Source organism: Streptomyces sp. Ag109_O5-1, from assembly GCF_003814875.1.
GTDB lineage: Bacteria > Actinomycetota > Actinomycetes > Streptomycetales > Streptomycetaceae > Streptomyces > Streptomyces sasae.
The window spans coordinates 5,136,169-5,251,511 of sequence record NZ_RKQF01000001.1; the positions used below are offsets into that span (position 1 = coordinate 5,136,169).

Genomic DNA, 115,343 nt, shown 5'->3' on the forward strand with positions numbered 1-115,343 from the left:
ACGTCGACCGACTCGAGCCGGAGGATCTCGGCGAACGCCTGGCACAGCAGTTCCTCGCGCACGTTCGCCGGACCACGCCCGGAGCCGGTGAGCGATGCGAAATCGGCGGCGGGCAGGGCCCGCCGGTCCAGCTTTCCGTTGGCCGTGAGCGGCAGCGCGTCCAGCACCACCACCGCGGAAGGCACCATGTACTCGGGCAGACGCGACGCGACAAGCTCTCGCAGCACGGCAGGCAATCCGCTGACCGCATCGAAGCCCTGTCCGTCGTCGTCGGCCGCCGCCGGGACCGCGTAGGCGACCAGGCGCTTGTCGCCCGGCACGTCCTCCCGTGCGATGACGGCTGCCTGGGCTATCTGCGGGTGCGCGGTCAGCACCGCCTCGATCTCACCCGGCTCGATCCGGAAACCACGGACCTTGATCTGCTCATCGGCCCGGCCCACGAACACCAGATCACCGGACTCCGTCCACCGCACCACGTCCCCGGTCCGGTACATCCGTTCCCCGGACCCTTCGAACGGACACGCCACAAAGCGCCCAGCGGTCAACCCCGCCCGTCCCAGATACCCCCGGGCCAGACCAGCACCCGCCACATACAACTCCCCGGCCACCCCGACGGGCACCGGCGAGAGCCGGTCATCCAGCACGAACACCCGCGTGTTCACCACCGGACGCCCGATCGCCACCTGCCCCGCACCGGCATCACACCGCCACAACGTGGCATCCACCGTGGTCTCGGTCGGACCATACGAATTGAACATCCGATGCCCCGCAGCCCAACGCGCCATCACCTCCGGCGCACACGCCTCCCCCGCAACCACCACCGTCACATCCGCCGAGATCGACGACGGCTCCAACAACGCCAGCACCGCCGGCGGCAGCGTCACAAACGACACCGCCTGCTCCGCCAACAACCCCGTCAACGCCTCCCCGAACCGCTGATCAGAAGGCACCACCACCAACGCCGCCCCCTGCAGCAGCGCCATACACCACTCCCAGCCGAACGTGTCGAAACTCGCCGACGCGAACTGCCCCACGCGATCCCCGGCACCCACCCCCAACAACCGCGCATGACCAGCCGCGAAACTCGCAAACCCCGCATGCGAGACCACCACACCCTTCGGCACCCCCGTCGACCCCGACGTATAGATCACATACGCCGGATGCCCCGGAACCAACGACACCACCGGAGCCGACACCGGCAACGCCGACAGCGCCGACACCACACCCGCATCATCCAAAACCACCACCGGAGCACCCGCGGACGGCAACGCCCCCACCGTGCCCGACGACGCCAACACCACCACCGGAGCGGCATCGGACAACATGAAACCGATCCGCTCCGCCGGATACTCCGGATCCAGCGGCAGATACGCGCCCCCCGCCTTCAACACACCCAACAACGCCACCATCAGATCCACACCACGGTCCAGACACACCCCCACCAACCGCTCCGGGCCAACCCCCAACCCCGACAAATACCGCGCCAGACGATTCGCCCGCGCATCCAGCTCCGCATACGACACCGACACGCCCTCACACACCACCGCCGGCGCATCCGGAGTCCGCGTCACCTGAGCCGCGAACAACCCCGGCAACGTCGACCCCGCAACACCCACCGCCGTGTCGTTCCACTCCACCAACACCCGACGCCGCTCAACCGCACCCAGCACATCCACCCCGGACACCCGCAGCCCCGGATCGACGACCACCGCCTCCAACACCCGCACCCACCGCTCGGCGAACACCGACACCGTCACCGCATCGAACAGATCCGCAGACCCCGTCACCACACCCCGCAACCCCGCCGGGGCACCATCCACATCGAAGACCTCTGACACCATCACGTCCAGGTCGAACCTCGCCATCCGCGAGGCCGTCGACGGCACCTCCTCGCCGACCTGCACGCCCGGCAGGTCGAGCACCGCGGCGGCGTTGTTCTGCACGGTGAGCATCACCTGGAACAACGGATGCCGCGACAGCGACCGGACCGGAGCCAGCTCCTCCACCAGACGCTCGAACGGCACATCCTGATGCTCGAACCCGGCCAGGCTCGCCTGCCGCACCCGAGCCAGCACCTGCTCGAACGTCGGATCACCCGACAGGTCGGAACGAATCACCAGGGTGTTGACGAAGAACCCGACCAGGTCGTCGAGCGCCTCGTCGGTACGACCGGCGACCGGCGAACCGATCGGAATGTCCTCACCGGCACCCAGCTTGGAGAGCAGCGCCGCCAGCGCGGCCTGCAGCAGCATGAACACCGTCACACCCTGCTCGCGCGCCACCTCCCGCAACCGGGCGTGCACCTCGGCCGGGACCTCCAGCGGCACGGTGTGCCCGCGGTGACTGGCGACCGCCGGACGCGGCCGGTCCACCGGCAGCGCCAACTCCTCCGGCGCGCCCGCCAGAGCCTCACGCCAGAACCCGACCTGCTGGGAGATCACACTGTCCAGGTCGTCCTCGCTGCCCAGCAGTTCGCGCTGCCAGAGCGCGTAGTCCGCGTACTGCACTGACAACGGCTCCCACACCGGACCACGGCCCTCAAGACGCGCCGCATACGCGGTCGAGACATCCCGCGCCAGCGGACCGGTCGACCAGCCGTCGCCCGCGATGTGGTGCAGAACCACCACCAGCCCATGCTCATCCGGTCCGGCCGAGAACAGCCACGCCCGGATCGGCACCTCGCACGTCAGATCGAAGGCGTACGCCGTCGCCCGTGCCACCGCATGGGGCAGCTCCCCGGCTGCCACCTCGCCCGCATCCAGCTCCCAGCCAAGGTCACCGATCTCGACGATCCGCTGGCAAGGGCGCCCGTTTGCGGTGGGGAAGACTGTGCGCAGCACCTCGTGGCGGCCGATCACATCCCGCAGGGCCGCGTCCAGGGCGGCCTTGTCCACGTCACCGGACAACTGCAGCACCATCGGGATGTTGTAGAGCGGGCTCGGCCCCTCCAACTGTCCGATGAACCACAGCCGCTGCTGCGCGAACGACAACGGCAGCCGCTCAGGACGTGCCTGGGGCACCAGCGCGGAGCGTGCCACACCGGCATCCGACAACCGCGCCGCGAGGGCGGCCACCGTCGGAGCCTCGAACAGGCTGCCCAGCGGCACCTCGACCCCGAGCACCGTGCGCACCCGGCTGACCAGGCGCACGGCCAGCAGCGAGTGACCGCCCAGCGCGAAGAAGTCGTCGTCGACGCCGACCGACTCCAGGCCGAGAACCTCGGCGAACGCCTGACACAGCAGCTCCTCGCGCACGTTTGCCGGAGCACGCCCGGACCCGGTGAGCGCGGTGAAGTCCGGCGCCGGCAGGGCCTTGCGGTCCAGCTTGCCGTTCACCGTGAGCGGCAGCGCCTCCAGCACCACCACCGCCGACGGCACCATGTACTCCGGCAGGCGGGAGGAGACGTGCTCCCGCAGCACCACCGGATCCGCTTCCACCCCCGCGACCGGAACGGCGTAGGCGACCAGGCGCTTGTCCCCGGTCTCGTCCTCCCGCGCGATCACAGCGGTCTGCGCCACGTGCGGATGCGCGGTCAGCACCGCTTCGATCTCACCCGGCTCGATCCGGAAACCACGGACCTTCACCTGCTCATCGGCACGGCCGAGATACACCAGCTCACCCTCGGCGGACCAGCGCACCACATCCCCGGTCCGGTACAACCGCCCACCACCGGCCGCGTCGAACGGGTCGGCCACGAACCGCTCCGCGGTCAGGCCCGCACGGCCCAGATATCCCCGAGCCAGCTGCGTCCCGGCCACATACAACTCGCCGGCCACCCCCACCGGCACCGGCGCAAGCCGCTCGTCAAGGACGAACACCCGCAGGCCGGCGAGACCCCGCCCGATCGCGCTCGCCCCCGCCTGCGCATCCCCCGGCTCAAGCGCACGGTAGGTGACGTGCACCGTGGTCTCAGTGATCCCATACATGTTGACCAGACGCGGTCCCCCCTCCGGCCGCCGCAGCCACCACCCGGCCAGCCGCGCCGGCTCCAGGGCTTCCCCCCCGAACACCACGGTGCGAAGCCCCGTCAGCGGCTCCGGGCGGTCCTCTTCAGCCGCGATCAACTGGTAGAAGGCCGACGGTGTCTGACTCAGTACCGTGACCCGCTCACGCGCAAGCAGGTCGCAGAACTCCTGCGGGGACCGAGACACCTCGTAGGAGACCACCACCACTCGCCCACCGTGCAGCAGGGCGCCCCACAGCTCCCACACCGAGAAGTCGAAGGCGAACGAATGGAACCAGCTCCACGCGTCATCCGAGCGGAACTCGAAGAGTCTCGTCGTCGCGGCAAACAGACTCACCACATTGCGATGAGTCACCGCCACACCCTTGGGAAGCCCCGTCGACCCGGACGTGTAGATCGAATAAGCGGGGTGATCCAACAACAGGGGTGCCACCCGCTCCGCCGGCACCAGCGCACCGTCATCCAGGCCGGCCACCACCGCAGCCACCCCCGGGTCGTCCAACACGAGCACCGGCGCATCCACCTCGGGCACGGCCGTAACACTCGCAGCCGAGGTGAAGACGACAGACGGACGCGCATCGGCGAGCATGAAAGCGATCCGCTCGCCCGGGTAACCCGGATCGATCGGCAGATACGCCGCCCCCGCCTTGAGCACCCCCAACAACGCCACAACCAGATCGGGCGTACGCTCCATCACCACCGCGACCAACGACTCCGGGCCCACTCCCTTGCCCGACAAGTAGCGCGCCAGCCGGTTCGCCCGCGCATCCAACTGCGCATAGGTCAACCGCTCCTGCCCGCACACCACCGCCACCGCGTCCGGGGCCCGCGACACCTGCGCCGCGAACAACTCCGGCAACGTCGCCTCCGCGACAACCGCGTCCGCGTCGTTCCACTCCACCAACAACCTGCGACGCTCATCCGCGCCCATCACATCCACGCTGGACGTCGGCGTCTTCCCACCGTTGTCCAGGGCGTCTTCCAACGCTGTCACCAGGCTGGCGGTCGCCGTGTGCAGCATTCCTGCTACCGCCTGCGGGTCGATCGGCGCCAGCGCGTCCACGACCAGACCGAACCCGTCACCGTTGTCATCAACGGTGACCGTCAGCGGATAGTTGGTGTGGTCCCGGGAGAACACCTGCCGGATGCCCTCGAACCCGCCGGTACCGTCAGCACCCTCGTGCCCATCGACAGTGTTGTGCCGGTAGTTGAACAGCGTGGTGAACAGCGGCGCATCTGCCGGTACTGCGCTCGCACGCTGGGCCAGCGCCAACGGCGCGTGCTCGTGCTCCAGCAGCCCGGCCAGCTGGCCCCTCATCGCCGTAACCGCCGACAGAACGTCGACTTCACCGGTTCGCACCCGCACCGGCAGGGTGTTGATGAACGCACCAGGAACTCGATCCGAGCCCGCCCCGCCGTTCATCCGCCCGATCAGCAGCGTCCCGAAGACCACATCCTCACGGCCGGAGACCGCCGCCAGCACCCGCGACCACGCCACATGCATCACCGTGGCCGGGCTGGCTGCCAGCCGCCGGGCCGCATCGCGCAAGCGCACCGCCAGATCGGCGTCCAAAGCCAGGTCGGCGCGCACCACACCGGAACCGTCCCCGCGCACGTCGCTCACTCCGAACGCCGCGGTCGGCTCCTCCACCCCCGTCAGCAGCTCCCGGAAGAACTCCTCATGTTCTCCGCTCTCCAGTCCCGCCCGGGACTGGGCCACGAAGTCCCTGTAGGGCAACGGCTCCGGCAGTTCCGCAGCGCGTCCGGCCAGAATCGCGCGCACTTCGTTCAGTACGACGTCCAACGCGGTGTGGTCCTGCACAAGGTGATGGATCCGCGCCAAGGCCATCCACCGGCCGTCAGCGACCTCGGCGACATGCAGATCCAGCAGCGGTGCCCGCCCCAGATCCATCGACAGCCCCACCACGGACATGAGCCCGGCCGCCGGATCCGCAGCATCGGCGTCAAGGCTCACCTCGGTGACGGGAAGCGCCGCGGAGCGCCACACCACCTGCACCGGCTCCCGCAACCCCTGCCACACCACCGAGGTCCGCAAGACGTCGTGCCGGTCGATCACCTGCTGCAACGCCGCGACGAACCCATCGAGCCGGGAACGGTCGTCGAACTCGAAGATCCCCGGCACCACATAGACGTCGTCGCCACCATCGGCCAGCAGGTGGTGGAAGAAGATCCCTTCCTGCAGTGGGGCCAGCGGATAGACGTCCGCCACGTTGCTCGCACCGCCCTCGACCCCGGCCACCACGGCCTGAACCTCGGTCTCGGTCAGCTCCACCAGCGGCAGCATCTCCGGCGTGATCGCCTGCGCCCCGTCCGGAATCAGGTTCTCCGGCACCACCGCCGACACCGCACCCGATGCAGCCGCCAGGCCCGCAGGCGTCGGCGAGACGAACAAAGCCCGCACCGGCACCGACACGCCCCGCGCCCGCAGCCACTCCACCAACCGCACGGCCAGCAGTGAATGACCGCCCAGGGTGAAGAAGTCGTCCTCGACGCCGACGGACTCCAGGCCCAGGACCTCGGCGAACCCCTGACACAGCAATTCCTCACGCACGTTCGCCGGAGCACGCCCCGACCCGGTGAGCGATGCGAAGTCCGGCGCCGGCAGCGCCCTGCGGTCCAGCTTCCCGTTCACCGTGAGCGGCAGCGCCTCCAGCACCACCACCGCCGACGGCACCATGTACTCCGGCAACCGGGCCCCGACGTGCACCCGCACCATGGACGGATCCACTTCCGCCCCGGCCGCCGGGACGACGTAGGCGACCAGCCGCTTGTCCCCCGTCTCGTCTTCCCGGGCGATCACGGCGGCCTGGGCGACCTGCGGGTGCGCGGCGATGACCGCCTGGATCTCACCCGGCTCGATCCGGAACCCACGCACCTTCACCTGCTCATCGGCCCGCCCCAGATACACCAGCTCACCCTCGGCGGACCAGCGCACCACATCCCCGGTCCGGTACAGGCGGCCACCACCGACCGGGTCGGTGTCGAACGGGTCGGCCACGAACCGCTCCGCCGTCAGACCCGCACGCCCCACATACCCACGCGCCAACTGCACACCGGCCAGATACAACTCCCCCGCCACACCCACCGGCACCGGGCACAGCCGCTCATCCAGCACGAACACCCGCGTGTTCGCAACCGGACGCCCGATCGGCACCACCGACGACCCGTCGGGCCGCACCTGATACCCGGTCACGTCCACCGACGCCTCGGTCGGACCGTACAGGTTGAACAACCCCGCATCCGCACCGAACACGGCGAAGAACCGGTCCCGGACACCGGCGCCCAACGCCTCACCCGAACACACCACCCGCCGCAACGACCCGCACCGCCCGGCCTGCGGCACCGCCAAGAACGCCTCCAGCATCGAGGGCACGAAATGCACCGTGTCCACCCGCTGCTCACGCACCAGCTCGGCCACATACCCCGGATCCCGATGACCACCCGGCCGGGCCACCACCATCACCGCACCCTGGACCAGCGGCCAGAACAACTCCCACACCGACACATCGAACCCGAACGGCGTCTTGTGCAACACCCGCTCCCCCGGCGCCAGCCCGAACCGGTCCTGCATCCACACCAACCGGTTCACAATCCCGGCATGCGACACCACCACACCCTTCGGCACACCCGTCGACCCCGACGTATAGATCACATACGCCGGATTCCCCGACACCACCGACACCGGCACCGCATCACCGGACAACGCCGACACCCGCGGATCATCCACCACCACAACCGGCACCGAACCCGCAGCCACCCCAGCCCCGGACACCGCATCAGCGATCACACACACCGCACCCGCATCCGCCAGCACGAACGAGACCCGCTCCGCCGGCAGCTCCGGATCCACCGGCAGATACGCCGCCCCCGCCTTGAGCACCGCCAGCAACGCCACCACCATCTCCACACCCCGCGGCAGACACACCCCCACCACCGACTCCGGACCCACACCCAGCCCGCACAGATACCGCGCCAACCGGTTCGCCCGCGCATCCAACTCCGCATACGACACCGACTCGCCCTCGAACACCACCGCCACAGCATCCGGAGTCCGCGCCACCTGCCCCGCGAACAACCCCGGCAACGTCCCCACCGGCACCTCGGCCGCCGTGTCGTTCCACTGACGCAGCACCCGGTCCAACGCGACCGCATCCTGTACGTCGAGCGCCGACAGCGGCATCTGCGCGCCGCCGTCCAGAGCGTCCTCCAACGCGGCCACTACGCCGCCGGCCGCGGTAAGCAGCATCTCGGCCACTGCCTGCGGATCGATCGGCGCCACGGCGTCGACGACCAGGCCGAGACCATCACCGTTGTCGTCGACCACGACCGCCAGCGGATAGTTGGTCCGCTCCCGGAAAGAAACCTGCCTGATACCGGCCAGGCTCGAGCCCTGGCTCTCCTCGTCACCGTTGTTGTGCCGGTAGTTGAGCATCGATGTGAACAGCGGCACATCCGCCGGCACCGCGCTCGCGCGCTGAGCCAACGGCAATGGCACGTGCTCGTGCTCCAGCAGCCCAGCCAGCTGCCCGCGCATCGCCGTGATCGCATCCAGCACACCGAGATCCCCGGTACGCACCCGCACCGGCAGCATGTTCATAAGCAGTCCCGGCATCCGGCCCGAGCCCGCCCCGGTGTTCATCCGCCCGAGCAACATCGTCCCGAACACCACGTCATCACGGCCGGAGACCACCGCCAGCACCCGTGACCACGCCACATGCATGACGGTCGCCGGACTGGCGCCCAAACGGCGCGACACCTCCCGCAACCGCACCACCAAGTCAGCACCCAGACCCAGCTTTGCCGTAGCCACGCCGGACCCGTCCCTGCGCACGTCGGTGACCCCGAACGCCGCGGTCGGCTCCTCCACCCCGGCCAAAAGCTCCCGGAAGAACTCCTCGTGCTCCCCAGTCGCCAGCCCGGCCCGGGTCTGGGCCACGAAGTCCCGGAACGGCAACGGCTGCGGCAGCTCCTCGGCACGCCCGGCCAGGATCGTCCCCACCTCGTCCTGCAGCATCTCCAGGGTGGTGTGGTCCTGAACCACATGATGCATCCGCAGCAGTCCCAGCCACCGGCCGCCGGAGATCTCCGCGACGTGCAGATCCATCAGCGGGGCCCGGCCGAGATCCAGCGCCAGCCCAACCTCGGACATCAACGCCGCTTCGGGATCGGTACTGTCGGCATCGAGGCGCACCTCGGTGACGGGAAGCACCGCGGAGCGCCACACCACCTGCACCGGCTCCCGCAACCCCTGCCACACCACCGAGGTCCGGAACACGTCGTACCGGTCGATCACCTGCTGCAACGCGGCGACGAACCCGTCCAGCCGGGACCGGCCATGGAACTCGAACACGAATGGTGTGACGTAGACGTCCTCACCGCCGTCGGCCAGCAGGTGGTGGAACAGAATCCCTTCCTGCAGCGGAGCCAGCGGGTAGATGTCCGCGACATTGCCCGCACCACCCTCGACCCCGGAAACCACCGCCTGGACCTCGGCCTCGGTCAGCTCCACCAGCGGCAGCATCTCCGGCGTGATCACCTGAGCGCCGCCCGGGATCAGGTTCTCCGGCACCGAAACCGCCACCGATCCGGCGACCGCCGCCAGGCCCGCCGGCGTCGGGGCTTCGAAGAGCACCTGCACCGAGACGGACACGCCCCTTGCCCGCAGCCACTCCAGCAGCCGCACTGCCAGCAGTGAATGACCGCCCAGGGTGAAGAAGTCGTCCTCGACGCCGACGGACTCCAGGCCCAGGACCTCGGCGAACCCCTGACACAGCAATTCCTCACGCACGTTCGCCGGGCCACGCCCGGACCCGGTGAGCGCGGTGAAGTCCGGCGCCGGCAGCGCCTTGCGGTCCAGCTTCCCGTTCACCGTGAGCGGCAGCGCCTCCAGCACCACCACCGCCGACGGCACCATGTACTCCGGCAACCGGGCCCCGACGTGCACCCGCACCATGGACGGATCCACTTCCGCCCCGGCCGCCGGGACGACGTAGGCAACCAGCCGCTTGTCCCCCGTCTCGTCTTCCCGGGCGATCACGGCGGCCTGGGCGACCTGCGGGTGCGCGGCGATGACCGCCTGGATCTCACCCGGCTCGATCCGGAACCCACGCACCTTCACCTGCTCATCGGCCCGCCCCAGATACACCAGCTCACCCTCGGCGGACCAGCGCACCACATCCCCGGTCCGGTACAACCGGCCACCACCGACCGGGTCGGTGTCGAACGGGTCGGCCACGAACCGCTCCGCCGTCAGACCCGCACGCCCCACATACCCCCGCGCCAACTGCACACCGGCCAGATACAACTCACCCGCCACACCCACCGGCACCGGGCACAGCCGCTCATCCAGCACGAACACCCGCGTGTTCGCAACCGGACGCCCGATCGGCACCACCGACGACCCGTCGGGCCGCACCTGATACCCGGTCACGTCCACCGACGCCTCGGTCGGACCGTACAGGTTGAACAACCCCGCATCCGCACCGAACACGGCGAAGAACCGGTCCCGGACACCGGCGCCCAACGCCTCACCCGAACACACCACCCGCCGCAACGACCCGCACCGCCCGGCCTGCGGCACCGCCAAGAACGCCTCCAGCATCGAGGGCACGAAATGCACCGTGTCCACCCGCTGCTCACGCACCAGCTCGGCCACATACCCCGGATCCCGATGACCACCCGGCCGGGCCACCACCATCACCGCACCCTGGACCAGCGGCCAGAACAACTCCCACACCGACACATCGAACCCGAACGGCGTCTTGTGCAACACCCGCTCCCCCGGCGCCAGCCCGAACCGGTCCTGCATCCACACCAACCGGTTCACAATCCCGGCATGCGACACCACCACACCCTTCGGCACACCCGTCGACCCCGACGTATAGATCACATACGCCGGATTCCCCGACACCACCGACACCCCGGGATCAGCGGCCGACAACGCCGCCACCGCCGCCACCACCCCCGGATCATCCACAACCACCACCGGCACCGAACCAACGTCCACACCGGAAAGCACCCCGGCCACCACGGACTCGGTCAGCACACACACCGCACCCGCATCCGCCAACACGAACGAGACCCGCTCCGCCGGCAGCTCCGGATCCACCGGCAGATACGCCGCCCCCGCCTTGAGCACCGCCAGCAACGCCACCACCATCTCCACACCCCGCGGCAGACACACCCCCACCACCGACTCCGGACCCACACCCAGCCCGCACAGATACCGCGCCAACCGGTTCGCCCGCGCATCCAACTCCGCATACGACACCGACTCGCCCTCGAACACCACCGCCACAGCATCCGGAGTCCGCGCCACCTGCCCCGCGAACAACCCCGGCAACGTCCCCACCGGCACCTCGGCCGCCGTGTCGTTCCACTGACGCAGCACCCGGTCCAGCTCAACCACGTCAAGGAGCTCGACGTTGCCGACCGAATCCCCGGGTGAAGCAGCCGCGAACCAGTTCAGGACCTTGAGAAAGTGCCGGGAGACGTCCGCGCCCTCGTCCTCGCCGTGAAGGTCGCGGTTCAACTCGACCGCGGTCTGCATCCCGCCGACGGCCGAACCGTGGTAGACGTCGATTCTGAGATCGTCGACCGGTCCGGTGTAGAGGCCGGTCCAGGAGGCGGAGCAGTCGCCGAACCGTGCCGGGCGGTCGGCCGGGACGACGTTGACCACCACGTCGTAGAGAGGGCCGCCGCCGACAAGACCCAGGTCGGCCATGATGTCCGTGTACTGATAACGCTGGTGTCGCAGGCCCTGCCGGACTGCTTGCGCAGCCTGCCGCACGAGGTCCGCGACGGTCGACTCCGGGGTCATCCGGAGCCTGACCGGCATGATGTTGGCCGTCATACCGGGAATTCCGAACTCGCGCATCTGCGTCCGGCCGTTGACCGCGACTCCCAGGACGATGTCCTGCGCGCCGGTGACCCGGTGCCGGTAGGCAGCCGCGGCGGCGATCACCAGGCCCGCGAAGCTCGTCTTCAGCCGTCGCGCGGCCGCCCTCAGGCCGGCGACGCCATCGGCGCCGATGTCCTCAATGTGCTGGACGGGCCGGCTCGCCAGTCGCCGAGCGTGGTGCCCCCGCCATCCGGCCGACTCGGGCGCGCCGGACAGGAGGTCGAGCCAGAAGTCGCGATCCCGGACTCGTTCCTCTGACTCCCGGTAGTCCCGGTCGGTCTCCATCAGGACAGCCACCGGAGCCAGTACCCGGCCGGCTGACACACGGCCTTCCACCAGCCCGGTGTAGATCTCGGCCAGGCGGTCGGCGAAGGCCGACAGACCCATTCCGTCGACGGCGATGTGATGCGCCCGCTGGTACCAGATGGCGTGATCGTCGCTCAACCTCAGCACGGCCTGCGCGGTCAACCAGCCGCCGACCAAGTCAAGCGGACCGTCCAGATCGGCGTGAATCCACTGTTCGGCGGCCGCGCGCGGGTCGGTCTCCGCGCGCAGGTCGACAACTTCGATCGGGTATTCGCCCGAATCGTCGACGTACTGCCGCGGGATGCCGTCCTCCAGGGTGATCCTGAGGCGGTATCCGTCGGCTTCGTCCAGGGCGAGCCGCAGGGCGTCGGTGAACAGGTCGATGTCCAGGACTCCGCGGAGCTCCGTGTAGTCGCCAATGGTGTAGGCGGGGTTTGTCGGTGCGAACTGCTGGGCATACCAGACACCGAGCTGACCGGACATCAGTTCCTGGAGTTCGTGCTCAGACGCAACCATGACTGCCAACCTCAATCGCTTGACACGACGACGAAGAAAACGGGATGTGGATGATCCAGGCCGTCGCGGCCTGGATCTACGGATGGCTCCGACCGGCGTCCCGAGTGACGCCCGGCCGCCGGGGACCGGTCACCTCTGGGGCTGCTCCGCCACCAGATCGAGAATGCGGTCCGTGAGGTCCACAAGGTTCTCCACGTCCCAGATCAAAGTGGGCTCGATGGTCACACCCAGGGTGTCCTCGATATCGCCGCAGAGGGCGAAGGCGTACACCGAGTCCAGTCCGTAGTCGGCGAGGGGCGCCTTCGCGTCGACCGCGTCTTTCGGCTCGTCGATGTAGTGCGCGACGCGCCCTTGGAGCCAGTCGCGGATGTTCTCCGACGTCGGTTCGATGGCAGTGGTTCCGTGCTCAGTCATGGCTGTCTTCCCTCGCCCGGTACGCGCCGGGCAGTCAAATCGAAGAGTCGGCGGTCCAGGCAGTGCTGTGCGGCGGCGGCGAAGAGCTTGTCCTCCGTGCTCTCACGTTCAGCCGTGGTGAGAACCGAGCGGCCACCGAGGCGCCCCGCAAGCCGGTCGAGGACACCGATCAATTCGGCGTCGCCGTAACGGGCGCCCGCCTGGTCCCACACAGCGAGTACCGATGCCGCCGCGAGCAGGACGGTGTAGCGATCGGCCAAGGCGAAGGCTTCCGGTGCGGCACTGATCGTGATGTCCCTCGGTGGCAGGCCCGCGCACTCGTCGCGCAGCGAGCGGAGTTCGTCCAGGAACCGTGTCGCGAACCGGCTCACGGCTCCGCCGTCCGAATCTCGTCCGCCGATCTCGGCGAGGGTGCCCATGAGTCCGTCGGCGGGCGGGACACCCACCGTCAGCCGCGCGGGGTTCAGCGGAGGGAGTTCGCCCTCGAGGTCGAACAGCTCTTCCGCGGCCGGAGAACCTTGGAGCCATGCGCGCCGGGCCAGTCGGGGCAGGTGCGGCAGGATCATCACCAGGCAGCCGGCTCGCGATATGTGCGCGAAGGTGGCCGGCGCTATGTCCCTGGCCATCTTCTGGAAGATCGCGTAAGGGCCCTGCCGCAGGTACCCTTGCGCGCCCAGCACCGACCGCAGTTCCTCGAACGCGTCGAGCGCGATCCGGGAGGTCAGGTACTTGGCGGCGGGGGCGTAGAGCGCGATCGTGGGTGACAGATGCAGCGCTCTGAGTACGACTGCCGAGAAGGCGTCGATGGCCAGGAGGTCGGCGTAGGCACGGGCGATGACGGAGCGGACATAGGGAATGTCGGCGGCGACCCCGCCGTAGAGCCGGCGATCGAGGGCGAAGCCGAGCGCGGCGCGCAGCGCGGTGTCGAGGGGACCTACGGTCACGGCCGGGGTGATGGACCGGGTGATCTGGTAGGCCCGCAGGGCGGATTCCATGCCCTGGCCCTCCGCACCGAGCAGCGAGTCGGCGGGTATGGGGCAGTCGGTGAAGGCCATGGCGCCGAGTTGGACGCCTCGCATCCCGGAGCTGAGGAAGCGCGGCAAGTCACGCACCCCGGCGGCCGGCAGATCGTCCCGGGCGACCAGGAACTGGCTGTGGCTACGGCTGCCGACGGCTTCGCCGGTCCTGGCGTACAGCACGACCGCGTCGGCGCGCCGAAGGTTCGTGACGATCTCCTTGCGGCCGGAGAGCAGCCATCGCCCGTCGCGGCGTTGAGCGCTGAACTCCGCGTTCGCGAAGTCGTTGCCGTGGTCGAGTTCGTGGAAGGCGGCGGCGATCCTGCCGTTGTTCAGGAGCAGTTCGGCCGCCCGGCGCCGCTGGTCCTCGTCGCCGGAGGTCCAGATGTTGACCGACGCGATGAACGAACTGAGCCCGTAGCCCAGTCCCAGGCAGGGATCGCGTCGCCAGAGCGTGCGCTGAATCTGGGCGAGACGGTCGGCGCGGGTGAAGCGGCCGCCGTATTCGACGGGCACGAATTCGGCGTTCATGCAGAATCGGTCGAGCAGCTGCTCGCCCTCGGCCAGCATCTCGTGTCGTTCGTCGGCGTCGAGCACGGCGGCGTAGCCCAAAGGGTTCTCGGCGTCCCAGGGGTCACCGAGCAGTGCGTCCAGCTCTTCAGCGCCCACGGGGGCCTCCCGGTTCCCCGGACGGCCACGACATCGGTTCGCCGAATGGCGTCACTGCGGCACCGGTCTGTGCGGCCTCGGCGATCAGGAGGGACAGCGGGCCGTCGATCCGGTCATCTCCGGGAGCGGCCGCGGGTTTCGGTATCCGCAGGACATCGGCGATCCTGGCCAGCAGCATGCGCAGTGCGGCCCGCACCCAGAGCCCGTCTTCCCAAAGTCGTTCGCCCCGGTGCCGGCCCTCGCCGGTGGCCCACAGATGCAGGCAGGCCGCGCCCGCATAGCAGAGCTCGTACGCGGCGGCCAGTTCGTACGCGGCCATGGACGGCCTGGCTGCGGGACGCGTGTCCGCCATGAGCGAGTGCAGCCGCTCGGTGACGGCGCACAGTGCGTGCGCGTGATCCGCCAGGCCGATGGGGGCGGCCTGAGCGCCGATGGACGCGACGAGCTCGGGGAGCGACTGGACGAGGGAAGATCCCCGGCGCGACAGGAGCGTCAAGGCGGTGACATCCATGTTCCGCAACGGAGCGCCGACCGCCACGGCCTCGCGCAGGCCCTCCGCGTCGACGCCGCGCTGGGCGAAGCCGCGCACCAGCGGGGGGAACTGCTGGATCAGGGCGGCTCTGTTCACCGGGGTGCTGCCGTCGAAGATCGACACGACCTGGTGGTCGCGCCGCACTTTCTGGAATGCGCCGTGCTCGTACACACCGGTGAGGAAGGAGCGCGCGCCGAGCAGCTCGGCCAGTTCCGCGAGCATCGCGTCGACCAGTGTGGGAGCGAGCGCCTTCACCGCTGCGGACGTCACGCTCATCTCTCCGGTGAGGCTGTGGATGGAGCGGCTGCCTACGAGCGCCGCCGCCTCCACCGCGGCGAGCTGTGCAGCGGACTGGGCCAGGATCGAGGCGGGGTAGGGGCGCTCGATGAGGGGGCGCCGCTGGATGAGCCGGGTCGCGACGAAACGCGCTGTGAGGCGCAACGCGTGTTCTCCTGCTCCGAGTGACAGGGCCGCGCACATGGTGCGGGTCAGCTGGAGTGCGCGCAGTACCGTTTCGACGCCGGTTCCCTCCGCGCCGATCCGGGCGGCGGGTGGAAGTTGGGCGCCGGAGAATTCAATGCCCGAAATATCGATGCCGCGGATGCCGTGCGTCGGCACTTTGGGCATGGGCCGCCAAGTGCCGTCGGCCGCCAATGTCTTGTCGAAGACAAAGAGGCTGTGACCGCGTGCGCCGCCGTGCTCGCCTGTGCGGGCGAGGACGGTGAGCAGGACGGCGCGGGTGGCGTTGTTGATCGGCCACTTCACCCCGTCCAGGCGATAGCCCCCGTCCCGCGGCGTGGCCGTGCAGGAGCCGTTCAGCAGGTCCGCACCGTGTTCCGGCTCGGACAGCGCCCAGCCCACCGGGCGTGCGGAGAGTACGACGGCTGCGACGTCGGCGGCCTGTTCCGGGCTGCCGGCGACCCATACGGGCGCGGCACCCAGATAGGTCTTGGCGTGCGCCACCGTGGCGCTCACATCGCGGCGCGCGACCGTACGCAGGAGCCGCAAGAGGATTTCGTGATCATCCAGCTTCCCGCCGAATTCGGCCGGGACGTAGTACGCGGCGAGACCGAAGGAGTCCAGCCGTGCACAACTCGCCGCCGGGAACTCCTCCGCGGCGTCGAGTTCGGCGTCCTCACGCAGCGCCTCGACCGGGTCGCCAAGCGTTCCTTCCAGGACGGATACTTCCGTCCTGCCCCCCCTTAGTGGTGCTGTCACTGCGCATCGACCGCCGTGAGCCGTCGTATGTCAGGCTCGAGCACGCTGTGCAGCGCCGGGATTCCTCCGGCGAGGAACCGCTCGCGCATCGCCCGACGCTGGATCTTCCCGCTGGTGGTGCGGCGGACGGTGCCCCGGCGGACCAGCATGACGTTGCGGACCGGGACACCGAAGAATGCCGTGAGCTCCCGCATGACGTCTGCCGCGACGGCCGGCAGGTCTTCCGCCAGCACCCGCGGATCGACCTCGTGGACCAGAACGACCCGCTCGTCGGGCGCTGCGACCCCGAAGGCGGCCCCTACGAATCCTTCGAGAGCTGCGTTCGCGAGACGAGCCTGCTGCTCCAGATCGTGCGGGTACAGGTTGCGGCCCCGGACGATCACCAGCTCCTTGAGCCGGCCGGTGACGAACAGGTCGCCGCCGAGGACCGCTCCCAGGTCTCCGGTGCGCAGCCAGCCGGGCACGTCGTCGGGGTCGTCCGCGAGGTGCGCCTGGAAGGTCTGTTCGCTGAGCTCGGGCTTGTCCCAGTAGCCGCGCCCGATGCTGCTGCCCCGCAGCCATATCTCGCCGATCGCGCCGTCGGGCAGCGTCCGGAGGGTCTGCGGGTCGACGATCCGCGTCTCGTGCGCGCCGGGCGTGCCGACGCTCACGATCTCCTTCCCCGCGCCACCCATCGTTTCGACAAGCCTGGGGTTCTCGGCGGACTCCGCCTGGCGGGGGTCGACAACCAGGACGCGCGGCTCCTTGTCCCGTGGGGTACCCGACACGTACACCGTCGTCTCCGCCATGCCGTAGCCGAGCATGTACGCCTCGGGGCGCAGACCGATGGACGCGAACCGCTTGGCGAACGCGGCCATCATCGGGGCGTGGATGGGCTCGGATCCGTTGATGATGCAGCTGAGTGCCGACAAGTCGAGCCCCTCGAGCTGTTGATCTCGGATCAGGCGCAGGCACAGGCCGAACGCGAAGTTGGGCGCGGAGGTCACCGTGGTCCCGAACCGGTCCATCATGCGGAACCACTCCACCGGCCGCTTGACGAACTCGGTGGGGGACATCAGCACCGTGTGAACGCCGTGGATCAGGGCGGTCGTGAGTTGCGCGAACAGGCCGAAGTCATGGTGGAGCGGCATCCAGCTGCCGAACGAGTCGTCGGGAGTTCCGAGGCAGGCGAAGGCCCGCAGCGCGGCCAGGTTGGCGAGGATGTGCCCGTGGTCGAGCATCACGCCCTTGGGTGAACCGGTGGAGCCTGAGCTGTACTGGAGGACGGCGAGTGTGTCCGATGACACGTTCCGCCCGGGCAGGAGTGCGGTCGGCACCTCGTCCGGACCGATGTCACCCGGCTCTTCGACCGGGACGTTTCCAAGCCCGTGGGAGCGGAGTCGCTCTGCGAGGGCCTCTTTGTCCCCAGGGGTGGTGAACGCGAGGCCGGGACGGCAGTCCCCGGCGACCAGGGCGACGCGCTCGGCGGCGGTCGTGGTCGAGCTGCCGACGAGCGGCGGCATGGGCACCGCGACCAGCCCGGCCAGCATGCACGCCAGGTAGATTTCGACGAATTCGCAGCAGGTCGGCAGCGAGATGAGCACCCGCTCGCCCGGAGCCAGCCGTGACATCAGCTCTTCCGCGCGCCGGCCCGCCCTCCGGGCGAGCTCCGCGTAGGTGCGGCTGGGATGCTCCGTCGCGGTGGAACCGCGGTAGATGGTGAGCGCGGTCTTCTCGGGGTGTTCGGCTGCCCGCTCGAGAAACGCGGCGCCCACGGTCTGAGCACGTGCAAGGTCGATGGTCATGGGTCCTCCTCCAAAAGCAGGCCCCTGCCCACCAGTCGGGCGGCCTGGGATGCGGCAACAGGTGTTCCCGCGTTACGCACCGCTCTCGGCGCGGACTGCCCGACGTACGTGCCGACCGGGCGGCCGCAACTGCACTCGGGGGAATCGCCGCAGGTCGGGCGGGCGCCCCTGCCGGGGCGCAGGTGACAGGCCGACAGTGCGAGCGCCTCACACCTGCTGGTCCGCCCGCTCGGACGTCGGGGCAGGCTCTCGACCTGCCTGACCGTCAGGACAAGGAACCTCGTGACCCCCGCTTGACCTGCGGTGACGTGATGAGTGCGGTTGCGGCGCTAGCTGTTCTGCTTCTCCTGCTCCAGCTTCTCCATGGCCTCGACCAGGCTCTTGGGACGCATGTCGGTCCAGTTGGTCTCGATGTACTCGAGGCACTGCTCGCGCCCGGCCTCGCCGAACACGGTCTTCCAGCCGGCGGGGACCTCGGCGAAGACCGGCCACAGCGAGTGCTGGCCCTCGTCGTTGACCAGAACGAAGAAGTTGGCATCGGGGTCGTCGAACGGGTTCATCAGCCGCCCTTTCTCGGAAACTGAATGGGTTTTGAGTCGGGAGCAAAGGGACCGTGAACGCCGGTACACACTCGCAGCGGAACCGTCGGGTTCCCCTGCCAGGAAATTGGCGTTCACCGCCTGATCGGCGAAACCGGTGCACTCTCGGCTTCTCCCTGGGAGTGCGTGGCTCACTATGACTCAGTCACGTCGCTCTGATCAAGATCCGTCCGAGCGGCGACGGCTGCGCGCCCTAGCGACCTGGGAGCTGTGGCGTTCAACTGCGACGGGGCGTCAGTTGAACACTCGCCATCCGTGGCTGCCCGGCTGTTCCGAGCCCCGCTTCTTCCGCGCTGGAAATTCAGTTGAGCGCGGTCGCGGCCTAATGCCATAGTGAGAACCCGTGCCACGTGCGTGGTGGCGGAGAAGTGGCTCGCACAGGCCTCAGTCCTTTCCCTTCATACCCACAAGTGTGTGGAGTAGGCAGCCTCCCGCCCGCCGTCCCAAAACATATCCCCGTGGCTACGGATTGCCATTACCTACGTGGAGGACCCTTATGAGCGATGCCGGCGAGCCGCGCTACCTGAAGTCAGCTGCGATCATCGAGCCGTTGGTCGACCGCTTCTACGCCTGGTTCCACACCATGGCGCCGATACAGGCTGCCATGAATCTGGCGTACCTGCAGCTGCCCCTGCTTGAGTCGTACGTGGAGAACCCTCAGGTGCACATCGCCGCCACCGCCAACCCGGCGATGCGCGGCGGGTACTTCGTCGGCATCGAGGAAGCCCGGAAGGCCGAGGTGGCCGACCTGATCGCGTCGATCAAGCGAGACCGGGCCGGTATGCTGGAGTTTGCCGCGGCGATCACCGAAGGCGCGGAACTGGTGCGGGAGTCGGCGACCGGCTTCGATCTCAGCCCGCTGTACCCGAAGCTTCCGAGCGCGCTCAACGGCCTGGTGGAGATGGCCTACGACGCCGGCAACCAGGCGTCGCTGCACTTCCTCGAGCCGGTCGTCTACAAGAGCCCGATGTTCGACGAGGGACGCCAGTCGATCCAGCTGTCGCTGGAGACCGGGGTGGAGCGCCCGTTCATCCTGAGCACGCCCCGGCTCCCCTCGCCCGATGCGCTGGACCTGCCGCTGCCCATCCGCCATCCGGGTCTGGACGAGCTGTTCAAGGCCAGGATCCAGCCCACCACCGTCGCGCGCCTGCGAGAGGCGCTCGAACTCGACGACGCCCAGGCGCTCTGGCTCGAGCGGCTGCTCGACTCCAAGCCCAGCCTGAGCGAGGACCGGCACATAGAGGCCGGCGGCCGGATCCGCTACTTCGGGCACGCGTGTCTGGTGCTCCAGACGCCGCAGGCCGCCATCGTGACGGACCCCTTCATCAGCGCCGACAACACCGTCGGTGACCGTTACACCCTGGACGACCTCCCCGATCACATCGACCTGGTCCTGATCACCCATGGCCACCAGGACCACGTCGTGCTGGAGACGCTGCTGCAGCTGCGCGGGCGGATCGGGGCGGTGGTCGTGCCCCGTTCGTCGAAGGGCAGTATCTGTGACCCTTCGATCGGCCTCTACCTCAGGCACCTGGGCTTCAACGTCATCGAGGTCGACGAATTCGACGAAGTCCCCTTCCCGGGTGGAAAGGTGACCGCCACGCCGTTCCTGGGCGAGCACTCCGACCTGGACATCCGGTCCAAGTCGACGTTCTGGGTGGAGATGGCCGACAAGAAGGTGTTCATCGGCGCGGACTCCTCGGGCATCGACCCGGTGCTCTACCGCTACATCCGGGAGCACCTGGGCACGGCCGACATGGCCTTCCTGGGAATGGAGTGCGACGGCGCTCCGCTGACCTGGCTCTACCAGGCGATTCTGACGGTTCCGGTGCCGAAGAAGATGAGCAGGTCGCGCAAGCTGTCGGGCTCGAACGCGGCACAGGCCGCCGCGATCATGGAGGAGCTCGGCTCGACGGAAGCCTACATCTACGCCATGGGCGAGGAGAGCTGGCAGGGGCACGTCATGGCCACGACCTACAACGAGGACACCTACCAGCTCAAGCAGATCGACGAGTTCCTCGGCTGGTGCGCGGACCGCGGCATCACCGCGGAGCACCTGTTCAACAAGCGCGAGTGGCGCTGGTGACGGCTCCCCGCTGACAACGCTGACGAGCCGGGCGACGCAGCCCCACTGTTGCTTTCCATCCAGGACCGACCACGGGGGGCTCCCATGTTCGACCGTCATTCCTACCGCCTGGTCTGCGGTGCCTGCGGCGCCGAATACGTCGACGACGGCCTGCGTCTGTCGTGTGACGTCTCGCACGGGCCGGCCCTGCTGCGCACGGCCTACGACTCGCCGCGCTTCGCCGCGCAGGCGCCGCAGGACAGCATCTTCCGTTTCGGGCGATGGCTGCCGGTCGTCCGCACCGTCCCGGACTCCCCGGGCTGCGTCGTCTACAACGCCGATCGGCTCGCGGCACGGATCGGGCTCGACGACCTGTGGGTCGCGTTCAGCGGCTACTGGCCTGAGCGCGGCGCCCACATGCCCACCGGGACGTTCAAAGACCTGGAGGCGAGCACCGTGTTGGGCAGGATGCCCGACAACCCTCCCACCCTGGTGCTCGCCTCGGCAGGGAACACAGCGGCGGCGTTCGCGCGCGCATGCTCGCTCAATGGGGTCCGATGCCTGATCGTCGTTTCGGGCAAGGTCTTGCACCGGCTGGACTTCGAGGAACCGCCGGCCGAATGCGTGCAACTGGTCGCCCTCGGTGGCGAGGCCACCTACGACGACGCGATCGTCCTTGCCGAGGCCATCGGTGGGCTCGAGGGGTTCCAGCTGGAGGGCGGCATCCGGAACGTCGGGCGCCGGGACGGCCTGGCGACGTGCCTGCTGGCGGCGTTCGAGAAGTACGGTCGGCTCCCCAACTACTACTTCCAGGGAGTGGGCAGTGGCGCCGGTGCGGTCGCTGCCCACGAGGCAGCGGGCCGGCTCCGGCTCAACGGCTGCCCGGACGCCTTCCCCCGCCTCGTGCTCTGCCAGAACGCCCCGTTCACGCCCATCCATGACCTGTGGACCCGCGATCAGAGGCCTGACGGTGGCGGGCCCGCCGTCGAGCCTCCGGGATCGGCCGCCGCGGCGGATCAGTCCGCCATCACGGCCACGGAACTGGCCAACAGCCGACCTCCCTACGCCGTCCGGGGTGGGATCCGCGAAATCCTGCGCGAGAGCAGCGGGAAGGCGATGGCGATACCTAACCTCGAGGTCGCGCGCGCGCTGCACATCTTCGAGGAGGTGGAGGGCATCGACATCGAGGCGGCCGCAGGTGTCGCTCTCGCCGGACTCACCGCCATGGTCGGTCGGGGCGAGGTGGCGCGGCACGAGACGGTCCTGCTGAACGTGACCGGCGGCGGACGGGCCCGGCGCGGCCGCGAAGTGGAGCTCAAGGCGGCCACGCCCGATCTGTGGGTCGACGTCGCCGACGTGCGGGACCAGTCGGTGTTGGGTGCCACGGCTGAGCGAGTCGCCGGTGCCATACGGCCGGCACTCTTCACCTGAACAGCAGGGCCCTGACATGACAGCGGAGGACCGACGACTGCCGGGTCGTCGGTCCTCCGCCTTTTCTCCGTACCACCACTCCGCGTCAGCGGCCCCGCCAACGGGGCTCGCGTTGCTCCGCGAAGGCGCGAGGGCCCTCCACGGCGTCCTCACTGTGCATCCGCCGCCGCTCCCACTCGAATGACGTCTCGAACGCTTCCTCCAACGGCATGTCCAGCGACCGCATGACGGACTCTTTGATCGCCCGCGCGGCCAGCGGCGCGCCCCGCAGCAGATCACCGGTCCATTCGGCGACGCACGCATCCAGGCGGTCGGCGGGCACGACCTCGTTCAGCAGTCCCCACCGCAGCGCCGTCTCGGCCGTCATACGGCGCCCGGTCAGCAGATAGCCCATCGCGATCTTCAGCGGGAGTTGCCTGGCGAGTCTGAACGCGCCTCCCGCCCCCGGGACCAGGCCGAGCCGGACTTCCGGCAGGGCGAAGACCGACCGGTCACTCGCGATGATGATGTCGCACGCCAGGGCGAGCTCGAAGCCGCCGCCCAATGCGTAGCCGTCGACCCTCGCGACCACCGGCTTGCTCAGGCCGAACCGCTCGGTCAGCCGCGGCCAGCCGGGCTGGCCGCGGCTTCCGAACGTCGTCGGCGGCGTGCCGGATGCGTTCAACCGCGCCCGCTCGCGAAGGTCCTGTCCGACCGAGAAGGCCCGGTCGCCGGCGCCGGTGAGCACCGCAACCCGGACTTCGTCGTCCGCCTCGAAGTCGTCCCAGGCCTCACCGAGTTCCTCATGGGTCCGCAGATCCATCGCGTTGAGCACCCCGGGCCGGTCGATCGTGACGTGGGCGACACCGTCCTTCTTCTCGTAGCGCACCCGCGGCCTGCCGCCGCCGCTCACGAGGATCCGGCCGACTTCCTGGTGGAGAACCGCCTGACCTTGTCGAGGACGTCGTCGTCGTACATGCGCAGCGCCTGCTGCACGGCGAACTCGGCCATGTAGAGACGGAAAGCGTCCACCGACTCCTCCGCGGACACCAGCATCCGCCGATTGGCGGTGATCGTCGGCCCCCGGAACGCCTCCAGGCCCCGTTCGATCGCGTCGTCCAGCTCCGCCGGATCCACCACTTCGTCGACCAGGTGCCTGGCGTCCGGTTCCGCGGCCCAGATCTTCCGGCCCCCGAGGACGAGGCGACGCGAGAACCGTGCGCCGGCGACCCGCGTGAGCCGGAAGTTCGAGGCGCCCGGGATGATCCCCTCCTGAGCCGCGGGAATGCTGAGGAACGAGTCGGAGGCGGCGAGCACGTGGTCGAAGACGAGCAGGAGCTGGGCCCCGCCGCCGATGGCGAAGCCGTCCACCGCCGCGACCCAGGGCTTCTCGACGGTCCGCGAGTACCAGCGCGCCGGATCGTCGACGACGATCCCCCGCAGCAGCTTGTGGATGTAGCCCAGCTCCCGCCGCAGGAGAAAGTCCACCAGCGAGATGCCACCGCCGTGCAGCGCCTTGAGGTTGATGCCGGCGCTGAAGATCCGTCTGCCGGAGTAGCGGGGGTGGCTCATCACTCCGCCGCGGACCAGGCCGACCTCGGTCCCGGGATCGAGCAGCGCCAGGTCGACGGCGGTCTCCATGTCCTCGACCTGGCGGGGATCCTCGGCGTTGAGGCAGTCGTCGCGGCACATGGTCAGGCGTGCCGCGCCGCCACGCCGCTCGATGCGCACCGAGCCCAGGTCCGCCTGCCCGGTCTCGGTGAACCCGGGCAGGAGGTCCAGCGCGCGGGGGGTCGGCCGGAGCATGGCGTCGAGCAGGTGCCGCCCGCTGGAGTGCGAACCGAGCACCCGGTGGAAGAAGATGCCCTGGTCGATCTCATGGCCCTCTTTGGCGGCCTGGGGCCGGCTCCGCTCGGCCGCCAGCTGCTCGCGGGAGGGCACGAGTCCGGGGAACCGGATCGCCGCGGACTCGACGAGCTCGGCCAGGCGGAGGTGCCGCGTACCGTGGTCCGTCAGTTCGGCGTAGACGGCATCGACGTGCGCGTCCAGGAACCCGCAACGTAGCGCCCTGGCCTCGTTTTTGGCCACCGCTGCGGCCGCCCGTTCGGCGGGGGAGCGCCGTCCTGCCTCGGGCAGCGCCGCGAGGACCGCCTCGGCCCGCTCCGCGGCCAGTGTCAGGGCCTTCCTGGCCTCGGGCAGGGCCGCCCGGACGGCCCGCGAGGCCTGCGGTCCGGACTCGATCGCACTGGCCGTCACGACACGGCCTCCGCGGACACCAGTCGCAGCGTCCGATCGCAGGCCGCCAGGTGCACGCCGAGGGCTTCCTCGAAGCTGGTGGTCGCCGCGTCGATCATCAGCTGACGACGGATGGCGAGCTCCCGCCCGGACAGGGCCCCGGTGAGCTCGGCCACGGCCGCCAGCGCACCGGCGACGTCGTCGCTGACCTCGTCGATCAGTTGCAGCGCCAGCGCGTCCCGCGCACCGATCGGGTCGCCGAACAGCAGCGCCCGACGGATCGCCGCGGTGTTCGACCCCTGGTGCGCAAGCCGGTACAGCGCCATTCCGGGCCACGTCGCACCCGAACTGACCGGCACCACCAGCCGCGTCGCGGGCGTCGCGATGCGGTAGTCGGTGGCCAGCAGCGCATCCAGGGCCGGCCCGCCGATCTCGCCGTCCGCGACACCGACGATGGTGGCCGGCAGTCGCTCCAGCCGCCTGAGCGCGCGTTCCCAGCGGCTCACCAGCGCGACGGTCAGCCCCTCGGTCCGTGCCTGCGCCGGAGCGCCGGACGCGAGGACGACCAGTCGGCCCTGCCCGCCGAGCGCCTCGGCCCGGTCGCACGCCTCGCCGACCTGAGCGACCAGCTCAGTGGATATGAGCTGCCGGCCGTCGATCCTCAGCGTCTCGCCTTGCGTCTCCACGACTACCTCTCCCTGCCGATGCATAGGTCTGTTCTGATGCATGCCGTCCCCCGTCACCACTGGACCAGTGCCGTCTCGATGGTCGAACCGGGTCCCATGGTCATCAGGACTCCGTAGTCGCCGGGCTCGACGACCCGTTCATCAAGCAGCCGTTCGTAGGAGAACAAGAACGAGCCGCTGGAGAGGTTGCCGTAGTCGGAGAGCACGCCCGTGGTGTGACGTACGTCGTGGCGGGTGAGGCCGAGATTGACGCGCACCGCGTCGATGACCTTCTTCCCTCCCGAGTGCACCAGCCAGTGCTTGACGGCGCTGCGCGACAGACCGGCGCCGGACAGGAGCCGGTCCACGACCCGCTCCGCATGCGCGCCGACCACATAGGGGATGTGGGGATCGAGGTAGAAACTGAACCTGCTCTGGTCGCTGTCCCAGTCGTAGCGCATCGCCCCGATGGCGTCGGTGATGATGTGGCTGGCGAAGGAGAGCACGCGAGGCCCTGCAGCGGGCTCGTCGTCTCCCGCGACGAGGGCGATGGCCGCTGCTCCGTCACCGAACAGGCTGTTGACGACGGCGGTTCGCATCGTCGAGTCGAAGGTGTAGGCGGCGGAGCAGGCCTCCGAACAGATCATGACGGCGAGCCGCCCGGGATTGCTCCGGGCCCAGGACGCCGTGGCGTTGAGGGCGTTGAGCCCGGCGTTGCACCCCATGCCGACCACGTCCACCCGGTGGCAGCTCGGGTCGATCCCGGCCTCGCGGATGATCAGGGCACTGAGCCCCGGGGTGAGGAACCCGGTCGTGGTCACGCAGCAGAGGTAGTCGATGTCCCGCAGGCTCGCACCGGTGTCGTCCAGACAGGACTGGAGAGCTCGCAGTCCCATGTCGACCGCGAGCCGCGCGTGCTTCGCGAGCAGGTCCCCTTGCGGCTCCGAGACACGGTTTCCCTCGGAGTCCTGGGGTGGAAGCGTCAGATGACGACGGGAGATGGCGCTGTTCAGGAAGACGGAGCGGATCTTCGGATCGGTGATCGCGAAGATGTCCAGGAGTTCTTGCTGCGAGTACGACTCCGCGGTCACCGCGGTGCCGACGCCGGTGATGCGCGCGGGTGCCGGTGCGCGGACCGCTTCCGCGTGCGACGCCGGAAGGTCCAGCGCTTTCGGACGGTACAGGTCGAGACTGATGGTCATCGGTAGGTCCACCCCCACATCCGGGCCCTGCTGCGCGGTTTGACGGACACACTGATCATTCGAAACGGTCCTCCCTGAGGGAATCGGACGGCTCAGTTGGCCCCGGTCCGTCCGGGGTCTGCGGACTCGGCCTCGATGAACCGCGCGAACCGCGCGATCCCCTCGGCGATGTCGTCCGAAGTCAGATAGCTCGTGGAAAGGCGGATGCTCTGCTGTCCGCCCCCATCGGGGTGGAAATAGGACATCGGAGTCCAGATGACCCCGAAGTCACGAGCCGAGCGGGCCAGCGCCGCGGCGTCGGCATCGAAGGGGACGTCGACGGTGAGGAAGAACCCTCCGTCGGGTTCGTTCCAGCTGACGCCCAGCTCGGCCCGGCGGGCCGGCGGCAGACAGGCGTCGAGCTGCCGGACTGTCGCGCGCATGGCCTCGCCGTAGTACACGGAGGTCTTCGCGTTGAGATCGGTCGCACGGCCGCCCGCGGAAAGGAGCATGCCGGCGACCACCGCCTGGCTCAGGGGCGAGGTGTTCACCGTCACCATGCTCTTGATCTTCGTGAGCTCGTCGGCCAGCAGGCTGCTGGTGCCGGCGCTGTCGACGACCACCTGGTCGGCGACGGCGAATCCGACGCGGGCCCCCGGGAAGAGCGTCTTGGAAAATGATCCGAGATGCACCACCCTGCGCTCCCGGTCGAGAGACTTGAGGGTCGGCAACTGCCGGCCGGGGCTCACCAGCCGATAGGGGCTGTCCTCCAAGATGAGGATGTCGAGGGCGGCGGCGAGGGCGAGCAGCTCACGACGGGTTTCGAGCGGCATCGTGGTGCCCGAGGGGTTGGAATGGTCCGGAACCACGTAGAACGCGCGGGGGTTGCGGCCCTTCGCCCGCTCCGCCAGCACCACGGCTTCCAGGTCGGCGCACCGGAAGCCGTCGGCGCCCTCCTCCACCGGCGAGACCCCGACGCCCAGCACACTGGCCGCCCCGGTGATCCCGACGTAGCAGGGGCTCGAGACCAGCAGCACGTCCTCGGGCCGCGCGATCAGGGCCCGCACGGCGAGGAACATCGCCTCCTGGCAGCCGACCGTGACGACGATGGACTCCGGCGGCACGTCGATGTCCTCGTCCAGACGCAGCGAATCGGCGATCACCTCGCGGATACGGCCGGCCGTCGGACCGTACTGGAAGAGCGCGTCGCGGATGTGCGCGGGCGAGGCTCCGTCGGCCTCCAGGTGTTCCAGGTAGCGGCGGATGTGCGTGAAGATCTCCTCGACGTCGAAGAACCCGTCGTACGGGCGTCCCGGCGCGAATGAAATCGCTTCGGGATGACGCAAGGTGACCTCGTTGAGGAAGGTCATCGTGTCCAGGACGGGGTCCGAGACACTTGTGTGCAAGTGCTCCTTGCGCAGCACTCCCTGCGCCTCCCCGGGGTCCGGTTCGGGCGTGGGTCGGTCATGGGAACGAGCGGTCATGTGCACGCCTCCGTGGGGATCGAAGAGCAGAGAGCCGTGGATGACCCCCGCGCGCCGAGCGGCAACCGGTACCGGCTCGCCGCCCTGCCGGTCAGAATTTGTCGAGGAACTCGGTGATCGCTGTGTTGACCTCGTCCGGCCTCTCCAGGTTGCCGAGGTGGCCGGCGTCCCCGATCTCCACGAAGTCGCACTCCGGAATGGCCTCCGCCACCTCGGCCGCGAGGTGCGGCGGGCAGATCACGTCGTCGGAGAAGGCGATCACGCGGCAGGGGACGGTGATCCGGCGCAGCCGCTCACGCCGGTCGGACGCGGTGTCCACCCACGCCTGCCCGTCCGCCCCACTGTCGGAGGCCCCGTACAGTTCGAAGACGTCCAACCACAGCGAGACGGCGCCGTCGTCGTTCAGCGTCTTCGGCGAGAACATCTGGAACACCGTGTTCGCGGACGCATACTCCGGCGGCAGCCGCACTCCGCTCTCGGCCAGGACCTGGTCCGCCCGCGAGAGCGCCCGGCGGAACACGTCCGAGCGCGACCTGGTGGCGAGCATGACGGCCGATCGCACCAGCTCGGGACGATCGACCGCGATCTCCTGCGCGATGGACGAGCCCATGGAGGTGCCGACCACGTGGCAGGGGCCCAGATCCAGGGCCTCGATCAGCCCCACCGTGTCCGCGACCATGTCGGCCAGGCTGTAGCGGCCGGCGGGCACGTCGGAGGGAGCGATACCTCGGTTGTCGAAAATGATGCTTTGGTACCCCGCCTTGTTCACGGCCGGCGTCTGATGCGTGGTCCACGCGCGTCCGCCGGCTCCGGACCCCATGATGAACAGGACCGGGTCGCCTTCCCCTGTGCGCTCGTAGGCGAGCCGAATGCCGTTGGCGGATACGTAGGGCATGGCGGGGCGGAGCCTCCTTGTGTTGACGAGCCACCCGGCCGCGCCCGTCGGCGCCGGCCTCACTGGCTCTCGGCGATCACCACGCCGACTGCGCTACTTTGACCGACCACATCCGAACGAATCAAGGTTCGACAGCCGTCCCTGCGTGCGAAGGCCGCAGTGCGACCGGCGATCACTGTCCAACTGCGCACCGTGGACAGTTGAACACCTCAACTGCCGCTCCCGGCACATGCGTTCGACATTAAGGGAGGACGACCATCCTCGCGCTTTGGTACTTTGCCGTTGCGGAGTATCGTCATATTCAACGGGGAGAAGATCAGATGGTGCAGGTTGACGCCGACCTCCTTCCACCAAAGTGCAGTACCGACACCATGGATCAACCTCCGCCAACCCGGCAAGCCGTCCCACTCCAGGGCCCCGAGCGCCACACGGCGACCGTCCCGATATCCCTGCTCCAACTGGCGGAGACGCCAAGGCTCGAGGGCCACAACGCAGAACACGTCGCCCGCCTGGCAGAGATCGACGGCCCGCTTCCCCCCATACTCGTGGACCGACGAAACATGCAGGTCATCGACGGGACGCACCGTCTCATGGCCGCCGTGCTCAAGGGGCGCGCCACCATTGAAGCGGAGTTCTTCGAGGGCCCGCCGGACGACGCCTTCCTGCATGCGGTCAAAGCCAACGTGACCCACGGGTTTCCGCTCTCGCAAGCGGACCGACAGCAGGCCGCGGCACGGATCGTGAGGTCGCATCCTCATCTGTCCGACCGGGCGATCGCCGAGATCGCGGGGCTCGCAGGCAGGACGATCGCCAGGATCAGGCAACGCAGCGAGGACGAGATACCGAGGCCCGACGTCAGGGTCGGGCGGGACGGTAAGAGCAGACCCATCGACAGCGGCGAGCGCCGCCGGAGGGTCGCTGAACTCTTGGCTCAATCCCCCAATGCCTCGATCCGCCAGGTGGCCCGGGAGGCCGGAGTCTCGCCGGCAACGGCAAGCGATGTCCGCAGGCGCCTGGAGCGCGGCGATCTGCCGGTGACGACCTCGCCACGCAAAGCCCGGCCCACACCCCGAACGGCGTCCGCCGCCACCCTTGTTATGGTGGAGAAGCTGTTGCGTGACCCGGCCCTACGACATACGGAGATAGGGCGAGCGCTTCTTGGCCTCCTTCGACACAGTGCGACCGAGTCCCAGCGATGGTCGGACCTCGTCGACGGAGTGCCCCCGCACTGTACCGGCCTGGTCGGCCAACTGGCGGAGGAGTATGCGCAGATGTGGTCCCAACTTGCCGAGGCAATGGCAGAACGTACGCTGGGCACTGTGTGATACTGCAGTGACTATACGATGACACCGCGTACTTTTACAATACCCTGACCGGGAAAAGGGCCGTCAAAGGCGTTCCCAGGTCAAGCAGTTACCCAAAAAGGCATGAAGCACGCGCTGTTCGACAGGGTATGTGCCGCAGCCGAAGCACACGGCGACCGGCACCGCCACGTGCCGGCGCCCCGGCCACCGACCACCGATTCGCCGCCCGATACCGGAAGGCCCATGGCGCCCGGTCCTGCCACAACAAGGCAGGACCGGGCGCCAGTTGCGCCTTCTCACCTCGACGCCAACCGGCTGTCGAACCGTTCCGCGGTCCGTTCCGGACCGCCACAAGGCAGGATGGTTCTCAATGGCCATGAGGGGCGGCCCCACCGCGGGCCCCGTACGCATGCGGGTGGACGATTCGGTCACCCGTCAGCGGATCCGTCCGGGGACGGTACGGCGCGTCATCCCCCTTGTCGTGCACCGCCGTTGGGCGATCGCGGCCCTGTTGACGGTCACAGCCCTGGACGCGACGATCGCCGCGGCAAGCCCACTGCTGCTCAAGATGGTCATCGACGACGGAATCAGCCGCCATCGGATCCAGACCGTGATCACGCTGTCCCTGGTGATCGCGGGCTTGGCCGTCGTCGACGCGGTGGCCGTCTACCTGCAGGCGTGGTTCTCCGGCCGGGTCGGCCACGGCCTGGTCTACGACCTGCGCACCAAGGTCTTCGACCACCTTCAGCGCCAGCCGCTGGCTTTCTTCATCCGCGCCCAGACCGGGTCCCTGATCAGCAGGCTCAACACCGACGTGATCGGGACCCAGCAGGCGGTCACGACCCTGCTGTCCCAGTCGCTGTCCACCCTTCTGACGCTGATCCTCGTTCTCGGCTCCATGTTCTACCTGTCTTGGCAGCTCACGCTCGTGTCCTTGCTGCTGATCCCGCTCTTCCTGGTGCCCGGTCGATTCGTGGGCGCGCGGCTGCAGCGGCTCGCCCGGGAAGGGATGCAACTCGACGCCGAGATCGGCTCCCTGATGAACGAGCGCTTCAACGTGTCCGGCGCGTTGCTCAGCAAGCTCTACGGCCGACCCGACGAGGAGTCACGGTCCTTCGCGAGCCGCGCGGGCCGGATGCGGGACATCGCCGTCGTCGGTGGCGTGTACGGGCGGCTGCTCGGAATCACCGGCGCGCTGATCGCGGCTCTGGCCACAGCGGTCGTGTACGGCTTCGGCGGCAGCCTCGTCGTCCACGGCACACTTCAACTGGGCACCCTGGTGGCGCTGTTCGCGCTACTGACGCGCCTCTTCGGCCCTGTCAACCAGCTGAACTCGATCCAGGTCGACGTCGTGACCACCCTGGTGAGCTTCGACCGGATCTTCGAGGTGATGGACCTGGAGCCGCTCGTCGTGGAGCGCCCCGGCGCCCGCGCGCTGCCCGCCCCGGGCGCCGGGGAACCGGCCCCGGACGTCGAGTTCACCGACGTCGACTTCCGTTATCCGAGTGCGGCCGAGGTCTCGCTTTCCTCCCTGGAGAGCATCGGGTCGCAGGTGCCGGAGCGCTCCGACGACGCGACGGTCCTGCACGGCCTGAGTTTCCATGTCCCGGCGGGGAAGATGACCGCCCTGGTAGGCCCCTCGGGCGCCGGGAAGACCACCATCACTCACCTGGTCCCGCGGCTCTACGACCCCGTGGCGGGAACGGTGCGGATCGGCGGGCACGACGTCCGGGACCTGACGCTGCGATCGCTGCACGAGACCATCGGGGTCGTCACGCAGGACGCCCACCTGTGGCACGACACCCTCAGGGCCAACCTGGGATACGCCCGCCCCGAGGCGACGGAAGAGGAAATGATCGAGGCCTGCCGGGCCGCACGGATCTGGGACACCATCGCCTCGCTTCCCAACGGACTCGACACCGTCGTCGGTGACCGCGGCCACCGCCTGTCGGGTGGGGAGAAGCAGCGGATCGCCCTCGCGCGGCTGCTCCTGAAGTCTCCCCCGATTGTCGTCCTCGACGAGGCGACGGCACACCTGGACTCCGAATCGGAGGCGGCCATCCAGAGAGCGCTCGAAGCCACTCTGGCCGGTCGGACGTCCCTGGTGATCGCCCACCGCCTCTCCACGATCCGCAACGCGGACCAGATACTCGTCATCGACGCCGGACGGGTCCGCGAGCGCGGAACCCACGAGGAGCTCCTCGCCGCCGACGGTCTCTACGCGGAGCTCTACCGGACCCAGTTCGCGAACCAGTACGCGGACGGCCCGAGTACGGATCCGAGGGCGCAAGCGACGAAGGTGGGCTGACGAACCGGGCCGGGCAGCTGCGGGGTACGCGGCGCCGTCCCTGATCCGAGCCTATGAGCGGTCCGCCATCAGCTTCACCGGCAGACGCTCCAAGCCGTTCACGACGATGGAGTCGAGCCGGATCGGTTCGCCGTCCGGCTCGATCCTGATGGACCTCTCCATGAGCTCCTGGTACAGAAGCCGGATCTCGACCCGCGCCAGCATGCTTCCCACGCAGAAGTGTTCGCCGAATCCCAGCGACAGGTGCCGGTTGGGCTGCCGGATCACGTTGAACCGTTCAGGGTCCTCGAACACTTCTTCATCGCGGTTCGCCGAAGGTATCCAGAGAGTCACCAGATCGCCGGCCTCGATGCGGCGACCGTGGATCTCGACAGGCCGCAACGCGGTACGCATGATGTGCGTCGGCGTGGACGTCCATCGCAGAACTTCCTCGACCGCCGTCGGCAGGAGGGCCGGATCCTCGACGAGCAGCGACCACTGTTCCGGATGTTCGAGGAAGGCGAGCATGCCTCCGGCAGCCGCGATGCGGGTGTTCTCCGCCCCACCCACGAACAGGTTGTCACAATTGAGGATGACCTCGTCCTGGCTGATCCGCTTGCCGTCGATCTCGCCGGCCACCAGCACGCTCACCAAGTCGTCAGCCGGATTCGCCGCCTTGACCTTGGCGAGGTCCTCGAAATACCCCATGATCTCCAAGTGGGCGAACCGCCGGTTCATCGCGTCGCCGGCCCCGAATGCCTGGCGGCTCAACGTGAACAGTCGCTCCCAGTCGGATTCCGGAACTCCCATCATGCTGCAGATCATGTAGAGCGGAATCCGCGCGGCGATGTCCTCGACGAAGTCGCAATGCTCGCGCTCCAGTGCGAGATCGAGCACCCGGCCGGCGACTTCTCGCATCTTGGCCTCGATGGCCCGCACCGAACGGACTGTGAACCAGTCGTCGACCAGCCCTCTCAGTTGGCGGTGCCGAGGAGGATCGGTGAGCGCCAAGGTGCGACCGCCTCCCGGATCAGCTCCATGACCCGACGGCCGCAGGAGAATCCCCTGGGCGGAGCTGAACGTCTCGGCGTCACGGAAGACGGCCTTGACATCCGCATATCTCGTCAAGGCCCAAAAGCGCGGGTAATCCGTGGGTACATGCAGGTGTACGGGGTCGTTCGCTCGGAGCCATCGCCACTGTACGAACGGATCGCCATGGGAGTAGAGCCCTGGATCGACGAGGTTGATGTGGCGGGGCTGATCGAGGGGGTCGCTAGGCATGGGAAAGGCCTCACACCTCAGGTCTGCCCGAAACCGAGCCCGGGCACGGGGCCGGCACAGGCACACGGTTGATATGGCAACGCAGAAGCCGGGACCTTCGAACGGTGCCATGTCTTCTTCGAGACGGTCAAGATCTCGGCGCGGCCGCCAAGCAATGGTCGGGCAGACCGCAGAGGCATCGATTCCTCAGCCACCCAGAGGACGGCGAGTACTCAGACTGTACCCTTCCTCCAAGGTCGAAGTGACACAGAACAAGGTCTAGCCGACAAGGGGCAACTCTGTGGAAGACGCAGTCACCGAAGCGCGCCGGGCACACGATGCGCTGCTGCAGAGCCGGTCACGAGTCTTGGCACAACGGGATGCGCTCGACAAACAACTCGCGCGCATCGACGCGGCGATCGAGGCTCTTCGCGAATTGGTTGACACTTCGCCGAGGCCGCCCGCTGTGAAGCATTCGACCCCGTCGCCCGAGCCCACGGCGTCGCCTCAGGTTCACACCGCCGTGACCGACGGCGAGGCGTCGGAAGCCAAGCCGCGCACCCGTAAAGCGGCCGGACCGGCGAGGCCGATCAACCGGAAAGCCCGTCTCCGAGAAATCGTGCTCGAGTCACCCGACGACTGGTTCACCGCCGGCGAAATGGCTTCCCGGATCCAGGGTCGCGAAGCCTCTGAGACGCAACGGACCGCCACGTACGAGATGATGCGGCGGATGGCGAAGCAAGGGGAGCTGGAGATCGACAGCTCCTCCAAGCCGACCAAGTTTCGTGCACAACCCGCGACCATCCGCGAGCGCCTGTTGGCCGACGGACGCTGAGAGGGACACCGCGCTCGGCACGGCCGGTGCGCGCAGCCGGCCGTTCACCCGGGTGGACTGGTCCCTCCCCGTAGCGCATAGTCGACGTACGCCGAAGGGCGGTCACCCCCACGGGGTGACCGCCCTTCAGTTCAAGCTGCCCGCTTACTGGTTGTACGGACCGTAGTCGTAGTCCTCCAGCGGAACGGCCTGGCCGGAGCCCGTGCCGAACGGCGAGTAGTCGATGTCGTCGTAGCCGACGGCCGAGTACATCGCGGCCTTCGCCTCCTCGGTCGGCTCGACCCGGATGTTGCGGTAGCGGGACAGACCCGTACCGGCCGGGATGAGCTTACCGATGATGACGTTCTCCTTGAGGCCGATGAGCGAGTCGGACTTGGCGTTGATCGCCGCGTCGGTGAGGACTCGCGTCGTCTCCTGGAAGGACGCCGCCGACAGCCAGGACTCCGTGGCCAGCGAGGCCTTGGTGATACCCATGAGCTGCGGACGACCGGAGGCCGGGTGACCGCCCTCCTGGACCACACGACGGTTCTCGTGCTCGAACTTCGAGCGCTCGACCAGCTCGCCGGGCAGCAGCTCGGCGTCGCCGGACTCGATGATCGTCACACGGCGCAGCATCTGCCGGATGATGATCTCGATGTGCTTGTCGTGGATCGACACACCCTGCGAGTTGTACACCTTCTGGACCTCGCCGACCAGGTGGACCTGGACGGCACGCTGGCCCAGAATGCGCAGCACGTCGTGCGGGTTGGTGGCACCCACGGTGAGCTTCTGGCCCACCGAGACGTGCTCGCCCTCGCTGACCAGGAGCCGGGCGCGCTTCGAGATCGGGAACGCCGTCTCGTCGCTGCCGTCGTCCGGTGTGATGACGATCTTCTTGGTCTTCTCGGTCTCCTCGATGCGGACACGGCCGTCCGCCTCGGAGATCGGGGCGACACCCTTCGGGGTGCGGGCCTCGAAGAGCTCGACGACACGCGGCAGACCCTGGGTGATGTCGTCACCGGCCACACCACCGGTGTGGAAGGTACGCATCGTCAGCTGGGTACCGGGCTCACCGATGGACTGGGCGGCGATGATGCCGACCGCCTCACCGATGTCGACCAGCTTGCCGGTGGCCAGCGAGCGGCCGTAGCACATGGCGCAGGTGCCGACGGCGGACTCACAGGTCAGGACCGAGCGGGTCTTGACCTCGGAGACGCCACGGGCGACCAGCTCGTCGATGAGGACGTCACCGAGGTCGGTGTTGGCCGGGGCCAGCACCACGCCGTCGACGACGATGTCCTCGGCCAGCGCACGGGCGTACACGCTGGTCTCGACGTTCTCGGCCTTGCGCAGCACGCCGTCCGCGCCGACCTCCGCGATGTGCAGCTTGAGGCCGCGCTCGGTGCCGCAGTCCTCCTCGCGGATGATGACGTCCTGCGAGACGTCCACCAGACGACGGGTCAGGTAACCCGAGTCGGCGGTACGCAGGGCGGTGTCGGCCAGACCCTTACGGGCACCGTGCGTGGAGATGAAGTACTCCAGCACGGACAGGCCCTCACGGAAGGACGCCTTGATCGGACGCGGGATGGTCTCGTTCTTCGCGTTCGACACCAGACCACGCATACCGGCGATCTGACGCATCTGCATCATGTTTCCTCGGGCACCCGAGTCAACCATCATGAAGATGGGGTTCGTCTTGGGGAAGTTCGCGTTCATCGCCTCGGCGACCTCGTTGGTCGCCTTGGTCCAGATCGCGATGAGCTCCTGAGTGCGCTCTTCCTTGGTGATCAGACCGCGCTCGTACTGCTTCTGGACCTTCTCGTCCTGCGCCTCGTAGCCCGCGACGATGGCCTTCTTCGCCTCGGGGACGACGACGTCGGAGATGGCCACGGTGACACCGGAGCGGGTGCCCCAGTAGAAGCCGGCCGCCTTCAGGTTGTCGAGCGTCGCCGCCACGATGACCTTGGGGTAGCGCTCCGCCAGGTCGTTGACGATCTCGCCGAGCTGCTTCTTGCCCACCGAGTAGTCGACGAACGGGTAGTCCTCGGGCAGCAGCTCGTTGAAGAGCGCGCGGCCCAGGGTGGTGCGCAGCCGGAAGGTGTCACCGGTCTGGTACTCCGGCTCGCCCTCCTCGACGGCCGGCGGGGTCCAGCCGCGCGGCGGGATGGTGCCCACCGGGAAGCGGATGTCGACCGCGGACTGCAGCGCGAGCTCGCCGGCGTCGAACGCCATGGTCGCCTCGGCCGTGGAGCCGAACGCCCGGCCCTCGCCCTTGGTGTCACGGAGTTCGCCGTCGGTGGTGAGGAAGAACAGACCGAGGACCATGTCCTGGGTCGGCATCGTCACCGGACGGCCGTCGGCGGGCTTGAGGATGTTGTTCGAGGACAGCATCAGGATGCGGGCCTCGGCCTGCGCCTCCGCGGACAGCGGCAGGTGCACGGCCATCTGGTCACCGTCGAAGTCCGCGTTGAACGCGGTGCAGACGAGCGGGTGGATCTGGATGGCCTTGCCCTCGACCAGCTGCGGCTCGAAGGCCTGGATGCCGAGGCGGTGCAGGGTGGGCGCACGGTTCAGCAGCACCGGGTGCTCGGCGATGACCTCTTCGAGGACGTCGTACACGACGGTGCGGCCGCGCTCCACCATGCGCTTGGCGCTCTTGATGTTCTGCGCGTGGTTGAGGTCCACGAGCCGCTTCATCACGAACGGCTTGAAGAGCTCCAGCGCCATCGCCTTGGGCAGACCGCACTGGTGCAGCTTGAGCTGCGGACCGACGACGATCACGGAACGCGCGGAGTAGTCCACACGCTTGCCGAGCAGGTTCTGACGGAATCGACCCTGCTTACCCTTCAGCATGTCGCTGAGGGACTTCAGCGGACGGTTACCGGGACCGGTGACCGGGCGACCACGACGACCGTTGTCGAACAGGGCGTCGACGGCCTCCTGGAGCATGCGCTTCTCGTTGTTCACGATGATCTCGGGCGCACCGAGGTCGAGAAGGCGCTTCAGGCGGTTGTTGCGGTTGATCACACGGCGGTACAGGTCGTTCAGGTCGGAGGTCGCGAAGCGGCCACCGTCCAGCTGCACCATCGGGCGGAGGTCCGGCGGGATGACCGGCACGCAGTCAAGGACCATGCCCTTGGGGCTGTTGCTGGTCTGCAGGAACGCGGAGACGACCTTCAGGCGCTTGAGCGCACGGGTCTTCTTCTGGCCCTTGCCGGTGCGGATGATCTCGCGGAGCTTCTCGGCCTCCTCGTCGAGGTCGAAGGACTCCAGGCGCTTCTGCAGCGCCGCGGCGCCCATCGAGCCGTCGAAGTAGGTGCCGAAACGGTCACGCAGCTCGCGGTAGAGGAGCTCGTCGCCCTCCAGGTCCTGGACCTTGAGGTTCTTGAAGCGGGTCCAGACCTCGTCGAGGCGGTCGATCTCGCGCTGGGAACGGTCGCGCAGCTGCTTCATCTCGCGCTCGGCGCCTTCGCGCACCTTGCGGCGCACGTCGGCCTTGGCGCCCTCGGCCTCCAGCTCGGCCAGGTCGCCTTCCAGCTTCTTGGCGCGGGCCTCCAGGTCGGCGTCCCGGCGGTTCTCGACCTGCTGGCGCTCCACGGAGACATGCGCCTCCAGGGAGGGCAGGTCACGGGTGCGGCGCTCCTCGTCGACGTACGTGATCATGTACGCCGCGAAGTAGATGACCTTCTCGAGGTCCTTGGGAGCCAGGTCGAGCAGGTAGCCCAGCCGGCTCGGGACACCCTTGAAGTACCAGATGTGCGTGACGGGCGCGGCCAGCTCGATGTGGCCCATCCGCTCACGGCGCACCTTGGCGCGGGTCACCTCGACGCCGCAGCGCTCACAGATGATGCCCTTGAAGCGGACGCGCTTGTACTTGCCGCAGTAGCACTCCCAGTCCCGGGTGGGGCCGAAGATCTTCTCGCAGAAGAGCCCGTCCTTTTCCGGCTTGAGGGTGCGGTAGTTGATCGTCTCGGGCTTCTTGACCTCGCCGTGGCTCCACTGACGGATGTCGTCCGCGGTGGCCAGGCCGATCCGGAGCTCGTCGAAGAAGTTGACGTCGAGCACTATGCGTCAATCCCTCTCAGGGTTGTAAGTCTGTGGTCTGAAACGGGGGCCTGGGGGTCGGCGGGGCCCTGATCGCTCAGGGCCCGCCGGACTCCCGTCAGACCTCTTCGACGCTGCTCGGCTCGCGCCGGGACAGGTCGATGCCGAGCTCCTCCGCAGCGCGGAAGACGTCCTCGTCGGTGTCACGCATCTCGATGGACATACCGTCGCTGGACAGCACCTCCACGTTCAGGCAGAGCGACTGCATCTCCTTGATGAGGACCTTGAAGGACTCGGGGATGCCGGGCTCGGGGATGTTCTCGCCCTTGACGATGGCCTCGTAGACCTTCACGCGGCCGGTGACGTCGTCGGACTTGATGGTGAGCAGCTCCTGGAGCGCGTAGGCGGCGCCGTAGGCCTCGAGGGCCCACACCTCCATCTCGCCGAAGCGCTGGCCACCGAACTGCGCCTTACCACCCAGCGGCTGCTGGGTGATCATCGAGTACGGGCCGGTCGAACGGGCGTGCAGCTTGTCGTCGACCAGGTGGTGCAGCTTGAGGATGTACATGTAGCCGACCGAGATCGGGTCCGGGAACGGCTCACCGCTACGGCCGTCGAACAGCCGCGCCTTGCCGGTCGGGAGCACCATGCGCTCGCCGTCGCGGTTCGGGATGGTGTGCTGGAGCAGACCCGCGAGCTCGTCCTCGCGCGCACCGTCGAAGACGGGGGTCGCGACGTTCGTGCCCGGGTCGACCTGGTCGGCGCCGATCGCCTGGAGGCGCTGCGCCCACTCCTCGCCGAGGCCGGAGACGTCCCAGCCGCGGCTGGCGAGCCAGCCGAGGTGGATCTCCAGGACCTGTCCCGGGTTCATTCGGGACGGCACACCGAGCGGGTTGAGGATGATGTCGACCGGAGTTCCGTCCTCGAGGAACGGCATGTCCTCGATGGGCAGGATCTTCGAGATGACACCCTTGTTGCCGTGCCGGCCGGCGAGCTTGTCACCGTCGGTGATCTTGCGCTTCTGCGCGACGTAGACGCGCACCAGCTGGTTCACACCCGGGGGAAGCTCGTCGCCCTCCTCGCGGTCGAAGACGCGCACGCCGATGATCTTGCCGATCTCGCCGTGCGGCACCTTCAGCGAGGTGTCACGGACCTCACGGGCCTTCTCACCGAAGATCGCGCGCAGCAGGCGCTCCTCGGGCGTCAGCTCGGTCTCACCCTTCGGGGTGACCTTGCCGACGAGGATGTCACCGGCGACGACCTCGGCACCGATCCGGATGATGCCGCGCTCGTCGAGGTCGGCGAGGACCTCCTCGGAGACGTTCGGGATGTCCCGGGTGATCTCCTCGGGGCCGAGCTTGGTGTCACGGGCGTCGACCTCGTGCTCCTCGATGTGGATCGAGGAGAGGACGTCGTCCTGCACGAGGCGCTGCGACAGGATGATCGCGTCCTCGTAGTTGTGACCCTCCCACGGCATGAACGCCACGAGCAGGTTCTTGCCGAGGGCCATCTCGCCGTTCTGGGTGGCCGGACCGTCGGCCAGCACCTGGCCGGTGATGATGCGGTCGCCCTCGTCGACGATGACCTTCTGGTTGACCGAGGTGCCCTGGTTGGACCGGGAGAACTTGGCCAGGCGGTACGTGATGTACGTGCCGTCGTCGTTGGCGGTGGTGATGTAGTCCGCGGAGACCTCCTGGACCACACCGTCCTTCTCGGCCTTGACCACGTCGCCGGCGTCGACGGCGGAGCGGTACTCCATGCCGGTGCCGACGAGCGGGGCCTCGCTCTTGATCAGCGGCACGGCCTGACGCATCATGTTCGCGCCCATGAGGGCACGGTTGGCGTCGTCGTGCTCGAGGAACGGGATCATGGCGGTCGCGACCGACACCATCTGGCGCGGCGAGACGTCCATGTAGTCCACGTCGTCACCGGCGACGTAGTCGACCTCGCCGCCACGGCGGCGGACCAGCACGCGGGCCTCGGAGAAGCGCATGTCGTCGTTGAGGCCGGCGTTGGCCTGCGCGATGACGAAGCGGTCCTCCTCGTCTGCGGTCAGGTAGTCCACCTCGTCGGTGACCTGGCCGTCGACGACCTTGCGGTACGGGGTCTCGACGAAACCGAACGCGTTGACGCGACCGTAGGAGGCGAGCGAGCCGATCAGACCGATGTTCGGGCCTTCGGGGGTCTCGATCGGGCACATGCGGCCGTAGTGCGACGGGTGCACGTCACGGACCTCGAAGCCGGCCCGCTCACGGGAGAGACCACCCGGGCCAAGAGCCGACAGACGGCGCTTGTGGGTGAGACCCGACAGCGGGTTGTTCTGGTCCATGAACTGGGACAGCTGGCTGGTGCCGAAGAACTCCTTGATGGAGGCGACGACCGGCCGGATGTTGATCAGGGTCTGCGGCGTGATCGCCTCGACGTCCTGGGTCGTCATGCGCTCCCGGACGACGCGCTCCATACGGGCCAGGCCGGTACGGACCTGGTTCTGGATGAGCTCGCCGACGCTGCGCAGACGACGGTTGCCGAAGTGGTCGATGTCGTCGGTCTCGACGACGATGGTCGTACCGCTGTCACCGACCGTCTCGGTCTCGCCGGCGTGCAGCTTCACCAGGTACTTGATCGTCGAGATGACGTCCTCGACGGTCAGGACGCCCGCGTCCAGCGGAGCCTCCGCACCCAGCTTCTTGTTGACCTTGTAGCGGCCGACCTTGGCGAGGTCGTAACGCTTCGGGTTGAAGTACAGGTTCTCCAGCAGCGTCTGCGCGGCCTCACGCGTGGGGGGCTCGCCCGGACGCAGCTTGCGGTAGATGTCAAGCAGCGCGTCGTCCTGGCCCTGGGTGTGGTCCTTCTCCAGGGTGGCGCGCATGGACTCGTACTCGCCGAACTCCTCGAGGATCTGCTCGGTGGTCCAGCCGAGCGCCTTCAGGAGGACGGTCACGGACTGCTTGCGCTTGCGGTCGATACGGACGCCGACCATGTCGCGCTTGTCGATCTCCATCTCCAGCCAGGCACCCCGGGACGGGATGATCTTGGCGGAGAAGATGTCCTTGTCGGACGTCTTGTCGATGGAGGAGTCGAAGTAGACACCGGGCGAGCGGACCAGCTGCGACACCACGACACGCTCGGTGCCGTTGATGACGAAGGTGCCCTTGTGCGTCATGAGCGGGAAGTCGCCCATGAAGACCGTCTGGGACTTGATCTCGCCGGTCTCGTTGTTGGTGAACTCGGCCGTGACGAAGAGCGGGGCGGCGTACGTGAAGTCGCGCTCCTTGCACTCGTCGATGCTGTTCTTCGGCGGCTCGAAGCGGTGGTCGCGGAACGTCAGCGACATCGACCCGGAGAAGTCCTCGATCGGGGAGATCTCCTCGAAGATCTCCTCCAGACCGGACTTGGTGGGGACGTCCTGACCTGACTCCAGAGCCTCCTCGACCCGACTCTGCCAGGCGGTGTTGCCGAGCAGCCAGTCGAAGCTCTCGGTCTGCAGCGCGAGCAGGTTGGGAACCTCGAGAGGCTCCTTGATCTTTGCAAAGGAGATGCGCAGCGGGGCGGTGCTGGCGCCGTTGTTCATATTCGCGTTCGAGGCAGTGCGCGAGGCGGCCAAGAGGGGGTCCTTCCGAGGGCTCGGACTCACTACGCGCTCCCCGGTCCCTTCCCGGGACACAGAGACAGAAACCCCAGTTCAGAGGAGGTTCGGTCGTCGGCGTTCGGGTGAGGGCAGACCCCTGGTGACGGGCAGGGGAAGGCTAACAGGCAGCGCAAAGGGTCAGTGTAGCCACTTGGCACACTGATGTCCAGTCTCCATTTTCTGAGACCCTCTTCATCGTCAACGCCTGCGTCATGCCTGCCCTCAACGCACGTTGATACTGCCCTCTTCGTCGCCGATCCATGCCTCGGATTCGGACCGTTCTGGCGACGCGTCCTGAGAATTGCGCGCTGCGTGCGGTTCGTCAAGGCCCCCCTGCGCAAACCCGGTGCGCCAGGGACACGACGAAGATCACCATACCCCCCGCCGTCACGGGTGCAAGGCAACCGTGGTCGGCCTCCCGGGAACGCCGAAGAGCGACCACCCGGATGGATGATCGCTCTTCGCGGTCTGCGCGTTACAGCCCCCGAGGGGGTGTTTCAGCACACAGAGGTCTGTACGACCTCCGAGGTGTTACTTGACCTCGACGGAGGCGCCGGCGCCCTTGAGGGACTCGGCGGCCTTCTCGGCGGCGTCCTTGGCGACCTTCTCGAGGACGGGCTTCGGGGCGCCGTCCACGAGGTCCTTGGCCTCCTTCAGGCCGAGCGAGGTCAGCTCACGCACGACCTTGATGACCTGGATCTTCTTGTCGCCGGCGCCGGTGAGGATGACGTCGAACTCGTCCTTCTCCTCGACGGCCTCGGCGGGGGCGGCCGGGCCGGCCGGGCCCGCGACGGCAACCGCGGCGGCGGCGGTGACGTCGAACTTCTCCTCGAACGCCTTCACGAACTCGGAGAGCTGGATCAGGGTCATCGTCTCGAACTCGGCGAGCAGTTCGTCCTGGGTGAGAGCCACGATGGCTTTCCTTCCACTAATTCGGCTGGTGCCGTATGTACATGTCTGGCGGGCGTACGTTCGGCCCGCTACGACCGTTGCCTTCGGCGGGCTGCCTCAGGCGGCGGTCATTTCGCGAGCCGAGTTACTCGGCACCGCCCTGCTCGTCCTGCTTGGCGCGAAGCGCGTCCACGGTGCGGACGAGCTTCGACGGGAGCGCCTGGAAGAGCTGAGCAGCCTGCGTCTGCTTGCCCTTCAGGGCGCCCGCCAGCTTGGCGAGCAGAACCTCGCGGGACTCGAGGTCCGCAAGCTTCTTGATCTCGTCGGCGGACAGCGCCTTGCCGTCAAGGACACCGCCCTTGATGACGAGGTTCGGGTTGTCCTTGGCGAAGTCACGAAGACCCTTCGCCGACGTCACCGGGTCACCGGTGATGAAGGCAACCGCCGTCGGACCGTTGAACAGGTCGTCGAGCGTCGAGATCCCGGCCTCGTTGGCCGCGATCTTGGTCAGCGTGTTCTTCACCACGGCGTACTGGGCGTCTTCACCGAGCGAACGACGCAGCGTCTTGAGCTGCGCCACGGTGAGACCCCGGTACTCGGTCAGCACGGCGGCGTTCGAGCTACGGAACTGCTCCGTCAGCTCGGCTACCGCGGCAGCCTTGTCGGGCCTTGCCATAGAGCGTCGGCCTCCTTCCGGGTGATGAGGACCGCTCAGAAGGGGCTGGGAAAACGAAACGCCCCGGCACAGGTGCACGGGGCGTAGCTCGACCGGGGGGCACACGCGGGGCGTGTGTTCCAGGAGCACTTCCACAGTCACCTGCGCGGGTCGTCCGCGGTTCAGCGGATCCTTCGGCCACCGCACGCTCTTGCGAGCAAGCGGCAACGACCAGCGGTCTTTGGCTTCTCGAGGAGAGTACGGGACCGGTGCACTGTCAAGCAAATCGGCTCGGTACGACCGCTCTCACGAGGTCAGCCCGCCGCACCCTGCTTCTTCAGCAGCGTCCCGAAGTCCTGGGTGTCGCCGGCCGGGGGCCGCTCCGCGCTGACCTTCACACCGTAGTCGCTGTAGTACGCGGTCTGGTTCATCGCGCCGTTCGCGGTGTCGGCCTTCTCGGTCTTCTTGACCAGCAGGTTCTTGCCGTCGACCCAGATGTCGACGGTCTCCTTGCTGACGCCCGCCTGGCTGAGCTGCTTCTGCAGTGTGCTGTCGCCGACCAGGTCGGAGACGTGCACCGTGCCCGAGTAGTGGGTGGTGGGCTCGCCGGAGACCTTCTCCTCGCCGACCCTGCGCACGTCCTCGGAGGCCAGCAGCAGCCGTACCGACTGGTTGGGGGTGGTGTTGCGCATCAGGTCCGTCATCATCGCGCCGGAGCCGCCGCCGAGGGTGTCGAGGTAGTCGTACGGGTACTTGATCCAGTGCTTGCCGCCCAGTTGCCGGGCGAAGGCGGGGCCGACCCTGGCGTAGTAGGCGTCCCGGAGGTAGCGGGTCTCCAGGGACGTGGAGTCGAGCCGGCGCATCAGGTCGGCGGTGCTGCCGCCGGTATAGGTGATGGTGAGCGTGCCGGTGAGGCCGTGCCTCCAGCCGAGGGCGCCCTCGGCCTTCGTGGACATCAGGGAGCCCAGAGTGGTGATGGAGCGGACCCGGGCCGACCGGGCCCCGTGGGTGGACCGCTCGGCGGAGCGCAGGGCGGCCAGGGAGCGGCTCTGGTGAGGGGTCTTCCCGGCGTCCGAGGCTGCCGGGGCGGTGCAGGCGGCCACTCCTGTCAGCGAGGTCGCCGCCGCGATCGCCAGGGCCACCCGGCGCACACCCCTGCTCGTCATCCCGCCCCACCCCCATACGAGTCCCGAATCTCCGACGCTAACCCAGGCCACCGGCACCGCGCGGGAAGTCCGGGGAGGGCGGGGCGATGACGTACGTCGCACGAGAGCGGGGCGGCGTCGCAGCGAGAGCGGGGCGGCGTCGTACGGGGCGGGCCTGCGGCGTACGGGGGCGGGAAACGGGACGGGCCCCGCAATCCTCTCGGATTGCGGGGCCCGTCCTGCTGGCTGACGCGTCCCTGACGCGGCTACCGGACCGAGCGCGGGGCTCAGACGGCGGCCGGGTCCTCCTCGGTGAGGAGGTTGCGGGTGCGGTTCGGGTCGACCGGGATGCCGGGGCCCATGGTGGTGCTGACCGCGGCCTTCTTGATGTAGCGACCCTTGGCGGCGGACGGCTTCAGACGGAGGATCTCCTCCAGCGCGGCGCCGTAGTTCTCCACCAGCTTGTCGTCCTCGAAGGACGTCTTGCCGATGATGAAGTGCAGGTTCGAGTGCTTGTCGACGCGGAACTCGATCTTGCCGCCCTTGATCTCGGTCACAGCCTTGGCGGTGTCCGGGGTGACGGTGCCGGTCTTCGGGTTCGGCATCAGACCACGGGGGCCGAGGACGCGGCCGAGGCGGCCGACCTTGCCCATGAGGTCCGGGGTGGCGACGACGGCGTCGAAGTCCAGACGGCCCTTCGCCACCTCGTCGATCAGCTCGTCGGCGCCGACGATGTCGGCGCCCGCGGCACGCGCGGCCTCGGCACGGTCACCGGTCGCGAAGACCAGGACCCGGGCGGTCTTACCGGTGCCGTGCGGGAGGTTCACGGTGCCACGGACCATCTGGTCGGCCTTGCGCGGGTCGACACCCAGGCGGAAGGCGACCTCGACGGTGCCGTCGAACTTGGTCGTGGAGGTCTCCTTGGCGAGACGGACGGCCTCGAGCGGGGCGTACAGCTTCTCCCGGTCGACCTTGGCGTCCGCAGCGCGGAGAGCCTTGCTGCGCTTGCTCACAACTGCTCCTGTGTGTTCTTGAAAGGAGTCGTGGTGTACGGGCCGAGCAGGCCCTACCACGGTGGTTCTACGAAAGTGGGGGTCAGCCCTCGACCGTGATGCCCATGGAGCGGGCGGTGCCGGCGATGATCTTCGCCGCGGCGTCCAGGTCGTTGGCGTTCAGGTCGGGGAGCTTCGTCGTGGCGATCTCGCGGACCTGCGCCTCGGTGATCTTGGCGACCTTGGTCTTGTGCGGCTCGCCGGAGCCCTTCTCGACACCAGCGGCCTTGAGGATCATCTTCGCGGCCGGCGGGGTCTTGGTGACGAAGGTGAAGGAGCGGTCCTCGTAGACCGTGATCTCCACCGGGATGACCCAGCCACGCTGCGACTCGGTCGCGGCGTTGTAGGCCTTGCAGAACTCCATGATGTTGACGCCGTGCTGACCGAGCGCGGGGCCGACCGGCGGGGCCGGGTTCGCCGCACCGGCGTTGATCTGGAGCTTGATGAGCCCCGTGACCTTCTTCTTCTTGGGAGGCATAGCTCTCCGGGTCCTTTCCATCGGGTCCTGCCCGCGTCAGGTTTCTCTCCTGGATGCAGGCATACCGCACAACGATAACGGGTATGGATGCGCGGCCAAAAACCGAGCAGGTCAGGCGCTCGCCTGACCTGCTCGGAAGCGGTACGTCCAGAAGGAACTAGTTCTTCTGGATCTGGTCGAACGACAGCTCCACCGGCGTCTCACGACCGAAGATCTCCACCAGACCCTTGACCTTCTTGGAGTCCGGGTTGATCTCGTTGATCGTGGCCTGGAGCGTGGCGAACGGACCGTCCGTGACGGTGACCGAGTCGCCCACCTCGAAGTCCAGGACCTGGACCTCGACCTTGCGCTGCGGCGCGGGCTTGCCCTCGGCCTCCGCCGCCTCGCGCGCCGCCTTCTCCTCGGCCTCGGGCGCGAGCATCTTGACGATCTCGTCGAGGGTCAGCGGATACGGGTCGTACGCGTTGCCGACGAAGCCGGTGACGCCGGGCGTGTTGCGGACGACACCCCACGACTCGTTCGTCAGGTCCATGCGGACGAGCACATAACCGGGCAGCTTGTTCTGCTTGATGGTCTTGCGGTCGCCGTTCTTGATCTGGACGACCTCCTCCTGCGGCACCTCGGCCTGGAAGATGTAGTCCTCGACGTTCAGCGAGACGGCGCGCTGCTCCAGGTTGGTCTTCACGCGGTTCTCGTAGCCGGCGTAGGTGTGGATCACGTACCACTCGCCGGGGAGCAGGCGCAGCTCCTCGCGCAGGGCCTGGACGGGGTCGACCGGCTCGGCGGGCTCTTCTTCTGCGGCCTCGTCCTCGAGGGCTTCTTCCTCGACGACCTCGTCCTCGTCGGCCTCTTCCGCTTCTTCGTTCTCGTCCTCGACGTGGACCGCGGTCTCCTCGGCCGGCTCCCCCAGTTCGGCCTCGGCAGCCTCGAACTCGTCCTGCTCGTCCGCGCCCTCGACGATGTCCAGCTCGTCTGCGACGGCCTCTTCGGGCTCGACGGCGTCGTTCAGGTTCGGGTCAGACACGATGGCTGCTTCTTCCTGGATACAGAGGGGTGGAACATGCGAAAACGGGCGCCGCTACCACGGCGCCCTTCGCTCTGTGCTCAGCCGAAGACGTACTTGGCGGCGTGGTTGAGTCCATAGTCAATCACGGTCACCAGGGCGATCATGATGGTGACGAAGAAGATCACCACGGTGGTGTACGACGTCAGCTGGTTGCGAGTCGGCCAGACGACCTTGCGGAGTTCCGCGATGATCTGGCGGTAGAAGGTACCGAGGCGCTTCAGCGGGCCCTTCTTGGCACGCTTGCCGCCCTTCCGGGCCTTCTTCTGGGACTCGGGCACCTCGTCGGCGTCAGGCGTGTCGATGGAGCCCACGGCGTCCGTCATTCATCCTCACCTGATCCCGGGTCATGGCCGTGCCGCGCCCGGTTCCTGAGCCGCACGGCGGTGCAATGCTTGTATGTACGTACATGCGCACACATCCTGGCGGTGTGTGTAGCAGGGCCGGAGGGACTTGAACCCCCAACCGCCGGTTTTGGAGACCGGTGCTCTACCAATTGAGCTACGACCCTTTGTGTGTCCCCCAACGTACCGCATCCGGCCGGGTGCTCGGTGTGCACCCGCTCAGGCACGGCTGTCGGTGGCCAACGAGGTGAGAGTGTACGTGGTCCGCGGCGCCGCGTCGAACAGAAAGTGGCAGTCCGGGGCGGCCGTACGGAAGATCGTCCTGGCCGGGGGCCGGATCCGCACGCTTGTTCATGGTTCGGCCCGTAGTTGTTCAGTCTGTGAAACCGGCGTGCCGGGCAGGTTTCCGGTCTGGAACGATGGGCCCCATGAGCGCTGCAACCCCTCCCACCGAGCGCCGGGTCTCCGCCCGAGTCGGCGCGATCTCCGAGTCCGCCACCCTCGCCGTCGACGCCAAGGCCAAGGCCCTGAAGGCCGCCGGGCGCCCGGTGATCGGCTTCGGCGCCGGTGAGCCCGACTTCCCGACTCCGGACTACATCGTCGAGGCCGCCATCGAGGCCTGCAAGAACCCGAAGTACCACCGCTACACCCCGGCCGGCGGTCTGCCCGAGCTGAAGGCCGCGATCGCCGCGAAGACGCTGCGCGACTCCGGCTACGAGGTCGACGCCTCCCAGGTCCTCGTCACCAACGGCGGCAAGCAGGCCATCTACGAGGCCTTCGCCGCGATCCTCGACCCGGGCGACGAGGTCATCGTGCCCGCCCCGTACTGGACGACGTACCCGGAGTCGATCCGCCTCGCCGGCGGTGTCCCGGTCGAGGTCGTCGCCGACGAGACCACCGGCTACCGCGTCTCCGTCGAGCAGCTGGAGGCCGCGCGCACCGAGAAGACGAAGGTCGTGCTCTTCGTCTCCCCGTCCAACCCGACCGGCGCGGTCTACAGCGAGGCCGACACCGAGGCGATCGGCCGCTGGGCTGTCGAGCACGGTCTGTGGGTCCTCACGGACGAGATCTACGAGCACCTGGTCTACGGCGACGCGAAGTTCACCTCGCTGCCGGCGATCCTGCCCGAGCTGCGCGACAAGTGCATCGTCGTCAACGGTGTCGCCAAGACGTACGCCATGACCGGCTGGCGGGTGGGCTGGGCCATCGGCCCCAAGGACGTCATCAAGGCGGCCACCAACCTCCAGTCGCACGCCACGTCCAACGTCTCCAACGTGGCGCAGGTCGCCGCCCTGGCCGCCGTCTCCGGCGACCTGTCCGCCGTGGCGAAGATGCGCGAGGCCTTCGACCGGCGCCGCCAGACGATCGTCCGGATGCTCAACGAGATCGACGGCGTCCTCTGCCCGGAGCCCGAGGGCGCCTTCTACGCCTACCCGTCGGTCAAGGCGCTGCTCGGCAAGGAGATCCGCGGCAAGCGCCCGGCCTCCTCGGTGGAGCTGGCCGAGCTGATCCTGGAGGAGGCCGAGGTCGCGGTCGTACCCGGCGAGGCCTTCGGCACGCCCGGCTACCTGCGCCTTTCGTACGCGCTCGGCGACGAGGACCTCGTCGAGGGCGTGAGCCGGCTGCAGAAGCTGCTGGCCGAGGCCACGGACTGACGTCTTCCTTCCTGACGTCTTCGGCGTTTTCGCGCTCCACGCGCGCGTGCGGGCCGTCTCCCTCCGGGGAGGCGGCCCGTTCGCGTACCTGCTCACCAGTGCGAGCAAGGCCACTAAAGGGGAATCCGCTACCGGTACGACAGGTACGTGCGGCAGGATCCTGGAATGGAGCACGTACGTGATGTCTCTGAGCTGCCGAAGGCTCATCTGCATCTGCACTTCACCGGTTCGATGCGGCCGGGAACCGTTCTGGAACTGGCCGACAAGTACGGCGTACGCCTCCCCGAGGCGCTGACCGACGCGCTGACCAGCGGGGAGCCGCCGAGACTGCGGGCCACCGACGAACGCGGCTGGTTCCGCTTCCAGCGGCTGTACGACGCGGCGCGCTCCTGCCTGAGAGAGCCGGAGGACATCCAGCGGCTGGTGCGGGAGGCCGCCGAGGAGGACGTCAGGGACGGCTCGGCGTGGCTGGAGATCCAGGTGGATCCGACGTCGTACGCCCCGCGCCTCGGGGGTCTGATCCCGGCTCTTGAGATCATCCTGGACGCGGTGGAGACGACGTCCCGGGAGACCGGCCTCGGTATGCGCGTCCTGGTGGCCGCGAACCGTATGAAGCACCCCCTGGACGCGCGTACGCTCGCGCGGCTGGCCGTCCGGTACGCGGACCGGGGCGTGGTCGGCTTCGGGCTGTCGAACGACGAGCGGCGGGGCATGGCCCGGGACTTCGACCGGGCGTTCCACATCGCGCGCGAGGGCGGTCTGCTGGCGGCTCCGCACGGCGGTGAGCTGACGGGTCCGGCGTCGGTGCGGGACTGTCTGGACGATCTGCACGCCTCGCGGATCGGGCACGGGGTGCGGGCGGCGGAGGATCCAAGGCTGCTCAAGCGGCTGGCGGACCGGGGCATCACCTGCGAGGTGTGTCCGGCGTCCAATGTGGCCCTGGGCGTCTACGAGAAGCCCGAGGACGTCCCGCTGCGCACGCTCTTCGAGGCGGGCGTCCCGATGGCCCTGGGCGCCGACGACCCGCTTCTGTTCGGTTCCCGGCTGGCCGCCCAGTACGACATCGCGCGCGTGCACCACGGTTTCACCGACGCCGAACTGGCGGAGCTGGCCCGGCAGTCGGTACGGGGTTCCGCGGCCCCTGAGGACATGAAGGCGAAGCTCCTGGCGGGCGTCGACGACTGGCTCACCGCCCCGGCGTCCTGACGGGTCTTCTTGGTTCGTCGAAGTCGTCACGATCGTCAGAGTCGTCAGGGTCTTCGGAAGTGGGCGTACGGCGGGTACGCCTTGAAGCAGACCAGCACCTCGACGGGATGCCCGCCGCCCGGCGGCTGCCGCAGCCCCCACAGCCCCGACACGAGTGCCGGGTGTCCCTCGGTCACGCCCTTCTGGCGCGGCCCCCAGCCGGCCGCGTAGGCGAGGGACATGGCGGCCTCGGCGAAGACGTACCGGTCGCCGAAGAGGAAGAGCGTGCCGGCGTGGGTGGTGTGCCGCAGGTCGGCCCGGCGGTCGGCGTGTCCCTGCCGGGCGCGCCAGGTGGCCGCGTCCCGCGCGGTGCGCGCCTCGTCGGTGCGGACGGTGAGCGGGGTGCCCTGCCGCAGCCGGTGGCGCAGCTCGGGCCACCGAGCGGCGCGCAGCCCGAACGCGTGGTGGACCAGGACGAGGTCGACGAGGGGGCCCTGCCCCTCGTCCGGCGGCACTGCCTCCCGCAGCGGCACATGGACGATCGTGTGCGGTGAGTGCGCGGCGAAGGAGAGCAGTCCGGCGAGCCGGTTGAGCCCGTCGTGGTCGCCCGTGAGCGTGCCGACCGGCGCGGGTGCGCGCAGTGAGGTGTGGCGCAGCGGCTGCCAGGGCTGGACTGTCCGGTGTTCGCGGGGGCCGGTGCGGGGCCGGAATTCGCGCAGTCTCAACCGCATGCGGGATGCCTCATGGCATCAGGGTCACGGCTGGGCGGGGTCCTCGGCAACGGAGATTCCGCCCAGCAGGGTGCGGGCGAGCCGGGCGGCGAACTCGTCCACCGGCGGGCGGGCGCCGGTCACGGTGGCCTCGTAGGCGAAGACGCGCTGGACGCAGGCGCCGAGCAGCAGGGTGGCGGCCGCGGTGGTGTCGGCGTCGGGCCGGATCCGGCCGATCGCCTTCTCGGCGCACAGGTAGGCGTCGAGGGCCCGCATCGGCACATGCGGTCCCGCGCCGATGGTGCGCAGTCTGTCGTCGAGCTTCCGCTTGAGCTGCTGTTCGGCGTACAGGGACGCGGCGATCGGGAAGCTCTCCTCGTAGAACAGGGCGGCCTGACGGGCGATCCGGGTCAGGTTGTCCTCCAGGGTGCCCCGGCCGGGTTCGACGGTGAGCTCGCCGAGCAGGGGGAGGAGGCGCGGCAGCCGCTCGGTGAGCACGTGCACGAACAGCTCTTCCTTGCTGGGGAAGTACTTGTAGAGGGCCGCCTCGGAGCAGCCGGCCGCCCGGGCGATCTCCTTGGTGGTGGCGCGGGCGAGCCCCACGGTGAGCATCAGCTCGTGAGCGGCGTCGAGGATGCGGACACGGGCCGGTTTCTGCTGCATGACGCCCAAGGATCACATGCCCTTTCCAGCGGGTGCGACGGATGTCCCGAAGAGGCTTGACGGGTGGGTGAGTACTTACCCACTCTAGAGACCGACAGCAGGTGAGTGAATACTCACCCACCACCTGACGCTTGAGTACTCGGGAGCAGTCATGAATCTCACCGTCTTCGGCGCGACCGGCGGGATCGGCCGGGAGATCGTCCGCCAGGCGCTGGCGTCCGGCCATCGGGTCACCGCGGTCGTGCGCGACCCGGCCCGGCTGACCGTGACGGGCCCCGGCCTGGAGGTCGTCCGCGCGGACCTCACCGACCCCGAGGTGGTCCGCCCGGCGGTCACGGGCCGGGACGCGGTCCTGTCCGGACTGGGCCCGCGCGGCCGCAAGGACGCCGGCGTCGCCGCCCGCCTGACCCGTACGGTGCTGGCCGCCATGCAGGCGGAGGGCGTACGTCGGCTCGTGGTGGTCAGCGCGGCACCGGTGGGCCCGGAACCGGACGACGGCCTGCTGGACCACTCCGTACGCGCCCTCGTCGGCAGCATCCTGAAGCCGGTCTACGACGACCTGCGCGAGATGGAGGCGGAGTTGTCCCGCAGCGGCACCAACTGGACGTCGGTGCGCCCGCCCCGCCTCCAGGACAAGCCCCTCACCGGCACCTACCGCACGGTGATCGGCGGTTTCCCGCCGAAGGGCCGCTTCATCGCACGGGCGGACGTGGCCCACGCGATGCTGGCGATGACCGCGGACGAGGGGACGGTGAAGCAGGGGGTGGGGGTGGCGTACTGAACCTCTGGCCCTCTAGAGGCTGACGCCGACGGTCACCGGCTCGTTGACGAGAGTCACACCGAACGCGTCCCGGACCCCGGTGACGACCTCGCGCGCCAGCTCCAGCAGATCCTCCGTCGTGGCCCCTCCCCGGTTGGTCAGCGCCAGCGTGTGCTTCGTGGAGATCCGGGCCGCCCCGCTGCCGTACCCCTTGGTGAACCCGGCCTTGTCGATCAGCCAGGCCGCCGAGGTCTTGGTACGTCCCTTCCCCGCGGGGTAGGCGGGCGGCTCGGCGCCGTCGCCCAGCCGCTTGCGCACGCGCGCGTGGAAGTCGGCGAACTGTTCGTCGGTGAGGATCGGGTTGGTGAAGAAGGAGCCCGCCGACCAGGTGTCGTGGTCCTCGGGGTCCAGCACCATCCCCTTCCCCGCGCGGAGCTTGAGCACGGTCTTGCGCGCGTCGGCGAGCGGAACCCGGTCCCCCGGCTCCGCTCCGAGCGCCCGCGCGGCCTCGGCGTACCGCACCGGTGCCGACAGCCCGCCCGCGTCCTCCAGTTCGAAACGCACGCGCAGGACGACGTACCGCTCGGGGTCGCTCTTGAACCTGCTGTGCCGGTACGAGAACGCGCACTCCTCGTTGGAGAGCGTCACCGTCTCGCCGGCCCGCCGGTCGTAGGCGACCACCTCGGTGATGGTCGAGGAGACCTCCTGGCCGTACGCCCCCACGTTCTGGATGGGCGTGGCGCCCGCGGAGCCCGGGATCCCGGCGAGGCATTCGACGCCGGCCAGCCCGGCCTCGACGGTGCGGGCGACCGCGTCGGTCCAGACCTCGCCGGCCGCCAGCTCAAGCGTCGTGCCGCGCAGTTCGAAGCCGGTGGTGGCGATGCGCAGGGCGGTGCCGTCGAAGCCCTTGTCACCGATGACCAGGTTCGAGCCGCCGCCGATGACCAGCAGCGGGGTCCCGCTGTCGTCGGCCTCGCGGACGGCGGCGATCACCTCGGTATCGGTGGCCGCGGTGACCAGCCGGGTGGCGGGGCCGCCGAGCCGGAAGGTGGTGAGAGGGGCGAGGGGGGCGTCGTGGAGTTCCTGCACGCGCCCAAGACTACGAGACGCCACCGGCAGGCCCACCGCCACGAGCCGCACGCGCGCGTGGGGCCCCGTCCACTCGGAAACGGGGCCCCACGCGCGCGTGCCGTCAGATGCGCCGTCAGGCGCCTTCGGCTGCCGTCAGCCGCCTTCAACTGCCGACGGCCGCCGGCTCCGCGGCGGGCTCCCTCTCGGCGACGATCCTCGCGGCACGGCGTCGGCCGGGGATCAGCAGCGCGGAGATCCCGGCGAGGGCGACCACGGCGGCTCCGGTGACGAGGGCGGGCCGCAGCCCGTCCACGAAGCTCTGGGCGCTCTCGTAGCTGCCCTGTGCGGAGAAGATGGACGACATGACCGCGACGCCGAGCGCGCCGCCGACCTCGCGCAACGCGTTGTTGGCGCCGGAGGCGATGCCCTGTTCCTGTGGGCGAACGGCGGACATCACCAGGTTGGCGGCCGGGGCGAAGTAGAGGGCCATGCCGATACCGCTGATGATCAGGCCGGGCAGCTGGGCGCCGTAGGAGGCGTCCGCGGTGACGACCGAGGCGAGGTAGCCGAGCCCGGCGGCCTGGAGGAAGAGCCCGGCCGCGACGACCGGGCGGCCGCCGATCCGGTCGGAGAGGATGCCGGCAATCGGCGCGACGATCATCGGCATGCCCGTCCAGGGCAGCATCCTGAGGCCGGCCTCGGTGGGCGAGTAGCCGAGCACGCCCTGCATGTACTGGCTGAGCAGGAAGATCGAGCCGAACATGCCGAGGAACATCAGCAGGCTGGCGGCGTTGATCCCGGAGAAGGCGCGGGAGCGGAAGAGCCGCATGGGCAGCATGGGGTTCTTGGCGCGGCTGCCGTGCAGCACGAAGCCGGCGAGCAGGGCGGCGCCCGCGAACAGGCCGGTCAGTACGAGGGAGCTGCTCCAGCCGTCGGCCGGGCCGCGTACCAGGCCGTAGACGATCCCGAAGAGACCACCGCTGGCGAGCAGGGTGCCGGGTATGTCGAGCGGAGCGCCGGTGCCGTACGACTCGGCGAGACGGAGGCGGGCGAGCGGCAGCAGGGCGACGCCGAGCGGAACGTTCAGCCAGAAGATCCAATGCCAGGACACGTGTTCGGTGAGGCTGCCGCCGATGAGCGGCCCGGAGGCGACCGCGAGTCCGTTGACGGCGCCCCAGATCCCGTACGCCATCCCGCGCTTGGCCTCCGGCACGGCTGCCGTCAGCAAGGTGAGCGTCAACGGCATCATGACGGCCGCACCGACCCCCTGGACCGCACGGGCGGCGATCAGTGAGTCGATGCCGGGTGCCATGGCCGCGGCGGCGGAGGCGCCGGTGAAGATCGTGAGTCCGGCGAGAAAGAGCCGGCGGCGGCCGAAGCGGTCACCGAGGGCGGCGCCGAACATCAGCAGGACGGCGAAGGTGAGCGTGTAGGCGCTCACGGTCCATTCGAGGTCGTCGAGCGCTCCGCCGAGGTCCCTGCGGATGGAGGGCAGGGCGGTGGTGACGACGAGGTTGTCGAGGGCCGCCATGAATCCGGCGACGCTGGTGATGACGAGCGCCCATCCGGCGCCCCCGCGAGGTGCGGTCCGGCGTGTGGCCTGTTGTGCGGTCTCTTGTGACATCGCTCCCCCAGGGCATGACCTGCGAAGGTTGATTAGTTATTGATCACTAATTTTCTGGCCCATGAAAAAACCCGGACCTGGAACGGCGAACCGCCCCTCACTCATCGCTGCACTTGTCCAGCCGCCCGGTGGTCCCGGCGTCCGGGTACATCCCCTGCCAGACCCGGTGCTCGGGCGGAAACCCCATGGCCGCATAGGTGTTGATAAGCATCCCCTTGGCCAGGAACGTCGTGGTGCGGTCGACGTCGCCCCCAGAGCACAGATGGACGATGTCCCAGAGCCGCGACCAGCCGGCCCGCACGAGCTCACCGAACTCGTGCTCACCCTCCGCCTCCGCGGCCGCGACGGTGATGTACGTCTGCATCTGCATCTGGAGCCGCTCCGGCCGCTCCTGGATCATTTGCACATACGCGTCGCCCATGGCGTGCAGCGCTTCCTGACCCTCCAGCCCCTCGGCCGCCTTCTCGAAGACCTCGCGCATCTCGTCGATGCAGCGCCGCGAGGCGGCGGCGAAGATCGCCTTCTTGCCCGGGAAGAGCCGGAAGAGATACGGCTGCGAGACTCCGACCCGCTTGGCGATCGCCTCGGTGGAGGTGCCGTAGTAGCCCCTCTGCGAGAACTCGGCGATCGCCGCGCGGATGACACTCTCGCGCCGCTCTTCAGCGCTCATCCTGACCATGTGACGAAGTTAGTACTCAATCACTAACTAAGTCAAGGGGTGCCTGACGGTCCCTCGGCGGGGGCAGTCCGGACGGGACGGCTTCTCGACGGGGGCAGCTCGGGCGGGACGGTCCCTCGGCGGGGACAGCCCAGGCGGGACGACACCCCAACAGGAACACCCCGGAGGTAACAGTCCGTCACCGGGAACGACCTCTCGCCGGGAACGGCCCCCCGCCTGCGACCGTTTCACTGGCAAGGGGCCACAACACGTAAAGGGCGCCCCGCAATGGAGAACGCCCCTTACCGCAGGCATCACCGGCACCACGGGCGCATCGGCACCGCAGGCTCGCCGGCGCTCAGCCCAGTCGTACGACCGCGCGTGACATGCCCAGCACCTTCTGGCCGTCGCTCGTCGCCGTCAGGTCGACGCGCACGGTGTTGTCGTCGAGCTTGGCCGCGACCTTGCCGCTGACCTCGATCAGGGCGCCCTGGTCGTCGTTCGGGACGACGACGGGCTTGGTGAAGCGGACGCCGTACTCGACGACCGCGCCCGGGTCGCCGGTCCAGTCGGTGACCACGCGGATCGCCTCGGCCATGGTGAACATGCCGTGCGCGATGACGTCCGGCAGGCCCACCTCCTTGGCGAACTTCTCGTTCCAGTGGATCGGATTGAAGTCGCCGGAGGCGCCCGCGTACCGCACGAGCGTGGCACGGGTCACGGAGAAGGTCTGCACCGGCAGTTCGGTGCCGACCTCGACGTCCTCGTATGTGATCTTCGACGTCATCGGATCCTCACGCCCCCTCTTCCACGTCCGCCGCGCGGGCCACCAGCTTGGTCAGGGCGCTCACCACGAGCTCGCCCGCCTCGTCGTGGACATCGCCTCGGATGTCGATGATGTCGTTGCCCGCGAGGGACTTGATGGCCTCGATGGTCGAGGTGACACTCAGCCGGTCGCCGGCACGCACCGGGCGCCGGTAGGCGAACTTCTGGTCGCCGTGCACCACCCGGCTGTAGTCCAGGCCGAGCTGCGGGTCCTCGACGACCTGTCCGGCCGCGCGGAAAGTGATCGAGAAAACAAAGGTCGGCGGAGCGATCACATCGGAATGGCCGAGCGCTTTGGCGGCCTCCGGGTCCGTGTACACCGGGTTGGCGTCGCCCACCGCCTCGGCGAACTCACGGATCTTCTCCCGGCCCACCTCGTAGGGCTCGGTGGGTGGGTAGGTCCGTCCCACGAAGGACTGGTCGAGCGCCATTGGCCCGGCACCTCCTGATGTCTGCTGTGATGCCCCACAAACTAGCGGGAAAGCCGTCCCCCGAAACGCCGTGAGGCCGCCCCCGGACGGGGACGGCCTCACGGACGAGCCTGTTTCTTATCGCGTTTCGCGGTGCGCGGTGTGCGCGTTGCAACGCGGGCAGTGCTTCTTCATCTCAAGACGGTCCGGGTTGTTACGCCGGTTCTTCTTGGTGATGTAGTTCCGCTCCTTGCACTCCACGCAGGCCAGCGTGATCTTCGGGCGGACGTCGGTGGCAGCCACGTGAGTGCTCCTAAGACGAACGGATGGACTGATTCAACGCACAACAGAGTAGCCGATCGAAGGACCGACCCCGCAATCGGCTACTGTCAGTAGCGGTGACCGGACTTGAACCGGTGACACAGCGATTATGAGCCGCTTGCTCTACCGACTGAGCTACACCGCTTTGATGAGATCAGTCCCGCCTTGCGACGGGACCTCTCACACCAGAGCCCCAATACGGAATCGAACCGTAGACCTTCTCCTTACCATGGAGACGCTCTGCCGACTGAGCTATTGGGGCGAGCGATGAAGACATTACACGCTCGGCCGCCGTTCACCCAAATCCGTTTCCCGCCGCCCTTCCCGCCCCCTTCCGCGCGGCTCACGACAGCCTCTCGGACCCCTTCCGCAGCTCCCCACGCGCGCGTGCCGACCCCCTCCCATCAGGTCCGACGGCGCCGGTACGACTATTGCGCTCCTCCCCGCCCCATGCGGCTCGCCGTCCTAGGCTCGACTCACTCTGCGTGATCTTGAGTCCAACGCCTGGACCGACCTTCCTGGAGCGCGATGCCCGACAGCCAGCCGCAGCCGCCCTCGTCGTCGTCCAACCCTTCGGGTTCCTCGGGGCAGTCGGACCCGGCCGCGCTCCTGCTGTGCGGGGCACGCCTCACCGACGGCCGGACGGTGGACGTGAGGCTGGGCGGCGGGCGCATCGAGGCGGTCGGTACGGCAGGCAGCCTGGCGCCGGATCCGGCCCGCGCGGACGGCACACGCGTGGATCTGAGCGGCTACCTCCTCCTCCCCGCCCCTGCCGAACCGCACGCCCATGGCGACACCGCGCTCTCCGCCGATCGCGGCGGCCCCGTCTCGTACGCCCCCGAGGATGTCCAGCGCCGCGCCACCGAGGCGGCCCTGCTGCAACTCGGGCACGGCGCGACGGCGGTGCGCGCGCACGTGCGCGTGGGCGACGTCCAGGGCCTGGGCGCCCTGGCCGCCGTCCTCCAGGCGCGCCGCTCGCTGCGCGGGCTCGCGGAACTCACGGCGGTCGCTATGCCACGCGTGCTGACGGGACGTGCCGGCGCCGACGGGCTGGCGATACTGCGCGACGCGGCGAAGATGGGGGCGTCCGTGGTGGGCGGCTGTCCCGACCTGGATCCGGATCCCACGGGCTACGTGGAGGCGGTCCTGGAGGTGGCCTCCGAGCACGGCTGCCCGGTCGACCTGCACACGGACGCCGTCGACCCGGCCCGGCTGGCCAGACTCGCGGTGATGGCAGGGGGCATGCGCCCCGGCGTGACGCTCGGCCCGTGCGCCGGGCTTGCGCGGCTGCCCGCCGAGGCGGCCGCCCGGGTCGCGGACCAGCTCGCCGCGGCCGGCGTCACCGTGGTGTGCCTGCCGCAGGGCGGCTGCGGCTCCGTCGACCGCCGCGGGACCGCTCCGGTACGACTGCTGCGGGCGGCCGGGGTGCGGGTCGCCGCCGGCAGCGGCGCCCTGCGCGACCTGTCGAACCCCGTGGGCCGCGGCGACCCCCTGGAGGCGGCCTACCTCCTGGCCTCCCGCCACGGCCTGCGCCCCGAGGACGCCTACGACACCGTGAGCGCCGCCTCCCGTGCCGCCCTCGGTCTCCCCCAGGTCCGCGTCGAGGCAGGCTTTCCCGCCGAACTCCTCGCCGTACGCGGCGACCACCTGGCGGGCGCTCTGTCCCTCGCCTACAGCCGGATCGTGGTGCACCGGGGGCGCGTGGTGGCACGCACCAGCGCAGTCCGCGAGTACTGCAACTCGGCTGCGGCGGCGGAACTCGGGCTGCCTCGGCAGGGGCGCGGCGAGTTGTCCTGACGGGAACGCAGGGGGCGTGAACGGGGCTCGGCACCCAGGCAGCCGGTGCGGGGTGCACGCCGGACACTCCTGACTGTCACCTGGGGCGTGTGGGGCGCATGAAGTCGTGCGGCGAATGCGGGGCTTCGGGCGTACGGTCGGAGACATGCGCATTGTCATCGCTGGTGGTCATGGTCAGATCGCGTTGCGGTTGGAGCGACTGCTCTCCGCGCGCGGGGACGAGGTCGCGGGGATCATCCGAAAGGCCGAACAGGGCGACGCTCTGCGGGCGGCCGGTGCCGAACCGGTGCTGCTCGACCTGGAGTCGGCATCGGTCGAGGAGGTCGCGGCGCAGCTGCGGGGGGCGGACGCGGCGGTTTTCGCGGCGGGCGCGGGCCCGGGCAGCGGTACGGCTCGCAAGGAGACGGTGGACAAGGGCGCGGCGGTGCTGTTCGCGGACGCGGCCGTACGCGCGGGCGTACGCCGTTTCGTGGTCGTCTCCTCGATGGGCGCGGATCCGGAGCACCGGGGCGACGACGTCTTCGATGTGTATTTGCGGGCCAAGGGCGCGGCCGACGCGTATGTCACCCGGCAGAGTGCCCTCGACTGGACGATTCTGCGCCCTGGTTCGCTGACGGACGAGGCGGGCACCGGCCTGGTGCGTCTGGAGGCGCACACGGGCCGGGGTCCGGTCACGCGCGACGACGTGGCCGCTGTGCTGGCGGAGTTGGTGGACACCTCGGCGACGGCTGGCCTGACCCTGGAGCTGATCGGCGGGTCGACGCCGGTCACGGTGGCCGTGAAGTCGGTGGCCGGGAACTGAACCCGCCGCCCGGCCGTTGAGGCTTGTACCGGCTGCCGGTCGGAGTTCTCAGAACAGCGGCAGCTGCCCGGGGAAGTCCGGCACGGCGTATCCGTCCAACGACGGCTGGGCCGCCCCGAGTTCGGCCTGTCGCCGCGAGCCGGAGCAGGAGACCAGGTCGATGCTCTCCCGTGCCCCGGGCGGGTCGTGGCGCGCGAAGCGCCCCGCGACGACGGCGATTTCGCGACGGCACACCGGACAGGTTCTACGACGGGTGGACATGTGTTTCAGTGTGCCGCGGGGTCCCGGGGATGGGACACGGGTGCCGGGACCGTAGGTGTCTCGTGGGGCGAGGTACAGCTGATCCGGGTGTCTCCGGCGCCTGCGTCGCAAGCGCCGGACGCCCGGTGGCGTTGCCGTAGCCGTGGCCGTAGCCGTACGTGACGGATCTTGCCGCCCGGCCGACAGGTCCCGCCGGGTGCCACACGCTCAGAAGCGCCCGCCGAGCGCCCGTGTGGGAGACATCACGCCTGTCTCGCGAGCCTCTCCACAGCACAAGCAAGAAACCCCCTCCGGTCTGTGTTTCCACAGTCCAGAGGGGGTCTTCCCCAAAGTGGCGGCGCCAGGATTCGAACCTGGGAAGGCTGAGCCGGCAGATTTACAGTCTGCTCCCTTTGGCCGCTCGGGCACACCGCCGGGGTTTGCCGCCAAGTCGAACCGCTTTTCTGCGGTGCTCCCTGGCAACGACGTAAACAATACCCGATCCAGAGGGGTGCTCCGCCACTCGATTGATCGGCCCTTGAGGCACGTGAGGTGGCTAGGCTGGTGCGGATGCGGCCCGGTCCCCACACCGGGCCAGACGGCCGCCGCAGCGCGCCGCAGCGCATCCCGATACGCCCCCCGATACAAGGAGCCACAGGACATGGCCGACTCCAGTTTCGACATCGTCTCGAAGGTCGAGCGGCAGGAGGTCGACAACGCCCTCAACCAGGCCGCCAAGGAGGTCTCGCAGCGCTACGACTTCAAGGGCGTGGGCGCCTCGATCGCCTGGTCCGGCGAGAAGATCCTGATGCAGGCGAACTCCGAGGACCGGGTCAATGCGATCCTCGACGTCTTCCAGTCGAAGCTGATCAAGCGCGGCATCTCGCTGAAGGCGCTGGACGCGGGTGAGCCCCAGCTCTCCGGCAAGGAGTACAAGATCTTCGCGTCGATCGAGGAGGGCATCTCCCAGGAGAACGCGAAGAAGGTCGCGAAGATCATCCGTGACGAGGGCCCCAAGGGCGTGAAGGCCCAGGTCCAGGGCGACGAGCTGCGCGTCAGCTCCAAGAGCCGCGACGACCTCCAAGCCGTGATCACGCTGCTGAAGGGCCAGGACTTCGACTTCGCGCTTCAGTTCGTGAACTACCGGTAGGCAGCACCGTCCGGTGGACGGGAAGGGTGGACACCGCCGGGTGTCCACCCTTCCCGTCCACCGGCGGCGGCCAGGTGCGGTCAGTCGCGCGAGTTGCCGAACAGGAGGCGGTAGGCGATCAGCAGAACCAGCGAGCCGCCGATCGCCGACACCCAGGTCGCGCCGTCGTAGAAGTTCTTGGCGATCGGGTGGTCCAGCCAGCGGGCGGATATCCAGCCGCCGAGGAACGCGCCCACGATGCCGATGAGAGTGGTGCCGATGAAGCCGCCGGGGTCGCGTCCCGGCAGCAGGAATTTGGCGATGGCGCCGGCCAACAGTCCCAGGATGATCCAACTGATGATGCCCATGCCCTGAACCTGCCCTTCCGCGCTGTGTTCGCACTGTTCCGGCCCTGTGATTTCGGCCGGGCCGGCTGTGCCGGACACGCCGTCCGAGGTGTCCGGACTTGTCCGTGGCGCATCTGTTCGTTCCTGTTGCTGACGAGGACGACACGGCGATGCCACGCGGTTGCAGCCGTCAGTAGGGTGCGGCGCATGACCTCCTCACCTCCCGGTCTGCGGCGTTCCCTGGGCGTGCGCGACGCCGTGATCGTCGGCCTCGGCTCGATGATCGGGGCCGGCGTGTTCTCCGCCCTGGGCCCGGCGGCCCGAGCGGCCGGCTCGGGGTTGCTGCCCGGGCTCGCCGTCGCCGCCCTGGTCGCCTACTGCAACGCCATGTCCTCGGCCCGCCTCGCCGCCCGGTACCCGCAGTCGGGCGGCACCTACGTGTACGGGCGGGAGCGGCTCGGGGCCTTCTGGGGGTACCTCGCGGGCTGGGCGTTCGTCGTCGGGAAGACGGCGTCCTGCGCGGCGATGGCGCTCACCGTGGGCGCATACGTCTGGCCGGGGCAGGCGCACGCGGTCGCGGTCGCGGCGGTGGTGGCACTGACCGCCGTGAACTACGGCGGCATCCAGAAGTCGGCCTGGCTGACGCGGGTGATCGTGGCCGTGGTGCTGGCTGTCCTCGCTTCCGTGGTGGTCGTGTGCCTGGCCTCCGGGCGAGCGGACGCCGGGCGGCTGGACATCGGGCTGTCGGCGGGTGTCGGCGGGGTGCTTCAGGCCGCTGGTCTGCTGTTCTTCGCGTTCGCCGGGTACGCGCGGATCGCGACCCTCGGCGAGGAGGTCCGGGATCCGGCGCGCACCATCCCGCACGCGATTCCGCTGGCCCTGGCCATCTCGCTGGTGGTGTACGCGTGTGTGGCGGTGGCCGTGCTCTCGGTGCTCGGCGCCGACGCGCTGGGGCGGGCGGAGGCCCCGCTGGCCGACGCGGTGCGCGCGGCCGGGGCGCCGGGGCTGGTGCCCGTGGTGCGGGTCGGGGCCGCGGTGGCCGCGCTCGGCTCGCTGCTGGCGCTGATCCTGGGGGTGTCGCGGACAACCCTCGCCATGGCCCGCGACGGCCATCTACCCTCGTCGCTGGCTGCCGTGCACCCTCGTTTCCAGGTCCCGCACCGCGCGGAGCTGGCCGTCGGCGCGGTGGTCGCCGTGGTGGCGGCGACGGCGGACGTCCGGGGTGCCATCGGTTTCTCCTCCTTCGGTGTGCTGGCGTACTACGCGGTGGCCAACGCCTCGGCATGGACGCTCGATCCGGCCCCGCGTGCGCGCGTGGTCCCGGTGGTGGGCCTGCTGGGCTGCGCGGCCCTCGCCTTCGCCCTGCCCATGGCGTCGGTGGTCCCAGGGGCCGCCGTACTGGCGGTGGGCGCGGCGGCGTACGCCGTACGCCGGTGGGTGGTGGCCCGCTAGGCGGTATGGCCGTGACCTGTGGTCTACGTCCGCGGGCGGCGGCGAAGCGACTGAGCGGGCGGCGCCCGCGCTCAGGAGGCCCGGTTTCTCAGGAGGCCTGCTCCGGGGCTGTGCGTATCCGGTAGTCGCCCCAGGGCGCCAGATCCGTGCCCTCGTCGGTCTCCTCGTACCAGCCCGTACCGGCCAGCCAGACGCGCAGCCAGTCGGTGAGCGTGGGCGCGTCCACGAACCAGGCCCCGTCGGCGTCGTCGGCGTTCGGCTCGTAGAGCAGCACCGTGGCCTCCGGGCTGCGGCAGTCCACGCACGCGTACATGCCGCAGCCCCAGTGCGATATCGGCAGAACGCCCTCGGGCCAGGGCCAGTCCGGGTTCTTTCGGCCGTACTCACGGTTGGTGAGGTACTGCGCGACGGCGGCGGGTTCACCGGAGGGTGCGGCGTCGAGCAGGGGCAGCAGGCCGTACGACGGTCCGAAGCCTCCGTCGCCCACCCGTTCGTAGAGCGCGGCGAGGAGGGGCGGCAGGGGAAAGCCCAGGGCCTCCCGGGCGCGGTCGAGCGCGGCCGCGTCGACGGGTGCGGGGAGCGAAGGCCAGCCCCACGGGCGGGAGTTGCGGGCCTGTGCCGTCACCTGTGTCAGCAGCTGCTCGATCTCGGTCATGGCTTCATGATGCAGGCCGCCACCGACAATCGTGGCGGCCTGTGGACAACCTCCGGCGAGGGCGCGGGCCTGCGGACAACTCGCCTGCCGGGCCGGCCGGATGATGTGTGGTCAGCGGGTCGCGAACGGCTGGTCCGTGGGCACGATCTCGCGACCCAGCGGAAGGAGGGAGACCGGGATCAGCTTGAAGTTGGCGATGCCGAAGGGGATTCCGATGATCGTCAGGCACATGGCGATGCCGGTGACGATGTGCGCGAGGGCCAGCCACCAGCCCGCGAGGACCAGCCACAGGATGTTGCCGACACAGGAGGGGGCACCCGCGTCGCGACGCTCGACGGTCGTGTACCCGAAGGGCCACAGGGCGTAGACACCAATACGAAAAGCAGCTATTCCGAACGGGATGCCGATGATCGTGATGCAGAGGATCACGCCCGCGAGCAGGTAGCCGAGGAACAGCCAGAAGCCGCTCAGGACGAGCCAAATGATGTTCAGGATGGTCTTCACTGCTGGCGACCTGCCATCTTCTCTAGCCGGGCGATCCGGTCCGCCATGGGCGGGTGCGTAGAGAACATCTTGGACAGTCCCTGGCCCGGGCGGAAGGGGTTCGCGATCATCATGTGGCTCGCGGTCTCGATCCGGGGCTCGGGCGGCAGCGGGAGCTGCTTGGTGCCGACGTCCAGCTTGCGCAGGGCGCCGGCGAGAGCGAGGGGGTCGCCCGTGAGCTGGGCACCGGAGGCGTCCGCCTCGTACTCCCGGGAACGGCTGATGGCCAGCTGGATGACGGTGGCGGCGAGCGGCCCCAGGATCATGACGAGCAGCAGACCGAGGAAACCGGGGCCGTCGTCGTCATCCGAACGGCCGACCGGGATCAGCCACGCGAAGTTGACCAGGAACATGATCACCGAGGCGAGTGCGCCGGCGACCGACGAGATGAGGATGTCGCGGTTGTAGACGTGGCTGAGCTCGTGGCCGATGACGCCGCGCAGCTCCCGCTCGTCCAGGATGCGCAGGATGCCCTCCGTGCAGCACACGGCGGCGTTGCGCGGATTACGGCCGGTCGCGAAGGCGTTCGGTGCCTCCGTCGGCGAGATGTACAGGCGGGGCATGGGCTGGCGGGCCTGGGTGGAGAGCTCGCGGACCATCCGGTACAGGGCCGGGGCCTCGAACTCGCTCACCGGGCGCGCGCGCATCGCGCGTAGCGCCAGTTTGTCGCTGTTCCAGTACGCGTACGCGTTCGTGCCGAGGGCGACGAGGACCGCGACGATCAGACCCGTCCGGCCGAAGAAGCTGCCGATGACGATGATGAGTGCCGACAGTCCCCCGAGGAGAACTGCGGTCCTGAGCCCGTTGTGCCGGCGGTGCACGGTACGCCCTCCAAGTCGTGCGGCAGGGGAACCCTTTGCCTGCGGTGCTGCCTTCCGATCTGCGATGCCACCGGTGTCGTTGTGTCACGTCCAGTGGACCCTCCCGCAGTGGTCAACGCCAGGCGGCGGTCACTAGTTCCCTTGTGCCCGCTGTGCACCGCATGGGCCGTCCGGGTGAGGACGGCAGCAGGCGCGCGTGAACGGCTTCATGCGCGCGTGCGGGGCGTCAGAACAGCCCCGTGGCGGCGAAGCGGAGCACCAGTTGCGGAGCTCCGGAGAGGACGACGCCGAGGACGCCGGTGAGGGCGAGCGCGGCCGTGAGAGGGGCCGGGAGGCGGTGCTCGGCGGGCTCGCCCTCGGGGGCGCGGAACAGCAGGGCCGTCCACTGGAGGTAGTAGAAGAGGGCGATCACGACGTTGACGGCCATGACCACCGCCAGCCAGCCGAGGCCCGCGTCGACGGCCGCCGAGAAGACGGTGACCTTCGCGAAGAGACCGATGATGCCCGGGGGAAGTCCGGCCAGGCACAGCAGGAAGAACGCCAGGAGCAGGGCGGTCAGCGGGTTCCTGGCGTACAGGCCGCGGTAGTCGGAGATGCGGTTGAGTTCCTTCGTACGGCCGACCAGGGCGGCCACCGCGAACGCGCCCAGGTTCACGGCCGCGTACATGAGGGCGTAGGCGACGGTGGAGCCGATCGCCTTCTGGGCGTCCTTGGCGTATCCGGCGGCGGCGATCGGCACCAGCAGGTAGCCGGCCTGTCCCACCGACGACCAGGCGAGCAGTCGTACCGCGCTGTACGCGCGCGTGGCCTGCTGGCGCAGGGCGGCGACGTTGCCGACGGTCATGGTGAGGGCGGCCAGGGCGGCGAGCGCGGGGCCCCAGACGTCGGCGTACGACGGGAAGGCGACGACGGTGACCAGGATCAGGCCGGAGAAGCCGACGGCCTTGCCGACGACCGACAGGTAGGCGGCGATGGGGAGCGGGGCGCCGACGTAGGTGTCGGGCACCCAGAAGTGGAAGGGGACGGCGGCGGTCTTGAACGCGAAACCGACGAGGGTGAGGACGACGCCCGTCTGGGCGAGCGTGTGCAGCTGGTCGTCGACGTGCTGGATGCGGTCGGCGACCTGGGTGAGGTAGAGGCTGCCGGTGGTGGCGTACACGAAGCTGATGCCCAGGAGGCTGACGGCGGTCGCGGTCACCGAGGACAGGAAGAACTTCAGTGCGGCTTCGGAGGACTTCGCGTCTCCGTGCCGGATGCCGACAAGGGCGAAGGCGGGCAGGGAGGCGACCTCCAGGGCGACGATCAGGGTGGCGAGGTCGCGGGAGGCGGGCAGCAGTGCGGCGCCGGCGGCCGAGGACAGCAGCAGGAACCAGAACTCGCCCTGGGGGTAGCGGCGGTTGTCGTCCTTCAGGGTGGTGACGGACAGCAGGGCCGCGAGCAGGGCGCCGCCGAGGACGAGGAACTGCACGACCAGGGTGAACCGGTCGGCCGTGTAGCTGCACGCACGCGTGGAGCCGTTCAGGCAGAAGGTGCTGCGGTCGTGGTCCAGGAGCGGCAGCAGCAGGGCGGCGGCCGCGGCGAGCCCGGCGATGGAGACCCAGCCGAGGAGCGGCTTCCTGGCCTCGGGCACGAAGAGGTCGGCGACCAGGACGGCGAGTGCGACGACCGCGGTGAGGGTGGGTGGCGCGATCGCGAGCCAGTCGACGGACTGGACGAGGTTCGCGGCCAGTGGCTGGGCCAGGGCGCTCATCGGGTGCCTCCTGCGAGGAGCTGCTGGACGGCCGGGTCGGTCAGGCCGAGCAGGGCCCTGGGCCACAGTCCGGCGACGACGGTGAGGACGACGAGCGGGGTCCAGGCCGCGTACTCGTACGTGCGGACGTCGGCGAGCTTCGGCAGGTCCTTCGGTACGTCGCCCATGCAGACGCGGCGGACCACGGCCAGCATGTACGCGGCCGTCAGCAGGGTGCCGAAGGCGGCGATCGCCATGAAGGTCAGGAAGGCCGGGCGGCTGAGGCCGGCAGCGGGCTTGAACGCACCGAACAGGGCCAGCATCTCGCCCCAGAACCCGGCGAGTCCGGGCAGTCCGAGGGAGGCCACGGCGGCGAACGCGAGCAGGCCGCCCAGACGGGGCGCCTTGCCGTAGAGCGCGGCGCCGGCCCCCTCCGCCAGGGTGTCGAGGTCGGTGGTGCCGGTGCGGTCCTTGAGGCCGCCGACCAGGAAGAACAGCAGGCCGGTGATGAGGCCGTGGGCGATGTTGGCGAACAGGGCTCCGTTGACTCCGGTCGGGGTCATGGTGGCGATGCCGAGCAGGACGAAGCCCATGTGGCCGACGGAGGAGTAGGCGATCAGCCGTTTGAGGTCGCCCTTCGCACCCCGCTTGGCGAGGTTCAGGCAGGCCAGGGACCCGTAGATGATCCCGACGACGGCGAAGGCGGCGAGGTACGGCGCGAAGGTACGGAAGCCGTCCGGCGCGACGGGCAGCAGGATCCGGACGAACCCGTATGTGCCCATCTTCAGCAGGACGCCGGCAAGCAGCACCGAACCGACGGTCGGCGCGGAGGTGTGGGCGTCCGGCAGCCAGCTGTGCAGGGGCCACATCGGGGTCTTGACCGCGAGCCCGATCCCGATCGCCAGAACGGCGATGACCTGCACGGATGTGGTCAGTGACCGGCCGTTGTCAGTGGCGAGTGCGACCATGTCGAACGTGCCCGCCTTGATTCCGATCAGGAGCAGGCCGAGCAGCATGACGACGGACCCGAGCAGCGTGAAGAGGATGAACTTCCAGGCGGCCTGAGTCCGTCCCGCGCCGCCCCAGCGGGCGATGAGGAAGTACATCGGGATGAGCACCATCTCGAACGCGAGGAAGAACAGCAGCAGGTCGAGGACGGCGAAGCTCGCGAGGGTGCCGGACTCCAGGACGAGCAGCAGTGCGACGAAGGCCTTCGGGGACGGGCCCGCAGGCATGTTGAAGTACGAGTAGAGCGCGCAGAGGAAGGTCAGCAGCGCGGTCAGGACCACCAGGGGAAGGGAGATGCCATCGATGCCGAGGTGGATGCGCACGTCGAGTGCGGGGATCCAGCTGATGTCGGTCGTGGCCTGCATCCTGGACGGATGGCCGCGGTCGAAGCCGAGTGCGAGGACGATCGCGGCGAGGAGGATCGCGCCGGTCACGGTCACACCGTGGCGGAGCACGGCCTGCTCGGGCGACTTCCCCTTCAGCCCGGGCGGGGCGGGGAGCAGGGCGGCGACGGCGCCGAGGAGCGGGCCGACGACGATCAATGCAAGAAGGAACTGCATCACGGACTCGCTGATATCGATCACGCCTGCTCACGCTCCCGTGGCGACGAGGAGGACGGCGACCGCCAGGACGACGGTGCCGGCGAGCAGCGCGCTCACATAGGTCTGGACGTTGCCGGTCTGGGCACGCCGTACAGCGGCGCCGAGCAGTCGGGGCAGAGCACCCGCCCCGCGTACGTAGGTTTCGACGACCTCGCGGTCGAGGAACTGCACGAGGCTCGCCGCGGCCAGGACGGGACGGACGAGCAGCACGTCATACACGGCATCCAGGTGGAAGCCTTCCGCGGCGTGCCGGTGCAGCGGGCCGAGCAGCAGCCGGCCGGGGTCCGCCGGGTCGGGCGCGTAGGCCACATCGCCGAAGGCGGGCTCATGGGCGGCGATGGCCTCGGCCTCGACGAGTCCGGCGTCGCCTTCCGGGTGGGCGGCTACTGTGCCCAGCGGGACACGGGCGGCCAGTGACCGGGTGCGCTGCCAGGCGCCGTAGGTGACGAGTCCGCCGACCAGCGCGAGGCCGGTGGAGAGGACCGACGTGGTGAGGGTCGGGGCGAGTGCGCGGCCGTCGAACCAGTCGGGCAGCAAGCGGTAGGCGAGCCCGCCGAAGGCGAGGGACGGGACGGCCAGGACCCACAGCACCACGGTCATGGACAGCGGCTGCCGCCCGTGGTCCGCGGCCTGGGTACCGCGGCCCCGGAAGGCGAGCAGCCACAGCCGGGTCGCGTAGGCGGCGGTGAGCAGCGCAGTGACCAGGCCCGCGACGAGGACGATCCAGCCGGCGCTGCCGGGGGCGTGCTCGGTGTGGCCGGTGGCGACGTGCTCGGCGGCGCCGAGTACGGATTCCTTGGAGAAGAAGCCGCTGAAGGGAGGGATCGCGGCGAGGGCGAGGAGCGCCACGGTCATCGTCCAGTAGGCGTCTGGGACTCGGTCGCGCAGGCCCGAGGTGCGGGACATGACGGCCAGCGAGTTGGTGCCGGCGGCGTGGATGACCACGCCGGCCGCGAGGAACAGCAGCGCCTTGAAGGCGCCGTGCGACAGGAGGTGGAAGACGGCGGCACCGCGGTCGCCGACGGCGAGGGCGCCGGTCATGTAGCCGAGCTGGCCGATCGTCGAATAGGCGAGGACCCGCTTGATGTCGTCCTGGGCGAGCGCTGCAAGGGCCGAGCCGACCATCGTCACGGCGCCCATGACGGCGAGGACGACCATCACGCAGGCACTGGCCTCGAAGACCGGAAGGAGACGGGCGACGAAGTAGACACCGGCGGCGACCATCGTCGCGGCGTGGATCAGCGCGGAGACCGGGGTCGGGCCGGCCATCGCGTCGGGGAGCCAGGTGTGCAGCGGGAACTGCGCCGACTTGCCCGCCACGCCGCACAGGAGCAGCAGGCCGACCAGGGTCGGGTGGTGCAGTCCGCCGTTCGCGACGGTCCCGAGGACCGTGGTGATGCGGAACGACCCGGCGTCGGTGGCCAGTGCGAACAGGCCGATCAGGAATGGCACGTCGCCGAGCTTGGTGACCAGGAAGGCCTTGATGGAGGCGGCGCGCGCCTCGGGGGTCTCCCAGTAGTGACCGACCAGGAAGTACGAGCAGATACCCATGACTTCCCAGCCGACCAGCAGCACGATCAGGTCGCCGGAGTAGACGACCAGCAGCATCGCGGAGGTGAAGAGGGAGACGAGGGCGGCGTACGAGGGGTAGCGCGGGTCGTCGCGCAGGTAGCCGGTCGAGTAGATCTGCACGCAGGTGGCGACGAATGCGACCAGGACGGCGACGAGGGCGGCGAAGCCGTCGATGTCCAGGGCGAGTTCGATCGGGACCGAGCCGGTCGGGGTGAGCTCGGTGTGCGTCTGGACGGCCCGGCCGCCGCCCTGGTCGACGGCGACCGCGATGGCCAGCGCCAGCGCGGCGAGGGTCGGCAGGACCGCGAGCGGGCGGACGAACCCGGGCGCGGTACGCCCGAGGAGCAGACCGGCCGTGGCTGCCAGAAAGGGCAGCAGGGGGACGAGGACGGCGAGGGTGGTCGTGGTCACGCGGTGGCCTCAGCCTTCTCGCCGGCCGTCCCGTCCGTGGGCGTGCCGCTCTGGTGGCCCTCGGCGGTGTCGCGGAGCCGGTCGATGTCGGAAGTTCCGCGGTTGCGGTAGACGGCGAGGACGATCGCCAGGCCGATGCCGATCTCGGCGGCGGCGATGGCGATGGTGAACAGGGTCAGCGCCTGTCCGGAGTGCAGGGTGTCCCGGGCGGTCTTGCTCAGCCACACGTCGAAGGCGACGAGATTGAGGTTGACGGCGTTGAGCATCAGCTCGACCGACATCAGGACCAGGATCGCGTTGCGGCGGGCGAGGACGCCGTACAGGCCGGTGCAGAAGAGAAGGGCGGAGAGGACGGCGGGATAGGCGAGGTGCATCAGCGGGCGCCCTCCTGCTCGATCGGGTAAATCCCGGAATCCGTGACCGGAGGGGAACTCTGCGTGACGGCCCGCCCGTTCACAGGGGGCGGGGACGGATCCGCCTTCGCCTTCCGGGACAGGACGATCGCCCCGACCAGGGCCGCGAGAAGGAGGACGGAGAGGGCCTCGAAGGGCAGGACCCAGTTCTGGAAAAGGCTCGCGCCGGTGACCTTCGTCGAGCCGGCGGCGGCGCCGCCCAAGTCGATCCAGGTGGTGCGGAAGGCGTCCACGACCACCCAGACCAGGGCGGCGGCCGCAGCCACGGCGACGGCCAGCGCGGCCCAGCGGTTCCCGGAGTCGGCGTCCGGGGAGCGGCCGATCGGGGCCTTGGTGAGCATCAGACCGAAGAGAAGGAGGACGACGACGGAACCCACATAGATGAGGACCTGCACCCAGGCGATGAACTCGGCGGTGAGCAGCAGGTATTCGACGGCGAGGCCGCCGAGGGCGACCACCAGCCACAGGGCGGCGTGCACCAGCTGACGGGTGGTGACCGTGACCAGCGCGGCCCCGAAGGTGACCAGACCGACGAGGAGAAAGGCGATCTCCACACCGGTCGGCGACAGGAAGCCGTGCGGCGCTTGGGCGAGGGGGCTCACGACTCTCCCTCCCCCGGCTCTGCGCGGTCAGCGGCCGAATCGGTCTGCGCGGTCTGCTCGGCCTGCGCGGCGGCGAGCTTCTCCGCGGTCTTCCGGGCGGCGGCGATCTCCTTCGGTTCCTCCGCACCCGGGTCGAGAGCGGGCGGGGCCGGGACCGTCCACATCCACTCGCGGAGCTTGTCGCGCTCATGGGTGAGTTCGCGGATGTCGGTCTCGGCGTACTCGAACTCCGGGGACCAGAACAGGGCGTCGAAAGGACACACCTCGATGCAGATACCGCAGTACATGCACAGGGAGAAGTCGATGGCGAAGCGGTCCAGGACGTTGCGACTGCGCTCGCGGCCCCCCGGGGCCGCCGCCGGGACGGTCTCCTTGTGGGAGTCGATGTAGATGCACCAGTCGGGGCACTCACGGGCGCAGAGCATGCAGACCGTGCAGTTCTCCTCGAACAGGCCGATCACACCCCGGGTGCGGGGCGGGAGTTCGGGAAGGGCGTCCGGGTACTGCTCGGTGACCGACTTCCGGGTCATCGTGCGCAGGGTGACGGCCAGGCCCTTGGCGAGGCCGGAGCCAGGGATGGGGGCCACTAGGAGATCACCACCTTGACGATGCCGGTGAGGGCGATCTGGGCGAGAGAAAGGGGGACGAGGAGGGTCCAGGAGAACTTCTGCAGCTGGTCCTCACGCAGGCGGGGGTAGGTCACGCGGAGCCAGATCACGACGAAGGCGAGGATCGCCGTCTTCAGGAGGGTCCACACCCAGCCGAGGCCGTCGGCACCCCACGGACCGTGCCAGCCGCCCAGGAAGAGGACGGTGGTCAGGCCGCACAGGACGACGATCCCGGCGTACTCGGCGAGCAGGAACAGGGCGAACCGCAGACCGGTGTACTCGGTGTACGCCCCGAAGATGATCTCCGAGTCGGCGACGGGCATGTCGAACGGAGGCCGCTGGAGCTCCGCGAGGCCGGCGGTGAAGAAGACCAGACCGCCGGTGATCTGCCAGGGCAACCACCACCAGTGGAAGGCCGCGACGATGCCCGGCAGGGAGACCGTGCCGGCCGCCATCGCCACGGAGGCGGCGGCGAGCAGCATCGGGAGTTCGTAGGAGAGGAGCTGAGCGGCGGTGCGCAGGCCGCCGAGAAGGGAGAACTTGTTGGCACTGGCCCAGCCGGCCATGAGCGAGCCGAGGACGCCGACGCCCATCACGGCCAGCACGAAGAAGACACCCGCGTCCAGGACCTGGCCGACAGCGCCTTTGCCAGGCCCGACCGGGATGGCGAGCAGCACGAGCAGATACGGGAGGAGGGCCACCGCGGGAGCGAGCTGGAAGATACGGCGGTCCGCGCCCGCCGGGACCACATCCTCCTTCTGCGCGAACTTCACGCCGTCGGCGATGAGCTGGGCCCAGCCGTGGAAGCCACCGGCGTACATCGGGCCGAGGCGGCCCTGCATATGGGCCATCACCTTGTGCTCGGTCTGACCGACGATCAGGGGGAAGGTGAGGAAGACGACGAACACGACGAGGAGTCGCAGGGCGACGTCCAGAGCGTCGTTCACTGCGGGCCTCCTGGGCGGTCGTCGTGGGGTGCGGAGGGTTGTCCGGGGGTGGTGCCGTCAGGGGCCGGGGCTTCGGGACCGGGCAAGGCATCGAGGGCGGAAGCCTCGGCGTCCGGAGAGACCGGTGCCTCCGGGGCGAGGGCGTCGGGGTCATCCGAGGTGTCGGCACCGGGGGTGTCCGGGGCTGAGGTCCCAGCCTCGGTGTCCTCGGGCTCATCGGGCCCCTCCGGTTCGGCAGGCTTCGGCGCCGCCGACTCCGGTGCAACGAGCGCGGGTCCGGCCGACTCGTTCGCAGCCGGTTCAGACCCATCCGCCTCAGGACCACCATCCGACTCGGGCCCAGTCGGCTCAGGCCTGGTCGGCTCAGGCGTTGCCGACTCCCGCGCCGCGGACTCGGGTGACGCACCCGGCTCCTGCCCCGGCGCCTCTGCCGTGGGCCTGGGACCGGCCCCGCTCGTCTCCGTCGGCTCGGCTGCTGCCTCGCGCTGTTGCTCAGCCTCCGGTTCGTCGAAGGCCGGACGGGCGTGGTGCCACGGTGCGTCCGAGCTGCGCGGGGTCGAGGGGTGGGCCGGGGTGGCCGGTTCCGCCGGTGGTGCTGTCTCCTGGGCGCGCTGTGAAGCGGAGCCGCCCGAGGCGGTGCGGGCCCGGCGCGGCCCCCGGGGAGCGGTCGGCGGCTCTGTCACCGGAGCGGTCTCCTCGGCGGCGGATTCCGTCCGCTGTGAAGCTGACCCCTCACTCGCGGTCGGCGCCCGGCGGGGGGCGGCTGCCGAGGGCTGCTCCTCGGCGGCAGCTCGCTGGGAGGCAGAGCCCTCGCCCGCGGTGCGTGCCCGGCGCGGGGTGGCCGACCGCTGGGTCTCGGGAGGCGGCGCTTCCCCCGCCGCAGATGCCTGCCCGGTGGCGCCTGCTGCCGCCGTCGTCGCAGTCGTCTCCGCCGTCTGGCTGGCCGAGCCCTCCGCAGTAGTACGGGAGCGCCGTACTGGACGCTCGCCGGTCGCGCGGGCCGGGCGTTCGCCGACGGCTCGGGCTGCTGCGGCCCGGGCCGGGCGGGCGGGGGCGGGGGGGAGCTGGCCTTTCAGGGGGCCCCATTCGTTCGGGTCGGGGACGCCCGGGGGGAGCATCTGGCGGCGCTTGGGGCCGCCGTGGTCGGACTCGCCCGGTTCCTTCGCGCCGGGCCAGGCCTTGGCCACGCGGGCGGCGAGGACGAAGTCCTTGCGGAGGGGGTGGCCCTCGAAGGTTTCCGGGAGGAGGAGGTGGTCTAGGCCGGGGTGGCCAGCGAAGCGGACGCCGAACATCTCGTGGGTCTCGCGTTCATGCCAGCGGGCTCCCGCGTAGATGCCCACTGCGGAGGCGAGTTGGGGAGCGGCGTGGGGCACGGTCGTGCGCAGCAGCAGGCGGCGGACCGGGGCGAGGGCGGCGACGTGGGCACAGACGAGGAAGCCGGTGCCGGGCTCGTCGACCGCGCTCAGCCAGTCGAAGTAGGTGCAGGAGAGGGTCGTACGGGCGGTTTCGAGGGCGGTGAGCCAGGAGGAGGCGGGGACGTCGACCGTCAGGACCTCGTAGGACTCCTCCGCGGTCGCGTCCGTGCCGAAGAGTTCCTCGACAGGGGCCGGCAGCCAGCCGGCGGTCGGGGCCGTCATCGCGCGTCCGCCTCTCCCGCGGGGGCCGGCGGGAGCACCAGGCCGCTCTGGAGGGCCGCGGTGGAGGGGCGGGCGGTGCCGTAGCGCTCGCCGAGGGACTCCGCCGCGATCTTCTCCTGGAGTTTGAGGATGCCCTGGAGGAGGGCCTCGGGGCGCGGCGGGCAGCCGGGGACGTAGACGTCGACCGGGATGATCTGGTCGACGCCCTTGGTGACGGAGTAGGAGTCCCAGTAGGGGCCGCCGCAGTTGGAACAGGCGCCGAAGGAGATGACGTACTTGGGTTCGGGCATCTGCTCGTAGAGGCGCTTGACGGCGGGGGCCATCTTGTCCGTGACCGTGCCGGAGACCACCATCAGGTCGGCCTGGCGGGGGCCCGGCGCGAAGGGGATCACGCCGAGGCGGATGAAGTCGTGGCGGGCCATCGACGCGGCGATGAACTCGATGGCGCAGCAGGCGAGGCCGAAGTTGAAGACCCAGAGCGAGTAGCGGCGGCCCCAGTTGAGGACGACCTTCATCGGTTCGGGGGCCAGGCGGGCTAGCGCGCCCAGCCTCTTCGGCTCCGGGAGCAGCACAGGCTCCGACGGCGTCACATCCGGCGTCACGTCCATGTCAGGACGCCCTTCTTGTATGCGTACAGCAGGCCGATGGCGAGGAAGCCGAGGAAGACGAACATCTCCACGAGCGTGGTGGCGCCATAGCCGGGGGCGGCGAAGACCGTCGCCCAGGGGAACAGGAAGATCGAGTCGACCGCGAAGACGACGTAGAGGAAGGCGTAGACGTAGTAGCGGACCTGGGTGTGGGCCCAGCCCTCGCCGACGGGGTCGACACCGCACTCGTAGGTCAGGAGTTTCTCGGGGGTGGGGACCACGGGGCGCAGCAGCCGGCCAGCCCCGAAGGCGACGGCGACGAAGAGCACGCCGATCAGCGTCAGCAGTCCCACGACCGAGTAGGACGCGAAGTAGCCCGCCGCGACGGCCACGGTCGGTTCACCACCCACCGTCTCCCGCATCGTCCGTCCCTCACTCCCTCGACAGACAGCAGACCTGGCCCGGCCCGCTGTCGTGACCTCGGTCAACTCTTGATTCGACGATCTGTACGCACGGGAGTCTAGGCCCTGATAAAGACACGGTAAGCAGGCCGTCAAACGGTGGGACCCGGCGCCGGGGGCAGGCGGTGGGGTTTTCCCCAGGGTGCCCCCGGCGGCGAACTCCATGGCGCGGCGCCACGGCACACGGCACGCTGGCGCATATGACCGCACCTGCACCCCGTTCCCCCAGCTTCGCCGACGGCAGAGAAGACCGCGAGCGGCTGCCGCCCGTCCGCCTCGCGTACGACGGTCACACCTGGAAGGAGATCGCGCACCTTCTGCTGAACCTGCCGGTATCGGTGCTCGGTTTCGTCTACGTCTTCGTCACGCTGTGGGTGTGCGGCCTGCTGACGCTCACGGTGGTCGGCATCCCCCTGCTCGCGGCCTCGCTCCTGGGCACCCGGCAGCTGGGGAAGATGGAACGGGCACGCGCGCGTGCGTTGCTCGGGGTGCGGGTGGACGAGCCGAGTCCGATACCGAGGGCCAGGCGTGGTGCGGGTACGCAGCGGCTGTGGATGGCGTTGAAGGATCCGGTGGGCTGGCGGACGCTGCTGTACTACTTGATCCGGCTGCCCTGGGGGGTCCTCACCTTCGCGGTCGTGCTGCCCTCGTTGTTTGTGCTGTGGCCGGTGCTGCCGTTCATCGCGCGCGGGCTGGCGAACGCGGACCGGGCGATGGTGCGCGGGCTGCTGTCGCCTTCCGACGAGCTGGAGCGCCGGATCGCCGAACTGGAGTCGGACCGGGGGGTCGTGGTGGACACGGCCGCCGCCGACCTGCGCCGCATCGAACGGGATCTGCACGACGGCGCGCAGGCCCGGCTCGTCAACCTCGCGATGGGGCTCGGTCTGGCGAAGGAGAAGCTGCTGGAGGATCCCGACTCGGCCGCCGCGATGGTCGAGGAGGCGCACGGCGAGGTGAAACTGGCGCTGCAGGAGCTCAGGGACCTGGCCCGCGGCATCCATCCGGCGGTGCTGACCGACCGGGGGCTGGACGCGGCGCTGTCCTCGGTCGCCTCGCGGTGCACGGTGCCGGTGCAGGTGACGGCCGATCTGCGGTCCAGGCCGGCGCCGGCGATCGAGGGCATCGCCTACTTCACCGTCTCCGAGCTGCTGCAGAACATCAGCAAGCACAGCGGGGCACGTAGCGCCTCGGTCGATGTGTGGCGGGCCGACGACCGGCTGCTGATCCAGGTGCAGGACGACGGACGCGGCGGCGCGAGCCTGGATCGCGGCACCGGAATGAGGGGGCTCGCGGACCGGCTGGGTGCGGTGGACGGCCTGTTCGTCGTCGACTCACCGGCCGGCGGTCCCACGACGGTCACCGCCGAGCTGCCCTGGCGCGACCGGTCGTAGCAGCGGACCGGGAACGGGGGGTGGGGAAAACCCCCCGTCCAAGACGCCGACGGTCTCCATGGTCCGCGGACCTGCGGCACAGCAGGGTGGAGACACGGCAGAACAGTGCCGATGAGACCGGGACAGGTCAGGACGGGACGGGACGGCGCGATGGCCACGGAGTACGGACGCGGGTACGGGCAGGACGACGGCTACGGACAGGACCGCGGCCACGAATACGGCTACGGCTACGGCTACGGCTACGGCTACGGGTCCCACGGTGAGCGTCGGCATCGTGTGCCGGCCGCGCTGCGGGCGCCGTTCGAGGCGCGCAGCTGGCGTGAGTTCGGCTATGTCCTGCTGGGCTTTCCGATCGGTCTCGCGCTGTTCGTGTGGACGGTGACGATGCTGTCCCTCGGTGTCGGTCTGCTGGTGACGTTCGTCGGGATCCCGCTGCTGGCTGTGGCCCTCGCCGGGTGCCGGGGCTTCGGGGCGCTGGAGCGGGCACGCGCGCGTGGGCTGCTGAGGCTGGAGGTGGCCGACCCGGAACCGTTGCGGATGCGCAAGCCGGGGTTCTTCGCCTGGATGGGCGCGGTGCTGAAGAGCGGCACGTCCTGGCGGCATCTGCTGTATGCGGTCCTGCAGTTCCCGTGGTCGGCGTTCTCCTTCGTGGTCGCGCTGAACTTCTGGGCGTACGGCTGGGCCCTGCTGACGTACCCGCTGTGGTTCTGGGTCTTCCCGATGTGGGCCGGCCAGGGCGGACTCCAGCTGTACGGCGACGCACACCACAGCGTCTACCTCGACAACCCGTTCGAGATCACCGTGACGGCGCTGGTGGGGCTGCTGTTCACGCTGGCGACGCCGTGGATCGTACGGGCGCTGACGTTGGTGGACCGGGTGATGGTGCACGGGCTGCTCGGGCCATCGAGGCTGGCGTCCCGCGTGGTGGAGCTGGAGTCCGACCGGGGGGTGGTCGTCGACACGGCCGCCGCCGATCTGCGGCGGATCGAGCGGGATCTGCACGACGGGGCGCAGGCCCGGCTAGTGGCTCTGGCCATGGATCTGGGGCTGGCGAAGGAGAAGCTGCGGGAGGATCCGCAGGTCGCGGCGCGGATGGTGGACGAGGCGCACGGTGAGGTGAAGACCGCGCTGCAGGAGCTCAGGGACCTGGCCCGCGGGATCCATCCGGCGGTGCTGACCGACCGGGGGCTGGATGCGGCGCTGTCTGCGGTGGCCTCGCGCTGCACGGTGCCGGTGCGGGTGGACGTCGAACTGGCCGAGCGGCCGGCGGCGGCGATCGAGGGCATCGCGTACTTCACGGTGTCCGAACTGCTGCAGAACGTCAGCAAGCACGCGCGGGCGAGCGGGGCGACGGTGGATGTCTGGCGCAGCGAGGACCGGCTGATGCTGCAGGTCGAGGACGACGGGGTGGGGGGTGCGGACACGGCCGGGGGGTCGGGGCTGGCCGGGCTCGCCGAGCGGCTGGACGCGGTCGACGGGATCCTGGTGGTCGACTCGCCGTCGGGCGGGCCCACGCGGGTGACGGCGGAGCTGCCCTGGCGGGGCTGAGGCCGGGAGGATCCCGCGCCCGCTGCCCGGCCCCGTCCTCGAACGCCGGACGGGGCCGAGTCGTAGCGCCGGCCACCTCACGCGCCCGACGGACCGGGTTGCGGTGCCGACCGTCCTTCGCCCCCGCACGCCCTACGGGCTGATTTGGCTCGCCTCCTCTCCTTACCCCAGCGCACTCCGATCCGAATGCTGGAATGCTGGACTTTCGGACAGGGCAGGCATGTACGCCGGACGGGGTGTGGGGGGCCGGGAGATCGTGGAGGACAGGGTGCGGGTGGTCATCGCCGAGGATTCAGTGCTGCTCAGGGAGGGGCTGACCCGGCTGTTGACCGACCGGGGGCATGACGTTGTCGCGGGCGTCGGCGACGCGGAGGCGCTGGTCAAGACCATCTCCGATCTGGACGCGCAGGGGGCCGTCCCCGATGTCGTCGTGGCGGACGTGCGGATGCCGCCGACGCACACCGACGAAGGGGTACGGGCCGCCGTACGACTGCGGAAGGCTCATCCGGGGCTCGGGGTACTGGTGCTGTCGCAGTACGTGGAGGAGCGCTACGCCACCGAACTGCTGGCCGGTTCCAGCCGGGGCGTGGGCTACCTGCTGAAGGACCGGGTCGCCGAGGTGCGGGAGTTCGTGGACGCCGTCGTACGGGTCGCCGAGGGCGGTACGGCCCTCGATCCCGAGGTGGTCGCGCAGCTGCTCGGACGCAGCCGCAAGCAGGACGTACTGGCCGGGCTGACCCCGCGCGAGCGGGAGGTGCTGGGGCTGATGGCCGAGGGACGGACGAACTCGGCGATCGCCCGGCAACTGGTCGTGAGCGACGGAGCCGTCGAGAAGCACGTCAGCAACATCTTCCTCAAGCTCGGGCTCGCCCAGAGCGGCGGGGATCACCGGCGCGTTCTGGCCGTTCTGACCTATCTGAACTCCTGACGGGCCGACGACACCGTGTCGGCGCCGCCAGGCAGCCAGGGGGAGGGAAAATCGTGACAAGTCAGGGCGACAGGTCGTCTCAGGACGCCGTCCATCATGCGAGCAGGCACGGGAAGGCGACCCTAACCGACGTAGGGTTGAATGTGGGATGGTCCGTGGGACGACCACTCCCGGGCAGCCGCCTCGAAGGAGGTCCAGTTCAGTGACCAGCCAGGTCAGCAGGACAACGGAACAGGCCGACGGAACCGTCGTTGGAGAACAGCGCAAGCCGGGCGGTGTGAAGGCCGTTCGGCGCCTGGATCGGGTGATCATCCGGTTCGCGGGGGACTCGGGTGACGGTATGCAGCTCACCGGCGACCGGTTCACGTCGGAGACCGCATCCTTCGGCAACGATCTGTCGACCCTGCCGAACTTCCCCGCCGAGATCCGCGCACCCGCCGGCACCCTGCCCGGCGTCTCCTCGTTCCAGTTGCACTTCGCGGACCACGACATCCTCACCCCGGGTGACGCGCCGAACGTGCTGGTCGCGATGAACCCGGCCGCGCTGAAGGCCAACATCGGGGATCTGCCGCGCGGCGCGGAGATCATCGTCAACACCGACGAGTTCACCAAACGGGCGATGCAGAAAGTCGGATACGACGGCTCGCCCCTGGAGGACGGGTCGCTCGACGGCTACAGCCTCCATCCGGTGCCGCTGACCACACTGACCGTGGAGGCACTGAAGGAATTCGACCTCACCCGCAAAGAGGCCGAGCGCAGCAAGAACATGTTCGCGCTCGGCCTCTTGTCATGGATGTACCACCGGCCGACCGAGGGCACGGAGAAGTTCCTGAAGCAGAAGTTCGCCCGCAAGCCCGAGGTGATGAACGCCAACCTGGCGGCCTTCCGGGCGGGCTGGAACTTCGGCGAGACGACCGAGGACTTCGCCGTCTCCTACGAGATCGCCCCGGCGACCACCGCGTTCCCGGTCGGCACGTACCGGAACATCTCCGGGAACCTGGCGCTGGCCTACGGCCTGGTCGCCGCGTCCCGGCAGGCGGATCTGCCCCTGTTCCTCGGCTCCTACCCGATCACGCCGGCCTCCGACATCCTGCACGAGCTGTCGAAGCACAAGAACTTCGGTGTGCGCACCTTCCAGGCCGAGGACGAGATCGCGGGGATCGGTGCGGCCCTGGGCGCGGCCTTCGGCGGCTCCCTTGCGGTGACCACGACGTCCGGTCCCGGTGTGGCACTGAAGGCGGAGACGGTCGGGCTCGCCGTCTCGCTGGAGCTGCCGCTGCTGGTCGTCGACATCCAGCGCGGCGGGCCCTCCACCGGTCTGCCGACCAAGACCGAGCAGGCGGATCTGCTGCAGGCGATGTTCGGGCGCAACGGCGAGGCGCCGGTCCCGGTGATCGCGCCGCGGACCCCGGCCGACTGCTTCGATGCGGCCCTGGAGGCGGCGCGGATCGCGCTGACGTACCGGACCCCCGTGATGCTCCTGTCCGACGGGTATCTGGCCAACGGCAGCGAGCCCTGGCGGATCCCGGAGCTGGAGGAGCTCCCGGATCTGCGTGTGCAGTTCGCGAGCGGCCCCAACCACACCCTGGAGGACGGCACCGAGGTCTTCTGGCCGTACAAACGCGACCCGCAGACCCTCGCCCGGCCGTGGGCGGTCCCCGGCACACCCGGCCTCGAACACCGCATCGGCGGGATCGAGAAGCAGGACGGCACGGGCAACATCTCCTACGACCCCGCCAACCACGACTTCATGGTCCGCACCCGGCAGGCCAAGATCGACGGCATCGACGTGCCCGACATCGAGGTCGACGACCCGGACGGGGCGCGGGTCCTGGTGCTGGGCTGGGGCTCGACGTACGGGCCGATCACCGCGGCGGTACGGCGGCTGCGCGGGGCCGGTGAGGCGATCGCGCAGGCGCACCTGCGCCACCTCAACCCCTTCCCGAGGAATCTCGGCAGCGTCCTGGCGGGTTACGACAAGGTGGTGATCCCCGAGATGAACCTCGGTCAGCTCGCCCTGCTCATCCGGGGGAAGTACCTGGTGGACGCGCATTCGTACAACCAGGTCAACGGCATGCCGTTCAAGGCCGAGCAGCTCGCCGCGGCGCTCAAGGAGGCCATCCATGACTGATGCCATGACCGACGCCACCAACCAGCTGCTCCAGCTCGTGCCGAAGGCCGAGGGCAGGCAGTCCATGAAGGACTTCAAGTCCGACCAGGAGGTGCGCTGGTGCCCGGGGTGCGGCGACTACGCGATCCTCGCGGCCGTGCAGGGGTTCATGCCGGAGCTGGGGCTGGCGAAGGAGAACATCGTCTTCGTCTCCGGGATCGGCTGCTCCTCCCGCTTCCCGTACTACATGAACACCTACGGGATGCACTCCATCCACGGGCGCGCCCCGGCGATCGCCACGGGGCTGGCGACGAGCAGGCGGGATCTGTCGGTGTGGGTGGTCACCGGTGACGGTGATGCCCTGTCCATCGGCGGCAACCACCTCATCCACGCCCTGCGCCGCAACGTCAACCTGAAGATCCTCCTCTTCAACAACCGCATCTACGGGTTGACGAAGGGGCAGTACTCACCGACCTCCGAGGTCGGGAAAATCACCAAGTCGACACCGATGGGTTCGCTGGACGCCCCCTTCAACCCGGTGTCGCTGGCGATCGGCGCGGAGGCGTCCTTCGTCGCCCGCACCATCGACTCCGACCGCAAACACCTGACCGAGGTGCTGCGCCAGGCCGCCGCCCACCCGGGCACGGCCCTGATCGAGATCTACCAGAACTGCAACATCTTCAACGACGGCGCCTTCGACGCGCTCAAGGACAAGCAGACGGCGGAGGAGGCGATGATCCGCCTGGAGCACGGGCAGCCCATCCGCTTCGGCGCCGGCCTCGCCCGCGGTGTCGTACGCGACCGGCTCACCGGCGACCTGAAGGTGGTCGACGTGACCCCGGACAACGAGTCCGAGATCGTCGTCCACGACGCCCACTCCCCCTCCCCCACCACGGCGTTCGCGCTGTCCCGGCTGGCGGATCCCGACACCCTGCACAACACGCCCGTCGGTGTCTTCCGCTCGGTTGAACGGCCCGTCTACGACACGCAGATGTCCGAACAGCTCGACACCGCGGTGGAACAGCACGGCAAGGGCGACCTCGCGGCGCTGCTGGCAGGCGGGGACACCTGGACCGTCGTCGGCTGACCCCGGCAACCACGGAGCGGGGCCCGGACACCATGTCCGGGCCCCGCTCCGCTTTCCGGGCGCGCCCCGCGCCTCAGGCGCGCTTCGCCTCGTCGTAGGCCTCCCGGGCCCGTTCCACGTCCGGCATCCGCCGCTCGGTCCACAGCGCCAGGTCCCGCACCTGCCCGGCCGCCTCACGGCCCAGGTCGGTGAGGGAGTAGTCGACGCGGGGCGGGATGACCGGCTTGGCATCACGGTGGACGAGACCGTCGCGCTCCAGGGTCTGGAGGGTCTGGGTGAGCATCTTCTCGCTGACCCGGCCGATCGCGCGGCGCAGTTCGCTGAAGCGGTAGGGACGGTCGAGCAGCTGGATCAGGACCAGTACGCCCCAGCGGCTGGTGACGTGCTCCAGGACCAGGCGGTACGGGCACATCGCCTCGCCGACGACGTACTTGTCCCACTTCTCGCGCCTGTCGGCCGACCCGGCATGCGTGTCGGGGTGCTCCTCGACCTCATGGGTACTTACTGACATGCAAGTACCTTACTTCAAAGTGGGTACTTTCCATTGGTTAGCGCACCTCCTAGGGTTAGTGGCATCGGAACCCCACAAGGAGATCGCACACCATGAGCATCGTTGTCACCGGAGCCACCGGACACCTCGGCCGTCACGTCGTGACGCAGTTGCTGGAGAAGGTCCCGGCCGAGCAGATCACCGCCGTCGTGCGCGACGAGGCCAAGGCCGCCGACTTCGCCGCGAAGGGCGTGAAGATCGCCGTCGCGAACTACAACGCCCCCGAGACCTTCGACGGTCTGTTCGCCGCCGGCGACAAGGTGCTGCTGATCTCCGGCAACGAGTTCGACCAGGGCCGCCCCGCCCAGCACAAGGTCGTCATCGACGCCGCCAAGGCGGCCGGTGTGACCCTGCTCGCCTACACCAGCGCCCCGGGCAGCCTGCACGCCTCGCTGGTGGACGACCACCGCGCCACCGAGGAGGCGCTGCTCGCCTCCGGCCTGCCGTACACCCTGCTGCGCAACGGCTGGTACCACGAGAACTACACCGAGAACCTCGCCCCGGTCCTGGAGCACAACGCCGTCGTCACGGCCGCCGGCGAGGGCCGCGTCTCCTCCGCCTCCCGCGCCGACTACGCGGCCGCCGCGGTCGCCGTGCTGACCGGTGAGGGCCACGAGAACCAGACGTACGAGCTGGGCGGCGACGTCGCCTGGGGCTTCGCCGAGTACGCGGCCGAGATCGCCGCGCAGACCGGTAAGGACATCGCCTACAACTCCGTGCCCGGCGAGGTGCTCCAGGGCATCCTGACCGGCGCCGGCGTGCCGGAGCCGTTCGCCGGGATCCTGGTCGAGGTCGACGCGTCGATCGCCAAGGGCGAGCTGGTCGTCGACTCCGGCGACCTCTCCCGGCTGACCGGCCGCCCGACCTCCCCGATCTCCGAGGCCGTCGCCGCAGCCCTCAAGGGCTGACCTGCACGAACACACCCACCCCTGTTCGTCATGACCGTATGCCGATACGGCCATGACGAACAGGGGTTTCCGGCGTTACCTTCGTCCAGATGTGCTGAAACTGGGGACGAGGAGGGCCGGTGGCCGATATATCGAAGGGTGAGCGGCGGGCAGGGCTGCTGAACGGCTTCGCGGCCTACGGGATGTGGGGCCTGGTCCCCCTCTTCTGGCCGCTGCTGAAGCCCGCCGGATCGATGGAGATCCTGGCCCACCGGATGGTGTGGTCCCTGGTCTTCGTCGCCGTCGCGCTGGTCTTCGTACGGCGCTGGGCCTGGGCCGGCGAACTGCTGCGGCAGCCGCGCCGGCTGGCGCTGGTGACGGTCGCCGCCGCCGTGATCACCGTCAACTGGGGCGTCTACATCTGGGCCGTGAACGCCGGGCACGTCGTCGAGGCCTCGCTCGGCTACTTCATCAACCCCCTGGTGACCATCGCCATGGGCGTGCTGCTGCTGAAGGAGCGGCTGCGGCCCGCACAGTGGACGGCGGTGGGCGTCGGATTCACCGCCGTGGTCGTCCTGACCGTCGGCTACGGGCAGCCGCCGTGGATCTCCCTCGTGCTGGCCTTCTCCTTCGCCACCTACGGGCTCGTCAAGAAGAAGGTCAACCTCGGCGGCATCGAGTCACTCGCGGCGGAGACCGCGATCCAGTTCCTGCCCGCGCTTGGCTATCTGCTGTGGCTGGCCGCCCACGGTGAGTCCAGCTTCGTCGACGACGGCACCGGGCACGCGGCCCTGCTGGCCTCCACCGGCATCGTCACCGCACTCCCGCTGGTCTGCTTCGGTGCCGCCGCGATCCGCGTCCCGCTCTCCACGCTCGGCCTGCTGCAGTACCTCGCGCCGGTCTTCCAGTTCCTGCTCGGCATCCTCTACTTCCACGAGGCCATGCCCCCCGAACGCTGGGCCGGCTTCGCCCTGGTCTGGGTCGCGCTCGCCCTGCTCACCTGGGACGCGCTGCGCACCGCCCACCGGTCGGCGCGTGCCCTGGCGACGGCGCCCGTACCACGTCCGGCCGCGCCCGCCACGGAGACTCCCGCAAGTCAGGTGTGAGGTCCCCGGCCGTCGGCTATAAGTGGGCGGCATGACGCAGACGCCCGCACCCCTGCACTGGAAGCTCGTCATCGACGCCCGCGATCCGCACGCACAGGCCGACTTCTGGGCCGCCGCGCTGCACTACGTGGCCGAGGACAACAGCGCGTTCGTCGAACGCCTGCTGGAGCTGGGCGCGCTGTCCGGCGCGGCCACCGTCGAGTACCACGGCCGTGCCGCCTTCCGTGACCTGATCGCCGTACGGCATCCGGACGATCCGTACGACGAGGAGCGCGGCATGGGCCTCGGGCGGCGGCTGCTGTTCCAGCGGGTGCCGGAGGCCAAGTCCGGCAAGAACCGGCTCCACGTCGACCTGCACGCCGGGGAGGGGCAGCGGGCGGACGAGGTGACACGCCTCGAAGGGCTGGGGGCGGCCGTGGTGCGGCATGTCTCCGAGCCGGCCGGCGCATGGACAGTGATGGCCGACCCGGAGGGCAACGAGTTCTGCGTGCAGTGAGCGCCTAACCGTTCTCGGCCGCGCGGCGGGCGCGTTCCGTGAGGCGGTTCATGCGGGCCCGGGCCGACTCCAGTTCGTCCATGTCGCCGGCCGCCGGGCCGTCCTCGGTGGTGAGCTGCGTCCACAGGTCGATCAGGTCACGGCCGAGCCGCAGCCCGTGCTCCGGGTCGCGCACCGCGCGCCAGGCGGTGGCCGCGCTGCGCACATTGCCGTACGCCCCCTCGCCGTCCCGCGCCTGCCGGCGCTGCCGCGCCAGGTCGAGGGAGAGATGGAAGGCGCGCAGCGGGTCGCCCGCCAGATAGGCGATGTACGCGGTCAGCTCACGCAGGTGCAGCACCTCGGTGTGGCGGTCGCCGAGGACCGCGGACGCCTCGGCAACGGTGCCTTCCGCGAGCTCGGCCGCCGCCTCGATACGGCCCGCCCGGACGGCCTCGTTGATCCGCGCCATCGGCTCGGTGAGCAGCGCGGCCCCCTCCGCCGTCACGGTGACGGGCTCGTCCCCGAGCACCTCCTCGGCGACCGCGTCGAATCCGCGGGCGGGGGTGGGCCTGGGGTCGGGGTCACGGTCGACGACCGGCTCGTCGGGGGTGACGGGGGCTTGGGCCGGGACTGAGGCCGGGGCCGGGATGCTCATGACGGGCGGCGGGCCGAAGACGCCGGTGGGCGCCTGGACGGTGCCTGGTGCCAGCGGCGCCGGCACGGGCGATACGGGCGGGGCCGGTGGCTCCGGTACGGCCGGGACGGACGAGGCGGGCGGTTCCGGTACGGCCCGCAGGGGGAACGCCGGAGCGGGTTCCTTCGGTTCGGCCGGTGCGGCCATCCGTACCGGGTCGCCGGTGAAGGTACTGGAGCCGTCCAGGTTCACCTGAAGGGAGACGACATAGCCGATGCGGGTGTCGTGGACGGTGGCGAGGACCGGGCGGCCGGTGGTGCGGGCAAGGCGGTGGAGGTGGTTGAGGACCGCATGCTGGGGTTCCTCACCGGGACCCGGCAGCAGCGGTACGCCGTCCACGGACGCGGCGCGGTCGGCCACCCGGACGTCGACCGGTACCGGGCACCCCGCTTCCTGGACTTCCCGCTGCTCCTTGCTGCTGAGTCGGGACATCGGCCCTCATTCCCCCGGCGTCGCCATCCGGTCGTACCCGTGCGTACGCCCCAGTCTCTCCGCTCGGCGCGGCTCCCGCGTCACCGCGACGTCACAGCCTCGCACCAGGAACGAAGGAGGGTGAGTCGCAGACCCCCTTGGAGATTTAGTTGCACGCACATATAGTGCATGCGTATTCATTTGCGCACGCCGTTCACCGTGGGGGATTCATGACGCGCCGTTTCCTGTTCGTGCTGGGCAGCGCCCGGACGGACGGCAACACCGAACTCCTGGCCCGCAGAGCCGCCGAGCAACTGCCCGAGGACGTCGAACAGCGGTGGATCAGCCTCGCCGAGCATCCGCTGCCGGACTTCGCCGACCTGCGGCGCGACAGCGACCATGTGCGCGCCCCCTCGCACACCAACGCCGGTCTGCTGCTCGACGCCACGCTCGCGGCGACCGACATCGTAATCGCCTCGCCGGTGTACTGGTACTCGGTCTCCGGCCTCACCAAGCGCTACCTGGACTACTGGTCGGGCTGGCTGCGCACGCCCGGCGTCGACTTCAAGGCGACCCTGGCAGGGCGCACCCTGTGGGGCGTGGCCGTACTGGCCGACCGGGAGCCGTCGGTCGCCGACCCGTACACCGGCCTCCTGAACAACTCCGCCGCGTACATGGGGATGCGTTTCGGCGGGGTGTTGCTGGGCAACGGCAGCGCGCGAGGGGACGTGCTCAAGGACACCGAGGCGCTGGCACGGGCCAAGGAGTTCTTCGCCCAGGACGCGCCCTTGGCCCGCTTCCCCCACCAGCGGGCCGGCTCCGCTACGCGGTGATGTCCTTCGTCGTGAACCGCGCCCAGGCCGCCGAACCGAACACCGCCGCGTACAGGGTCTGCAGCTCCAGGTTCTTGACCAGGTCGTCCCAGTAGACGGGGTCGCGCATCAGGTCGGCGAAGGACAGCCAGTAGTGGGAGAAGAAATACGGCTGGAGCGCGTGCAGCTGAGGGATCTGGTCGAGGATCTGGACGGTGATGAGCAGCCCGACAGTGGTCGCCATCGCCGCGATACCACTGTTGGTGAGGGTGGAGACGAACAGGCCGAGGGCGGCTATGCCCGTCAGGGACGCGGCGACCACCAGGGCGATCAGCAGGGCGCGGCCGAGGCCCTCGGTGAACGAGATCTGGGTGCCCGAGATCGTCGTCAGGCCGCCGAGCGGGAAGAGGAGCGCGCCGACGGCGAGGGCGGAGGCGGCCACCACCAGGGTGGCGAGCAGGCAGAAGGCCATCGTCGTCGCGTACTTGGTGAGCAGCAGGCGGGTACGGCCCGCGGGGGCGACGAGCAGGTAGCGCAGGGTGCCCGCGTTGGCCTCGCCCGCGATCGCGTCCCCGGCCACCACGCCGACGGCCATCGGCAGGAAGAACGGGAGGGTCGCGGCCAGTGCCGTGAACACCAGGAACAGTCCGTTGTTGGTGATCTGCGAGATGAACGCCGGGCCCCCGCCGCCGCCCCGGCCCGCCTGGCCGTCACCGCTCGTCTCGATCTTCACGGAGATACCGACCAGGATCGGCACCGCCGCCAGCACACCCAGGAGTGCGAGGGTGCGCCAGCGTCGGAGGGTGGTGACCAGTTCGCTGCGCAGCAGACCGAGGGTCCACAGCGGGCTGGGCCGTACGGCCGTTCCTGCCGCCCCTCCCACTCCTGCCGCTCCTTCTGCGACCGCCACGTCAGCCTGCGACATCGAAGCCCTCCCCGGTCAGCGCCACGAACGCGTCCTCCAGCGAGGCCCGTTCGAGCACGAAGCCCCGGACCCGGACGCCGGCCGCGACGAGCGCCGCGTTCACCTCGGCGAGGTCGCGCTCGGGCGGCTCGCCGGTCACCCGGTCCTCGGCGGCGACGACGTCCGCGACGCCCTGTTCCTTGAGCACCCGGGCCGCCTCCCCGGTGTCCGGGGTGGTGACCACGAGCAGGCCGCGCGCGCCGGCCGCCAGGTCGGCCACCGCGCCCTGGGTGATCAGGCGGCCCTGGGCCATCACGGCCGCGTGGGTGCAGACCTGCTCGATCTCGTCGAGGAGGTGGGAGGAGAGGAAGACGGTGGTGCCGTCCGCGGCCAGCTCCCGCACCAGGGAACGGATCTCCCGCATGCCCTGGGGGTCGAGGCCGTTGGTCGGTTCGTCCAGGACCAGCAGCTTACGGGGCTGGAGCAGTGCGGCGGCCAGGCCCAGGCGCTGCTTCATGCCGAGAGAGTAGGCCCTGGCCTTCTTCGCGGCGGCCGCCGTCAGGCCCACCCTGTCCAGCGCGGTCTCGACGCGGGCGCGCCGGGTGCGCGGGTCGGCGGTCGGGTCGGCTGCGTCGTACCGGAGCAGGTTGTCGCGGCCGGAGAGGAAGCCGTACAGGGCCGGGCCCTCGATGAGGGCGCCGACGTGCGGCAGTACGGCACGGGAGGCGCGCGGCATGGGGCGGCCCAGGACGCGGGCCGTGCCCGAGGTGGGCTCGATCAGGCCCATCAGCATGCGGATGGTGGTGGTCTTGCCGGAGCCGTTGGGGCCGAGGAAGCCGAAGACGCTGCCCACCGGGACGGTCAGGTCGAGACCGTCCACGGCGAGCTGTCCGCCGCGGTAGCGCTTGGTGAGGCCGCGGGTGTCGATGACGCTCGCGCTCGCCGCTGCGTCACCCCCGGAGCCCCGGGAGGCCCCGGAGCCCCTGGATTGCTCCGAGTCCCCCGGTTCCTCCGGCTCCCGTTCCGTGGCGGACGGTTGGTCCATCGGCTCCCTCGATTCGTCCTGCGGCAAAGGGTACGTGCGGTACCCGCGCCGCCCTGCGCTACCCCGCGTTCGCCGCCTTGACCAGCGCGGCCTTGTCCACCGCGCCGACGTACACCTTGCCGTTGTCGGTGATCAGGGCGTTGATCAGCCGGGTGGAGAAGACGGTGCCCTTGCCGAACTTGCCGGAGACCGGGTCGCCGAGCGAGCCGAGGAAGCCGCTCAGGTCGCCGCCGCCGGAGGCGGAGCCGGTGGGCAGGCCGCCCTTGCTGCCGCTGTCGAGGACGGCTATGGAGTTCCAGCCCTTGCCGAGGACGTCGAAGCCGTCCTTGCCGAGGCCCTTCGCGGAGCCGTGGTCGGGCGCTTCGGAGGGCTTGCCGCCCTTGTCCCACCCATCGGCCTTGCCGTTCCCGCCGGACTTGCCGGCCTTGCCGGTCTCGTCGCCCTCCGTCACCTTGGCGCCCTTGGGCGGGGTGAACTCGAAGGTCGAAGCGGCCGGCTCGGCGAAGCTGACCTGGGTGTAGCCGGCGTCGATCACGGCCGCACCGCCGCTCGACGGGGTGAGGGTGAACTTCAGCGGGGTGCCGGTCTTGGCGTCCACCGCGATGCTGATCGCACCGACCGTCGTACCGGACTGCTTGGGCTTGATGACCAGGCGGTAGGCGTCGCGGCCGGCGACCTGGGCGGTGCCGTCGACCGTCACCGAGGTGGTGCCGTCGACCGACTTGAGGATCTCGTCGGCGAAGTCCTTGGGCGTGGCCGGGGGTTCGTGCCGCTCGGCCTTGCCGGAGTCGGCGACGGTGGAGTGGTAGACCTCGTTGGACTTGCTGTCGTAGCCCCACACGTTCGTGCCGTTGTGGATGAGGCTGTACTCGGCGCCGCTCTCCAGCAGCGACACCTTCTGCTTCTCGGGGCCGTCGGCGGCGACGCGCAGCGTGTGCGTGCCGGAGGCCAGCTCGGTGAGCTTGGCCGACGGGTCGGCGGACGAACCGTCGCCGCTGCCCTGCGTCGCGCCGGACAGCAGGCTGCTCTCCAGACCGCCCAGGTCGGGCAGGCCGAGGTCGGTGCTGATCTTCACCGTGCCGGACAGCTGCTGCACGTCCGACTTGGCGATCTTGTTGATGAGTTCCTGAGCGGTGATCTTCGGCAGGTTGGGGTCACCGGAGTCGGCGAGCGCCGGAACCAGGCCGATCGTCGCCGCGGCCACCCCCACCACCGCGACCGGGACGACGTACCGCGCGGCCTTGCGCCGCCGCTCGGCACGCAGCTCGTCGTCGGCCTGCGCGGCCCCCGTGCTGTCGTCGGATTCGTACGGTGCCATGTGTGCCTTACCTCCGTCGTCGGCGGCGGCCGTCCTCGCACGTGTCCCACCCTGAGCCGCCATTCTCACCCGAATCGGTGAGTGGTGGTGATTTCCGTGGTTTCCATCTCACCAAATCCGAGGCGCGGAAGCGTCAGACCGGGGAGCCAACTCCACGTACGACTGCGGTATGACACGAGGGTGGAGACGCCTCCTCCGACCCGTAGGGGTCGTGCGGCGAAGGCGCCTCCTGCGGCTCGCCCGTTTGCTCAGTGCTGCTGCAGGAACACGTAGTCGGCGCGGTACGGAACGCCGGTGACGGCACCCGGGGTGCAGGAGCCGGCCGGGGCGACGCCGCCGACGGTGTTCAGGCGCAGGATCTCGCCGGTGTGCGCGAGCAGTCCGTGCTTCTTGCCGGACCGGGTGGCCTTGAGGTCGAGCTCGGGGATGTTGCCGTCACCGTTCGGCGTCTTGGTCAGGACGGCTCCGGTGACCGCGCTGCCGTCGGGTGCGACCCACTGCGGGGTGCCGGAGTCGGGTGCGACGAAGGAGTGCCGGATACCGCCGCCGAGCTTGGCGCTGACGTCATGCTGGGCGAAGGCGTAGCTCCCGTCGGCGGCGGGCTTGCACTCGTAGATCTGCTTGCCCGTGACCACGGAGGCCTGGAAGGCGCCGCCCTTGAGGTCGGAGACGGTGGTGACGGCGTGCAGCTGGCCGCGGACGGCTCCGCCGGGGAACTCGGCGGTGTGCAGGTTGGCGTAGAAGGCGCCGGGGTCGGTGGTGAGCTGCTTGAGCAGGGCCTTGTCGGTAACCTTGACGCTGCCGGTGACGCTGTGGCCCTTGACCTTCTTCAGGAGCTTCCCGAAGTCGATCTTCACGCCGCCGTTGGTGCCCTTGGCGCCCTGGTGGATGTGCAGGTCGGTCGGCCTGCCGGTGCCGCGCCAGGTCACGGCGACGGTCACCTTGTCCCCCTTGACCTGGATGAGCTCCAGCGCCGCGCCGTCCTTGTCCCCGACGGCGGGGCCACCGGCGACGGGCACCTCGCCGGCGCCGCGCAGACTGGCGACGAGGACGACGGAGTCGGTGGAGTTGCGACTGACGTAGCCGTGGCCGGTTGCTGCGGACGCCGGGACGGCGGCACCGCCGAGAGCGGTCACGGCAATGGCGGCGGCGACGAGGGACCTGCGACGCGTTGCGTTGACGACCATGATTCCGTTTTCTCCCCCTGGAGCAGCCGACGCCCCCTGCGTCGGCCTCTGCGGTGAGATACGGAACAGGTCCCAGATTGGACTCAGTCCAAGAATGTGACGTAGGTCACAAAAACACCCATCGTGTCCCCACTCGGGCGAGTCGGGCGGCGGGCGGCGGGCGGCGGGCGGCGGGCGGCGGGCGGCGGGCGGGATCAGCCTGCCCGGTGCACCACCGCGTCGCACAGTTCCAGGAGCGTCGCCTTCGCGTCGCACTCCGGCAGGGGCGCCAACGCGGCCCGCGCCTCCTCCGCGTAGCGGACCGTGTCCCGGCGCGCATGCTCCAGTGCCGGGTGCACCCGCAGCGCCGCCAGGGCCTCCGCATGCCGCGCGTCGTCCGTGAGGTCGGAGTCCAGCAGCTCGCACAGCGCGATGTCCTCGGCCAGCCCCAGCCGCGCCGCCTGCTCCCGCAGCCGTAGCACCGGAAGCGTGGGGACGCCCTCACGGAGGTCCGTGCCCGGGGTCTTGCCGGACTCGTGGGAGTCGGAGGCGATGTCCAGGACGTCGTCGGCGAGCTGGAAGGCGACGCCGAGCCGCTCACCGTACTGGGTGAGGACGTCCACGACCGTCTCGTCGGCTCCGGACATCATCGCGCCGAAGCGGCAGGAGACCGCCACCAGCGAGCCGGTCTTGCCGCCGAGGACGTCGAGGTAGTGGTCGACCGGGTCCCGGCCGTCCGACGGGCCGGCCGTCTCCAGGATCTGGCCGGTCACCAGCCGTTCGAACGCGAGGGCCTGGACCCGGACCGCCTCGGGCCCGAGGTCGGCGAGGATCTGCGACGCCCGGGCGAAGAGGAAGTCACCGGTGAGGACGGCGACCGAGTTGCCCCAGCGCGTGTTGGCACTGTCGACACCACGCCGCACGGAAGCCTCGTCCATGACGTCGTCGTGGTACAGCGTGGCCAGGTGGGTGAGCTCGACGACAACGGCCGACGGCACGACGCCCGGCGCGTACGGGTCGCCGAACTGCGCGGCGAGCATCACGAGCAGCGGCCGGAACCGCTTCCCGCCGGCCCGCACGAGGTGCTGCGCGGCCTCCGTGATGAACGGGACCTCACTTTTGGTGGCTTCTAGCAAGCCTTCCTCGACAGCCGTCAATCCGGCCTGGACATCGGCTTCCAGAGCCTGGTCCCGCACGCTCAGCCCGAACGGCCCGACGGTCACGAGGGGTCTCCTGTCTGCTGGTGTCCACTGGCGCTTACACGGTTTGTCGATAGGTCGCTGCCATCACTCAAGTCAGCGTATCCGGTCAGGTTTCGATCACCGATAGCGCCCACGGTTACACCCCGGGCGCTATCGGATCACGACCGGTATGTTTCTGATCATCCGATATGACCTGACATCCACTGACTTATCAGGAAGTGCTGATACTTGTCTCGAACCGAGGCATAGGCCGTGTCCCGATCCGGCACCGGATCCGGTGCCGGTACCAGCGCCGATGCCGGTGCCAGAACGCCCGCCGAGGCCGTCGACCACGAACGGCAACCCCTTCTCCGGCCGACCCCACCCGCCCGAACACACCCCCAGGCCGCTTGCCGACGCGGACGCTGGCACTGGCGCCGACAGGGGCACATGACACCCATCCGCATGCCCTTCCTCCACGAGATCACGCACAACGACCTCCGCTCCCATCGACCGCCGGAACCTCACCCCCACGCGCGCGTGGCGCGCGCTGACGGAGGAATCCGCATCCGCTCCGCTCCAGCACCTCCCCCGCCGACCCGCCGAGCACCGACAGCCCCGCGGACGGGAGCACGATCGCCGAGCGGCCGCCGGCACATCGGTGGCGCGACAGGACTGCCGACTCCCCCTGAGGCGGCTGCACCTCCCTCCGGATTGCAGCGCCGACATCCGAGGCGGTCGAGCCGCTCGAGACGGTCGCCGCAGGCCGGTCCACGGGCGACCGCCATGAGAACGGCCCGCACGACGACGGAGGTTCCGCCCTCACGGTGGACTTGCGAGGACGGGCAGCCACCCCGCCCGGCGGCCGTGCGGACGGAGGGGTGGACGAGCCCACCCCCGAACGTGACCAGAATCACGCACGCGTTCGAACTCCCGGCACCCCGCCGGACCTTGGCCTCATCAGCCACCCCGGGAGCCGGCACGGTCGAAGCCGTCGGGCCGGGCGACACGCGCGCGCACCCGGAGCGCACGACGTTCACGGAGGACACACTGGAGGCGTAAGCGATCCACGAGCGGCCATTCACCACCGACCTGCACCCGAGCGAGGCGACCCACTCATCCCCACTAGTCCGAAATTCCCCTTAAAATGACAATTCGGACAATACGTGAACTCTCCCGCATCGCAGGACACTTCGACACCCCCGGGCGAGGTGGCTCACGGGGGACTCGACAGGGATGACGGCGGGGCACTTTTCTGTTGATGTCTGGAAAAACGGATTTCCGGAATCCGTCATGTCTGATTTGCCGTAATTGCGATTTAGTGAAGTAGGTCACGCGAGCCCAATGCCGCAGATGTCGCAACTCAGCCCTTTCTTTCCTTCCCCTGTAGGCGAGTTGAGGCTTGGCAGTCGCAAAGGATCAAGCACCCCATACGCCTCAGAGGGAGGTCAATGGGTGTGTTGTGTGATTCCAGGGCTTGTTCCGGACATGTGCTCTCGCATACGTTCCCGCTCGCCGGGCGGACGCCGAATCCTGCCGCCGCCCGTCGTAACCCATCGACGAGTTCATTCGTACGGCAGGAGCGGGGGAACCAGGTAAGTCGCCGGACCGGGCGGCCGACGTCACTGACAGACGTCGTTCCGGAACGGCTAGGGGTGAAGTCGCATCGTCTTCGGGCGGCGCGGCCGGGCACTCCCCGAGCCCGAACCCGACAGCTCACCTCGCAGGCGACGGAGAGGAACTTCGCCATGCCTGCTGCCGTCCAGCCCCGCCGCACCCGCATTGCCCGCACGCTCGCCGTCGTCGGCACCGGTGCCGCCGTACTCGCCCTCCCGCTCGTGGGCGCGACCGCCGCCTCCGCCACCACCGCAACCTCCGGCACGACGGCCTCGACGACGCTCGCCGGGTACCCGAACAACCTCGACGGCTGGATCCGCGAGTCGCTCGCGATCATGGCCGAGAAGCGCATCCCCGGCTCCTACAACGGCATCTACCGCAACGTGATCCGCGAGTCGTCCGGCAACCCGCGGGCCATCAACCTCTGGGACTCCAACGCGGCCAAGGGCATCCCGTCCAAGGGCCTGCTCCAGGTGATCGACCCGACGTTCAACGCCTACCACGTGGCGGGCACGTCGTACGACATCTACGACCCGGTCGCGAACATCACCGCCGCCTGCAACTACGCCGCCGCGCGGTACGGCTCGATCGACAACGTCAACGGCGCCTACTGATCGAGGGCGAAGGGCCTTCGAGGGCCCGACGGCCGTGAACGGCCTTACGGAAACAGTCTTTCGAGGACGACGGCGATGCCGTCGTCCTCGTTCGACAAGGTGATCTCGTCGGCCACGGCCTTGAGTTCGGGGTGAGCGTTGGCCATCGCCACCCCATAGGACGCCCAGTCGAACATGGGGATGTCGTTGGGCATGTCGCCAAAAGCGAGGGCCTGTCGGGGGCTCAGCCCCAGATGGTCGGCGGCCAGTGCGAGCCCGGTCGCCTTGGTCACCCCGCACGGCTGGAGCTCCACGGTCCCCGGCCCCGACATGGTGACCGTCGCCAGTGACCCCACCACCGACCGTGCGATCGTCGCCAGTTCGTCGTCGGACAGGGTGTGGTGGCGCAGCAGCACCTTGCTGATGGGCGCGCACCACAGGTCGTCACGCCGGTCCACGCGCAGCGCGGGCAGCGTGGGGTGGGGCATCAGATAGCCCGGCTCGATGAGCGTGAGCCCGTCCACGCCGTCCTGGTCGACGGCCGCGTACACCTGGCCGACCTCGGCCTCGATCTTGCCGAGCGCGGTCTCCGCCAACTCCCGGTCCAGGGTGACCGACCACAGCAGCCGGTCCGCGCCGGCGTCGTACACCTGCGCGCCCTGGCCGCAGACCGCGAGTCCCGTGCAGCCGAGGTCGTCAAGAAGCGGGCGCACTCTCGGCGCGGGGCGGCCGGTCACCACAAGGTGCCGGGCGCCGGCCCGGCCGGCCCGCGCGAGCGCCTCGAGCGACCGTTCCGAGAGGGTGTCGTCGCCGCGCAGCAGCGTGCCGTCCAGGTCGGTGGCGATCAGTGAGTACGGGGAGGGAGCGACCATGATCAGAGAATACGGACAGCACGCCCCTGAGACTCACTGTGCGTTTCAGCCTCAAGTGGCGCCCGCTGCTTCGGTGATGGGGGTGTTGTCAGTGGAGCGCGTTACGTTTTCGGTGAGTTGATTGCACCGATCTGACGGGGGCGTGCGTGGTGACGGACGGACGGGAGGACTTCCGGGCGCATCTGCTGGAGGCGGCGACGGGTGTGCTGGAGCGGTTCCCGCAGGAGCTGCGGTCCGAGATCTACGCGCTGTCGTTCCGTATCTGGCGTGTCGACGACGACTACCGCAGACCGTATGTGGCGATCGGCTACAACACCGAGACCCAGTACGAGGCCGAAAGGTCCCCCGAGGATCCGGGCGAGGCCCGCTGGAACTACGCGTGCTGGCTCCTCGACGGCTTCGAGATGCTCGGCAACTGTCCCGAGGACCCGGTCGGCGGCACGCTGTACACCGAGGAGGTCCGGCGGCTCGGACTCTGGTTCGACGGGGACGGCGACGACGCCGAACTGGACACCAGGACCGACCTGTTGGTGCTGCACTTCGCGGACGCGTGCATACAGCTGGCCCGGGACCTGCATACCGGGGGCCGGATCGAGAGGGTCCTCGGGCGGCCCCTGCCGGTGGTGGTCTTCGACATGTACCGCCCGGGCTGGGAGGTCGAGGCCACGGAGGCGGCCAATCCGCCCGGGCCGATCGAGGAGTTCCTGGCCTGGCAGCGGGCGGCCGAGGAGGTCTAGAGGGTACGGGGGCCGGGTGGCGGCCCGGCCCGGGGGCGTCAGGCGTGGGCTGCCGCCAGGTGCTTGGCCAGGCGCGGTGAGGCGAACTCCGTACCGCACACGAACCGCATCACCGGGCCGTACGACGCCGCCGCCGGCAGGCCGGTGAAGTACAGGCCGGGCACGGAGGAGACGTATCCGGCGCCGAGTTTCGGGGCGCCGCGGCTGACTGCGACGCGGGTGCGCAGTTCGGGGCCGAGGAAGTCCATCGCCGCGATGTCGACCCGGTAGCCGGTGGCGGCGATGACATGGTCGGCGGTGAGGCGGTCGGTGCCGCCGTCGTGGGTGCGGACGGTGAGGACCGGGGCGCCGTCAAAGGTGTCGGCGCCGGTCACGGCGGCGACCTCGTGGACCTGGACCTTGCCTTCGAAGCGGTCGCGCAGCCACCAGGCGCCGAGCGGGCCGAGGACCCGGCGGACCAGGTAGTGGCGGGTCTGTGCCGGGAGGTAGCGGTAGGGGTGTGGGTAGTAGCTGAGCGCCCACAGTGACCAGGCCCGGCCGAACGGCGACTCCGGGCGCAGCTTCGGCTGGTCCCAGGGCGGTGCGCCGAAGGCGACCTTGCCGCGCCCGCGCGAGACCACCCGGACCTGGGCGCCCGCCTCGGCCGCCAGGGCTGCCGTCTCCAGCGCGGACTGCCCGGCGCCGACGACGATCAGTTCCCGGCCGGAGAAGCGGGTGAGGTCGTGGTGCTGGGAGCAGTGCGAGACCGGTCCCGCGGGGCCGTCCGCCGCTGCCTTGCCGAGCTCCGCGGGGAGGTGGGCGAGACCCGACAGGCCGGTCGCGACGACGACGGCGCGGGCGGTAAACAACTCCCCCGAGTCCAGCTTGAGTTCGAAGCCGGCCGGCTTGTACCGGCCGACGGAGACCACCCGGACCCGTTCCAGCTCGGGCACCAGCTTCTGCTGGAACCACTCGCCGTAGCCGATGAAGGTCTCCACCGGGATGATGTCCTCGTCGGTCACCAGTCTGCGGATGCCCGCCGCGTCGCAGTAGTCGGCGAGGGTGTGCCCGCGCTGCGGGCAGTCGAGGCTGGAGGCGGCCGGGGTGGACTTCAGGATCATCCCGGCGGGCATGTGGTCGCGCCAGCTGACCATGGGGTCGCCGAAGACCCGGACGGGGATGCCGCGCGCCCTCAGATGGGCGGCGGTGGACAGGCCGAAGGGTCCGGCACCTATGACTGCGACCGGTTCGATCACGAAGTCCCTCCCCAGGACGTGATGCCTACTTCGTGGAGGTGCTGGAGCCGCGGCGGTTGGTGCGCCACAGCTGGTAGAGGTGCTTCGCACCCGGACGCACGAAACGGGCGAGCATCGTGACGAACGGCAGCGGGTCGTCACCCGCGAGCCAGGCCAGCTCGGTCCCGCTCGGCCGCCGCGGCGCGTGCGGTGTCGTATAGCCGCTGCGGCGGTAGGCGAGGAGGGCGGGCAGGTCGATGTTCTCCACGACGTACCGGTGGCCGGCGCGCTGTTCCCCCTCCGGAACGCGGCGCCCGGTCAGGTCCAGGTGCATGGCGCGGACGACGTCCACTCCCGACTCGCTCTCGAAGAGCCGGAACTGGGCGCCCATACGCGGGTTGAAGTCGAGCAGCTTGTACTGCCCGTCGCGCCGGTCGAAGCGCAGGTCGAGGTCGATGATGCCGGTGAAGCCGATCTGTTTGATGAAACGCGCGGCCAGGTCGGCGAGTTCCGGGTTGTCGACGACGTACGCGTTCGCGGTCATGCCCGCGTGCGGCGGCCAGGAACGCACCTTGACGCCGGTGAACAGGGCGCGCGGGGTGGAGTCGGCGTCGAAGTAGGCGTGCACGATCCAGTCCTCGGCCTCCTCCCTCGGCAGGTACTCCTGGAGGATGACACCCGGATGGGTGCCCCAGTCACGGGCGAGCGTGAGCAGACCCTCGCGGGTGGCGATCCGCGTCGTGCCGTTGACGGCGGGCTGTTTGCGCCGGACGAACGCCTCACGGTTCTTGGCCACGATCGGGAAGCGGGCCTTCTCCGCGAAGTCGACGATCTCGTCGTACGACTCCGGGAAGGCTGCCGACGGGCTGGGGATGCCGTGCTCGACGCACAGTTCGTGCAGGCCCTGCTTGCTCGCCAGGCGGCGGGGCAGTTCCGGCTCCACGCGCGGGAAGAGGAAACGGTCGCCGAGCGCGTCCTGATGCTCGGCGATCAGGACGGCGGCCTCCTCGTCGGTGGGGATCAGCACGGTCGGACGGCCGATGCGGCGGCCGATCCGCAGCAGCCCCTCGACCAGGTGATCCGGTTCCTCGGCGCCTGTTGTCGGCCACACGAACGCCCGTTTGAGATAACGGGACGAGGCCGCCGGTGTGTACGGATCCTCCGTGATCGCGTACATGGGAATGCCCAGACGGCCCAGGCTGCGAATCGCGCCGACCCCGCCGTGGTGCAGCGGATAGTCGCCGAACTTGACGATCAGGCCGGGCACGTCGCGGTCCGCCTCGAACGGCACGCTGACGGTCTTCCTGGCCACGGGTCCCCCCACGTGTCCCCCTCTACGGACCGGACCCACCCCGTCCGTGTCCCCCAAAGGACGCTAAGCCGGAATTGCCCCCTCCGACAAGGCCTATTCGGACATTGCGAACTCTTTAGACACTGCCACGACAGCCAACTCACCCGTAACGTGTGGCGCGACCACATGGAACGCCGCGCAACACCATGGCAATGCCGCCACATAGGCGGCCCCGCGCGGCACGGATGAGAGCGAGGCAGCCACCCCATGCCCCCCTTGCCCCCCTTCGAGGTCCCCGAGGATGACCCCTTCGGCCCGCACAACCTTCCGTATGGCGTGTTCTCGACCTCCGAGAGCACCGAACGGAGGGTCGGCGTCCGCCTCGGCGACCACATCCTCGACGCCGGCGCCGCAGCCCTCTCGCTCGGCTCCCCGTACGCCTCCCTGCTGGCCCGGCCCACCCTCAACCCGCTGCTGGCCGCGGGCCGCACCACCTGGTCGGACGTACGGCGCGCCCTGACCGCCTGGGTGACGGTGCCCGCGCACCGTGAGGCCCTCGAGCCCCTCTTCCACCCGCTGTCGTCGGTGGCCCTGCACCTCCCCTTCGAGGTCGCCGACTACGTCGACTTCTACGCCTCCGAGAACCACGCCCGGAACGCAGGCCGCATCTTCCGCCCCGACGCCGCCGAACCGCTCACCCCCAACTGGAAGCATCTGCCGATCGGTTACCACGGCCGCGCGGGCACGGTCGTGGTGTCGGGCACGGACGTCGTACGGCCGTCGGGGCAGCGCAAGGCGCCCTCGGATCCGGCACCGGTGTTCGGCCCGTCGGCGCGGCTGGACATCGAGGCCGAGGTCGGCTTCGTCGTGGGCACGCCGTCGCAGCAGGGGCGGCCGGTCGCACTCGGCGACTTCAGGGATCACGTCTTCGGGCTCACACTCCTGAACGACTGGTCGGCGCGGGACATCCAGGCCTGGGAGTACGTCCCCCTCGGCCCGTTCCTCGGCAAGTCGTTCGCCACCTCGGTCTCGGCGTGGATCACCCCGCTGGAGGCGCTGGAGGACGCGCGGGTCGCCCCGCCGAAGCGGACACACCCGCTGCTGCCGTACCTCGACGACTCGGCGGAGGAGCCCGCAGGTTACGACCTGCGGATGTCGATCGCGATCAACGGTGAGGTGGTGTCCGAGCCGCCGTTCTCCACCATGTACTGGACCGCCGCCCAGCAACTCGCCCACATGACCGTCAACGGCGCGTCGCTGCGCACCGGCGACCTGTACGGCTCCGGCACGGTGAGCGGCGCGGAGCCCGGACAGCGCGGGTCGCTGCTGGAGCTGACCTGGAACGGGCGGGACCCCCTCGAACTCCCGAACGGGAAGCGGGCCTACCTGGAGGACGACGACGTGGTGACGCTGTCGGCGTGGGCACCGGGGCCGGGCGGGAGCCGGGTGGGACTCGGCGAGGTCAGCGGGCGGATCGTGGCGGGGTGACGGCTGCGGGATCCAGGGCCGAGGAGGTGCACGCGACGGTACGACAGGCGTTGCGGAAGCAGGGACGCGCGAGTTCGCCGGGGCCGGAGGACAAGGGCGCCCGGATCCTCGTCGACACCTGACTCACAGCGCCCCGCGCCGTCATACTGACGGGACACGCACCATGCGATGCGCCCGCACGCGCACCGTGCGAGGCGGCGGCGCACGCACCGCGTGATGCGTCGGCGCCCGCACCTTCCGGCGCAACGGCGCATCACACCGCACCACGCATCGCCCGCACGCCTCTCCGATCAGGAAACGGAGCCCCGGCATGACCGTCTGCCTGCTCCTGCTGAGCGCCGTCGCTCTGACGGCCGCGGTGCCCGCGCCGCGTGCGCTGGTGCGTGCCCTGTGGCCCGAGCGGGAACCGGTGGTCGCGCTGTGGGTGTGGCAGTGCCTGGTCGCGACCGTGCTGATGTGCTGCCTGGCCGCGCTGATCCTGGGTGCGGCAGCCGTCTTCCACACCGTGCGCGATCGGGTGTTCGCGCCGGCGCCGCCGGCGGTCACCGCCGCGTACGACCTCTCCGTCGCGCCCGTCTGGGCCGTCGCCCTCACGGTCCTGCTGGCCTGCGGGGCCGCATGGACGACGGCGATGCTCGCCCGGGAACTGGTCGAGGCCCGGCGGCGCCGCGACCGGACCCGCGCCCACCTGCGTGAGCGGGCACCGGAGCTGCCGGCCGGGCTGCCTGCGACCCGCGGGCCCATGCTGGTACTGGAGGACGAGTACCCGGACGCCTGGTGGATGCCCGGACACCCCCCGCAGCTGGTCGTGACGACGGGGGCGCTGCACCGCCTCACCGACCACCAGCTCGACGCCGTGCTCACCCACGAGCGGGGCCACGCCCGTGCCCACCACGACTGGCTGCTCCACCTGTCCACCGCACTGGCCACCGGCTTTCCGCGCGTGCCGCTCTTCTCCCACTTCTGCGACCAGACCCATCGGCTCGTCGAACTCGCCGCGGACGACACGGCATCCCGGCGCTGCGGCCACCTCACGACCGCACTGGCCCTGATCGAACTGAACCAGCACCGCGGTGTGCTGTCCTGTGCGTCGAGCCGCCGGCTGCTCGGTGAACGGGTCGACCGACTGCTGGAGCCGCCACCACGACTGCTGCGCCGCCAGCGGGCCCTGACGACGACGGTGGCCGCGCTGGTGCCCCTGCTGCCGCTGCTGATCACGTTCGCGCCGGGGCTGACGGCGCTCGGCTAGGACCCTCCCGGCTCGCAGGCGGCGAGCCGGAGGGCCGACTGCGCAAATTGTTCGACTCCGGTCGGAGGCAGGGAGATAGCCTCGGCATTGCCATCGTCCGACGGGGAGGGGTAGCGGATGCACGGACAGGACTGGGCCGAGCACGCGGGGGAGCTGTTCGAAGCGGCGATGTTCGACGGGGACACCTCTGCGCTGGACCGGTCCGATGATGTGCTGGACGCGGTCGAGGCGCCGCTTTCCATGGCGCGGGGCAAGGTACTGCACGTGCGCTTCCTGAACGACCGCAAAGAGAACAGCCGGGAACTGACCCTGTTCGAACGCGCGGCCAAGCTGTACCGGCGGCTGGGCGACGTGCCGGGGGAAGCGGACGCCCTGTTCTGGATCGGCTGCTGGCACCAGGTGGTGAAGGGCGACGGCGCCACGGGCAGGCCGTACTTCGAGCGGTCGTACGCGCTGGCAAAATCCGTCGACGACCGGAGGACGATGTCCTACGCGGTACGCCATCTCGGTTTCGCCGACAAGGACGCGGGCCACTTCGATCAGGCCCGTGAGCGGTTGACCGAGTCGGTGTCGTTGCGCCGGGAGATCGGCTTCAGGCCCGGAGAAGCGGCCGGCCTGGTGGCCCTGGCCTACCTCGCGGCCGAGACCGGGAACCTGCCGACGGCACTCCACCACCTCGACGAGGCCCAAGCGGTCGCCGAGAGCTGCGGGGCCAAGGCGGTGTCGGGGTGGATCGAGCAGGCCCGCACGTTCATGCGCTCCTAGCTCCGCCTGCGGGCAAGGCCCCGGCCACGGCAACTCGATCGCCACACGGGCCGAGCACGAACATCCGAAACCGGCTCCCGTGACAGACCGCGGGAGCGCGGGTGAACAAACCCGCCCCCCTCGGTGGCAGATCTTCTCCGCACCGCCCCGAAGCCCCAGCTCAGCTGCTTGTCCGACGAAGTCTCAAGTGGCACAACAATCCAGCAACACCCCATTCCCTACCCCCTGGGCATGGTTCGAGCCATGCCAGCCGCCGACCGCATCCGAGACCACGCCGGACAGGGCGCCGCCACCACGGTCGCCGCCCACCGGACGCGTCGCCGGCTGCGCGCGGACCAGGCCCGGCAGCTCGCCGACCTCCTGCGCCACCAGATCCTCACCGGCGCCTGCCCGGACGGCACCCTCCCCCACGAAACCAACCTCGCCACCGACTACCGCGCCTCCCGCAACACCGTCCGCCAGGCCCTGGATCTGCTACGGGCCGAAGGTCTGGTGGACCGGCTGCCCAGCGTGGGCACCGTGGTCGTCGCCCGGAAATACCCCCACGGGCTCGACCGGCTGATGGGCCTCGCGGAAACCCTCCACGAACACGGCCAGGTCACCAACGAGGTCCGCACCATAGTTCACCCCGGTCGGCGGTCCCTCCCGGTACATCGGCGAGGTGCGTCCGTTGGACGTGGCGACGGCGGGTGCTCGTGATGTGCCGCCGGTCGCCGCCGGGCCTGTGACGGCTGTCGTACGGCCCGTCGAGGTCGACCGGGCCGAGCCGGCCTCGCCCCGTCTGCTGAAGCTCCTCGCCCTCGCCGAGGAGGAGCCCGAACTCTCAGCCCTCGAGCCCTATTTGACGGACGGCGACCCCGCGGTTCGCCGTACGGCCGTGTCGGTTCTCACGGAGACGGCTCCAGCGGGTACCGGGCAGGCTCTGGCCGGTGCGCTGGCCGACCCTGATGCCGGGGTTCGTTCGGCTGCGGCTGCTTCGCTGCGGGAGCTGGTCGAGACGCTTCCGCCCGAACCTGCGCTGCGCGTCGCCCTTGCCGGTGCGCTCACCGTGGCCGACCCGGTTGTCCGGGCCGCCGCGCTCGACATGCTGCGGGCGCTGCGTCTGGGCGATGTCGGCCTGTTCACCGCATCCCTGTCCGATGCCGATCCGGCGGTGCGGATCGAGGCGATACGGGCGCTGGTCTCAATGGATGCCGGCGACGCCTTGGCCCGTGCCGTCACCGACCCGTTCCGGGAGGTACGGGTGACGGTGGCGAAGGCCCTGGGGACGGTGGGGGCCTCCGGAGCCGCCTTTCAGGAGGACGGCGTCCTGGATGCCCTCACCGCGCTCGCCTGTGACGCCGATGTGCTGGTCCGAGGCGCCGCGTACGAAGCCCTCGCCGGTGTCGGCTGCCCTGCGCCGCTGGCCGGTAGTGCCGTGGCAGCGCTGGCTGACACCGCCTGGCAGGTGCGTGCCGGTGCCGCCAGGGCGCTGGGTGCCGCCGAGGCCGCCGTGGCGGTGCCCGCCCTCGCCAAGTCCCTCGCCGACCCGAACGCCGACGTCCGCAAGGCGACCGTCCTCGCCCTGACCCGGCATACCGGCGTCGAGGAGGCCCGCGCGGCCCTGGCCACGGCGACGGCGGACTCGGACGCGGATGTCAGGGCCTATGCGGCGAGGGGGCTGTAGGCGGCTGCCCAGCCGTCCCCCTCATATCCGGTCCCCTATATCCAGTCCTCGGGCTCCGGCTCCGCGTCCATCTCGGGCCAGTGGTCCTCGTCCCCGGTCCCTGCCGCCGTGGAGGCCGGGGCCGGGGCCGGGGTGTTCAGGGAAGCCAGCACTCCGAGTACGCCTTCCCCGTACGTCATCAGCTTCTTCTCACCGACACCGCCGACCGTGCCCAGTTCGGCGACCGACTCGGGCCATCGGCCGACGATCTCCCGCAGCGTGGCGTCGTGGAAGATGACGTACGCGGGGACGCCCTGCTCGCGGGCCTGTTCGGCGCGCCAGGCGCGGAGTGCCTCGAACGCGGGGAGCAGGTTCTCGGGCAGCTCTGCCACAGCCGCCTTCGGCTTCCCCTTGCCGGAGGACCCGGACGTCCCGGAGGACGCGGACCGCGAGACCGCAGGCTTCTTCGGCTCTTTCCGGAGCGGGACTTCCCTTTCCCTCCGCAGTACCGTCCCGCTGGCCTCGGTGAGGACCAGCGTGCCGTACTCGCCCTCCACCGCGAGCAGCCCCTGGGCGAGCAGTTGCCTGACGACACCTCGCCATTCGCCTTCGTCGAGGTCGGTGCCGATTCCGAAGACGGACAGCTGGTCGTGGTCGAACTGAATGACCTTGCCGGTCCGCTTGCCGAGCAGGATGTCGACGATCTGGACGGCGCCGAACTTCTGGCCGCGTTCGCGCAGCAGGCGCACCACTGTGGAGAGCACCTTCTGGGCGGCGACGGTGCCGTCCCAGGTCTCCGGCGGGGTGAGGCAGGTGTCACAGTTGCCGCAGCCCACCGGGTCGGGGCCCTGGCCGAAGTAGTTCAGCAGTTGTCCGCGCCGGCACTGGGCGGTCTCGCACAGGGCGAGCATGGAGTCGAGGTGGGCCTGGGCACGGCGGCGGAAGGCCTCGTCGCCCTCACCGGTCTGCATGAGTTTGCGCTGTTGTGTGACGTCGTTGAGGCCGTAGGCCATCCAGGCGGTGGAGGGCTGGCCGTCGCGGCCTGCGCGGCCGGTCTCCTGGTAGTAGCCCTCGACGGACTTGGGCAGGTCGAGGTGGGCGACGAAGCGGACGTCGGGTTTGTCGATGCCCATGCCGAAGGCGATGGTGGCGACCACGACCAGGCCGTCCTCGCGCAGGAAGCGGGCCTGGTGGGCGGCGCGGGTGCCCGCGTCGAGGCCGGCGTGGTAGGGGACGGCCTCGATGCCGTTGCGCGAGAGGAATTCCGCCGTCGACTCGACCGACTTGCGGGACAGGCAGTAGACGATGCCCGCGTCGCCCTCGTGTTCCTGGCGGAGGAAGGTGAGCAGCTGTTTCTTGGGGTCGGCCTTGGGGACGATCCGGTACTGGATGTTGGGCCGGTCGAAGCTGGCCACGAAGTGCCGGGCCGCCGGCATGTGCAGCCGCTGGGTGATCTCCTGGTGGGTGGCGTGGGTGGCGGTGGCCGTGAGCGCGATGCGCGGAACGTCCGGCCAGCGCTCGCCGAGGAGGGAGAGGGCCAGGTAGTCGGGGCGGAAGTCGTGTCCCCACTGGGAGACGCAGTGCGCCTCGTCGATCGCGAAGACGGCGATCTTGCCGCGGGCGAGCAGGTCCAGGGTGGAGTTCAGACGGAGCCGTTCCGGAGCCAGGTAGAGCAGGTCGAGCTCTCCGGCCAGGAACTGGGCCTCGACCACGCGCCGCTCGTCGAAGTCCTGGGTGGAGTTGACGAACCCGGCGTTCACGCCAAGGGCGCGCAGGGCGTCCACCTGGTCCTGCATGAGGGCGATGAGAGGTGAGATCACGACGCCCGTACCGGGTCTGACCAGGGCGGGGATCTGGTAGCACAGCGACTTTCCGCCGCCGGTCGGCATGAGGACGACGGCGTCGCCGCCCGCCACCACATGCTCGATGATCGCTTCCTGCTCGCCCCGGAAGGCGTCGTATCCGAAGACCCGGTGCAGGGTGCCCAGTGCCTCGCTGCCCGCCGGTCCGGGTGGCTGCGGTGCCCCCGGTGTCTCGGTCGTCCCTGCCATCTCGTCGGCCCCGCCCGTCCCGCCCATCGTCGTGTCCCCCATACGTCGTCCCTCGACCACTGCCTCCACGATAGGGGTCCGGACCGACAACGCCGGAGTTATCCACAGGCTGACGTCCGGCGGTGTCCTCAGTCCTTTGGCCGACTCCGCGTGGCGGCCCGGACACGGTGCGGGCCATGCTGCACGGGCGGGACCGGGGATGCCCGCGCTGTACGGAGGTGCCGCGCTCACGGGCCTCTTCCGCCCCAAGGAGCACCAGGATGTCTCTCAGGTCCCGTACCGCCGGCGCCGTTCTGGCGCTGGCAGTGCCGTTCGCTCTGGCAGGGGTTCCCGCCGGTACGGCTCCCGTCCCCGATGCCGACCCATTCATGCGGACGGATCTGACCCCGACGTACACGGCGACGGCGGACTACCGGTACGAGCCGTTCGCGATCACGGACGGGTACACCCGCACCGACGCGTGCGACGCCCAGGCCGGCCAGGGAGGCGCGGGCCATCATTACGTCAGGTCCGCCGATGTCGGCAGCCTCGACCCGGCCGAGCCCGCGGGTCTCCTCTACGAGACGGACACCGGCGGCAACCGTGCCCTGGTCGCGGTGGAGTGGATCGTGCCCGCCGGGAGCGGTTCCACCGCGCCGACGTTGTTCGGGCAGACGTTCCAGGGGCCGACGACGGTTCCCGGTGTCATGGGGGCCGTATACACGCTGCACGCGTGGATCTGGAAGGACAATCCGAGTGGTCTGTTCGCACGGTGGAACCCGACGGTGAAGTGCCCGTAGCCGTGACCGGCACGGTGGCGTGACCGGCGCGGTGGCGTGTCCGCGGCCCTGAGCCGCGCACGTTCATGGCCCTGAGCTGCGCACTCACACGCGTCGGCCCCGGTTCCTCGCGAGGGACCGGGGCCGACGGCGGTATGGACGACTCAGCGTACGAACACGCCCGCCTGGCTCGCCAGGTTCAGGAAGTACTGCGGTGCCACACCGAGCACCAGCGTGACCGCGACGCCCACGCCGATCGCCGCCATGGTCAGCGGTGACGGCACGGCGACCGTGGGGCCCTCGGGCTTCGGCTCGCTGAAGAACATCAGGACGATCACACGGATGTAGAAGAACGCGGCGATCGCCGACGAGATCACACCGATCACGACCAGCGGGGCCGCTCCGCCTTCCGCCGCCGCCTTGAACACGGCGAACTTACCGGCGAAGCCGGAGGTCAGCGGGATGCCGGCGAAGGCCAGCAGGAACACCGCGAAGACGGCCGCGACCAGCGGTGAGCGGCGGCCGAGGCCGGCCCACTTGGACAGGTGTGTGGCCTCGCCGCCCGCGTCGCGGACCAGGGTGACCACGGCGAAGGCGCCGATGGTCACGAAGGAGTACGCGGCCAGGTAGAAGAGGACGGACGACACGCCGTCCTTCGAGGTCGCGATGACACCCGCGAGGATGAATCCGGCGTGGGCGATCGACGAGTACGCGAGGAGTCGCTTGATGTCGGTCTGGGTGATCGCGACGATCGCGCCGCCGAGCATGGTGATGATCGCGACGCCCCACATGACCGGCCGCCAGTCCCAGCGCATGCCGGGCAGGACGACGTAGAGCAGGCGCAGGAGCGCGCCGAACGCGGCGACCTTGGTGGCGGCGGCCATGAAGCCGGTCACCGGGGTGGGTGCGCCCTGGTAGACGTCGGGCGTCCACATGTGGAAGGGGACCGCGCCGACCTTGAAGAGCAGGCCCATGACGACCATCGCGGCGCCGATCAGGAGCAGGGCGTCGTTGCCCGTGGTGTTGGCGAGGGCCGGGTCGATGTTGGCGACCCTGCCGTCGACGACCTGGGCGATCGTGGCGTACGACACCGAGCCGGCGTAGCCGTAGAGCAGGGCGATGCCGAACAGGGTGAACGCGGAGGCGAAGGCGCCGAGCAGGAAGTACTTGACGGCGGCTTCCTGCGACATGAGGCGCTTGCGGCGGGCCAGGGCGCACATCAGGTAGAGCGGGAGGGAGAAGACCTCCAGGGCCACGAAGAGCGTCAGCAGGTCGTTGGCCGAGGGGAACACCAGCATGCCCGCGACCGCGAAGAGCAGGAGCGGGAAGACCTCGGTGGTGGTGAAGCCGGCCTTGACGGCGGCCTTCTCGGTGTCGCTGCCGGGGACCGCCGCGGCCTGGGCGGCGAAGGAGTCGACGCGGTTGCCGTGGGCCTCCGGGTCGAGGCGGCGTTCGGCGAAGGTGAACAGGGCGAGGAGGCCGGCGAGCAGGATCGTTCCCTGCAGGAACAGGGACGGTCCGTCGACGGCGATGGCACCCATGGCGGCGATGTGCGCCTTCGTCGTGCCGTATCCGTCCGCGGCCAGCGCGACGACGGCCGCGAAGGCCGCGCACAGCGCCACGGCGGAGACGAACACCTGTGCGTAGTAGCGGGATTTGCGCGGGACGAACGCCTCGACCAGGATCCCGACGAGCGCCGCACCGACGACGATCAGGGTGGGCGACAGCTGTCCGTATTCGATCTTCGGCGCCGGGATCTTCGAGATCGGCTCGGCCGCGGTTGTCCACAGGCTGTGGACGGCTGTTGCGCTCACTTGGCCGCCTCCACCTCGGGCTTGGGGTCGGTCTTGTGTACGTCAGACATGGTCTGTTTGACCGCCGGGTTGACGATGTCCGTGACGGGCTTCGGGTAGACGCCCAGGAAGATCAGCAGAACGATCAGCGGGGCGACCACGACCAGTTCGCGCGCCTTCAGGTCGGGCATCGCGGAGACCTCCGGCTTCACCGGGCCGGTCATCGTCCGCTGGTAGAGGACGAGGGTGTAAAGCGCGGCGAGGACGATGCCGAAGGTGGCGACGATCCCGATGGCCGGGTAGCGCGTGAACGTGCCGACCAGGACGAGGAACTCGCTCACGAAGGGCGCGAGACCCGGCAGGGACAGCGTGGCCAGGCCGCCGATCAGGAAGGTGCCGGCGAGCACCGGGGCGACCTTCTGCACACCGCCGTAGTCGGCGATGAGCCGGGAGCCGCGCCGGGAGATCAGGAAGCCGGCGACCAGCATCAGCGCGGCCGTGGAGATGCCGTGGTTGACCATGTAGAGGGTGGCGCCGGACTGGCCCTGGCTGGTCATCGCGAAGATGCCCAGGATGATGAAGCCGAAGTGCGAGATCGACGCGTAGGCAACCAGGCGCTTGATGTCGCGCTGGCCCACGGCGAGCAGTGCGCCGTAGATGATGCTGATCAGGGCGAGGACGAGGATGACGGGCGTCGCCCACTTCGACGCCTCCGGGAAGAGCTGGAGGCAGAAGCGGAGCATCGCGAACGTGCCGACCTTGTCGACGACCGCGGTGATGAGGACGGCGACGGGGGCGGTGGACTCCTGCATGGCATTGGGCAGCCAGGTGTGTAGCGGCCACAGCGGCGCCTTCACGGCAAAGGCGAAGAAGAAGCCGAGGAACAGCCAGCGTTCGGTGCTGGTCGCCATGTGCAGTGAGCCGTTCGCGCGGGCCTGTGCGATCTCCTGGAGGGAGAAGTTCCCGGCGACCACGTAGAGGCCGATCACGGCGGCCAGCATGATGAGGCCGCCGACCAGGTTGTAGAGGAGGAACTTCACCGCGGCGTACGACCGTTGCGTGGACGCCGCTTCCTCGCCCTGCGCGTGGGCGCGGTCGCCGAAGCCGCCGATGAGGAAGTACATCGGGATCAGCATGGCTTCGAAGAAGATGTAGAAGAGGAAGACGTCGGTGGCCTCGAAGGAGATGATCACCATCGCCTCGACGGCCAGGATCAGGGCGAAGAAGCCCTGGGTCGGCCGCCACCGCCTGCTGCCGGTCTCCAGGGGGTCGGCGTCGTGCCAGCCCGCCAGGATGATGAACGGGATCAGCAGGGCGGTCAGCGCGAGCAGGGCGACCGCGATGCCGTCGACGCCCAGCTCGTACCTGACCCCGAAGTCCGCGATCCAGGGATGCGATTCGGTGAGCTGGTAGCGGGCGCCGCCCGGGTCGAAGCGGACCAGGACGACGATCGCCAGCACCAGGGTGGCGAGCGAGACCAGCAGCGCGAGCCATTTGGCGGCGGTGCGCCGGGCGGCCGGTACGGCGGCCGTGGCGACCGCCCCGACGGCCGGGAGGGCCGCCGTCGCTGTCAGCAGAGGAAAGGACATCGGTATCAGACCGCCCTCATCAGCAGGGTCGCGGCGACCAGGAGGGCCGCACCGCCGAACATCGAGACCGCGTACGAGCGCGCGTAGCCGTTCTGGAGCTTGCGCAGCCGGCCGGACAGTCCGCCGAAGCCCGCCGCCGTGCCGTTGACGACGCCGTCGACCAGGGTGTGGTCGACGTACACCAGGGAGCGTGTGAGGTGTTCGCCGCCGCGGACCAGGACGACGTGGTTGAAGTCGTCCTGGAGGAGGTCGCGGCGGGCCGCGCGGGTGAGCAGCGAGCCGCGCGGGGCGACGGCCGGGACGGGTCGGCGGCCGTACTGCAGGTAGGCGATGCCGACGCCGATGATCAGGCAGACCATGGTGGCGCCGGTGACCGCGGCCGCGCTGAGCGGGGAGTTGCCCTCGCTGTGGCCGGTGATCGGCTCCAGCCAGTGCAGGAAGCGGTCGCCGATGCTGAAGAAGCCACCGGCGAAGACCGAGCCGACCGCCAGGACGATCATCGGGATGGTCATGACCTTCGGGGACTCGTGCGGGTGCGGTTCGTGGCCGTGCTCGTCGGGCTGCCAGCGCTTCTCGCCGAAGAACGTCATCAGCATCACGCGCGTCATGTAGAAGGCGGTGATGGCCGCGCCGACCAGGGCGCAGGTGCCGAGGATCCAGCCCTCGGTGCCGCCCTTGGCGAACGCCGCCTCGATGATCTTGTCCTTGGAGAAGAAGCCGGACAGACCCGGGAAGCCGATGATGGCGAGGTAGCCGAGGCCGAAGGTGATGAAGGTGACCGGCATGTACGTGCGCAGACCGCCGTACTTGCGCATGTCGACCTCGTCGTTCATGCCGTGCATGACGGAACCGGCACCGAGGAACAGGCCGGCCTTGAAGAAGCCGTGCGTCACCAGGTGCATGATCGCGAAGACGTAGCCGATCGGGCCGAGGCCGGCCGCGAGGATCATGTAGCCGATCTGCGACATGGTCGAGCCGGCGAGGGCCTTCTTGATGTCGTCCTTCGCGCAACCGACGATCGCACCGAAGAGGAGGGTGACGGCGCCGACCACGGTGACGACGAGTTGCGCGTCCGGGGCGGCGTTGAAGATGGCTCCGGAGCGGACGATGAGGTAGACGCCCGCGGTCACCATGGTCGCCGCGTGGATGAGGGCCGAGACCGGGGTCGGGCCCTCCATGGCGTCCCCGAGCCAGGACTGCAGCGGCACCTGGGCGGACTTGCCGCAGGCGGCGAGCAGCAACATCAGGCCGATCGCGGTGAGCTTGCCCTCGGAGGCGCCGGTCGCGTGAGCGAACACCGGGCCGAAGGCGAACGTCCCGAACGTCGCGAACATCAGCATGATCGCGATCGACAGGCCCATGTCGCCGACGCGGTTGACGATGAAGGCCTTCTTCGCCGCCGTCGCCGCGCTGGGCTTGTGCTGCCAGAAGCCGATCAGCAGGTACGAGGCGAGGCCGACGCCCTCCCAGCCGACGTACAGCAGCAGGTAGTTGTCGGCGAGGACGAGCAGCAGCATCGCCGCGAGGAAGAGGTTGAGGTAGCCGAAGAAGCGGCGGCGGCGCTCGTCGTGCTCCATGTACCCGACCGAGTACAGGTGGATGAGCGAGCCGACACCGGTGATCAGCAGGACGAACGTCATCGACAGCTGGTCGAGGCGGAAGGTGACGTCCGCCTGGAAACCGGCCACCGGCACCCAGGTGTACAGGTGCTGCATCAGGGTGCGGTGTTCGGGGTTCTTGCCCAGCAGGTCGGCGAAGAGGATCACGCCGAACACGAACGAGGTCGTCGACAGGAGCGTGCCGATCCAGTGGCCCACGCCGTCCAGACGGCGGCCGCCGACCAGGAGGACGGCCGCTCCGAGCAGGGGCGCCGCGATCAGCAGCGCAATCAGGTTCTCTGCGTTCATACGGTCCAGCGCCCCTTACAGCTTCATCAGGCTGGCGTCGTCGACCGAGGCCGAATGGCGGGTACGGAACAGCGACACGATGATCGCGAGCCCGACCACGACCTCCGCGGCGGCGACGACCATCGTGAAGAAGGCGATGATCTGGCCGTCGAGATTGCCGTGCATCCGGGAGAAGACGACGAACGCGAGGTTGCAGGCGTTGAGCATGAGCTCGATGCACATGAAGACGACGATCGCGTTCCGTCTGATCAGCACACCGGTGGCGCCGATCGTGAACAACAGGGCGGCGAGATAGAGGTAGTAGACGGGGTTCACTTCGACGCCTCCTCGGACCGCTTGAAGTCCACCGGGTCGATCGGGGTCCGCTCCAGGCGCTCCTCGGCCCGCTGCTCCAGGGCCCGCAGGTCGCCCAGCGCCTCCGCGGACACGTCACGGATCTGACCGCGGTCGCGGAGCGTCTTGCTGACCGTGAGCTCGGACGGGGTGCCGTCGGGCAGCAGACCGGCGATGTCCACGGCGTTGTGCCGGGCGTAGACGCCGGGGGCGGGCAGCGGCGGTACGTGCTTGCCCTCGCGGACCCGCTGTTCGGACTGCTCGCGCTGGGTCTTGGGGCGCTCGGTGCGCTCGCGGTGGGTGAGCACCATGGCGCCGACCGCGGCGGTGATGAGCAGGGCGCCGGTGATTTCGAAGGCGAAGACGTACTTGGTGAAGATGAGGGCCGCGAGGCCCTGCACATTGCCGTTGGCGTTGGCCTGGCCGGTGCCGTCGAAGTCCTTGAGGGAGGCGTTGGCGATGCCCGCGAGGAGCAGGACGCCGAAGCCGACCCCGCAGAGAAGGGCCAGCCAGCGCTGGCCCTTGATGGTCTCCTTCAGGGAGTCGGCGGCGGTCACGCCGACCAGCATCACCACGAAGAGGAACAGCATCATGATCGCGCCGGTGTAGACGACGATCTGCACGATCCCGAGGAAGTAGGCGCCGTTGGCGAGGTAGAACACCGCCAGGACGATCATGGTTCCGGCGAGGGAGAGGGCGCTGTGCACGGCCTTCTTCATGAAGACGGTGCTCAGGGCGCCGAGCACGGCGACGGTGCCGAGGACCCAGAACTGGAAGGCCTCACCGGTGGAGGTGGTGTAGGCGGCGAGCTGCGGGCTCATGCCTCCACCTCCTCTTCCTCCGGCGTCTCGCCCTTGGAGACGGCGACCTGGCGTACGGTCCCGGGCGCGGCCTCGGTGACCAGGCCCCGGTAGTAGTCCTGTTCGTCGGTCCCCGGGAAGATCGCGTGGGGCGTGTCGACCATGCCCTCTTCGAGGCCGGCGAGCAGTTGTTCCTTGGTGTAGATGAGGTTGGCGCGGCTGCTGTCGGCCAGTTCGAACTCGTTGGTCATCGTGAGCGCGCGTGTGGGGCACGCCTCGATGCACAGGCCGCACAGGATGCAGCGGGCGTAGTTGATCTGGTAGACGCGGCCGTAGCGCTCGCCCGGCGAGTAACGCTCCTCGTCGGTGTTGTCGGCGCCCTCCACGTAGATGGCGTCCGCGGGGCAGGCCCAGGCGCACAGTTCGCAGCCGACGCACTTCTCCAGGCCGTCCGGATGGCGGTTGAGCTGGTGCCGTCCGTGGAACCGCGGGGCCGTGGTCTTCTTCTGCTCCGGGTACTGCTCGGTCAGCCGCTTCTTGAACATGGCCTTGAAGGTCACGCCGAAGCCGGCCACCGGGTTCTGGAAACCGGGTTTGGTCTCCTTGGGCTCCTCAGCCATCGGACGCCTCCTTTCCATCCGTAGATCCGTCACTGACAGTGTCCGGTCCGCCACTGACAATCAGCTCCCGTTCCCGGCGCGAGCTGCGTCGGGGCACCGGTGGCAGTTCCTGTCCGGGCAGCGGCGGTACGGGGAATCCGCCCGCCATCGGGTCGAATCCGGCCTGCTCTGCGGCGGGCTGCGCGGACTCCTTGCCCTTGTCGCGGAAGATGTCGGCGACGAAGGACAGGAGCAGCAGGGCGAGGACTCCGCCGCCGACGTAGAGGGCGATGTCGGCGAAGTCGTAGTTCTGGTTGCGCAGGGTCCGTACGGTCGCGACGAGCA

The 115,343-nt window shown here is 69.5% G+C and carries 91 protein-coding genes, 4 tRNA genes, 2 pseudogenes and 1 riboswitch (2 of these 98 only partly in view); of the genes and pseudogenes, 30 read left to right on the forward strand and 67 right to left on the reverse strand.

Going from position 1 to position 115,343, the window contains the following annotated elements; translation table 11 throughout:
* The 6 genes from EDD90_RS22950 to EDD90_RS22975 all read right to left on the reverse strand — a co-directional run.
* Window positions 1-12,707, reverse strand: the beginning of a protein-coding gene (locus tag EDD90_RS22950) for a non-ribosomal peptide synthase/polyketide synthase (RefSeq protein ID WP_123974827.1). 16,234 nt of this gene lie to the left of the window's left edge; 12,707 of the gene's 28,941 nt are visible here — the first part of the coding sequence; its start codon is at window positions 12,705-12,707; the stop codon falls past the left edge of the window.
* Window positions 12,708-12,836: 129 nt separating this feature from the next.
* Window positions 12,837-13,121: an acyl carrier protein gene (locus tag EDD90_RS22955; protein WP_123974828.1), complete on the reverse strand. Its 285-nt coding sequence runs from the start codon at window positions 13,119-13,121 to the stop codon at window positions 12,837-12,839.
* Window positions 13,118-14,806 carry an acyl-CoA dehydrogenase gene (locus tag EDD90_RS22960; protein ID WP_123974829.1) on the reverse strand — a complete coding sequence of 563 codons (1,689 nt, stop codon included), beginning with the start codon at window positions 14,804-14,806 and terminating at the stop codon, window positions 13,118-13,120. The genes EDD90_RS22955 and EDD90_RS22960 overlap by 4 nt, the downstream gene beginning before the upstream one ends.
* A complete protein-coding gene (locus EDD90_RS22965; RefSeq protein WP_123974830.1) occupies window positions 14,796-16,556 on the reverse strand; it encodes an acyl-CoA dehydrogenase in 1,761 nt (586 codons plus the stop codon). The genes EDD90_RS22960 and EDD90_RS22965 overlap by 11 nt, the downstream gene beginning before the upstream one ends.
* Entirely contained in the window at window positions 16,553-18,340 is a 1,788-nt protein-coding gene (locus EDD90_RS22970; protein ID WP_123974831.1) for a fatty acyl-AMP ligase, read from the reverse strand. The genes EDD90_RS22965 and EDD90_RS22970 overlap by 4 nt, the downstream gene beginning before the upstream one ends.
* A gap of 329 nt (window positions 18,341-18,669) precedes the next feature.
* Window positions 18,670-18,903 (reverse strand): MbtH family protein, encoded by a 234-nt coding sequence (locus tag EDD90_RS22975; RefSeq protein WP_311737276.1) that lies wholly within the window; start codon window positions 18,901-18,903, stop codon window positions 18,670-18,672.
* A 532-nt stretch (window positions 18,904-19,435) separates the two neighbouring features.
* Here EDD90_RS22975 and EDD90_RS22980 point away from each other — a divergent pair.
* Both EDD90_RS22980 and EDD90_RS22985 read left to right on the forward strand, forming a co-directional pair.
* Complete coding sequence (locus tag EDD90_RS22980; protein ID WP_123974833.1) at window positions 19,436-21,025, forward strand: MBL fold metallo-hydrolase; 1,590 nt, start codon at window positions 19,436-19,438, stop codon at window positions 21,023-21,025.
* Window positions 21,026-21,109: 84 nt separating this feature from the next.
* A complete protein-coding gene (locus EDD90_RS22985; RefSeq protein WP_123974834.1) occupies window positions 21,110-22,435 on the forward strand; it encodes a cysteate synthase in 1,326 nt (441 codons plus the stop codon).
* An 85-nt stretch (window positions 22,436-22,520) separates the two neighbouring features.
* On the opposite strand, the gene dpgD is transcribed toward EDD90_RS22985, so the two are convergent.
* The 6 genes from dpgD to EDD90_RS23015 form a co-directional block, all read right to left on the reverse strand.
* The gene (dpgD, locus tag EDD90_RS22990) at window positions 22,521-23,327 is read right to left on the reverse strand and encodes an enoyl-CoA-hydratase DpgD (RefSeq protein WP_148098572.1); all 807 of its coding nucleotides are present in this window, start codon (window positions 23,325-23,327) and stop codon (window positions 22,521-22,523) included.
* Window positions 23,324-24,670, reverse strand: coding sequence for a (3,5-dihydroxyphenyl)acetyl-CoA 1,2-dioxygenase DpgC (dpgC, locus tag EDD90_RS22995; protein WP_398925152.1), 1,347 nt, complete (start codon window positions 24,668-24,670; stop codon window positions 23,324-23,326). The genes dpgD and dpgC overlap by 4 nt, the downstream gene beginning before the upstream one ends.
* A complete protein-coding gene (gene dpgB, locus EDD90_RS23000) occupies window positions 24,667-25,335 on the reverse strand; it encodes an enoyl-CoA-hydratase DpgB (protein WP_260328001.1) in 669 nt (222 codons plus the stop codon). Before dpgB ends, dpgC begins: the two co-directional genes overlap by 4 nt.
* Before the next feature lie 53 nt (window positions 25,336-25,388).
* Complete coding sequence (dpgA, locus tag EDD90_RS23005) at window positions 25,389-26,510, reverse strand: 3,5-dihydroxyphenylacetyl-CoA synthase DpgA (protein ID WP_398928572.1); 1,122 nt, start codon at window positions 26,508-26,510, stop codon at window positions 25,389-25,391.
* A gap of 98 nt (window positions 26,511-26,608) precedes the next feature.
* Window positions 26,609-27,979 (reverse strand): PLP-dependent aminotransferase family protein, encoded by a 1,371-nt coding sequence (locus EDD90_RS23010; RefSeq protein ID WP_398925155.1) that lies wholly within the window; start codon window positions 27,977-27,979, stop codon window positions 26,609-26,611.
* A 91-nt stretch (window positions 27,980-28,070) separates the two neighbouring features.
* Complete coding sequence (locus EDD90_RS23015; RefSeq protein WP_123974837.1) at window positions 28,071-28,874, reverse strand: alpha/beta fold hydrolase; 804 nt, start codon at window positions 28,872-28,874, stop codon at window positions 28,071-28,073.
* A gap of 320 nt (window positions 28,875-29,194) precedes the next feature.
* On the opposite strand from EDD90_RS23015, the gene EDD90_RS23020 reads away from it, so the two are divergent.
* Together EDD90_RS23020 and EDD90_RS23025 are read left to right on the forward strand one after the other, a co-directional pair.
* Window positions 29,195-30,199 carry a cell cycle transcriptional regulator TrcR gene (locus EDD90_RS23020; RefSeq protein ID WP_260328002.1) on the forward strand — a complete coding sequence of 335 codons (1,005 nt, stop codon included), beginning with the start codon at window positions 29,195-29,197 and terminating at the stop codon, window positions 30,197-30,199.
* A gap of 355 nt (window positions 30,200-30,554) precedes the next feature.
* Window positions 30,555-32,486, forward strand: coding sequence for an ABC transporter ATP-binding protein (locus EDD90_RS23025; RefSeq protein ID WP_123981514.1), 1,932 nt, complete (start codon window positions 30,555-30,557; stop codon window positions 32,484-32,486).
* A gap of 51 nt (window positions 32,487-32,537) precedes the next feature.
* On the opposite strand, the gene EDD90_RS23030 is transcribed toward EDD90_RS23025, so the two are convergent.
* Window positions 32,538-33,476 carry a cytochrome P450 gene (locus EDD90_RS23030; protein ID WP_260328003.1) on the reverse strand — a complete coding sequence of 313 codons (939 nt, stop codon included), beginning with the start codon at window positions 33,474-33,476 and terminating at the stop codon, window positions 32,538-32,540.
* 550 nt (window positions 33,477-34,026) lie between these two features.
* On the opposite strand from EDD90_RS23030, the gene EDD90_RS23035 reads away from it, so the two are divergent.
* Window positions 34,027-34,560 (forward strand): hypothetical protein, encoded by a 534-nt coding sequence (locus EDD90_RS23035; protein ID WP_123974839.1) that lies wholly within the window; start codon window positions 34,027-34,029, stop codon window positions 34,558-34,560.
* 144 nt (window positions 34,561-34,704) lie between these two features.
* On the opposite strand, the gene EDD90_RS23040 is transcribed toward EDD90_RS23035, so the two are convergent.
* The 10 genes from EDD90_RS23040 to EDD90_RS23090 all read right to left on the reverse strand — a co-directional run bounded on the left by EDD90_RS23040 (window position 34,705) and on the right by EDD90_RS23090 (window position 48,006).
* Window positions 34,705-38,604 carry a DNA-directed RNA polymerase subunit beta' gene (locus tag EDD90_RS23040; RefSeq protein ID WP_123974840.1) on the reverse strand — a complete coding sequence of 1,300 codons (3,900 nt, stop codon included), beginning with the start codon at window positions 38,602-38,604 and terminating at the stop codon, window positions 34,705-34,707.
* A 97-nt stretch (window positions 38,605-38,701) separates the two neighbouring features.
* Window positions 38,702-42,187, reverse strand: a complete 3,486-nt coding sequence (rpoB, locus tag EDD90_RS23045; RefSeq protein ID WP_123974841.1) for a DNA-directed RNA polymerase subunit beta — start codon at window positions 42,185-42,187, stop codon at window positions 38,702-38,704.
* A gap of 555 nt (window positions 42,188-42,742) precedes the next feature.
* The gene (gene rplL / locus EDD90_RS23055; protein WP_123974842.1) at window positions 42,743-43,126 is read right to left on the reverse strand and encodes a 50S ribosomal protein L7/L12; all 384 of its coding nucleotides are present in this window, start codon (window positions 43,124-43,126) and stop codon (window positions 42,743-42,745) included.
* Between the two features lie 121 nt (window positions 43,127-43,247).
* Window positions 43,248-43,778: a 50S ribosomal protein L10 gene (rplJ, locus tag EDD90_RS23060; RefSeq protein WP_123974843.1), complete on the reverse strand. Its 531-nt coding sequence runs from the start codon at window positions 43,776-43,778 to the stop codon at window positions 43,248-43,250.
* Between the two features lie 293 nt (window positions 43,779-44,071).
* Window positions 44,072-44,923 carry a hypothetical protein gene (locus EDD90_RS23065; protein ID WP_123974844.1) on the reverse strand — a complete coding sequence of 284 codons (852 nt, stop codon included), beginning with the start codon at window positions 44,921-44,923 and terminating at the stop codon, window positions 44,072-44,074.
* Between the two features lie 266 nt (window positions 44,924-45,189).
* On the reverse strand, window positions 45,190-45,915 hold the full coding sequence (gene rplA / locus EDD90_RS23070) for a 50S ribosomal protein L1 (protein WP_123974845.1): 726 nt from the start codon (window positions 45,913-45,915) through the stop codon (window positions 45,190-45,192).
* A gap of 82 nt (window positions 45,916-45,997) precedes the next feature.
* Window positions 45,998-46,432, reverse strand: coding sequence for a 50S ribosomal protein L11 (gene rplK, locus EDD90_RS23075; protein ID WP_055631380.1), 435 nt, complete (start codon window positions 46,430-46,432; stop codon window positions 45,998-46,000).
* Window positions 46,433-46,589: 157 nt separating this feature from the next.
* Complete coding sequence (gene nusG / locus EDD90_RS23080; RefSeq protein WP_123974846.1) at window positions 46,590-47,456, reverse strand: transcription termination/antitermination protein NusG; 867 nt, start codon at window positions 47,454-47,456, stop codon at window positions 46,590-46,592.
* An 80-nt stretch (window positions 47,457-47,536) separates the two neighbouring features.
* Complete coding sequence (gene secE / locus EDD90_RS23085) at window positions 47,537-47,821, reverse strand: preprotein translocase subunit SecE (protein ID WP_123974847.1); 285 nt, start codon at window positions 47,819-47,821, stop codon at window positions 47,537-47,539.
* Window positions 47,822-47,933: 112 nt separating this feature from the next.
* Window positions 47,934-48,006, reverse strand: a tRNA-Trp gene (locus EDD90_RS23090).
* 261 nt (window positions 48,007-48,267) lie between these two features.
* Here EDD90_RS23090 and EDD90_RS23095 point away from each other — a divergent pair.
* Window positions 48,268-49,494, forward strand: coding sequence for a pyridoxal phosphate-dependent aminotransferase (locus EDD90_RS23095; RefSeq protein WP_123974848.1), 1,227 nt, complete (start codon window positions 48,268-48,270; stop codon window positions 49,492-49,494).
* A 165-nt stretch (window positions 49,495-49,659) separates the two neighbouring features.
* The gene (locus EDD90_RS23100) at window positions 49,660-50,700 is read left to right on the forward strand and encodes an adenosine deaminase (RefSeq protein ID WP_123974849.1); all 1,041 of its coding nucleotides are present in this window, start codon (window positions 49,660-49,662) and stop codon (window positions 50,698-50,700) included.
* A 44-nt stretch (window positions 50,701-50,744) separates the two neighbouring features.
* On the opposite strand, the gene EDD90_RS23105 is transcribed toward EDD90_RS23100, so the two are convergent.
* Together EDD90_RS23105 and EDD90_RS23110 are read right to left on the reverse strand one after the other, a co-directional pair.
* Window positions 50,745-51,410, reverse strand: coding sequence for a hypothetical protein (locus tag EDD90_RS23105; RefSeq protein WP_123974850.1), 666 nt, complete (start codon window positions 51,408-51,410; stop codon window positions 50,745-50,747).
* Window positions 51,411-51,434: 24 nt separating this feature from the next.
* Complete coding sequence (locus EDD90_RS23110; RefSeq protein WP_123974851.1) at window positions 51,435-52,052, reverse strand: TetR/AcrR family transcriptional regulator; 618 nt, start codon at window positions 52,050-52,052, stop codon at window positions 51,435-51,437.
* 151 nt (window positions 52,053-52,203) lie between these two features.
* On the opposite strand from EDD90_RS23110, the gene EDD90_RS23115 reads away from it, so the two are divergent.
* On the forward strand, window positions 52,204-52,833 hold the full coding sequence (locus EDD90_RS23115) for an NAD(P)-dependent oxidoreductase (protein ID WP_123974852.1): 630 nt from the start codon (window positions 52,204-52,206) through the stop codon (window positions 52,831-52,833).
* 12 nt (window positions 52,834-52,845) lie between these two features.
* Here the strand turns inward: EDD90_RS23115 and EDD90_RS23120 are convergent, their stop codons facing one another.
* From EDD90_RS23120 to EDD90_RS23155, 8 genes are all read right to left on the reverse strand, one after another.
* The gene (locus EDD90_RS23120) at window positions 52,846-53,901 is read right to left on the reverse strand and encodes a UDP-N-acetylmuramate dehydrogenase (protein WP_123974853.1); all 1,056 of its coding nucleotides are present in this window, start codon (window positions 53,899-53,901) and stop codon (window positions 52,846-52,848) included.
* 145 nt (window positions 53,902-54,046) lie between these two features.
* Window positions 54,047-55,507, reverse strand: a complete 1,461-nt coding sequence (locus EDD90_RS23125; RefSeq protein WP_123974854.1) for a DHA2 family efflux MFS transporter permease subunit — start codon at window positions 55,505-55,507, stop codon at window positions 54,047-54,049.
* A 97-nt stretch (window positions 55,508-55,604) separates the two neighbouring features.
* A complete protein-coding gene (locus tag EDD90_RS23130; protein ID WP_123974855.1) occupies window positions 55,605-56,186 on the reverse strand; it encodes a TetR/AcrR family transcriptional regulator in 582 nt (193 codons plus the stop codon).
* A gap of 337 nt (window positions 56,187-56,523) precedes the next feature.
* A complete protein-coding gene (locus EDD90_RS23135; RefSeq protein WP_123974856.1) occupies window positions 56,524-56,952 on the reverse strand; it encodes a MaoC family dehydratase in 429 nt (142 codons plus the stop codon).
* Between the two features lie 7 nt (window positions 56,953-56,959).
* On the reverse strand, window positions 56,960-57,421 hold the full coding sequence (locus EDD90_RS23140) for a MaoC family dehydratase N-terminal domain-containing protein (RefSeq protein WP_123974857.1): 462 nt from the start codon (window positions 57,419-57,421) through the stop codon (window positions 56,960-56,962).
* A 117-nt stretch (window positions 57,422-57,538) separates the two neighbouring features.
* Window positions 57,539-57,703, reverse strand: coding sequence for a 50S ribosomal protein L33 (gene rpmG, locus EDD90_RS23145; RefSeq protein ID WP_003948671.1), 165 nt, complete (start codon window positions 57,701-57,703; stop codon window positions 57,539-57,541).
* A gap of 90 nt (window positions 57,704-57,793) precedes the next feature.
* Window positions 57,794-57,866: transfer RNA gene (locus EDD90_RS23150), tRNA-Met, on the reverse strand.
* Between the two features lie 44 nt (window positions 57,867-57,910).
* A tRNA-Thr gene (locus tag EDD90_RS23155) sits at window positions 57,911-57,983 on the reverse strand.
* A gap of 266 nt (window positions 57,984-58,249) precedes the next feature.
* On the opposite strand from EDD90_RS23155, the gene EDD90_RS23160 reads away from it, so the two are divergent.
* Together EDD90_RS23160 and EDD90_RS23165 are read left to right on the forward strand one after the other, a co-directional pair.
* Window positions 58,250-59,518, forward strand: a complete 1,269-nt coding sequence (locus EDD90_RS23160) for an amidohydrolase family protein (protein WP_123974858.1) — start codon at window positions 58,250-58,252, stop codon at window positions 59,516-59,518.
* Between the two features lie 145 nt (window positions 59,519-59,663).
* On the forward strand, window positions 59,664-60,320 hold the full coding sequence (locus EDD90_RS23165) for an SDR family oxidoreductase (RefSeq protein ID WP_123974859.1): 657 nt from the start codon (window positions 59,664-59,666) through the stop codon (window positions 60,318-60,320).
* Between the two features lie 48 nt (window positions 60,321-60,368).
* On the opposite strand, the gene EDD90_RS23170 is transcribed toward EDD90_RS23165, so the two are convergent.
* Window positions 60,369-60,581 (reverse strand): hypothetical protein, encoded by a 213-nt coding sequence (locus tag EDD90_RS23170; RefSeq protein WP_123974860.1) that lies wholly within the window; start codon window positions 60,579-60,581, stop codon window positions 60,369-60,371.
* A 332-nt stretch (window positions 60,582-60,913) separates the two neighbouring features.
* Window positions 60,914-60,995, reverse strand: a tRNA-Tyr gene (locus EDD90_RS23175).
* A gap of 226 nt (window positions 60,996-61,221) precedes the next feature.
* Between EDD90_RS23175 and EDD90_RS23180 the strand changes: the two genes are divergently transcribed.
* Window positions 61,222-61,710 carry a YajQ family cyclic di-GMP-binding protein gene (locus EDD90_RS23180; protein WP_123974861.1) on the forward strand — a complete coding sequence of 163 codons (489 nt, stop codon included), beginning with the start codon at window positions 61,222-61,224 and terminating at the stop codon, window positions 61,708-61,710.
* 80 nt (window positions 61,711-61,790) lie between these two features.
* Here the strand turns inward: EDD90_RS23180 and EDD90_RS23185 are convergent, their stop codons facing one another.
* The gene (locus tag EDD90_RS23185; RefSeq protein WP_123974862.1) at window positions 61,791-62,057 is read right to left on the reverse strand and encodes a GlsB/YeaQ/YmgE family stress response membrane protein; all 267 of its coding nucleotides are present in this window, start codon (window positions 62,055-62,057) and stop codon (window positions 61,791-61,793) included.
* 186 nt (window positions 62,058-62,243) lie between these two features.
* On the opposite strand from EDD90_RS23185, the gene EDD90_RS23190 reads away from it, so the two are divergent.
* Window positions 62,244-63,488: an APC family permease gene (locus EDD90_RS23190; RefSeq protein WP_123974863.1), complete on the forward strand. Its 1,245-nt coding sequence runs from the start codon at window positions 62,244-62,246 to the stop codon at window positions 63,486-63,488.
* 88 nt (window positions 63,489-63,576) lie between these two features.
* Here EDD90_RS23190 and EDD90_RS23195 read toward each other — a convergent pair whose 3' ends face one another.
* The 13 genes from EDD90_RS23195 to EDD90_RS23255 all read right to left on the reverse strand — a co-directional run bounded on the left by EDD90_RS23195 (window position 63,577) and on the right by EDD90_RS23255 (window position 76,045).
* Complete coding sequence (locus EDD90_RS23195) at window positions 63,577-64,143, reverse strand: SMI1/KNR4 family protein (protein WP_123974864.1); 567 nt, start codon at window positions 64,141-64,143, stop codon at window positions 63,577-63,579.
* 111 nt (window positions 64,144-64,254) lie between these two features.
* Complete coding sequence (locus EDD90_RS23200; RefSeq protein WP_123974865.1) at window positions 64,255-64,647, reverse strand: YccF domain-containing protein; 393 nt, start codon at window positions 64,645-64,647, stop codon at window positions 64,255-64,257.
* Complete coding sequence (htpX, locus tag EDD90_RS23205) at window positions 64,644-65,507, reverse strand: zinc metalloprotease HtpX (RefSeq protein WP_123974866.1); 864 nt, start codon at window positions 65,505-65,507, stop codon at window positions 64,644-64,646. The genes EDD90_RS23200 and htpX overlap by 4 nt, the downstream gene beginning before the upstream one ends.
* 226 nt (window positions 65,508-65,733) lie before the next feature.
* The gene (locus EDD90_RS23210; protein ID WP_123974867.1) at window positions 65,734-67,257 is read right to left on the reverse strand and encodes an NADH-quinone oxidoreductase subunit N; all 1,524 of its coding nucleotides are present in this window, start codon (window positions 67,255-67,257) and stop codon (window positions 65,734-65,736) included.
* Entirely contained in the window at window positions 67,254-68,828 is a 1,575-nt protein-coding gene (locus EDD90_RS23215) for a NuoM family protein (protein WP_123974868.1), read from the reverse strand. The genes EDD90_RS23210 and EDD90_RS23215 overlap by 4 nt, the downstream gene beginning before the upstream one ends.
* A gap of 6 nt (window positions 68,829-68,834) precedes the next feature.
* The gene (locus EDD90_RS23220; RefSeq protein WP_123974869.1) at window positions 68,835-70,829 is read right to left on the reverse strand and encodes an NADH-quinone oxidoreductase subunit L; all 1,995 of its coding nucleotides are present in this window, start codon (window positions 70,827-70,829) and stop codon (window positions 68,835-68,837) included.
* A complete protein-coding gene (gene nuoK / locus EDD90_RS23225; protein ID WP_123974870.1) occupies window positions 70,826-71,203 on the reverse strand; it encodes an NADH-quinone oxidoreductase subunit NuoK in 378 nt (125 codons plus the stop codon). The genes EDD90_RS23220 and nuoK (EDD90_RS23225) overlap by 4 nt, the downstream gene beginning before the upstream one ends.
* Window positions 71,203-71,844: an NADH-quinone oxidoreductase subunit J gene (locus EDD90_RS23230; protein WP_123974871.1), complete on the reverse strand. Its 642-nt coding sequence runs from the start codon at window positions 71,842-71,844 to the stop codon at window positions 71,203-71,205. Before EDD90_RS23230 ends, nuoK (EDD90_RS23225) begins: the two co-directional genes overlap by 1 nt.
* Window positions 71,841-72,431: an NADH-quinone oxidoreductase subunit I gene (locus tag EDD90_RS23235; RefSeq protein WP_123974872.1), complete on the reverse strand. Its 591-nt coding sequence runs from the start codon at window positions 72,429-72,431 to the stop codon at window positions 71,841-71,843. The genes EDD90_RS23230 and EDD90_RS23235 overlap by 4 nt, the downstream gene beginning before the upstream one ends.
* Complete coding sequence (locus EDD90_RS23240) at window positions 72,431-73,399, reverse strand: complex I subunit 1 family protein (RefSeq protein ID WP_123974873.1); 969 nt, start codon at window positions 73,397-73,399, stop codon at window positions 72,431-72,433. Before EDD90_RS23240 ends, EDD90_RS23235 begins: the two co-directional genes overlap by 1 nt.
* The gene (locus EDD90_RS23245) at window positions 73,396-75,036 is read right to left on the reverse strand and encodes an NADH-quinone oxidoreductase subunit C (RefSeq protein ID WP_123974874.1); all 1,641 of its coding nucleotides are present in this window, start codon (window positions 75,034-75,036) and stop codon (window positions 73,396-73,398) included. The genes EDD90_RS23240 and EDD90_RS23245 overlap by 4 nt, the downstream gene beginning before the upstream one ends.
* A complete protein-coding gene (locus tag EDD90_RS23250) occupies window positions 75,033-75,644 on the reverse strand; it encodes an NADH-quinone oxidoreductase subunit B (RefSeq protein ID WP_123974875.1) in 612 nt (203 codons plus the stop codon). The genes EDD90_RS23245 and EDD90_RS23250 overlap by 4 nt, the downstream gene beginning before the upstream one ends.
* Window positions 75,635-76,045 carry an NADH-quinone oxidoreductase subunit A gene (locus EDD90_RS23255; RefSeq protein ID WP_123974876.1) on the reverse strand — a complete coding sequence of 137 codons (411 nt, stop codon included), beginning with the start codon at window positions 76,043-76,045 and terminating at the stop codon, window positions 75,635-75,637. Before EDD90_RS23255 ends, EDD90_RS23250 begins: the two co-directional genes overlap by 10 nt.
* A gap of 239 nt (window positions 76,046-76,284) precedes the next feature.
* On the opposite strand from EDD90_RS23255, the gene EDD90_RS23260 reads away from it, so the two are divergent.
* From EDD90_RS23260 to EDD90_RS23280, 5 genes are all read left to right on the forward strand, one after another.
* Window positions 76,285-77,475 (forward strand): sensor domain-containing protein, encoded by a 1,191-nt coding sequence (locus EDD90_RS23260; protein WP_123974877.1) that lies wholly within the window; start codon window positions 76,285-76,287, stop codon window positions 77,473-77,475.
* Window positions 77,476-77,625: 150 nt separating this feature from the next.
* Window positions 77,626-79,023: a sensor histidine kinase gene (locus EDD90_RS23265; protein WP_123974878.1), complete on the forward strand. Its 1,398-nt coding sequence runs from the start codon at window positions 77,626-77,628 to the stop codon at window positions 79,021-79,023.
* A 220-nt stretch (window positions 79,024-79,243) separates the two neighbouring features.
* A complete protein-coding gene (locus EDD90_RS23270; protein WP_311737212.1) occupies window positions 79,244-79,951 on the forward strand; it encodes a response regulator transcription factor in 708 nt (235 codons plus the stop codon).
* Window positions 79,952-80,153: 202 nt separating this feature from the next.
* A complete protein-coding gene (locus tag EDD90_RS23275) occupies window positions 80,154-82,082 on the forward strand; it encodes a 2-oxoacid:acceptor oxidoreductase subunit alpha (protein ID WP_123974879.1) in 1,929 nt (642 codons plus the stop codon).
* 4 nt (window positions 82,083-82,086) lie between these two features.
* Window positions 82,087-83,148 (forward strand): 2-oxoacid:ferredoxin oxidoreductase subunit beta, encoded by a 1,062-nt coding sequence (locus tag EDD90_RS23280; RefSeq protein WP_123981518.1) that lies wholly within the window; start codon window positions 82,087-82,089, stop codon window positions 83,146-83,148.
* Window positions 83,149-83,221: 73 nt separating this feature from the next.
* Here the strand turns inward: EDD90_RS23280 and EDD90_RS23285 are convergent, their stop codons facing one another.
* A complete protein-coding gene (locus tag EDD90_RS23285; protein WP_123981520.1) occupies window positions 83,222-83,560 on the reverse strand; it encodes a helix-turn-helix domain-containing protein in 339 nt (112 codons plus the stop codon).
* A 191-nt stretch (window positions 83,561-83,751) separates the two neighbouring features.
* Between EDD90_RS23285 and EDD90_RS23290 the strand changes: the two genes are divergently transcribed.
* The 3 genes from EDD90_RS23290 (at window position 83,752) to EDD90_RS23300 (ending at window position 86,187) form a co-directional block, all read left to right on the forward strand.
* Window positions 83,752-84,606: an SDR family oxidoreductase gene (locus EDD90_RS23290; protein WP_123974880.1), complete on the forward strand. Its 855-nt coding sequence runs from the start codon at window positions 83,752-83,754 to the stop codon at window positions 84,604-84,606.
* A gap of 119 nt (window positions 84,607-84,725) precedes the next feature.
* The gene (gene rarD, locus EDD90_RS23295; protein ID WP_123974881.1) at window positions 84,726-85,691 is read left to right on the forward strand and encodes an EamA family transporter RarD; all 966 of its coding nucleotides are present in this window, start codon (window positions 84,726-84,728) and stop codon (window positions 85,689-85,691) included.
* A gap of 31 nt (window positions 85,692-85,722) precedes the next feature.
* The gene (locus EDD90_RS23300; protein WP_123974882.1) at window positions 85,723-86,187 is read left to right on the forward strand and encodes a VOC family protein; all 465 of its coding nucleotides are present in this window, start codon (window positions 85,723-85,725) and stop codon (window positions 86,185-86,187) included.
* A 4-nt stretch (window positions 86,188-86,191) separates the two neighbouring features.
* Here EDD90_RS23300 and EDD90_RS23305 read toward each other — a convergent pair whose 3' ends face one another.
* The gene (locus tag EDD90_RS23305) at window positions 86,192-87,292 is read right to left on the reverse strand and encodes a hypothetical protein (RefSeq protein ID WP_185149190.1); all 1,101 of its coding nucleotides are present in this window, start codon (window positions 87,290-87,292) and stop codon (window positions 86,192-86,194) included.
* 209 nt (window positions 87,293-87,501) lie between these two features.
* Between EDD90_RS23305 and EDD90_RS23310 the strand changes: the two genes are divergently transcribed.
* Entirely contained in the window at window positions 87,502-88,104 is a 603-nt protein-coding gene (locus tag EDD90_RS23310) for a flavodoxin family protein (RefSeq protein WP_123974883.1), read from the forward strand.
* On the opposite strand, the gene EDD90_RS23315 is transcribed toward EDD90_RS23310, so the two are convergent.
* The 5 genes from EDD90_RS23315 to EDD90_RS23335 all read right to left on the reverse strand — a co-directional run bounded on the left by EDD90_RS23315 (window position 88,094) and on the right by EDD90_RS23335 (window position 93,739).
* On the reverse strand, window positions 88,094-89,008 hold the full coding sequence (locus EDD90_RS23315; protein ID WP_185149191.1) for an ABC transporter permease: 915 nt from the start codon (window positions 89,006-89,008) through the stop codon (window positions 88,094-88,096). The genes EDD90_RS23310 and EDD90_RS23315 overlap by 11 nt on opposite strands.
* Window positions 88,995-90,032, reverse strand: a complete 1,038-nt coding sequence (locus tag EDD90_RS23320; RefSeq protein ID WP_123974884.1) for an ABC transporter ATP-binding protein — start codon at window positions 90,030-90,032, stop codon at window positions 88,995-88,997. Before EDD90_RS23320 ends, EDD90_RS23315 begins: the two co-directional genes overlap by 14 nt.
* A 58-nt stretch (window positions 90,033-90,090) precedes the next feature.
* Complete coding sequence (locus EDD90_RS23325; protein WP_123974885.1) at window positions 90,091-91,350, reverse strand: outer membrane lipoprotein carrier protein LolA; 1,260 nt, start codon at window positions 91,348-91,350, stop codon at window positions 90,091-90,093.
* A gap of 248 nt (window positions 91,351-91,598) precedes the next feature.
* Window positions 91,599-92,537 carry a CHRD domain-containing protein gene (locus tag EDD90_RS23330; RefSeq protein WP_123974886.1) on the reverse strand — a complete coding sequence of 313 codons (939 nt, stop codon included), beginning with the start codon at window positions 92,535-92,537 and terminating at the stop codon, window positions 91,599-91,601.
* A gap of 194 nt (window positions 92,538-92,731) precedes the next feature.
* Window positions 92,732-93,739 carry a polyprenyl synthetase family protein gene (locus tag EDD90_RS23335; protein ID WP_260328005.1) on the reverse strand — a complete coding sequence of 336 codons (1,008 nt, stop codon included), beginning with the start codon at window positions 93,737-93,739 and terminating at the stop codon, window positions 92,732-92,734.
* A 1,505-nt stretch (window positions 93,740-95,244) separates the two neighbouring features.
* A riboswitch (cyclic di-AMP (ydaO/yuaA leader) is annotated at window positions 95,245-95,440 on the forward strand.
* Between the two features lie 5 nt (window positions 95,441-95,445).
* Between EDD90_RS23335 and EDD90_RS23345 the strand changes: the two genes are divergently transcribed.
* Window positions 95,446-95,928 carry a transglycosylase SLT domain-containing protein gene (locus EDD90_RS23345; protein WP_123974890.1) on the forward strand — a complete coding sequence of 161 codons (483 nt, stop codon included), beginning with the start codon at window positions 95,446-95,448 and terminating at the stop codon, window positions 95,926-95,928.
* 44 nt (window positions 95,929-95,972) lie between these two features.
* On the opposite strand, the gene EDD90_RS23350 is transcribed toward EDD90_RS23345, so the two are convergent.
* Window positions 95,973-96,779, reverse strand: coding sequence for an HAD family hydrolase (locus tag EDD90_RS23350; RefSeq protein ID WP_123974892.1), 807 nt, complete (start codon window positions 96,777-96,779; stop codon window positions 95,973-95,975).
* A 146-nt stretch (window positions 96,780-96,925) separates the two neighbouring features.
* Here EDD90_RS23350 and EDD90_RS23355 point away from each other — a divergent pair, with 146 nt between their 5' ends.
* A complete protein-coding gene (locus EDD90_RS23355) occupies window positions 96,926-97,516 on the forward strand; it encodes a hypothetical protein (protein WP_260328006.1) in 591 nt (196 codons plus the stop codon).
* A gap of 38 nt (window positions 97,517-97,554) precedes the next feature.
* Here the strand turns inward: EDD90_RS23355 and EDD90_RS23360 are convergent, their stop codons facing one another.
* Entirely contained in the window at window positions 97,555-98,751 is a 1,197-nt protein-coding gene (locus EDD90_RS23360; RefSeq protein WP_123974894.1) for an FAD-dependent oxidoreductase, read from the reverse strand.
* Between the two features lie 25 nt (window positions 98,752-98,776).
* Window positions 98,777-100,021 carry an ATP-grasp domain-containing protein gene (locus EDD90_RS23365; protein ID WP_123981528.1) on the reverse strand — a complete coding sequence of 415 codons (1,245 nt, stop codon included), beginning with the start codon at window positions 100,019-100,021 and terminating at the stop codon, window positions 98,777-98,779.
* 276 nt (window positions 100,022-100,297) lie between these two features.
* On the opposite strand from EDD90_RS23365, the gene fahA reads away from it, so the two are divergent.
* From fahA to EDD90_RS23390, 6 genes and pseudogenes are all read left to right on the forward strand, one after another.
* Window positions 100,298-101,509, forward strand: coding sequence for a fumarylacetoacetase (fahA, locus tag EDD90_RS23370; protein ID WP_123981530.1), 1,212 nt, complete (start codon window positions 100,298-100,300; stop codon window positions 101,507-101,509).
* A complete protein-coding gene (locus EDD90_RS57505) occupies window positions 101,506-101,631 on the forward strand; it encodes a hypothetical protein (protein WP_260328008.1) in 126 nt (41 codons plus the stop codon). The genes fahA and EDD90_RS57505 overlap by 4 nt, the downstream gene beginning before the upstream one ends.
* Before the next feature lie 188 nt (window positions 101,632-101,819).
* Window positions 101,820-102,758: a M56 family metallopeptidase gene (locus EDD90_RS23375; RefSeq protein ID WP_123974895.1), complete on the forward strand. Its 939-nt coding sequence runs from the start codon at window positions 101,820-101,822 to the stop codon at window positions 102,756-102,758.
* A gap of 117 nt (window positions 102,759-102,875) precedes the next feature.
* A complete protein-coding gene (locus EDD90_RS23380) occupies window positions 102,876-103,523 on the forward strand; it encodes a tetratricopeptide repeat protein (protein WP_123974897.1) in 648 nt (215 codons plus the stop codon).
* A 243-nt stretch (window positions 103,524-103,766) separates the two neighbouring features.
* Window positions 103,767-104,183: pseudogene (locus EDD90_RS23385) on the forward strand (GntR family transcriptional regulator); the annotation flags it as partial.
* A pseudogene (locus tag EDD90_RS23390) lies at window positions 104,146-105,189 on the forward strand (HEAT repeat domain-containing protein); the annotation flags it as partial. The pseudogenes EDD90_RS23385 and EDD90_RS23390, both read left to right, overlap by 38 nt.
* A 35-nt stretch (window positions 105,190-105,224) precedes the next feature.
* Here the strand turns inward: EDD90_RS23390 and recQ are convergent.
* Window positions 105,225-107,246, reverse strand: a complete 2,022-nt coding sequence (gene recQ, locus EDD90_RS23395) for a DNA helicase RecQ (protein ID WP_123981532.1) — start codon at window positions 107,244-107,246, stop codon at window positions 105,225-105,227.
* A 233-nt stretch (window positions 107,247-107,479) separates the two neighbouring features.
* Here recQ and EDD90_RS23400 point away from each other — a divergent pair, with 233 nt between their 5' ends.
* Window positions 107,480-107,998 (forward strand): hypothetical protein, encoded by a 519-nt coding sequence (locus EDD90_RS23400; RefSeq protein ID WP_123974901.1) that lies wholly within the window; start codon window positions 107,480-107,482, stop codon window positions 107,996-107,998.
* 143 nt (window positions 107,999-108,141) lie between these two features.
* On the opposite strand, the gene nuoN is transcribed toward EDD90_RS23400, so the two are convergent.
* The 7 genes in view from nuoN to nuoH are tightly spaced (at most 15 nt apart) and all read right to left on the reverse strand, a layout consistent with a single transcriptional unit that may run on beyond the window.
* Window positions 108,142-109,791 carry an NADH-quinone oxidoreductase subunit NuoN gene (nuoN, locus tag EDD90_RS23405; protein ID WP_123974902.1) on the reverse strand — a complete coding sequence of 550 codons (1,650 nt, stop codon included), beginning with the start codon at window positions 109,789-109,791 and terminating at the stop codon, window positions 108,142-108,144.
* Complete coding sequence (locus EDD90_RS23410; protein ID WP_123974904.1) at window positions 109,788-111,359, reverse strand: NADH-quinone oxidoreductase subunit M; 1,572 nt, start codon at window positions 111,357-111,359, stop codon at window positions 109,788-109,790. The genes nuoN and EDD90_RS23410 overlap by 4 nt, the downstream gene beginning before the upstream one ends.
* Window positions 111,360-111,364: 5 nt before the next feature.
* On the reverse strand, window positions 111,365-113,266 hold the full coding sequence (gene nuoL, locus EDD90_RS23415; protein ID WP_123974906.1) for an NADH-quinone oxidoreductase subunit L: 1,902 nt from the start codon (window positions 113,264-113,266) through the stop codon (window positions 111,365-111,367).
* Between the two features lie 15 nt (window positions 113,267-113,281).
* Window positions 113,282-113,581 (reverse strand): NADH-quinone oxidoreductase subunit NuoK, encoded by a 300-nt coding sequence (gene nuoK, locus EDD90_RS23420; RefSeq protein WP_046726439.1) that lies wholly within the window; start codon window positions 113,579-113,581, stop codon window positions 113,282-113,284.
* Entirely contained in the window at window positions 113,578-114,420 is an 843-nt protein-coding gene (locus EDD90_RS23425) for an NADH-quinone oxidoreductase subunit J (protein WP_123974908.1), read from the reverse strand. Before EDD90_RS23425 ends, nuoK (EDD90_RS23420) begins: the two co-directional genes overlap by 4 nt.
* Window positions 114,417-115,019, reverse strand: a complete 603-nt coding sequence (gene nuoI, locus EDD90_RS23430; protein WP_123974910.1) for an NADH-quinone oxidoreductase subunit NuoI — start codon at window positions 115,017-115,019, stop codon at window positions 114,417-114,419. The genes EDD90_RS23425 and nuoI overlap by 4 nt, the downstream gene beginning before the upstream one ends.
* Window positions 115,012-115,343, reverse strand: partial view of an NADH-quinone oxidoreductase subunit NuoH gene (gene nuoH / locus EDD90_RS23435; RefSeq protein ID WP_123974911.1) — the 3' end only. The gene runs 1,033 nt beyond the window's last position; only the last 332 of its 1,365 coding nucleotides appear in the window; its start codon lies off the right edge, out of view; it ends in the stop codon at window positions 115,012-115,014. Before nuoH ends, nuoI begins: the two co-directional genes overlap by 8 nt.

Coding starts and splice junctions, on each gene's coding strand:
- EDD90_RS23140 (WP_123974857.1), bottom strand. CDS start 57,421: ATGGCGCTCGACCAGTCCTTCGTGGGACGGACCTACCCACCCACCGAG.
- EDD90_RS23130 (WP_123974855.1), bottom strand. CDS start 56,186: ATGGTCAGGATGAGCGCTGAAGAGCGGCGCGAGAGTGTCATCCGCGCG.
- EDD90_RS23315 (WP_185149191.1), bottom strand. CDS start 89,008: ATGTCGCAGGCTGACGTGGCGGTCGCAGAAGGAGCGGCAGGAGTGGGA.
- EDD90_RS23180 (WP_123974861.1), top strand. CDS start 61,222: ATGGCCGACTCCAGTTTCGACATCGTCTCGAAGGTCGAGCGGCAGGAG.
- EDD90_RS23375 (WP_123974895.1), top strand. CDS start 101,820: ATGACCGTCTGCCTGCTCCTGCTGAGCGCCGTCGCTCTGACGGCCGCG.
- EDD90_RS23020 (WP_260328002.1), top strand. CDS start 29,195: ATGGTGCAGGTTGACGCCGACCTCCTTCCACCAAAGTGCAGTACCGAC.
- EDD90_RS23115 (WP_123974852.1), top strand. CDS start 52,204: ATGAATCTCACCGTCTTCGGCGCGACCGGCGGGATCGGCCGGGAGATC.
- EDD90_RS23310 (WP_123974883.1), top strand. CDS start 87,502: ATGACGCGCCGTTTCCTGTTCGTGCTGGGCAGCGCCCGGACGGACGGC.
- EDD90_RS23345 (WP_123974890.1), top strand. CDS start 95,446: ATGCCTGCTGCCGTCCAGCCCCGCCGCACCCGCATTGCCCGCACGCTC.
- EDD90_RS23260 (WP_123974877.1), top strand. CDS start 76,285: ATGACCGCACCTGCACCCCGTTCCCCCAGCTTCGCCGACGGCAGAGAA.
- EDD90_RS23255 (WP_123974876.1), bottom strand. CDS start 76,045: ATGCGGGAGACGGTGGGTGGTGAACCGACCGTGGCCGTCGCGGCGGGC.
- secE (WP_123974847.1), bottom strand. CDS start 47,821: ATGACGGACGCCGTGGGCTCCATCGACACGCCTGACGCCGACGAGGTG.
- EDD90_RS23320 (WP_123974884.1), bottom strand. CDS start 90,032: ATGGACCAACCGTCCGCCACGGAACGGGAGCCGGAGGAACCGGGGGAC.
- EDD90_RS23010 (WP_398925155.1), bottom strand. CDS start 27,979: ATGACCGCTCGTTCCCATGACCGACCCACGCCCGAACCGGACCCCGGG.
- EDD90_RS23400 (WP_123974901.1), top strand. CDS start 107,480: ATGTCTCTCAGGTCCCGTACCGCCGGCGCCGTTCTGGCGCTGGCAGTG.
- EDD90_RS23025 (WP_123981514.1), top strand. CDS start 30,555: ATGAGGGGCGGCCCCACCGCGGGCCCCGTACGCATGCGGGTGGACGAT.
- EDD90_RS23305 (WP_185149190.1), bottom strand. CDS start 87,292: ATGTCCCGACTCAGCAGCAAGGAGCAGCGGGAAGTCCAGGAAGCGGGG.
- EDD90_RS23350 (WP_123974892.1), bottom strand. CDS start 96,779: ATGGTCGCTCCCTCCCCGTACTCACTGATCGCCACCGACCTGGACGGC.
- EDD90_RS22980 (WP_123974833.1), top strand. CDS start 19,436: ATGAGCGATGCCGGCGAGCCGCGCTACCTGAAGTCAGCTGCGATCATC.
- EDD90_RS22955 (WP_123974828.1), bottom strand. CDS start 13,121: ATGACTGAGCACGGAACCACTGCCATCGAACCGACGTCGGAGAACATC.
- EDD90_RS23110 (WP_123974851.1), bottom strand. CDS start 52,052: ATGCAGCAGAAACCGGCCCGTGTCCGCATCCTCGACGCCGCTCACGAG.
- EDD90_RS23265 (WP_123974878.1), top strand. CDS start 77,626: ATGGCCACGGAGTACGGACGCGGGTACGGGCAGGACGACGGCTACGGA.
- EDD90_RS23270 (WP_311737212.1), top strand. CDS start 79,244: ATGTACGCCGGACGGGGTGTGGGGGGCCGGGAGATCGTGGAGGACAGG.
- nuoL (WP_123974906.1), bottom strand. CDS start 113,266: ATGAACGCAGAGAACCTGATTGCGCTGCTGATCGCGGCGCCCCTGCTC.
- EDD90_RS23425 (WP_123974908.1), bottom strand. CDS start 114,420: ATGAGCCCGCAGCTCGCCGCCTACACCACCTCCACCGGTGAGGCCTTC.
- EDD90_RS23125 (WP_123974854.1), bottom strand. CDS start 55,507: ATGTCACAAGAGACCGCACAACAGGCCACACGCCGGACCGCACCTCGC.
- EDD90_RS23245 (WP_123974874.1), bottom strand. CDS start 75,036: ATGACGGCCCCGACCGCCGGCTGGCTGCCGGCCCCTGTCGAGGAACTC.
- EDD90_RS23095 (WP_123974848.1), top strand. CDS start 48,268: ATGAGCGCTGCAACCCCTCCCACCGAGCGCCGGGTCTCCGCCCGAGTC.
- EDD90_RS23135 (WP_123974856.1), bottom strand. CDS start 56,952: ATGACGTCGAAGATCACATACGAGGACGTCGAGGTCGGCACCGAACTG.
- EDD90_RS23195 (WP_123974864.1), bottom strand. CDS start 64,143: ATGACCGAGATCGAGCAGCTGCTGACACAGGTGACGGCACAGGCCCGC.
- rplJ (WP_123974843.1), bottom strand. CDS start 43,778: ATGGCAAGGCCCGACAAGGCTGCCGCGGTAGCCGAGCTGACGGAGCAG.
- EDD90_RS23190 (WP_123974863.1), top strand. CDS start 62,244: ATGACCTCCTCACCTCCCGGTCTGCGGCGTTCCCTGGGCGTGCGCGAC.
- nuoK (WP_123974870.1), bottom strand. CDS start 71,203: ATGCACCTCGCCTATCCCGCCGTCCTCTCCGCCCTTCTCTTCTGCACC.
- EDD90_RS23300 (WP_123974882.1), top strand. CDS start 85,723: ATGACGCAGACGCCCGCACCCCTGCACTGGAAGCTCGTCATCGACGCC.
- recQ (WP_123981532.1), bottom strand. CDS start 107,246: ATGGGCGGGACGGGCGGGGCCGACGAGATGGCAGGGACGACCGAGACA.
- EDD90_RS23285 (WP_123981520.1), bottom strand. CDS start 83,560: ATGTGCCCGTACCGCCTGGTCCTGGAGCACGTCACCAGCCGCTGGGGC.
- EDD90_RS23170 (WP_123974860.1), bottom strand. CDS start 60,581: ATGTCCACCCGTCGTAGAACCTGTCCGGTGTGCCGTCGCGAAATCGCC.
- EDD90_RS23330 (WP_123974886.1), bottom strand. CDS start 92,537: ATGGTCGTCAACGCAACGCGTCGCAGGTCCCTCGTCGCCGCCGCCATT.
- EDD90_RS23100 (WP_123974849.1), top strand. CDS start 49,660: ATGGAGCACGTACGTGATGTCTCTGAGCTGCCGAAGGCTCATCTGCAT.
- nuoI (WP_123974910.1), bottom strand. CDS start 115,019: ATGGCTGAGGAGCCCAAGGAGACCAAACCCGGTTTCCAGAACCCGGTG.
- EDD90_RS23280 (WP_123981518.1), top strand. CDS start 82,087: ATGACCGACGCCACCAACCAGCTGCTCCAGCTCGTGCCGAAGGCCGAG.
- EDD90_RS23160 (WP_123974858.1), top strand. CDS start 58,250: ATGCCCGACAGCCAGCCGCAGCCGCCCTCGTCGTCGTCCAACCCTTCG.
- EDD90_RS23105 (WP_123974850.1), bottom strand. CDS start 51,410: ATGCGGTTGAGACTGCGCGAATTCCGGCCCCGCACCGGCCCCCGCGAA.
- EDD90_RS23380 (WP_123974897.1), top strand. CDS start 102,876: ATGCACGGACAGGACTGGGCCGAGCACGCGGGGGAGCTGTTCGAAGCG.
- EDD90_RS23185 (WP_123974862.1), bottom strand. CDS start 62,057: ATGGGCATCATCAGTTGGATCATCCTGGGACTGTTGGCCGGCGCCATC.
- EDD90_RS23410 (WP_123974904.1), bottom strand. CDS start 111,359: ATGTCCTTTCCTCTGCTGACAGCGACGGCGGCCCTCCCGGCCGTCGGG.
- EDD90_RS23250 (WP_123974875.1), bottom strand. CDS start 75,644: ATGGACGTGACGCCGGATGTGACGCCGTCGGAGCCTGTGCTGCTCCCG.
- EDD90_RS23165 (WP_123974859.1), top strand. CDS start 59,664: ATGCGCATTGTCATCGCTGGTGGTCATGGTCAGATCGCGTTGCGGTTG.
- rplK (WP_055631380.1), bottom strand. CDS start 46,432: ATGCCTCCCAAGAAGAAGAAGGTCACGGGGCTCATCAAGCTCCAGATC.
- EDD90_RS23065 (WP_123974844.1), bottom strand. CDS start 44,923: ATGACGAGCAGGGGTGTGCGCCGGGTGGCCCTGGCGATCGCGGCGGCG.
- EDD90_RS22985 (WP_123974834.1), top strand. CDS start 21,110: ATGTTCGACCGTCATTCCTACCGCCTGGTCTGCGGTGCCTGCGGCGCC.
- EDD90_RS23325 (WP_123974885.1), bottom strand. CDS start 91,350: ATGGCACCGTACGAATCCGACGACAGCACGGGGGCCGCGCAGGCCGAC.
- EDD90_RS23015 (WP_123974837.1), bottom strand. CDS start 28,874: ATGCCCTACGTATCCGCCAACGGCATTCGGCTCGCCTACGAGCGCACA.
- EDD90_RS23210 (WP_123974867.1), bottom strand. CDS start 67,257: ATGAGCGCCCTGGCCCAGCCACTGGCCGCGAACCTCGTCCAGTCCGTC.
- EDD90_RS23290 (WP_123974880.1), top strand. CDS start 83,752: ATGAGCATCGTTGTCACCGGAGCCACCGGACACCTCGGCCGTCACGTC.
- EDD90_RS22970 (WP_123974831.1), bottom strand. CDS start 18,340: ATGACCATCGACCTTGCACGTGCTCAGACCGTGGGCGCCGCGTTTCTC.